General features: G+C 62.2%; 98 protein-coding genes (2 of these 98 running past the window's edge). 31 read left to right on the top strand and 67 right to left on the bottom strand.

The window, feature by feature from the left end; all coding sequences use genetic code 11:
• Positions 1-816: the 3' portion of a helix-turn-helix domain-containing protein gene (locus ACIROY_RS03035; protein WP_402339550.1), read on the top strand. It extends 177 nt beyond the left edge of the window; only the last 816 of its 993 coding nucleotides appear in the window; its start codon lies beyond the left edge, outside the window; its stop codon occupies positions 814-816.
• 6 nt (positions 817-822) lie between these two features.
• On the opposite strand, the gene ACIROY_RS03040 is transcribed toward ACIROY_RS03035, so the two are convergent.
• The 9 genes from ACIROY_RS03040 to ACIROY_RS03080 form a co-directional block, all read right to left on the bottom strand.
• The gene (locus ACIROY_RS03040) at positions 823-1191 is read right to left on the bottom strand and encodes a response regulator (RefSeq protein ID WP_402271303.1); all 369 of its coding nucleotides are present in this window, start codon (positions 1189-1191) and stop codon (positions 823-825) included.
• A 36-nt stretch (positions 1192-1227) separates the two neighbouring features.
• On the bottom strand, positions 1228-1779 hold the full coding sequence (locus ACIROY_RS03045; RefSeq protein WP_402339553.1) for a hypothetical protein: 552 nt from the start codon (positions 1777-1779) through the stop codon (positions 1228-1230).
• Positions 1780-1795: 16 nt separating this feature from the next.
• A complete protein-coding gene (locus ACIROY_RS03050; RefSeq protein ID WP_402340140.1) occupies positions 1796-2515 on the bottom strand; it encodes a methyl-accepting chemotaxis protein in 720 nt (239 codons plus the stop codon).
• 59 nt (positions 2516-2574) lie between these two features.
• A complete protein-coding gene (locus ACIROY_RS03055; protein ID WP_402339556.1) occupies positions 2575-4995 on the bottom strand; it encodes an ATP-binding protein in 2421 nt (806 codons plus the stop codon).
• A 180-nt stretch (positions 4996-5175) separates the two neighbouring features.
• Positions 5176-7782 (bottom strand): EAL domain-containing protein, encoded by a 2607-nt coding sequence (locus tag ACIROY_RS03060; protein ID WP_402339558.1) that lies wholly within the window; start codon positions 7780-7782, stop codon positions 5176-5178.
• A 108-nt stretch (positions 7783-7890) separates the two neighbouring features.
• A complete protein-coding gene (locus ACIROY_RS03065; RefSeq protein WP_402339561.1) occupies positions 7891-9480 on the bottom strand; it encodes a DHA2 family efflux MFS transporter permease subunit in 1590 nt (529 codons plus the stop codon).
• Positions 9481-9497: 17 nt separating this feature from the next.
• The gene (locus tag ACIROY_RS03070) at positions 9498-10700 is read right to left on the bottom strand and encodes an HlyD family efflux transporter periplasmic adaptor subunit (RefSeq protein ID WP_402271290.1); all 1203 of its coding nucleotides are present in this window, start codon (positions 10698-10700) and stop codon (positions 9498-9500) included.
• Positions 10701-10766: 66 nt separating this feature from the next.
• On the bottom strand, positions 10767-12236 hold the full coding sequence (locus ACIROY_RS03075) for an efflux transporter outer membrane subunit (protein ID WP_402339564.1): 1470 nt from the start codon (positions 12234-12236) through the stop codon (positions 10767-10769).
• A gap of 97 nt (positions 12237-12333) precedes the next feature.
• The gene (locus ACIROY_RS03080; protein WP_402271285.1) at positions 12334-12771 is read right to left on the bottom strand and encodes a MarR family winged helix-turn-helix transcriptional regulator; all 438 of its coding nucleotides are present in this window, start codon (positions 12769-12771) and stop codon (positions 12334-12336) included.
• A gap of 299 nt (positions 12772-13070) precedes the next feature.
• Between ACIROY_RS03080 and ACIROY_RS03085 the strand changes: the two genes are divergently transcribed.
• Complete coding sequence (locus tag ACIROY_RS03085) at positions 13071-13958, top strand: PCC domain-containing protein (protein WP_402339566.1); 888 nt, start codon at positions 13071-13073, stop codon at positions 13956-13958.
• 38 nt (positions 13959-13996) lie between these two features.
• On the opposite strand, the gene ACIROY_RS03090 is transcribed toward ACIROY_RS03085, so the two are convergent.
• Both ACIROY_RS03090 and ACIROY_RS03095 read right to left on the bottom strand, forming a co-directional pair.
• Positions 13997-14224, bottom strand: coding sequence for a hypothetical protein (locus ACIROY_RS03090; RefSeq protein ID WP_402271280.1), 228 nt, complete (start codon positions 14222-14224; stop codon positions 13997-13999).
• 172 nt (positions 14225-14396) lie between these two features.
• Positions 14397-14978 (bottom strand): DUF4142 domain-containing protein, encoded by a 582-nt coding sequence (locus ACIROY_RS03095; RefSeq protein ID WP_402271278.1) that lies wholly within the window; start codon positions 14976-14978, stop codon positions 14397-14399.
• Positions 14979-15109: 131 nt separating this feature from the next.
• Between ACIROY_RS03095 and ACIROY_RS03100 the strand changes: the two genes are divergently transcribed.
• Both ACIROY_RS03100 and ACIROY_RS03105 read left to right on the top strand, forming a co-directional pair.
• Positions 15110-16912, top strand: a complete 1803-nt coding sequence (locus tag ACIROY_RS03100) for a thiamine pyrophosphate-binding protein (RefSeq protein ID WP_402339569.1) — start codon at positions 15110-15112, stop codon at positions 16910-16912.
• 31 nt (positions 16913-16943) lie between these two features.
• Positions 16944-17453, top strand: a complete 510-nt coding sequence (locus ACIROY_RS03105; protein WP_402271273.1) for a GFA family protein — start codon at positions 16944-16946, stop codon at positions 17451-17453.
• Here the strand turns inward: ACIROY_RS03105 and ACIROY_RS03110 are convergent.
• Both ACIROY_RS03110 and ACIROY_RS03115 read right to left on the bottom strand, forming a co-directional pair.
• On the bottom strand, positions 17450-18448 hold the full coding sequence (locus ACIROY_RS03110; RefSeq protein ID WP_402339572.1) for a cation diffusion facilitator family transporter: 999 nt from the start codon (positions 18446-18448) through the stop codon (positions 17450-17452). The genes ACIROY_RS03105 and ACIROY_RS03110 overlap by 4 nt on opposite strands.
• On the bottom strand, positions 18448-18726 hold the full coding sequence (locus ACIROY_RS03115) for a hypothetical protein (protein WP_402271268.1): 279 nt from the start codon (positions 18724-18726) through the stop codon (positions 18448-18450). Before ACIROY_RS03115 ends, ACIROY_RS03110 begins: the two co-directional genes overlap by 1 nt.
• Before the next feature lie 148 nt (positions 18727-18874).
• Here ACIROY_RS03115 and ACIROY_RS03120 point away from each other — a divergent pair, with 148 nt between their 5' ends.
• Positions 18875-19147, top strand: coding sequence for a hypothetical protein (locus ACIROY_RS03120; protein WP_402339575.1), 273 nt, complete (start codon positions 18875-18877; stop codon positions 19145-19147).
• A 7-nt stretch (positions 19148-19154) separates the two neighbouring features.
• Here ACIROY_RS03120 and ACIROY_RS03125 read toward each other — a convergent pair whose 3' ends face one another.
• On the bottom strand, positions 19155-19742 hold the full coding sequence (locus tag ACIROY_RS03125; protein ID WP_402271263.1) for a hypothetical protein: 588 nt from the start codon (positions 19740-19742) through the stop codon (positions 19155-19157).
• A gap of 187 nt (positions 19743-19929) precedes the next feature.
• Here ACIROY_RS03125 and ACIROY_RS03130 point away from each other — a divergent pair, with 187 nt between their 5' ends.
• Positions 19930-20610, top strand: a complete 681-nt coding sequence (locus ACIROY_RS03130) for a class I SAM-dependent methyltransferase (RefSeq protein WP_402339578.1) — start codon at positions 19930-19932, stop codon at positions 20608-20610.
• A 19-nt stretch (positions 20611-20629) separates the two neighbouring features.
• On the opposite strand, the gene treY is transcribed toward ACIROY_RS03130, so the two are convergent.
• From treY to ACIROY_RS03175, 9 genes are all read right to left on the bottom strand, one after another.
• Entirely contained in the window at positions 20630-23419 is a 2790-nt protein-coding gene (gene treY, locus ACIROY_RS03135) for a malto-oligosyltrehalose synthase (RefSeq protein WP_402339580.1), read from the bottom strand.
• Positions 23416-25602 (bottom strand): 4-alpha-glucanotransferase, encoded by a 2187-nt coding sequence (gene malQ, locus ACIROY_RS03140; RefSeq protein ID WP_402339583.1) that lies wholly within the window; start codon positions 25600-25602, stop codon positions 23416-23418. Before malQ ends, treY begins: the two co-directional genes overlap by 4 nt.
• Positions 25599-27494, bottom strand: coding sequence for a malto-oligosyltrehalose trehalohydrolase (gene treZ / locus ACIROY_RS03145; protein WP_402339585.1), 1896 nt, complete (start codon positions 27492-27494; stop codon positions 25599-25601). The genes malQ and treZ overlap by 4 nt, the downstream gene beginning before the upstream one ends.
• On the bottom strand, positions 27491-29635 hold the full coding sequence (glgX, locus tag ACIROY_RS03150; protein ID WP_402339587.1) for a glycogen debranching protein GlgX: 2145 nt from the start codon (positions 29633-29635) through the stop codon (positions 27491-27493). Before glgX ends, treZ begins: the two co-directional genes overlap by 4 nt.
• Position 29636: 1 nt before the next feature.
• Positions 29637-31979 carry a 1,4-alpha-glucan branching protein GlgB gene (glgB, locus tag ACIROY_RS03155; protein WP_402339590.1) on the bottom strand — a complete coding sequence of 781 codons (2343 nt, stop codon included), beginning with the start codon at positions 31977-31979 and terminating at the stop codon, positions 29637-29639.
• Positions 31980-32057: 78 nt separating this feature from the next.
• Positions 32058-35531: a maltose alpha-D-glucosyltransferase gene (gene treS / locus ACIROY_RS03160; protein WP_402339592.1), complete on the bottom strand. Its 3474-nt coding sequence runs from the start codon at positions 35529-35531 to the stop codon at positions 32058-32060.
• A 1-nt stretch (position 35532) separates the two neighbouring features.
• A complete protein-coding gene (locus tag ACIROY_RS03165; protein WP_402339594.1) occupies positions 35533-38898 on the bottom strand; it encodes an alpha-1,4-glucan--maltose-1-phosphate maltosyltransferase in 3366 nt (1121 codons plus the stop codon).
• A gap of 21 nt (positions 38899-38919) precedes the next feature.
• A complete protein-coding gene (gene glgA / locus ACIROY_RS03170) occupies positions 38920-40461 on the bottom strand; it encodes a glycogen synthase GlgA (RefSeq protein ID WP_402339596.1) in 1542 nt (513 codons plus the stop codon).
• A 287-nt stretch (positions 40462-40748) separates the two neighbouring features.
• Positions 40749-40976: a dodecin gene (locus ACIROY_RS03175; RefSeq protein WP_402339599.1), complete on the bottom strand. Its 228-nt coding sequence runs from the start codon at positions 40974-40976 to the stop codon at positions 40749-40751.
• 254 nt (positions 40977-41230) lie between these two features.
• On the opposite strand from ACIROY_RS03175, the gene ACIROY_RS03180 reads away from it, so the two are divergent.
• From ACIROY_RS03180 to ACIROY_RS03200, 5 genes are all read left to right on the top strand, one after another.
• Positions 41231-41419 carry a hypothetical protein gene (locus ACIROY_RS03180; protein WP_402339602.1) on the top strand — a complete coding sequence of 63 codons (189 nt, stop codon included), beginning with the start codon at positions 41231-41233 and terminating at the stop codon, positions 41417-41419.
• A 114-nt stretch (positions 41420-41533) separates the two neighbouring features.
• Positions 41534-41731, top strand: coding sequence for a hypothetical protein (locus tag ACIROY_RS03185; protein WP_402271234.1), 198 nt, complete (start codon positions 41534-41536; stop codon positions 41729-41731).
• Between the two features lie 194 nt (positions 41732-41925).
• Positions 41926-42588, top strand: a complete 663-nt coding sequence (locus ACIROY_RS03190) for a sugar dehydrogenase complex small subunit (protein ID WP_402339605.1) — start codon at positions 41926-41928, stop codon at positions 42586-42588.
• On the top strand, positions 42585-44237 hold the full coding sequence (locus tag ACIROY_RS03195) for a GMC family oxidoreductase (RefSeq protein ID WP_402271230.1): 1653 nt from the start codon (positions 42585-42587) through the stop codon (positions 44235-44237). The genes ACIROY_RS03190 and ACIROY_RS03195 overlap by 4 nt, the downstream gene beginning before the upstream one ends.
• Before the next feature lie 80 nt (positions 44238-44317).
• On the top strand, positions 44318-45727 hold the full coding sequence (locus tag ACIROY_RS03200) for a c-type cytochrome (protein ID WP_402339607.1): 1410 nt from the start codon (positions 44318-44320) through the stop codon (positions 45725-45727).
• Between the two features lie 75 nt (positions 45728-45802).
• Here ACIROY_RS03200 and ACIROY_RS03205 read toward each other — a convergent pair whose 3' ends face one another.
• Both ACIROY_RS03205 and ACIROY_RS03210 read right to left on the bottom strand, forming a co-directional pair.
• On the bottom strand, positions 45803-46915 hold the full coding sequence (locus tag ACIROY_RS03205; protein WP_402271226.1) for an ATP-binding protein: 1113 nt from the start codon (positions 46913-46915) through the stop codon (positions 45803-45805).
• 73 nt (positions 46916-46988) lie between these two features.
• Positions 46989-47390, bottom strand: coding sequence for a response regulator (locus ACIROY_RS03210; RefSeq protein ID WP_402271224.1), 402 nt, complete (start codon positions 47388-47390; stop codon positions 46989-46991).
• A gap of 318 nt (positions 47391-47708) precedes the next feature.
• Between ACIROY_RS03210 and ACIROY_RS03215 the strand changes: the two genes are divergently transcribed.
• On the top strand, positions 47709-49232 hold the full coding sequence (locus tag ACIROY_RS03215; protein WP_402339610.1) for an ATPase domain-containing protein: 1524 nt from the start codon (positions 47709-47711) through the stop codon (positions 49230-49232).
• Positions 49222-51330, top strand: a complete 2109-nt coding sequence (locus ACIROY_RS03220) for a response regulator (protein WP_402339612.1) — start codon at positions 49222-49224, stop codon at positions 51328-51330. The genes ACIROY_RS03215 and ACIROY_RS03220 overlap by 11 nt, the downstream gene beginning before the upstream one ends.
• 29 nt (positions 51331-51359) lie before the next feature.
• Here ACIROY_RS03220 and ACIROY_RS03225 read toward each other — a convergent pair whose 3' ends face one another.
• From ACIROY_RS03225 to cyoA, 7 genes are all read right to left on the bottom strand, one after another.
• Positions 51360-51896, bottom strand: coding sequence for a response regulator transcription factor (locus ACIROY_RS03225; protein WP_402271218.1), 537 nt, complete (start codon positions 51894-51896; stop codon positions 51360-51362).
• Complete coding sequence (locus ACIROY_RS03230) at positions 51886-53238, bottom strand: ATP-binding protein (RefSeq protein WP_402339614.1); 1353 nt, start codon at positions 53236-53238, stop codon at positions 51886-51888. Before ACIROY_RS03230 ends, ACIROY_RS03225 begins: the two co-directional genes overlap by 11 nt.
• Before the next feature lie 57 nt (positions 53239-53295).
• Positions 53296-54036: an SURF1 family protein gene (locus ACIROY_RS03235; RefSeq protein ID WP_402339617.1), complete on the bottom strand. Its 741-nt coding sequence runs from the start codon at positions 54034-54036 to the stop codon at positions 53296-53298.
• 134 nt (positions 54037-54170) lie between these two features.
• Positions 54171-54641 carry a cytochrome o ubiquinol oxidase subunit IV gene (gene cyoD / locus ACIROY_RS03240; protein WP_116432826.1) on the bottom strand — a complete coding sequence of 157 codons (471 nt, stop codon included), beginning with the start codon at positions 54639-54641 and terminating at the stop codon, positions 54171-54173.
• On the bottom strand, positions 54638-55273 hold the full coding sequence (gene cyoC, locus ACIROY_RS03245) for a cytochrome o ubiquinol oxidase subunit III (protein WP_402271211.1): 636 nt from the start codon (positions 55271-55273) through the stop codon (positions 54638-54640). Before cyoC ends, cyoD begins: the two co-directional genes overlap by 4 nt.
• Complete coding sequence (gene cyoB / locus ACIROY_RS03250) at positions 55266-57269, bottom strand: cytochrome o ubiquinol oxidase subunit I (RefSeq protein WP_402271209.1); 2004 nt, start codon at positions 57267-57269, stop codon at positions 55266-55268. Before cyoB ends, cyoC begins: the two co-directional genes overlap by 8 nt.
• 105 nt (positions 57270-57374) lie before the next feature.
• Positions 57375-58376 carry a ubiquinol oxidase subunit II gene (gene cyoA / locus ACIROY_RS03255; RefSeq protein WP_402339620.1) on the bottom strand — a complete coding sequence of 334 codons (1002 nt, stop codon included), beginning with the start codon at positions 58374-58376 and terminating at the stop codon, positions 57375-57377.
• Between the two features lie 172 nt (positions 58377-58548).
• Between cyoA and ACIROY_RS03260 the strand changes: the two genes are divergently transcribed.
• Positions 58549-59904: an MFS transporter gene (locus ACIROY_RS03260; protein ID WP_402271205.1), complete on the top strand. Its 1356-nt coding sequence runs from the start codon at positions 58549-58551 to the stop codon at positions 59902-59904.
• Between the two features lie 85 nt (positions 59905-59989).
• On the opposite strand, the gene ACIROY_RS03265 is transcribed toward ACIROY_RS03260, so the two are convergent.
• The 10 genes from ACIROY_RS03265 to ACIROY_RS03310 form a co-directional block, all read right to left on the bottom strand.
• Entirely contained in the window at positions 59990-61360 is a 1371-nt protein-coding gene (locus ACIROY_RS03265; protein ID WP_402339622.1) for an LLM class flavin-dependent oxidoreductase, read from the bottom strand.
• Positions 61357-62298 carry a TauD/TfdA dioxygenase family protein gene (locus ACIROY_RS03270; protein ID WP_402339624.1) on the bottom strand — a complete coding sequence of 314 codons (942 nt, stop codon included), beginning with the start codon at positions 62296-62298 and terminating at the stop codon, positions 61357-61359. The genes ACIROY_RS03265 and ACIROY_RS03270 overlap by 4 nt, the downstream gene beginning before the upstream one ends.
• A gap of 47 nt (positions 62299-62345) precedes the next feature.
• On the bottom strand, positions 62346-62921 hold the full coding sequence (locus tag ACIROY_RS03275) for a c-type cytochrome (RefSeq protein ID WP_402339627.1): 576 nt from the start codon (positions 62919-62921) through the stop codon (positions 62346-62348).
• Positions 62908-64146: a sulfite dehydrogenase gene (gene soxC / locus ACIROY_RS03280; RefSeq protein WP_402339630.1), complete on the bottom strand. Its 1239-nt coding sequence runs from the start codon at positions 64144-64146 to the stop codon at positions 62908-62910. The genes ACIROY_RS03275 and soxC overlap by 14 nt, the downstream gene beginning before the upstream one ends.
• A 40-nt stretch (positions 64147-64186) precedes the next feature.
• Complete coding sequence (locus ACIROY_RS03285) at positions 64187-65020, bottom strand: ABC transporter ATP-binding protein (protein WP_402339632.1); 834 nt, start codon at positions 65018-65020, stop codon at positions 64187-64189.
• Positions 65021-65029: 9 nt separating this feature from the next.
• On the bottom strand, positions 65030-65833 hold the full coding sequence (locus tag ACIROY_RS03290) for an ABC transporter permease (protein ID WP_402339635.1): 804 nt from the start codon (positions 65831-65833) through the stop codon (positions 65030-65032).
• 13 nt (positions 65834-65846) lie between these two features.
• Positions 65847-66710: an ABC transporter permease gene (locus ACIROY_RS03295; RefSeq protein WP_402339637.1), complete on the bottom strand. Its 864-nt coding sequence runs from the start codon at positions 66708-66710 to the stop codon at positions 65847-65849.
• Between the two features lie 3 nt (positions 66711-66713).
• Entirely contained in the window at positions 66714-67802 is a 1089-nt protein-coding gene (locus ACIROY_RS03300; RefSeq protein ID WP_402271192.1) for an ABC transporter substrate-binding protein, read from the bottom strand.
• 166 nt (positions 67803-67968) lie between these two features.
• Entirely contained in the window at positions 67969-68772 is an 804-nt protein-coding gene (locus tag ACIROY_RS03305; RefSeq protein ID WP_402339640.1) for an HAD-IIB family hydrolase, read from the bottom strand.
• Between the two features lie 94 nt (positions 68773-68866).
• Complete coding sequence (locus ACIROY_RS03310; RefSeq protein ID WP_402339642.1) at positions 68867-69436, bottom strand: DUF4865 family protein; 570 nt, start codon at positions 69434-69436, stop codon at positions 68867-68869.
• Positions 69437-69664: 228 nt separating this feature from the next.
• Here ACIROY_RS03310 and ACIROY_RS03315 point away from each other — a divergent pair, with 228 nt between their 5' ends.
• From ACIROY_RS03315 to ACIROY_RS03325, 3 genes are read left to right on the top strand one after another with little or no spacing between them, the layout of a single operon-like run.
• Positions 69665-70654 (top strand): aliphatic sulfonate ABC transporter substrate-binding protein, encoded by a 990-nt coding sequence (locus ACIROY_RS03315; protein ID WP_402339645.1) that lies wholly within the window; start codon positions 69665-69667, stop codon positions 70652-70654.
• 2 nt (positions 70655-70656) lie between these two features.
• Entirely contained in the window at positions 70657-71478 is an 822-nt protein-coding gene (locus ACIROY_RS03320) for an ABC transporter permease (protein WP_402339648.1), read from the top strand.
• A 22-nt stretch (positions 71479-71500) separates the two neighbouring features.
• Entirely contained in the window at positions 71501-72232 is a 732-nt protein-coding gene (locus ACIROY_RS03325) for an ABC transporter ATP-binding protein (RefSeq protein WP_402271182.1), read from the top strand.
• 16 nt (positions 72233-72248) lie between these two features.
• Here ACIROY_RS03325 and ACIROY_RS03330 read toward each other — a convergent pair whose 3' ends face one another.
• From ACIROY_RS03330 to ACIROY_RS03340, 3 genes are read right to left on the bottom strand one after another with little or no spacing between them, the layout of a single operon-like run.
• Complete coding sequence (locus ACIROY_RS03330; RefSeq protein ID WP_402339651.1) at positions 72249-74048, bottom strand: methyl-accepting chemotaxis protein; 1800 nt, start codon at positions 74046-74048, stop codon at positions 72249-72251.
• A gap of 47 nt (positions 74049-74095) precedes the next feature.
• Positions 74096-75736: a histidine ammonia-lyase gene (gene hutH / locus ACIROY_RS03335; RefSeq protein ID WP_402339653.1), complete on the bottom strand. Its 1641-nt coding sequence runs from the start codon at positions 75734-75736 to the stop codon at positions 74096-74098.
• Positions 75737-75779: 43 nt separating this feature from the next.
• Positions 75780-77033, bottom strand: coding sequence for an allantoate amidohydrolase (locus tag ACIROY_RS03340; RefSeq protein WP_402339656.1), 1254 nt, complete (start codon positions 77031-77033; stop codon positions 75780-75782).
• Between the two features lie 264 nt (positions 77034-77297).
• Between ACIROY_RS03340 and ACIROY_RS03345 the strand changes: the two genes are divergently transcribed.
• Entirely contained in the window at positions 77298-78578 is a 1281-nt protein-coding gene (locus tag ACIROY_RS03345; protein ID WP_402339659.1) for a C4-dicarboxylate transporter DctA, read from the top strand.
• 110 nt (positions 78579-78688) lie between these two features.
• Complete coding sequence (locus tag ACIROY_RS03350; protein WP_402271172.1) at positions 78689-79375, top strand: GntR family transcriptional regulator; 687 nt, start codon at positions 78689-78691, stop codon at positions 79373-79375.
• A 14-nt stretch (positions 79376-79389) separates the two neighbouring features.
• Here the strand turns inward: ACIROY_RS03350 and ACIROY_RS03355 are convergent, their stop codons facing one another.
• From ACIROY_RS03355 to ACIROY_RS03370, 4 genes are read right to left on the bottom strand one after another with little or no spacing between them, the layout of a single operon-like run.
• A complete protein-coding gene (locus tag ACIROY_RS03355; RefSeq protein ID WP_402339662.1) occupies positions 79390-79602 on the bottom strand; it encodes a hypothetical protein in 213 nt (70 codons plus the stop codon).
• A gap of 53 nt (positions 79603-79655) precedes the next feature.
• Complete coding sequence (locus tag ACIROY_RS03360) at positions 79656-79859, bottom strand: DUF2970 domain-containing protein (RefSeq protein ID WP_402272436.1); 204 nt, start codon at positions 79857-79859, stop codon at positions 79656-79658.
• Positions 79860-79881: 22 nt separating this feature from the next.
• Positions 79882-81447, bottom strand: coding sequence for an MFS transporter (locus ACIROY_RS03365; protein WP_402339664.1), 1566 nt, complete (start codon positions 81445-81447; stop codon positions 79882-79884).
• A 24-nt stretch (positions 81448-81471) separates the two neighbouring features.
• Complete coding sequence (locus tag ACIROY_RS03370; RefSeq protein ID WP_402271143.1) at positions 81472-81873, bottom strand: heme-binding protein; 402 nt, start codon at positions 81871-81873, stop codon at positions 81472-81474.
• 219 nt (positions 81874-82092) lie between these two features.
• Here ACIROY_RS03370 and ACIROY_RS03375 point away from each other — a divergent pair, with 219 nt between their 5' ends.
• A complete protein-coding gene (locus ACIROY_RS03375; RefSeq protein WP_402271142.1) occupies positions 82093-82971 on the top strand; it encodes a LysR family transcriptional regulator in 879 nt (292 codons plus the stop codon).
• Here the strand turns inward: ACIROY_RS03375 and ACIROY_RS03380 are convergent.
• Positions 82956-84425, bottom strand: coding sequence for a diguanylate cyclase domain-containing protein (locus ACIROY_RS03380; protein WP_402339666.1), 1470 nt, complete (start codon positions 84423-84425; stop codon positions 82956-82958). The genes ACIROY_RS03375 and ACIROY_RS03380 overlap by 16 nt on opposite strands.
• Before the next feature lie 851 nt (positions 84426-85276).
• Positions 85277-85561 carry a hypothetical protein gene (locus ACIROY_RS03385; RefSeq protein ID WP_402271140.1) on the bottom strand — a complete coding sequence of 95 codons (285 nt, stop codon included), beginning with the start codon at positions 85559-85561 and terminating at the stop codon, positions 85277-85279.
• Positions 85562-85923: 362 nt separating this feature from the next.
• Between ACIROY_RS03385 and ACIROY_RS03390 the strand changes: the two genes are divergently transcribed.
• Positions 85924-88014, top strand: a complete 2091-nt coding sequence (locus ACIROY_RS03390) for an ATP-dependent helicase (RefSeq protein WP_402339669.1) — start codon at positions 85924-85926, stop codon at positions 88012-88014.
• Positions 88011-88424 carry an NUDIX domain-containing protein gene (locus ACIROY_RS03395; protein WP_402271137.1) on the top strand — a complete coding sequence of 138 codons (414 nt, stop codon included), beginning with the start codon at positions 88011-88013 and terminating at the stop codon, positions 88422-88424. The genes ACIROY_RS03390 and ACIROY_RS03395 overlap by 4 nt, the downstream gene beginning before the upstream one ends.
• Before the next feature lie 147 nt (positions 88425-88571).
• On the opposite strand, the gene gcvH is transcribed toward ACIROY_RS03395, so the two are convergent.
• The 11 genes from gcvH to ACIROY_RS03450 form a co-directional block, all read right to left on the bottom strand.
• Complete coding sequence (gcvH, locus tag ACIROY_RS03400; protein WP_402271135.1) at positions 88572-88949, bottom strand: glycine cleavage system protein GcvH; 378 nt, start codon at positions 88947-88949, stop codon at positions 88572-88574.
• A 30-nt stretch (positions 88950-88979) separates the two neighbouring features.
• Positions 88980-89570: a peroxidase-related enzyme gene (locus tag ACIROY_RS03405; protein ID WP_402339672.1), complete on the bottom strand. Its 591-nt coding sequence runs from the start codon at positions 89568-89570 to the stop codon at positions 88980-88982.
• Positions 89567-90097 (bottom strand): CMD domain protein, encoded by a 531-nt coding sequence (locus ACIROY_RS03410; protein ID WP_402339674.1) that lies wholly within the window; start codon positions 90095-90097, stop codon positions 89567-89569. The genes ACIROY_RS03405 and ACIROY_RS03410 overlap by 4 nt, the downstream gene beginning before the upstream one ends.
• Positions 90094-91422 (bottom strand): acyl-CoA thioester hydrolase/BAAT C-terminal domain-containing protein, encoded by a 1329-nt coding sequence (locus ACIROY_RS03415; protein WP_402339677.1) that lies wholly within the window; start codon positions 91420-91422, stop codon positions 90094-90096. The genes ACIROY_RS03410 and ACIROY_RS03415 overlap by 4 nt, the downstream gene beginning before the upstream one ends.
• A 19-nt stretch (positions 91423-91441) precedes the next feature.
• Entirely contained in the window at positions 91442-93010 is a 1569-nt protein-coding gene (locus ACIROY_RS03420) for an ABC transporter substrate-binding protein (RefSeq protein WP_402339679.1), read from the bottom strand.
• Positions 93011-93055: 45 nt separating this feature from the next.
• Positions 93056-94081: an ABC transporter ATP-binding protein gene (locus ACIROY_RS03425; protein ID WP_402339681.1), complete on the bottom strand. Its 1026-nt coding sequence runs from the start codon at positions 94079-94081 to the stop codon at positions 93056-93058.
• Positions 94074-95081 carry an ABC transporter ATP-binding protein gene (locus ACIROY_RS03430; protein ID WP_402271127.1) on the bottom strand — a complete coding sequence of 336 codons (1008 nt, stop codon included), beginning with the start codon at positions 95079-95081 and terminating at the stop codon, positions 94074-94076. Before ACIROY_RS03430 ends, ACIROY_RS03425 begins: the two co-directional genes overlap by 8 nt.
• Positions 95078-96046, bottom strand: a complete 969-nt coding sequence (locus ACIROY_RS03435; protein WP_402339684.1) for an ABC transporter permease — start codon at positions 96044-96046, stop codon at positions 95078-95080. The genes ACIROY_RS03430 and ACIROY_RS03435 overlap by 4 nt, the downstream gene beginning before the upstream one ends.
• Positions 96043-97017 (bottom strand): ABC transporter permease, encoded by a 975-nt coding sequence (locus ACIROY_RS03440; protein ID WP_402339687.1) that lies wholly within the window; start codon positions 97015-97017, stop codon positions 96043-96045. The genes ACIROY_RS03435 and ACIROY_RS03440 overlap by 4 nt, the downstream gene beginning before the upstream one ends.
• Positions 97014-98498 carry an NAD(P)-binding domain-containing protein gene (locus tag ACIROY_RS03445; RefSeq protein ID WP_402339688.1) on the bottom strand — a complete coding sequence of 495 codons (1485 nt, stop codon included), beginning with the start codon at positions 98496-98498 and terminating at the stop codon, positions 97014-97016. The genes ACIROY_RS03440 and ACIROY_RS03445 overlap by 4 nt, the downstream gene beginning before the upstream one ends.
• Positions 98499-98582: 84 nt before the next feature.
• The gene (locus tag ACIROY_RS03450) at positions 98583-99512 is read right to left on the bottom strand and encodes a LysR family transcriptional regulator (RefSeq protein ID WP_402271123.1); all 930 of its coding nucleotides are present in this window, start codon (positions 99510-99512) and stop codon (positions 98583-98585) included.
• A gap of 247 nt (positions 99513-99759) precedes the next feature.
• On the opposite strand from ACIROY_RS03450, the gene ACIROY_RS03455 reads away from it, so the two are divergent.
• Complete coding sequence (locus ACIROY_RS03455; RefSeq protein WP_402339690.1) at positions 99760-100950, top strand: IscS subfamily cysteine desulfurase; 1191 nt, start codon at positions 99760-99762, stop codon at positions 100948-100950.
• Position 100951: 1 nt separating this feature from the next.
• On the opposite strand, the gene ACIROY_RS03460 is transcribed toward ACIROY_RS03455, so the two are convergent.
• From ACIROY_RS03460 to ACIROY_RS03480, 5 genes are all read right to left on the bottom strand, one after another.
• A complete protein-coding gene (locus ACIROY_RS03460; protein WP_402271120.1) occupies positions 100952-101482 on the bottom strand; it encodes a DUF4118 domain-containing protein in 531 nt (176 codons plus the stop codon).
• Between the two features lie 22 nt (positions 101483-101504).
• Positions 101505-102389 carry an alpha/beta hydrolase gene (locus ACIROY_RS03465; protein ID WP_402339693.1) on the bottom strand — a complete coding sequence of 295 codons (885 nt, stop codon included), beginning with the start codon at positions 102387-102389 and terminating at the stop codon, positions 101505-101507.
• A 140-nt stretch (positions 102390-102529) separates the two neighbouring features.
• The gene (locus ACIROY_RS03470; RefSeq protein ID WP_402271118.1) at positions 102530-104041 is read right to left on the bottom strand and encodes an ATP-binding protein; all 1512 of its coding nucleotides are present in this window, start codon (positions 104039-104041) and stop codon (positions 102530-102532) included.
• Positions 104042-104043: 2 nt separating this feature from the next.
• The gene (locus tag ACIROY_RS03475) at positions 104044-104757 is read right to left on the bottom strand and encodes a response regulator (RefSeq protein ID WP_116432880.1); all 714 of its coding nucleotides are present in this window, start codon (positions 104755-104757) and stop codon (positions 104044-104046) included.
• Positions 104758-104768: 11 nt separating this feature from the next.
• Positions 104769-106073, bottom strand: a complete 1305-nt coding sequence (locus tag ACIROY_RS03480) for an ABC transporter substrate-binding protein (protein ID WP_402339695.1) — start codon at positions 106071-106073, stop codon at positions 104769-104771.
• 444 nt (positions 106074-106517) lie between these two features.
• Here ACIROY_RS03480 and ACIROY_RS03485 point away from each other — a divergent pair, with 444 nt between their 5' ends.
• From ACIROY_RS03485 to ACIROY_RS03520, 8 genes are all read left to right on the top strand, one after another.
• On the top strand, positions 106518-107789 hold the full coding sequence (locus ACIROY_RS03485; protein ID WP_402339698.1) for an ABC transporter substrate-binding protein: 1272 nt from the start codon (positions 106518-106520) through the stop codon (positions 107787-107789).
• Between the two features lie 111 nt (positions 107790-107900).
• The gene (locus ACIROY_RS03490; protein ID WP_402339701.1) at positions 107901-108815 is read left to right on the top strand and encodes a carbohydrate ABC transporter permease; all 915 of its coding nucleotides are present in this window, start codon (positions 107901-107903) and stop codon (positions 108813-108815) included.
• Positions 108816-108824: 9 nt separating this feature from the next.
• On the top strand, positions 108825-109742 hold the full coding sequence (locus ACIROY_RS03495) for a carbohydrate ABC transporter permease (RefSeq protein ID WP_402339703.1): 918 nt from the start codon (positions 108825-108827) through the stop codon (positions 109740-109742).
• 20 nt (positions 109743-109762) lie between these two features.
• Positions 109763-110887 (top strand): ABC transporter ATP-binding protein, encoded by a 1125-nt coding sequence (locus ACIROY_RS03500; protein WP_402339706.1) that lies wholly within the window; start codon positions 109763-109765, stop codon positions 110885-110887.
• An 8-nt stretch (positions 110888-110895) separates the two neighbouring features.
• Positions 110896-111828, top strand: coding sequence for a BadF/BadG/BcrA/BcrD ATPase family protein (locus ACIROY_RS03505; RefSeq protein WP_402271107.1), 933 nt, complete (start codon positions 110896-110898; stop codon positions 111826-111828).
• A gap of 16 nt (positions 111829-111844) precedes the next feature.
• On the top strand, positions 111845-112990 hold the full coding sequence (gene nagA, locus ACIROY_RS03510) for an N-acetylglucosamine-6-phosphate deacetylase (RefSeq protein ID WP_402339709.1): 1146 nt from the start codon (positions 111845-111847) through the stop codon (positions 112988-112990).
• Complete coding sequence (locus tag ACIROY_RS03515) at positions 112983-113993, top strand: SIS domain-containing protein (RefSeq protein ID WP_402340143.1); 1011 nt, start codon at positions 112983-112985, stop codon at positions 113991-113993. Before nagA ends, ACIROY_RS03515 begins: the two co-directional genes overlap by 8 nt.
• Positions 113994-114277: 284 nt before the next feature.
• Positions 114278-115343, top strand: the 5' portion of a protein-coding gene (locus tag ACIROY_RS03520) for an MFS transporter (protein WP_402271105.1). The gene runs 224 nt beyond the window's last position; 1066 of the gene's 1290 nt are visible here — the first part of the coding sequence; it begins with the start codon at positions 114278-114280; the stop codon falls past the right edge of the window.

Below are 115343 nucleotides of genomic sequence, written 5' to 3' on the forward strand. Positions count from 1 at the left end.
CAAGCCGACGGCTTGCAGATATTCCGGGAACGCAGCAGCCGCGCCGTGCTGCAATCCTGCTGTGTCTGGCCGGATGCTTTCTGGTTCGGCATCGAGCCGCAGGCGGGCGGCATGCGCATCAACGGCCGCAGTGTCGGCGCCGGCATGATCATGACGCAGCCGGGCCACCACGAATTCGAACTGATGACACCCGACGATCATGCCATCCTCGGCATCGTGATCCAGCGCAATACCCTGCTCGCCGCGGCCGATCGCCTCGGCTGCCGGATCGAATGGTCCAAGCTGGCCTCGGCGGAATTGCTGCACGTCGGCCAGGGCGCACTGAATGCCTGCGCGCAGCACATCCAGACCTTGCTCGATCCGGCAACCCCGCACAGCGCGAAGGCAATGCAGCAAGACCAGGTTGTCACGACGCTGCTGGCGATGCTCGACGCCGGCGAAGTCGAGAGCGAAGCCTGCACCAGCCTGCTGCGGCGTCGGCGCATCGTCGGCGATGCGCGCGACTACGCGATGGACAACCAGGATGTGCCGATCACGATTTCCATGCTGTGCGAGCAGCTGCACGTGAGCCGCCGCACGCTGCAATATTGTTTTGAAGATGTGCTGGGCATCAGCCCGATGACCTACCTGCGCTCGCTGCGCCTGAATGGCGTGCGACGCCAGCTGATGCAGGGTGCCGCCGCCGGCGCATCGCAGGCGGTGCGCATCGGCGACGTTGCCGCCGCCTGGGGATTCAGCAATTTCAGCCAGTTTTCCTGCGACTACAAGAAGCTTTTCGGCGAGTCGCCGTCCAGCGTCTTGCGCACCGCCGCCTGAACAGACTCAGGCGCCGACCAGTTTCTTGAACGTGGCCAGTACGGCGTCGCCCTTGAATGGCTTGACGATCCAGCCCTTGATGCCGGCCGCCTTGCCGCGCTCTTTCATGATCGGCGAATTTTCCGTGGTCAGCATGATGATGTTGACAGCGGCGTTGCCGAGTTCGCTGCGGATCTTCTCCGCCATGGTCAGGCCGTCCATGTTGGGCATGTTGACGTCGGACACCACCAGCTTGATCGACGGATCGCCCTTGAGCTTGACCAGGCCGTCGCGGCCGTCCACGGCCAGGGCCACGTCGAGGCCGTTCTTCTTGAGGAAATCGCCTACTTCGGCGCGGACCGTGCTGGAATCGTCGACTACAAGGATTTGTGCCATGGGTTCTCTATGGTTCTTTTCGTTGGATGAATGGAGTTAAAACAGCTCAAGCTCGCCGGTGTCGCTGCCCAGTTCGTCGGCCGACACCGAAAAATCGATGTCGGCATAGGCCGAAACGCTCAGCGTGACGTGGAAACGCGGCGCGCCGTCCATGTCGACCGCGAAGTGGCGCACATGCTGGCAGTTGAGCGTTTGCAGGTAGGCGGCACAGTTGCTGTCGATGACGTTGGGCGTGGACATGCCGATGTGCGGGAAGAAATTGCCGAGATCGCGGTTGAGGATGCCGCAGCACAGGTTGCCGCTTTCGGCGATGGCGTCCATGAAGGTCTGCTCGCTCATCTCGGCAGCGTCGATATTGTTGAGACGCGCGAAATGGGCGCGGGTGGCCGCGTCGGGCGTGAAATAGAACATCGCCATCAGACGGAACAGATAGGACGACACCGTCAGCACCACCATCTTTTTTTCCGGAATCACGGCGTCGTCGGCCAGGACCGATACCTCAACCGGCGTGCCGGACGGCGCCATGCCGGATTTCAGCGATTGCGTGAGCAGCGTGTCGAAGCCGTCTTTGGCGGATTGGGTCAGCATGGTCTGTTTCTCAATGTCAGGCGGCCAGCGCTTCTTTGGTTTTCTTGTTGATCAGGTCGAGGCCGATGACGGCGCCGATGATCATCTTGCCGCCTGCCTGCAGATCCTGGAACGTGGTAGTGGTGATCAGGTCGTTCTGATACAGGTTGGCGCGATAGCTCTTGGACAGTTTCTCAGCGCGCTGCGCCAGGTCGCGCACTTCCGACGCCACTACCGCGAAACCGCGGCCGTGGGTGCCGGCGCGCGCCGCTTCGATCGACGCGTTGAGCGCGACAATGATGACCTGGTTGACGATCAGCGCAAATTCGTCGTTCTTGCGGTGCATCTCGCGGTTGTGCGTGATCAGCACGTTCATGTCGTCGTGCCAGCGTTCGAAGGTGCGCATCAGGCCGAGCAGATTCGAGATGGTCTCCTGCGAGGCGTCGCAATTCTCCAGCACGCGCGCGACGCTTTGCGAATTCTGCGAACTCAGCTGCGCCACCACCTTCTCGGTGTCGCGCTGCGTTTGCGCCAGGCGCACGTCATTGTCGCGACGTTGCGCTTCCAGCTCTTGCCGGTGCGCGTCGATATTCTGCTGATGCTCGTCCAGCGTCAGTTGGACGTTGCGTTTGAGCGTGTCGACCTGGTCGACGTCGACCATGCGCCGCATGCGCGTGTTCTGGCGTTTCAGCATCAGGGCCAGCGGCAAGCCTGACAACAGCGCCCCCAGCAAGACAAAAAGAATCTGGTTCAACATCATGAAACGTTCCTTGCGATAAATCCGTTACGGCAATAGTCTTGCCCTGCTCCGCCCGTTCAGGCCACCTGCGGATCACTGCCGGCGACAAGAATGCCGGCCGGTGCTGCCTGATCAATATCCGGCAATGGATAAGCGACATCGATGCCGTCGACTTCCACGGCGATGCTTTCCGGCAGCAGGACATTGATCTGGAAGGCGCGGAAATCGGCGCCTTCTGCGTGATCCAGGAATTCAATCTCGATACGGCCGTGCTCCTGCGTCACGAAATCCAGTACTGCGTCCATGCCGACGCCGCGGCCGGACACGTCGGTCACTTCGCTGCGCGTCGAGAAGCCGGCGCGCATGATCAGGCGCGCCAGTTCGGCGTCGCTCAGCACCGCATCCGCGGCGATCAGTTGCTTGTCGACCGCGGTGCGGCGGATGTGCGCCAGCGCCAGGCCGCGGCCGTCGTCGGACAGCGCCATGTGCAGCATGTTGTCCATCACGCCGAGCTGCAGGCGGATCGTGCCGGTTTCATTCTTGCCCTTGGATCGGCGTTCTTCCGGCGTTTCCAGTCCGTGATCCATGGCGTTGCGGATCAGGTGCATGAATACATTCTGCAGCAGCGCCGAGGCATGGGCGTGGATGACATAGCCGTTGTCTTCGATCGCCACGACCGGTGCGTTTTTACCGAGCTCGCTTGCCAGCGCCGGCAGCGAGTCAGTGACGCTGGCCAGGATGTCGGCCACCGGCTCGGTGCCGAGCAGGCGCAGCGTCTTGCGCACGGCGTTGCGGACTGCGACCAGTTCATGCAGGTTGGCGGTGTTGACGGTTTCGAGGCGATGCAGGCTTTCCTGGATATGTTTGCGGTCGATGGTCAGGATGTGACGTTCCACCGCTGCCGCCTGTTCCGGCGCGGCCTGGCGGCCCAGCGTGACTTCGTTGATGCGAGCGTAGCGGTCGATGGCGACGCGCACGCGGGCCAGATCCTGCACCAGGCGCTCCTGTTCCCAGACAGCGCCGGTGTCAGGATGGCGCAGGTCGTCGTAGTGCTGCTCGACGTCGTGCACCACGTTGCTCAGGTGCAGCAGGCCGTAGGTGCGGCCGTTGCCCTTGATGGTGTGCATGTTGCGGAACAGCTTGGCGATGGCGAAGGCAGTGGCTTCCGGATTCTGATGGACGATCTGCTCGTTCTCGTCGAGGAAGCGGCGCGACGTAGCGATGAAGTCTTCGAACTTCGGCGCGGCCACGGCGAGGATTTCACCGATCATTTCCAGCTCGTGTTTCTGTTCGTTGGCTTCCGCCGCCAGCTTGCGCAGTTCGGTGACGTCGCGCACGCACAGCATCAGGCGGATCACGGTGTCGGCGTCGTCGGTGATCGGCGACCAGCTCAGGTCGAGGATCTTGACGCGGCCGTCGGCCATCTTCTTCTCGACTTCGCCGACCATCAGGTGTTCGTTGAACTCGAAGTTCATGATGTCTTCGCCGATGCAGGCGCCGCCGATGGCTTCGATCTGTGACAGCGTATCGGCGCCCAGCGTGGTGCCGGCGAATACCAGGTCCATCAGGTCGCGGCCGGCGATGTCGGTGGTCTCGAACACGGTTTCGAGGAAAGCGGAATATTCCGGATGGACCTTGTTGCCGTCGACCACGGTCAGGATGCCTTGCGGGATGTTCTGCAGCATGGCCTGCATGTCGGCAGTCTTTTGCTTGACCAGCGCCGAGGCTTCCTCGATCTTTTCGACCATGCCGTTGAAGGCGACGATGGAGTGTCCCACTTCATCCATGCGATCGACCGGCAGGCGGCGCGTGAAATCCTGGCTGGCGGCGATTTCGGTCATCATGGTTTGCATGCGGCTGATCGGGCCGGTGATCTGGCGATACAGCAGGAAGCCGATCAGCGCCAGCGCGATCACGGCCACGGCGGTGACGCCGGAGATCGTCGTGGTGGTCGACGCCAGGTTCTGGTTCAGGGCGGCGATCGCACTGTCCTTGCTGCGGTTCTTCTCGATGCGCAAGGTGTCGACCACGCCTTCGAGTTCAGCCTGGTATTGCACCACGTTGCCGAAGAAGGATGCCTGCGCCAGCGCATCCTTGCCGGCCAGCTTGAACTTGGCGGTGCTGTCGATGGCGCCGAAATAGTTGTCCAGGCTTTCCTTGGCCTGTTCGATCAGGCCCTTCTGCGCCTGGCTTGCGGCCTGCCCTGCCTGGAACTCCAGCGCTTTTTCGAGTGTGGCCTTCTTGGCGGCGAGCTTCTCATTTTCCTGGATGACCAGTTGCGCATCGGTCTCGGCCACCATCACCATGGCCGCCAGTTGGACATCCTTGAGTTGGCCCACCAGGTCCGACGATGCCAGCACGCTCGGCACCACGCCTTCCGTCACGGACTTGACCTCGACCGCGCTGCTGCGCGACTGGAACACGGCGTAGCCGCCGATGGCTGAAATGGCGATGAACGTAAGGATGACGAGCAAGGTAATGCGCAGACGGATAGTCATTTGTCTTTTCCCTGGAGACTGGCAAGCGGCACGTCCTCTGGGGTGGAACGCGCGGCTCTTTTGTGATGGCCGCATTGTTGCATTCAAGTATTACTACTCCATGACAACACGGGTCAAACAGGGGAATAGAATGACTATTGCCGTGCATCAATTAATTTGGAGCCGGACAAACGTAACTCGTCACGCCGCATGCAAACGCGCCGAGTCGTACAGCGTCTGCCGTATCAGCAAATCGGTCGCCGCATGCCCGGACATGCCTTTCCCGAAGTAGTAACCCTGTGCCTGGTCACAACCCTGGCGGCGCAGGAAGTCCAGTTGCCGCCGCTCCTCCACGCCCTCGGCGACGATATTGCGCTGCATGGCATGGGCCAGCGCGATGACCGCCTTGACGATCTCGGCGTCGTCGTTGTCGATGGCGATGTCGCGGATGAAGCTGCGGTCGATCTTGAGCGTGTGGATGGGAAAACGCTTCAGATAGCTGAGGCTGGAATAACCGGTGCCGAAATCATCGATCGCCAGCTTCACCCCCATCGCGCTGAGCTGGCGCAAGACTTCAGCGGCGGCTTCCGGCGTTTCCATGACGACGCTTTCGGTAATCTCCAGCACCAGGTTGTCTGCCGCGCAGCCGGTGCGATCGAGCGTACGTCGGACCATCTCGACAATGTCGTCCTGGCGGAACTGGGTCGCCGACAGGTTGACCGACATCTTGATCTCGCCGCCCAGCCCTGCTTGCTGCCACGAGACCACCTGGCGGCAGGCAGTGTCGAGCACCCACTCGCCGATGGGGACGATAAGGCTGGTCTCTTCCGCGATGGAGATGAACTTGTCGGGGAACACGACCGGCTGCCCCGGCGGCTTCCACCTGATCAGCGCCTCGAAGCCGACGATGCGCCCGGTCGGGATGTCGACCTGCGGCTGGTAGTCCAGCACGAACTCGCGGCGTTCCAGCGCGCGCCGCAATGCGCCCTCCAGCCGCAGGTAGTCCATCGCGCCCTTGCTCATGGCGTCGACGTAGAACTTGTGGCGCCCTTTGCCGGCCTGCTTGGCCTGGTACATCGCGGTGTCGGCGTTCTTGAGCAGCGTCGCGCTGTCGTCGCCGTCGTCGGCGTACAGGCTGATGCCGACGCTGCCGCTAAGGTACAGCTCGTGGCCGCGCAGCAGCATCGGCTCGGCGATGGTGTCGAGAATCTTGCTGCTGATCGCCGCCACGTCTTCGCGCCGGCTGACGTCGTTGAGTATCACCACGAACTCGTCGCCGCCCAGGCGCGCCACCGTATCGCCGGCCCGTACCGACATCGACAGGCGGCGCGCCGCCTCGATGATCACCAGGTCGCCGACGTCGTGACCGAGGCTGTCGTTGATGTTCTTGAAGCGATCAAGGTCAATGAACAGCACCGCCACCGACTTGCCCGAGCGCCGCGCATGATGGATAGACTGCGACAGGCGGTCCGTAAGCAGGCTGCGATTGGGCAGGTTGGTCAACGCGTCGTGGCTGGCCAGGTGACGCATCTCCTGATCCACTGCACGCCGTTGCGTAATGTCTTCGATCGCCGCGATGAAGCGCACGTTGCCGCGGCTGTCGAGCATGGCCGACACCGCCACCCGGCTCCAGATGTATTCGCCGTCCTTGCGCTGGTAGCGTTTTTCACGCGTGTAGTCCTTGATCTCACCGGACAACACGCGCCCTATCATCGCAAGGTCCTGTTCGATGTCATCGGGGTGCGTGATCGTCTGCAAGGTCAGTCCGGTCAGCTCGGATTCGTCGTAGCCGAGGATCTGTTGCAGCTTCTCATTGGTGCGAAGCAGATGGCCGTTGGGCGCCAGATGCGCCAGTCCGACCGCGGTCTGGCGGAACGACAGGCGGAAGCGCTCTTCGCTCTCGGCCAGCTCGGCCTTGGCGTCGAGAATGGATGAAATATCCTGCGCAATCAGCAGTAGCAGGTATTCGCCCTCGACCTCGGTACGCGTGAGGCTGAACTGGAAATTGGCGGCGCCCGCAATCCCGCCCTCGCCCGACAAGTCCAGCGCGAAATGCGGCGTGCCTGTGATCAGGGTGTCCTGCGCCGCGCGCCGCAGCGGCTCCACGCTGGACACATGCGGCAACACCCGGTATTCCACCGGCTCAGCCTCGTCCATGCCCAGCAGGCGGCGCATCACCGGATTGATCGAGCGGATGCGGAACATCGCGTCCATCACCAGCAAACCATTCGGCGTGCAGCTGACGATGTGTTCGGCGTAGTTGCGGTAGCGCAGCAGGGATTGGTGATCCGCCGCGGCATAGGTGTCGAGCGCCAGCCCCATGTCGAAGAACACCACCTTGAGCAAGGCGTTGGTTGCCGCGAAGAAGCGTGCCGGCTCCTGCGCCAGCAGCTTCCACAACACCGGCAGCAATCCCGACAGATACTTGCGATAGGCGCCGATGTACCAGTGCGTATCGAGGCCAATGGTTTGGTGCACGGCGCCGACCCGCAGGCGGTCGCGCACATAATCGCCACCGTAGTCGCCCGCCGTCATGCCGTCGAAGTAACCGGCCATGGTGTGCTTCAGCCTGTCCACGCGCCCTTCTTCCGCGAGCAGGTCCTGCAAGCCGGGGAATTGCAGCAGGTGCGCATAAAAATCCTCGGTGAAGTCGCTGCGGTTTTCGCGCAGCAACGCATGGATGCTGCGCAGCTGGTCGACGTCGGCGTCCGTGAATTCGAGGAACTGCTTGCGACCGGCGACGACCTCGGCACTGTCCAGTCCGGTGTCGCGCACGATGCCGGCGATGAGTTGGTCGATGTTTTCCATGGTGTGCATCTCCTGCCGGCATTCCATTGAATCCGGACTGTTGAGGACTGCGTGGTGTTGCGCTGGAACCGGACCGCGTTGACGGTGGCCCGGTATCGATTGAGACGTCTAGTGCGCGGCCGCTGCCGCGGCTGCCGAAGAACCGCCGGATGCCGGTTTGGTGATCCAGATCAACGGGATGATGGCGACGAAGATCACCGCCGAAATCCAGAAGATGTCATTGATGCCGAGCATCGTGGCCTGCGAATTGAGTGTCTGTTCAAAGCGCGCCTGGGCTTGTTCCAACGTCATGCCGAAGTTGTTGCGCAGCAGCGCGATCGACTCGTTGAAGGCCGGGTTGAGCGGGCTGGCCTGCTCCATCAGGCGCGAGTGATGCAGGATATTGCGGTCGCTCCAGGCAGTGCTGGCAATCGCGGTGCCGGCGGCGCCGAAAAATACCCGCACGAAATTGGATAACCCAGCGGCGGCGGGAATCTTGTCGGGCGACAGGCCGGACAGGATGATTGCGGTGAGCGGCACGAAGAACAAGGCGGTCGGAATCCCCTGCAGCAGCGTCGGCAGCACCAGCGTCCAGGTATCGGCTTGCGTGGTGTAGAGCGAGCGCATGAAGAACACGATGGCAAAGCCGACGAAGGCCATGGTCGCCAGGATGCGGGTATCCGACTTCGGCACCAGCTTGCCCATCACCGGCGCCAGCAGCACTGCAAAGACGCCAAGCGGTGCAGTGGCTAGGCCCGCATCGACCGAGCGATAGCCGAGGTATTGCTGCATCCACTGCGGCAGGATCACCAGATTGGCGAAGAATACGCCGTACGCCACCGAGATCGCCACCGTGCCACCCAGGAAATTGCGTCCCAGGAACAGGCGCAGGTCGATGATGGGGTTCTTCTCGGTCAGCTCCCAGATCACGAAGAAGATGAAGCTGACCAGCGCGAAGGCGCCCAGCCCGATGATCACCGGCGAATGGAACCAGTCCAGGTCCTTGCCCTTGTCGAGCATGATCTGCAGCGCCGACACCCAGGCGATCAGCGACAGCAGGCCGACCTTGTCGATGGGAATCGACTTGGTTGCCGTGTCGCGATCCTTGTAGATGGCCCAGGTCACGGCGGCGGCAAAAATGCCGACCGGGATATTGATGTAGAAGATCCACGACCACGAATAACTGTCGGTCATCCAGCCGCCCAGCGCCGGACCGGCGATCGGGCCGACGGTGGCGGTCATGGCCCACAGCGACAGCGCCAGCGAACTCTTGGCCTTGGGATAGGAACTCAGCAAGATTGCCTGCGACAGCGGAATCAGCGGACCGGCCACGGCGCCCTGCAAGATGCGTGCAGCCAGCAGAATCGGCAAGGTCGGCGCCACGCCGCACAGCCACGACGAAAACGTGAAGAGCAGGATCGCAATCACGAACAGGCGTATCTGCCCGATGCGTTGCGTGAGCCAGCCGGTCAGCGGGATCGAGATGGCGTTGGCGGCGGCGAACAGGGTGATGACCCAGGTGCCCTCGTCCACCGAGACGCCGAGGTTGCCGGAGATGGTCGGGATCGCGACATTGGCGATGGACGAATCCAGCACGTTCATGAAGGTCGCCAGCGCGACGGCGAAAGTGGCGAGGACCAGCTTTCCTCCCGTCAGCGGAGGCGGCGGCGCCGGCGGTCCTGGCGGCTTTTCCTGCTCAGATTGATCAAGTGTGTTCATGGGTCACCTGTGAGGTATCAGCTACCGATGCGGTTTTGTTTGATGATGCGATCGATCTCGGCATCGGCCTGTTGCGCGTAGTTGTCGAACACACGGGTCTGATACGAGGCGTTCTTGGCAGCGGCCAGTTCGGTGCCGTCCTGCTTGCGAGTGGCGACGTCGACTTGCATCGACAGGCCGACGCGCAGCGGATGGGCGCGCAGTTCTTCCGCATCGAGCTGGATCCGGACCGGCAGGCGTTGCACCACCTTGATCCAGTTGCCGGTGGCATTCTGCGCGGGCAAGGTGGCGAAGGCGCTGCCGGTGCCGGCGGAAAAACCGACCACCTTGCCGTGGTACTCGATGTCGCCGCCGTAGACGTCGGCGTGCAGCGTCACGTCCTGGCCGATACGGATATGCCGGACCTGGGTTTCCTTGAAATTGGCATCGACCCAGACGCCGTCCAGCGGCACGATGGCCATCAGCGGCGTACCCGGGGCTACCCGCTGGCCGAGCTGCACGGCGCGCTTGGCGACGTAGCCGGTGACCGGTGCCGGCAAGGTATTGCGTGCATAGTTGAGATAGCTTTCGCGGACTTTGCCGGCGGCGGCGATGACGTTGGGATGCTGCGCTACTGAGGTCTTGCCGGTCTGCGCATGGTTCGACGCCAGCTGTTCTTGCGCGACCTGCAGGCCGGCCTTGGCGGCGGTCACGGCAGCGCGTGCATGGGCCATGTCTTCGGCCGAGACGGCGCCGCTATCAGCTACGCCAACACTGAGGCGGCGCTTCAAGTCGTCTTCGGCGCGCGCCAGGTCGGAGTGACGCTGGGCGATCTGGGCTTCATAGACACCGTTGTTGACGTACAGCGTACTGACTTGCTGCACTGCCTGCGCGAGCGCCGCTTCAGCCTTGATCATGTCGACCTTGGCGTCGGCCCGGTCAAGCTGGATCAGCGGTTCGCCGGCCTTGACGATTTGCGTGTCGTCGGCGTTGATGGTCACCACCGAGCCGGCGACTTGCGAGGTCAGTTGGACCAGGTTGCCGGAGACGTAGGCATCGTCGGTCTCCTCGTGATAGCGGCTGTAACCGAAATAGTAGGCGGCATACGCAGCCGATGCGGCGATCACGCCAACGCCGAGCCAGACCAGCATGGTCTTGCGCTTGCCGTTGTTGCCCGCCAGGCCTGCAGAGGCCGCTTTGTTTGGCTGCGTTGTGGGTCCGAGGTTTTCCTTGTTTTCCATGATGAGCACCTGTTTTCTTGAATTGAGTAAACTAGTAAGTTGAATTCGCTTGATCGATTGATTTGTTCAGTCGGCGTGGTCCGCAGGAGCGACAAAGCCGCCGCCCAGCGCTGCCGCCAAGGCGATCTGCTGACTGCGGCGGTTCATGCCGAGATTGACGATCGCCTGCTCGGCCGCCAATGCGCCAATGCGCGCTTGCAAGACACTGGTCTGACTGCTGAGGCCGCCGCGATACTGGCTGTCGGCCAGTTTCCAGCTACGGTTTGCAGCCTGAGCGGCAAGGCGTGCATCGACCAGCTGTGCATCGCCGGAACGGATGCGCGCCAGTTGCGTGGCGATATCCGACAGCGCCGACACCAGCGTGCCGTTGTAGGCGGCCACGGCGGCGTCGTAATCGGCATAGCGTTCCTTCAGGCGAGCGCGCAATGCGCCAGCGTCAAAGATAGGAATATGGATGGCCGGACCTGCGCTCGCGGTGCGGCTGGCGGCGTTCAGGAAACGGCCGAAGCCGAAGGCATCCAGGCCGATGGCGGCGCTCAGGTTGATGTTTGGATAAAAGTCGGCCTTGGCGACATCGATGCCATGCGTCAGCGCATCGACGCGCCAGCGCGCTGCCGTCAAATCCGGACGGCGTGCGACCAGATCGGCCGGCAGGTTGTCAGGCACCGTCACCGCGTCGCCGCTGTCCAGGTCTGGACGTGCAATGTGCAAACCGCGATCCGGGCCTTGACCAAGCAAGGCGCTCAGTTGATAACGGGTGTCGAACATGCGGCCGTCCAGCGCGGTCAGTGTCGCGCGGGCGGCAGCCAGGTTGCGTTGTGCGCCCTGCTGCTCGACTTCGGTATCGAGGCCGGAGCGCAGACGGCGTTGCGCCATATCGGCGATGCCTTGCCAGGCCAGCACTTCCTCTTGCTCCAGATCCCGCAATGCAGTCAGACGTGCGAGTTCGTTATAGGTGACGGCGACGGCGGCGCTCAGCGTCAGTTTCACTTTTTCCTGCTCCGCTTCGGCGGCGCGCAGTTTGGAGATCGAGGATTTCCATGCCGCGCTGTTCTTGCCCCAGACATCGAGTTCATACGAGGCGCTGACAACAGCCTTGTTTTCCGACTGCCAGGAACCGGCGTACGGCGGTGGCACCAGCACGGTCGAGGAATACTGCTGGCGTGAGTACGCATAGTCAGCGCCGACCTTCGGCAGCGTCTGGGCGCGCGCTTCTTCGGTGAAGGCGGCGGCGGCTTGCAGACGCGCCTGCGCTTCGGCCAGCGTCGGGCTGGACTTGAGCGCTTCATTGATCAGTGCGGCCAGTTGTGCGTCGCCAAACTGATTGGCCCAGTTGGCGGCCGGCCAGTTTCCATGCGGCGCCGCCAGGCTTTGTGTCTGTTGCAGATCGGCTGCTGCCGTCAGTTTGCTGTCGCTGCCGATACCGGCGTAATTGGCGCAGGCCGACATCATCGCTGCAGCCAGCAAGGCCGCGAACATGGCGCCATAGCGACCGGGGCGCTGGCTTTCCCGATTAATAGATAATTGATTATTCATTTTCTGACTTGTCAAATAAATGTTTAAAAAAATGGGGCGTAAAAAGCCCGTGACTGATTCAACAGCGATCCTGCAACTGACAAAAAACGGTGTCCGGCTACCCCTGCAAGAACTTTTCCAGCAAGCGGTGAAACTCCAGAAATTCTTCCTGTGTGAAATCCTTGAGACGGCGGTTCAATGCTTCCGGCGCCACCTTCGGAATCTCCTTCATTGTCGCAACGCCCTGCTCCGTCAAACCGAGATTGACGCTGCGGCGGTCTTCCACGCTGCGCTCGCGCGCCAGCAGGCCTTGTTTCTCCAGCTTGTCGAGCATGCGGGTCATCAGGCCCGAATCGATTTCCAGCATCTTGCTGAGTTCGAACGGCGTGGTGGCGATGCCGCGACCCACGCACAAGATGATGCCCATCTGCTGCGCGGTAATGTCCAGGCCCTTCAGCACCGCGTCCATTTCGGCGATGACCACGTTGCGGGCCTTGACCAGAGAAAAGCCGACGCTTGTGGTGGGATGGAAGTTGTCTTTCGTGTAGTGTTTCATGTGCTCTCCGTGATGGCTTCAATATATTTGACTAGTCAGATATTGTCAATGCAGATTCGACATCTATCCGGACAAGCTCCCTTAAATAAGATGATCAGTACGCTCAAAGCCTTTGTGGATCTGTCTTTCCGGGCGGGATGCCAATCCCGTCGAATTACCGGAGTCCAATCGAAACCTGGCTTTTCCCCCGAAAACATGAAATCCCAAAGCCGGATACCATGTTTACCTGGCCCACCGGCCTACCCCACCGACGACAAGCCGCGGCACGCATCGCGGCAACGAGGACACCAGGAGACAGCATGCAGACACTCGAACAAGCCCCCGTATTTGGACGTACCGCCCGCCATCCCGGCGCGCCCGACCCCGTACGCATCGTCAGCCTGGCCGGCCCGGCCATGGCGGTGACCATCACGCTCGAAGCCGGACGCAACCTGCGCGACGCCATCGCCATTCCGCTGGCGGCCGCCGGCATTGCAGGCGGCACCATCCGCATCGAAAACCTCAAGGTTTCACCGCACCACTATCTGATGCCGGCGCTGTCCCACGATGGCAAGCACGCCGCTTTCTACAGCGATCCGCACGAAGTCGCCGGCGGCGTCACGATCGAGCTGGCCTGCGCCACGTTCGGCCGCCGCGACGGCGCGCCCTTCGTGCATTGCCATGCGGTGTGGACCGACGAACAAGGCCGGCGCCGCGGCGGCCACATGCTGATGGATCAGAGTATCGTCGCCGAAACCGCGCAGGCGCAAGCCTGGGGCGTGCACAATGCCACCATGGAAACGCGCTTCGATCCGGAAACCAATTTCACCCTGTTCCACCCTGCCATGGTGGCGGCAGAGACCGGCGACGGCGGCCGTCGCACCTTGCTGGCGCGCATCCGGCCCGATGAAGACCTGACCATGGCGATAGAGGAAGTCTGCCGCACGCACAGCATCAAGAACGCCATCGTGCGCGGCAGCGTCGGCAGCATCATCGGCGCGGAATTCGACGACGGCCGCGTGATCGAGGATCGCGCCACCGAAATCCTGGTGCGTTCCGGCCACGTCAGCCGAGGCCATGAAGGCGTACGGGCACAGCTCGATATCGCCCTGATCGATCCACGCGGCCACGTGTGCGAAGGCGTGCTGGCGCGCGGACGCAATCCGGTGCTGATCTGCTTTGAACTGGTATTGGAAGAAGTGGAGTGACGCGGAGGAACGAGATGAAGGCCAGAAACAATCCGGCCTTATCTCTGTTCTCGCTGTTTTGATTTACTGCTGCAGAGTCGCGCCATGGCGATCGCAGCACGCCAGGCCTTCTTGCGTTTGGACACAATCCTGACGCCGCTCGGCGTCATGTCCAGCGGCGGCACCTTACCGATGAACTGCTCGACGTAACAGGCGAACTTGTGCTTGTCCAGCTTGAGCACGCAAGGCACGTATTCAATTGTTGCTGTCGATGCGGTCTTTTTCATGCTGCCTCCTGCCGAAACAATCACCCGGCAAATCCAGACACTCAGACAACCGGACAACCGGACAAAAAACTGCCGCCAGACTCATGCAGGGGAACATGTGCGCCTGGCGGCAGGCGGGGGGTGCAACTCGGGGATTCGGTATGTATGTCGCAACGCTACTTCGTAGTTCTACTTACTTCTTGGCGTCCAGCTTGGCCTTCAGCGCATTCGCCATGTCCAGGTGATGTTGCAGGCCAGGCAAGGTCTTGGCGGCAAAATCCTTGACGTCCGGATCCTTGGCTTCGGCGGCGTTCTTGCTGAACAGCTTGACCGCGTCCTTGTGCGCCGAGACGCCGATCATGCTCACGTATTGTTTGTCGAAGGTCGCGCCGTCGAGTTTCTCCAGCACGGCGATCTTGGCGCGCTGGGCGACGCTCGGTTCGGTCGGCGGTTCGACGTTTTTGGTGGCGGCCAGTTTCTTGAGATTGTCGCCGACGGTGGTGTGTTCGTCGACCATCAGCGTGGCGAAACTCTTCACATCGGGATTGGTGGTCTTTTCCAGCGCGATCTTGCTGGCCTTGACCTCGGCGTTACCGGCTTCGGCGGCGCTGTTGAGGAAACTCTTGTCGGCGCGCGGCAGTTCATCGGCGCGTGCATGGCCCATCAGCAGCGCCAGGCTCGCGACGCTCATGGCAGTCAGGCCAAAGACCTTGATCAGGGTGCCGGAACGGCGTGGCGCAATATTGGCGGATGGCATGCGGAAAGTGGATGACATGGTGGTTCTCCTTATTGAATTTGAGTGTGGCTGCGGACGTCGCCGCTGCAACTTGTGTTCAATGTAATGCAGCAAAACGTCGCGAAAAATCGGACAGCGCCGCTCTTGCCTGTAAGAATTCAGGAGCTTGGATGGATTCCTACAGCGATTTACCGCAGTTGCCGATACTGGCGTCACCAAGGCAAGCCTATGCTGAACGGCTACTCCACCCTGTCGAGGAAGCCATGTCCACCACCGTCGCCGAAATGCTCGTTGAAACCCTCCACACCATCGGCGTCCGACAGATATTCGGCGTCGTCGGCGATGCGCTCAATCCCTTCACCGAAGCCGTGCGCAAGGACAAGCGCATCGAATGGATAGGCGTACGCCATGAAGAAGGCGCCGCGCTGGCCGCCGCCGGACAGGCCAAACTCACCGGCAAGCTCGCGGTCTGCTGCGGCACCACCGGCCCAGGCGCCAACCACCTCGTCGCGGGGCTGTACGAAGCGCGCAAGGATCATGCGCCGGTGCTGGCGATTTCCGGCGGCGTTCCGGCCAGCCGGCGCGGCATTGACTACCTGCAGGAAAACAATCCCGACCTGCTGTTCCGTGATGTCGCCGCCTACACCCAGACCATCATCGATCCCGCGCAAGCCGTGCAAGTCGTGCACCAGGCCATCGCCCAGGCCTATCATCAGCGCGGCGTTGCCCACATCAGCATCCCGGCCGACGTGATTGGCGCCAAGCTGCCCGGCCCTGCTGCCGTGGCCAGCCTCAACACCTTGCGGCCGCAACCGGAAGTGACGCCGCCCGAAAGCGAAATCGCCCATGCCGCGCAACTGATCAATGCCGCCAAGTCGGTCGCTATCTTCGTCGGCAACGGTGCGCGCTCCTCCATTGCCGACATCGCCGTGCTGGCAGAAAAGCTGCAAGCCCCGGTCGCGCACACCTTCCGCGCCAAGGACATGCTGCCCTACGATCACCCGCACTGGATCGGCGGCGTTGGCCTGATCGGCGGCGCCCCCGGGATTGACGCCATGCGCGACGCCGAACTGCTGCTGATGCTCGGCACCGACTATCCCTATTCCGAATTTCTTCCCACACGCACCCAGACCGTACAGATCGACGAGCGCGGATTCGTCCTCGGTCGCCGCATGCCGGTCGACCTCGGCATCACCGGCTCGGTTGGCCCGGCGGTGACGCAGTTACTGCAACAGGTGCAGGGCAAGACCGATACCGCCTTCCTGCGCAAGGTCGGTGAGCATCGCAAGCAATGGAACGAGACGCTCGACAAGCATGCCGTGCTGCCGAAGGATCCGGACAAGGGCCCGATCAAGCCGCAATACCTGGCGCGCCGCCTGAGTGATCGCGCCGCCGATGATGCCGTGTTTGTGGTCGACACCGGCGTGGTGACGCTTTGGTGCGGCAACTGGATACGCCAGAGCGGCCGCCAGCGTCTGCTGGCTTCGTTCAACAACGCCGCCGTCGGCACCTCGCTGGGCCAGGGCAACGGCATCCAGGCGTTGGATCGGAATCGGCAGGTGATCGTGGCCGCAGGCGACGGCGGCTTCACGATGTTGCTGGGCGAGTTCATGACTGCGGTGGAACACAAACTGCCGGTCAAGGTGGTGGTGTTCAATAATCGCGAATGGGGATTGGTGCATCTGGAAATGGAAGAAGCCGGCCTGCCCGCCTTCGAAGGCGCCGAATTTCCCAACCTCGACTTTGCGTTGTTCGCCGGCGCCTGCGGTGCGCAAGGCTTTGCGGCCAAGACGCCTTCGCAGCTCGAAGAAGTGCTGGGACCGTTCCTTGCTGCGCCCGGACCGGCTATCCTGAACGTATTCATCAATCCGTCCGAGCTGCCGATCATGCCGCATATCAAACTGGACCAGATCTGGCATTTCGGCATGGCCAAGATCAAGGAAGCGATGATTTCGATGGGCGGCGCCGGTTGAGCCCGCCAAGGAAAACCCAGATGAGGAAGACATGAAACTCAAAGGATCCTGCCACTGCGGCGCCGTCACCTTCACGCTCAACAGCGACACGCCCTACCCTTACCAGCGCTGCTATTGCTCGATCTGCCGCAAGACTCAGGGCGGCGGCGGTTACGCCGTCAACCTCGGCGGCGATTTCCACAGTCTCAAGGTCAAGGGAGCCGACGACGTCAGCGTCTATCACGCCCGTCTCAAGCGCAAAGGTGAGAAACGTATCCACACCAGCACCGGCCAGCGCCATTTTTGCCGCCGTTGCGGCAGCGCGCTGTGGTTGTACGATCCGACCTGGCCGGACCTGGTGCATCCATTCGCGTCCGCCATCGATACGCCCTTGCCGACGCCGCCCGAATACACGCACCTGCTGCTGGATTACAAAGCGCCGTGGGTCGAAGTCAAGGCCGGGCGCAAGGATAAGCAGTTCGGACAATTCCCCAAGGAATCGCTGCTGGAATGGCATCAGCGCCACGGCTTTGCTGAGTCTGAATCTGGCAGTGAAGATTAAATCTTCGCCGGATCTTCGTTGCGCTGCTTGTGCAGCACATCGCGGAAGCGGCCCGCCGTTTGCGGCTTGATGAACAGTGCCACGATTTCCGGATGCAGCGCATGCAGTCGCGTCTCCATTTCAATGACCAGCGCTTCGATCTGCGGCGTCTTGAGATCGTCTTCAAATTCCACGCTGAGCGCCGCCAGGATCTGATGCGGCGCCAGGTGGACGGTCAGCACGCCGTTGGCGCCTACCACGCCGTCCAGCGAGGTCGCTTCTGCGAGGATGGAATCGAGCACCTCCTGCCGCGCACGCTCGCCGATCAGCAAGCCCTTGGTTTCTTGCCCCAACACGGCGGCGGTCGCTGCCAGAATCACGCCGATCACGATGGAGGCGACGCCATCCCAGGCTGGTTCATTGAAATGCTGCGACAGCCAGATGCCGATGAAGGCGGCAATAATGCCCAATATTGCGGCCGTGTCCTCCAGCAGCACGATGAACGTCGGCGGGTCTTTGCTGTGTCTCACCTCGTCGGGCAGGTCGGCATAACGCTTGCCGCCCTTGAACTTGTGCAAGGTCAGCAGCCAGGAGCAACCTTCGAAGATGGCCGCCGCAAACAGCACCAGGTAGCTGGCGACGACGTTTTCAATCGGTTCTGGATCGAGGATGTGATGGATGCCCTCATAGATCGACAGGCCGGCCCCGAGCGTAAAGATCAGCACCGCCACCACGAAGCTCCAGAAGTACACTTCGCGGCCGTAGCCGAGTGGATGATCGTGGTCGGGACGCTGATTGGCGCGATGCAAACCGTACAGCAGCAGTAGCTCGTTGCCCATGTCGACCAGGGAATGGATGCTTTCGCTGAGCATGGCCGAACTCCCGGTCCATATCGCCGCCCACAGCTTGGTGATGGCAACCAGCAAGTTGCCTGCGAGCGCCGCATAGATGACCAGCCGCGACGATTCTGCGGGCTGCTGCAAGCGGCTCAATAGTTGCCGGGAGGAGCGCGCCATCAGCTATCCCCGGAGTCTCGCGGCGCGCGGCGGCGATTGCGCAGGTACACTACCTGCCCCACCAATGCCGCACACAAAGTCGCCGCATTGGACGCCACGAACACCCAGTTGTCGACGCTGGCGCTGTAGATCACGAATCCGGTCGAGGTAGCCAGCTGGCCGATGAACATCCAATGCGAAACGCCCTTGGTACTGCCGCTGCGCCATTGCGTGAAGACCTGGGCGGACACCGTCAGCAGCAACAATAATGCGCTGATCCATCCGACTACATCCATCATGGCGGCCTTCTTTCTTTGTATTTGTTTTGTATTTGTGCATCGGCGTCGTCCGCGCCGTCCTACAGGGCAATCAGGCGCTGTCCGATGCCGTGCCGGGTCCCGGGGGATTAGGCTTGGACCTGACACGCCAACCTGCAAGGAGCCATTGATGAATGCCCATCCGAATGAACCGCAAGCCCGCGAACAATATGCCGACGAACTGATGCGCCGTTATCTTGAGCTGCGCCGCTGGGCCGTGGAAAACTGGCCCAACACGGCCCAACCGCTTCAGGCGTCCGATTTCATCGCGACCGACCGCGAGCTGCAATTGCTGCTCGGCGCGCGCCTGAATTCAGGCAAACACGCAGATCAGCGTCCCGCCAGCGCGCAAAATTCGCAAAATGCGCAATATGAAGACGTGACGCCGATGCCTTGGCCCTGATCCCGGATCAGATTCGACCCGTATAGGAGCGATTGCCCTGCAGGTCGACGTAGCGCGGGGGCGCCAGCGGATCGAAGTCGTCCCAGTCGCCGTGCTCGATATGCCCCTCGCTGCGCTCGATGTCGGCCGCCTTGAGTGAATGCAGCAAGGCGATCGCTTCGTTTTCCTGCGGTGTGCCTTCCACCGCCACTGCCACGCGCATGCCGGCCTTGCGCACTTCCACTTCCTGCGTATGACGACCACCCTCGTCGGTATCATCGGTGGTGTTGAGCGTACCCACCAGAGAACCCAGATGCGCGCCGACCAATCCACCCAGTGCAGGGCCTATGGGCCCGGTGACCGGTGCAGTGGCAGAACCTACCGTGGCGCCGACGACGGCGCCAGTCGCTGCGCCTGCCGCCACGCCGGCGGGCGTGTCCTTGGCGCCGGGCGATTCGTCGCGGTCGCCGCCAACCGGATAGGTGTCGTGCTGACCGGCCGGATTGAGATAGAAAGTGGTGATCGCGTCGCGCGAATAGCCGGCCTGGACCAGCTCATCCACTGCGTACTCGGTCTCATCCACCAATTGAAATCTGCCTAATATGATCGAGGACATGTAAATCTCCTTGCAAATGTAAGCCGCCAAGCACTCTTGTCGTCTTGTACCGATACTAGTCGGCGCACAAGCGCTTCACGATAGGCGAGCTCCGCATTTTCCTGTAGGAATTGCTGCGGGGCGCATCTGGATACTATGTTGTAAGATGTGGGCCGGAGTTTCCATCAGGCATTCAAAGGAGAGCGTTATGGCCAAGTTCCATTTTTTAGAAGACTACGAAAAGCACGTACGGGATTTGATCAAGGCTCACCCGTTGAATGAGGCCATGAGCCTTGCAGTCGGCGGCAACTGGGATGGAGTGGGCAATGCAGCCGCCAACTTATTGACTCATTGCGGACTGCGCGATGGCATGACGGTGCTGGATTTTGGTTGTGGCAGCGGGCGGGTTGCAACGAAGCTCGGTCAAAAAGTCCAACTTCGATCGTTCGTCGGTGTCGATGTCATTCCCGAGCTCCTGGACTATGCCAAGACGGTTTCTCCTCCGAATTACCAGTTTCAGCTGAATCATTCCTTGCAGATACCCGGCGAAAACGGAACGTTTGATTTCGTCTACGCGTTCAGCGTGTTTACGCATCTGTTGCAAACAGAAATACTTTTGTACACGCACGATATTTTTCAAAAACTGAAGCCCGGCGGCCTGTTTCTCTTCTCCTTTTTGGAGATGGACAAACACTGGAACATACTTGAAGCCGATGCAGTCCGGCATTTCACGTATGGCCAACCGACGCCACATTTGAATATGTTCTTGTCACGGAATCAAATTGATACGCTCGCGGAGAAAACCGGTTTTAAAGTCACCAGATACATTGAGCCGCAGGATGATGTTTACAGCATCGGCCAAACGATTGTCCTGTTAAAGAAACCGTAAACATTTTCCTTACGCCTCTTCATAAGGAAAGCACCAGAGCATCCACAGGCAATCCACGCAACACGTCTGCAGCGAAAATCTTTTGCTCGCGCACCGCTCCCTCAGCGCCTGACAGGATGCTCTGCCATTCATTTTCCGCCCACTCCTGCGGCAACTGCACTGCCGTGTCCCCCCAGCGTCGCGGCGGGATCAGCGGCGTCGCCGCGTGCAGCGTTTGCGCCGTGTGGTCGCTGACGATCAGGCGCGCGGCATGGCGACTGACCAGCACAACGATGGTCAGCCCGCCGCTGCGACGCGCAAAGGCGATGAGGTTGTCCGCCAGCGCTCCGGTCACCGTCAGCGGCACATAATCTCCGGTGGTGAACAAATCTTCCCTGCCACGACGGAAATGCAGCAACGACCGGATTACCTGCTGTTTGCATGCGCCGTTGCGCCAGTCTTCCAGCGTCAGCGGTGCTGTCTGGCTGGTGTGGATCAGCTGCTGCCGCATGGTGTAATCCACCGGCCGCCGGTTGTCCGGATCGACCAGAGTGAAATCCCACAGATCGCATCCCTGGTACAGATCCGGCACGCCTGGGACCGTCAATCGCAACACGGTCTGACCCAGGCTGTTGAGCGCACCGGCGGCGGCCACTTCCTGGACAAAATGGCGCAAGGCCGGCAGGAAGGCATTGTCGGCACCGGGGCGCAGGATGCGCCGCAGGAAGCCGTCGCATTGTCCTTCGTAGTCAAGGTCGGGCGCATTCCAGTCGGAGCGTCGCTTGGCTTCGCGCAAGGCCTTGCGCTGCCAGGCCGACACGCGTTCCAGCAAATCCGCTTCGCCGGCTTGCTCCAGCGGCCAAGCCCCGATCAGCGTCTGGTACAGCATCAGCTCGTCGACCGCATCGATCGGCATCTGCCTGCGCGCGGTCTGATTGAGCGCACGCCAGCGCTGCAAGGTGCTTTGCCAGTGTCCGGGGATTTCGCTGAGCACGGCCAGGCGCATGCGGGCATCTTCGCCACGCTTGTGGTCATGCGTCGCCGTGGCCAGCATCGCCAGTGGAAAATCGCGCTGGCGGCGCATGACGTGGCGATGAAAATCGTCGACCTCGATCCCAAGTTGCGCGGGTTCGGAACCGACTTCATTGCGCGACAGCAAACGGCCGTAGCGATAAAACGCGGTGTCCTCGGTCGATTTTGCGGTCAGCGGCGGCGTCAGCTGCTGGAAGCGGGTCAGCGCGCGCCAATGCAGCTGCTGATGACGTTCGTCCTGCATCTCGGGCTGTGGCGGATCGGCGAGCAGGCCGACAATCGCGTCCAGCGCGGACTGATCCGATTTCGCCAACAGGTCGCGCACACGCATCGCGGTAGCCCGAATTACGAAGGAGTCGCCACTGTTGCAGCCGGCACGAACGCCGTAGGTGCGGTACACCGGAAAATACACCAGCAACTCCCGCATGCAGCGCCGGATCGCCATCAGCGACAGGTCGCGTGTAGTGACCGCAGAGCGCGCCAGCGCATGCAGCGCCGAGGTCAGCGCATTGAATTCGCTGGCGAAATTGCGCTCCAGCAAACGGCGCCGCGTGCTGTGCACCAAGTAGTCGAAGCCGTCGGGATCGGTGCGGTATTCCTTCCAGATGGCGTCCAGCACAGAGGCGCCGCCGGCGTCATGCAACACCGCCGCGGCCTGATCCATGAAGTCGTAGCCGGTGGTGCCGTCGATGCCCCAGTCAGTCGGCAGGCTTTCTTCCGCACCTAGGATCTTCTCGGCGACGATGTAGGCCGGCGCGCCCTGCTTCAATGCTTCCAGCCGTTGGCGCAGCCGTTGCACGTAGGCCGCGGGCTCCGCCAGACCGTCGATGTGGTCGAGCCGCACGCCGTCGATCAGGCCTTCGCCGACCAGGCGGAACAGCAAGGCGTGCATCGCTTCGAAGACATCGTCCTGCTCGACGCGCATGCCGATCAGGTCGCCGATTTCAAAGAAACGGCGCCAGTTGATTTCGTCGCCCGCATTGCGCCAGTCGCACAGGCGGTAGTGCTGGCGCTCCAGCAACTCGTGCAAGGCGGTCGCGCCATCCGGCGTCAGCGAGGAGAATTTGTCCAGTCCTATTTGCACATCCGCGTGCACCGCCGGATCCTCAAACGCTTGCGCAAGCACGCGCCAGGCTTGCGTGGCGCAGCCCTGGCGTTCTTCCTGCACGGCCGCTTCCTGCACGCGCCGGAATGCCGCAATGGCTTCCGCCAGCCGCGAGGAATCCGCCGCTCCCAGAACATTGACATAGTCTTCGGGCGCCAGCGGCAGGCGATTCCCGGGACAGACGACGTACAAACGGCCGGCGTCCATTTCCAGCTTGATGTCGCCGGCGCGCAGCAACTCGCCGTAGGGCTTGCCGAGCACCGGCAGCAATACTTTGCCGTGCAGCGCCGGATCGGCGCCCAGCCATTCGATATCGAACCAGCTCGCGTAGGGACTGTGCTGTCCCCACAGGAGAACGTCGCACCACCACGGATTCTGGTCGCCCAGCGCCATATGGTTCGGAACAATGTCAACGATCAGTCCCATGCCGCGTTCGTGCAAGGCCTGCATTAGCCGGCGCAGGCCTTCTTCGCCGCCCAGTTCAGGACTGATGCGGGTCGGATCGACGACGTCGTAGCCGTGCGTCGATCCGCTGCGCGCGGTGAAAATCGGCGATGCATACAGATGGCTGACACCGAGTCCGGAGAAATAATCAATCTGCGCCAGCGCGTCATCAAAGGTGAAGTCTCGATGGAACTGCAGGCGCAGCGTGGCGCGCGGAATCAAAGTCCGGGTGGATGCGGGGGCGTTCAAGGTTTCCTGCCTGTCTTGTCGGTATTTTTTACATGCACGGTGCGTTGCAGCAGCCGCATGCGGCGGCGGCAATCGGCGTGATCCAGCAACGTTTCAGCCGTGGCCGGCAGGCGGCGTTGCCAGTTGGGATGGGTATCAACGGTGCCGGGCAGGTTCGGTTGTTCTTCCAGCCCCAGCAAATCCTCGATCGGCAACAAGGCCAACGGCGCCGGCGTCTGCGCGATGAAGGCGGCGGCGCCGTCGATCACATCCTGCGGCGCGTCGTCGGGGGGCTGGTCGCCGACCACGCAGTCCGCATCGAGCAAAGCCTGCCACAAGAGGCTGCGATCCTCATTGCGGTCGGCGCGGGTCTGGGCGTCGGTGGCGCCCGGCATCAGCAAATCGAGCTTAGTGCGCCAGCCGATGTCACTGCCCCGCCACCAGCCCGCCACCGTCGGCAGGTCATGCGTGGAGGTAGTGGCGATGGCGTGCCCCGGCCATTGTTGCGGCGGCAGGAAATTGGCGCGTGCATCGCGCTGGAACCACAGCACGCCGATACCCATCAAGCCGGCTTCCTTGAGATCGGCGTCGAAACCTTCGGGCACGGTGCCGAGGTCTTCTCCGATAACGACGGCGCGATGCCGCCACGACTCCAGCGCAATCAGCCGCAGCAAATCGCGCCCCGGATAGCGCAGGTACGCGCCTTCATTGGCGTCGCCGCCTTCGGGCGCCAGCCATAGCCGGGTCAGGCCCATGACGTGGTCGATACGCACGCCGCCGGCGTTGGCGAAGGCCGAACGCAGCATGGCGATATAAGAACGGAACCCCTGCGCGCGCAGCGCCAGCGGCGAAAAGGCGCCGATGCCCCAGTTCTGTCCGCGGGTGTTGAGCAAGTCAGGCGGAGCGCCCGCTGACAAGCCGGTGATCATCTCGGAGCTGTGGCTCCACGCCTGGCTGCCGCCATTGTCGGCGCCGACCGCGAGATCGGCAATCAGTCCGACCGCCATGCCGGCTTCCCGCGCAGATTGCTGCGCCGCCTGCATCCAGCGCGAGGCCTGCCATTGCAGGAATATATGGAAGTCCACTTCACCACTCTGCTCTTCCGCAAGACGTTTCAGTTCGGCGCTGCCGGGCCGGTGATAGCGCTCGGGCCAACGCCGCCAGTCGCTGGCGATGTCGATGTTTCTGGTCTGTTGCCAGTGATGCAGCGTCTCGAACAGCGCGTGATCCGCCAGCGCTTGCCCGCCCTGCAGACGGAATGCCGCGAGTTCGGCCGACGGTCGTTCCTGCATGCGGAACATGGCGTAGAGATGGCGCAGCAGCATCATGCGGTGAGCGCCGGCTTCGGGCCAGTTGACCAGGCTGGTTTGTTCCAGCCGCTGGTGTCGTGCGAGCAACTCGGGGCCGCCTTCATTGAGCACCTGCGCCACGGCATCCGCACCGAGGACGGCAGCCGGATCGATGTGCAGCACATTGAGGAACAGGCGGCTCGACGGCGAATAAGGACTGAAGCGATGCGCATCGGCGGCGAACATCGCATGCACCGGAGAGATCGCCAGCGCTGCAGCGCCCTCGGTGCCGGCCCGTGCAGCCAGTTCGGCCAGGCCGGTGAAGTTGCCGATGCCGCCGTCGCCCTGACTGCGCAAGCCGTACAGTTGCAAGGCCAGGCCCCAACCGCGATCTGCATGCGCCTTGAAATGTTTGTGCGGCGTGGCGTCGAAGGCATCGGCGACGCTGTAGCAGCGGCGCGGCGCCACCGCCAGCGTCACTTCGGCATCTCCCACTTGCAGGCGGTGATAGCCGTATTCATCGATCGCTTCCAATGTCGGCGTGCGGCTGTCGTCGTCCGATACGCGCCGGTCAAGCTTGCGGCCGGATTCCAGCGTGATGAGACACGCGCGGCCATGCAGGCCGCAATGTTCGGGCAGCGAGACCGGCTGATCAATCTCTGCGGTGATCAGCGGCGGCAACTCGCGCGACTGGTTGGCGCGTTGCAGCTGCGCCATGCTGTCAAGCCCCTGGCGATGACTGTCGCACGGCAGGCCCAGGGCCGCAAGGATGGTGCGCAGCGACGCCGGCGTCACACGTTGCGGCTGGTTGTAGGCGTCAATCCAGTCCACCGAAATGCCGGCCAGCGCCGCCAGCGTAAAGACCGCTCTGTCGTAGTCGCTGGGCGGGTTTTCTTCAACAGGAGCGAAAGTCATCTTGCAGCCTCTCGTATGACCAGGATGGAATGCCCCGGCAGCGTGCCGGAAGCCAGCGCGTCAAGCACGCCGCCGCTGTCGAACAGGACGTCGGCGCCGGCCGGAGTCACCAGTGTTTCAAGCGACTCGCGCAGGGGCTGCTCGCCCAGATTGACAGTGATGTTGAGCACCGTGCCGTTATTCAGCCGCCAGCGCGCATACACGGCTTTCAGGCCGATGGCCTGGGCGTCGAGCGCGACTGCGCCAGGCAAGTACGGCGTGATGGCTTCGCGCCGGATCTGCAGCAGGCGATAGCACCAGCCCATCCACTGGCCGGCACTCTTGTCTTCTTCGGGCGAAACCGGCTCGGGAATCGATGCCATGAAAGTGGAAAAGCTGTTCGGATCCGGCAAGGCGTCCAGCGCCTGCGGATCGGAGAACTCGGGAAAGCGCGAGAACTCCTTGCGCCGACCATTGCGCACGGCGTCGGCCAGATTTTCATCGGCGTGGCTGGTGAAGTAATAGAACGGCTGCGGCGCGCCGTATTCTTCCCCCATGAACAGCATCGGGATCTGCGGCGACAGCAGCAGCAAGGCCTGCGCTGCACGCAGGGCATCCGGATGCGCCAGCGCGGTCAGCCGTTCACCCTGCGCGCGATTGCCGATCTGGTCGTGGTTCTGCAGGAACAGCACGAACGAGGTCGGCGGCAGTTCGACGCTCGGTTCACCGCGTACTTCATTGTCACGGTACGGCGACGGCTCGCCCTGATAGACAAAACCTTCGCGCAGGCAGCGCGCCAGTTTCTCGGCCGGCTGCACCGCATAATCCGAGTAGTAGCCGCCGGTCTCGCCGGTCAGCAGCACGTGCAACACGTGATGGCCGTCGTCGTTCCATTGCGCGTCGTACTTATCGCCCTCGCCCGGCTTGCCTGCGCCGCCGTCGAGCAGAGAGGCGGCATTACCGTCATGCTCCAGCACCAGATGCACGTGCCGACGCGACAAGCCGATATCGGCGTCTTCCTGCTCGATCGCGCGCCGCACCTTGCGGGCCAGGTCGCGCAGCCAGCCCTGCTCGCTGATGGCATGGACTGCATCCAGGCGCAGGCCGTCGAAACGGTATTCCTGCAGCCAGTACAAGGCATTCTGGGCGAAGAAGTCGGCCACTTCGGGACGACGGAAGTCGATGGTCTCGCCCCACGGCGTGGTGGTGTCGTTGCGGAAGAACGGCGCCGCGTAGCTGTTGAGGTAATTGCCGTCCGGGCCGAAATGGTTGTACACGACGTCGAGGAACACCATCATGCCGAGGCCGTGGGCGGTGTCGATCAGTTGTTTTAGCTGCTCCGGCGTGCCGTAGCTGGCGTCGGGCGCATACGGCAGCACGCCGTCGTAACCCCAGTTATAGGCGCCGGGGAATTCCGCCACCGGCATCAGTTCGATCGCCGTGATGCCGAGTTCGGCCAGCTCCGGCAGGCGTTGCAACACGCCGGCGAAGCCGCCCAGCGCACCCACGTGCAATTCATACAGCACGGTCTCATGCCAGGGACGGCCGCGCCAGTCCACGGTCTGCCATTCATACGCAGAGGCGTCGATCACCACGCTGTCGGCATGCACGTCGCCGGCCTGGCCACGCGACGCCGGATCGGGCACGCTGATCTCGCCGTCGGTCTGCGACATTAGCTCGTAACGGTACTGGCTGCGCGCCTCGCAATCGGTCTCTACCTCGAACCAGCCTTCGTCGGCCGGCGTCATCGGCACCTTGCGCTGACCGTCGATCAGCACCGAGGCGGTCTTGGCAAGCGGCGCCCACAACCGGAAACTGGTGCGGCCGTTGCCGAGGTATTCGGCGCCGAACGGCAGGCGGTAGTGGAAACGAACGTTGTTCGGATGGAGTGGGAGCGGCGCTGGACTGTTCATGATTTTTCCCGGCATGGACGATTGGCGAAAACCTGCACGCTGTGCGCTGCAACTTCGACGCTGGCGGTGGTACAGGCTTCCCTGGAAACGGCGCCGTCGGGGATGTTGCTGTCGATGAGCAGATAGTGCGCATCCTCGGCGCGCGGAAAAGTGAACTCGATCGGTTCGTGGCCGGCGTTGAAGAACATCAGCACAATGTCCGGCTGCTCAGCCTCGCCTTCGGGGACGGCGGCATCGACGTTGCCGGCGCCGGCGCATTGCAGGGTCAGCGCGCGCGCCACCGGGTTCTGCCAGTCCTCGATCGAAATCGGCGTGGCGCGCTCGTCGAACCACGACACGTCCTTGAGGCCAGGCAGGATTTCACGATTGCCGTGCAGGAAGCGATCCCCTTGCAGCACAGGGAAATCACGGCGGATCGCCGTGAGCCGTCCGACGTAGCTGATCAGCGCCTGGCCCTCTTCGCTGGCGGCGTCTTTCCAGTCAACCCAAGAAATGTCGTTGTCCTGGCAATAGGCGTTGTTGTTACCGCGCTGGGTGCGATGGAATTCGTCCCCCGCCAGCAGCATCGGCGTACCCTGCCCGAGGAACACGCAGGTCAGCATCGAGCGCTGCACGGTGGCGCGCAGTTGCAGGATTGCCGGATCGTCGGTCGGCCCTTCCACGCCCCAGTTGGCGCTGTAATTCTCGTTGTGGCCGTCGTTGCCGTTTTCACCGTTGGCTTCGTTGTGCTTGGTCTCGTAGCTGACCAGGTCGCGCAAGGTGAAACCGTCGTGTGAGGCGATGAAATTGACCGAGGCCCAGGGCTTGCGGTGATGATGGTCGAACAGGTCCGACGAGCCCAGCATGCGGCCGGCGAACTCGCCGCGCAGGCCTTCGCCGCCGGCCCAGAAGTGACGGACGGCGTCTCGGAACTTGTCGTTCCATTCGGCAAAGCGTGGCGGATGGTTGCCGAGCTGGTAGCCGCCGGGTCCGATGTCCCACGGTTCGGCAATCAGCTTCAGTTGCGACAGCACCGGATCCTGCATCAGCGCGTCGAAAAAGCCGCTGTTCGGATCGAAGCCGGTCGGCTCGCGCCCCAGCGTCGAGCACAGGTCGAAACGGAAGCCGTCGATATCGAAGGCTTCCGCCCAGTAGCGCAGCGAATCCAGAACCAGCTGGATCACGCGCGGATGCGACATGTTGACCGTGTTGCCGCAACCGGTGTCGTTGATGTAATAGCGCTCCTCACCCGGCAGCAGGCGGTAGTAGTTGGCATTGTCGAGGCCGCGCATGCTCAGCGTCGGACCCAGTTCGCTGCCCGAGCAGGTGTGGTTGTAGACCACGTCGAGGATCACTTCGATGCCGGCTGCGTGGAAATGGCGGACCGCCATGCGCAATTCGTTGAGGTCGCCGGTGGAAAGATAAGCAGGCTCCGGAGCAAAAAATCCCAGAGTGCTGTAGCCCCAATAATTGCGCAGGTCGCGTTGGAGCAGGAAGTTCTCTTGCAGGAACGCATGCACCGGCATCAGCTCCACCGTGGTGACGCCGAGTTTTTGTAGATGGGCGATGAAATCGGGATGACCGAGCGCCGCGAAGGTGCCGCGTTCATGCGGCATGACGCCGTCGCGCATCATTGAAATGCCGCGCACATGGGCTTCGTAGATCACAGTCTTGGACCATGGCACGCGCGGGCGTGGGAATTTTTTCCCGATCGGTATCTCTTCTACGACGACGGCCTTGGGCATGGCGGCGGCACTGTCGCGTCGGTCGAAGCTGAGGTCGCCCTTGGCCGAATGCAGACGATAGCCGAACAAGGCGTCGGTCCAGCGAACCTGCCCGACCAATTGGCGTGCGTAGGGATCAAGCAGCAACTTGTTGGGATTGAAACGATGTCCCTTTTGCGGCTCGTAAGGGCCGTAGGCGCGATAACCGTAGACCAGACCCGGCGAGGTGTCCGGCAGGTAGCCGTGCCATATTTCGTCGGTGCATTCGGGCAAGGTCAGGCGCTCGACTTCGCGACGGCCGGTGGCGTCAAAAATACATAATTCGATCTTGGTGGCGTTGCCGGAAAACACGGCGAAGTTGACGCCCAGCCCGTCGAAATGGGCGCCCAGCGGGTAAGGCGATCCTGCTTGCAGATGGCGTGGTGTTACTAAAGTCATGTTATTTTCCTCGGCGCAGGATGATGGTGGAAAGTGGTGGCAAGGTCAGCAGCAGCGAGGCCGGATGGCCATGCCACTCTTGTTGTTGCGCAGTGACGCTGCCGGCATTGCCAAGATTGCTGCCGCCGTAGATATCGGCGTCGGTATTGAGAATTTCCTTCCATTCGAATTCGTTGGCGGCGCCGGTCGGTACGCCGATGCGGTAGTTGTGGCGCGGCACCGGCGTCATGTTGACCGCCACCAGAAGCGGCTCATCGCCCTCGGCTTCATTGCCATGGCGGAAATAGGCGAACACGCTGTTGACGCTGTCGTTGCCAACCACCCACGAGAAGCCCTCGGCGCGGGTATCGTTCAGATGCAGCGCCGGCAGGCTGGTGTACAGGCCGTTCAGGTCGCGCACCAGGCGCTGGATGCTGCGATGGCGCGGGTCGTCGAGCAGGTCCCATTGCGGCGACTTGTCGTGATCGAACTCCTGGTACTGGCCGAATTCGCACCCCATGAACAACAGCTTCTTGCCTGGATGGGTCCACATGAAGCCAAGGTAGGCGCGCAGGTTGGCCAGCTTCTGCCAATAGTCGCCGGGCATTTTCTCCAGCAGGGTGCGCTTGCCGTGCACCACTTCATCGTGCGAGATCGGCAGCACGAAGGCTTCCGAATAGGCGTAGATCATGCCGAAGGTGAAATCGTGATGGTGATAGCGGCGGTAGATGCTGTCTTCTTCCACGTAGCGCAGCGTGTCGTGCATCCAACCCATGTTCCACTTGTAGGTGAAGCCCAGTCCGCCCTCCTTCACCGGCGCCGTGACGCCGGGCCAGGAGGTCGATTCTTCCGCGATCATGAGCGCGCCGGGGCAGCGTTCGATGACGGTCTGGTTGAGTTCTCGCAGGAAGTCGACCGATTCCAGGTTCTCGCGCCCGCCGTGGATGTTGGGCACCCATTGGCCGGGCTCGCGGCTGTAGTCGCGGTACAGCATCGACGCCACCGCATCCACGCGCAGTCCGTCGACGTGGAAATGCTCCAGCCATTCGAGCGCGCTGGCGATCATGAAGCCGCGCACTTCATTGCGGCCGAGGTTGTAGATCAGCGTATTCCAGTCCTGATGGAAGCCCTCGCGCGGGTCGCTGTGCTCGTACAGCGGCGTGCCGTCGAAGTACGCCAGGCCATGTCCGTCCGACGGGAAATGCGCCGGCACCCAGTCGAGGATCACACCCAGGCCTTCACGATGGCAACTGTCGACGAAGCCGGCGAAGTCCGCCGCCGAACCGAAGCGCGCACTCGGCGCGAATTGCGACAACGGCTGGTAGCCCCAGGAACCGCCAAAGGGATGTTCCATCACCGGCAGCAGCTCCAGATGCGTGAACCCCATGCCCTTGGCATAAGGAATCAGGCGCTCGGCCAGCTCGTTCCAGTTGAGGCTGCGGCCCTCTTCTTCGAGGATGCGCATCCAGGAGGCGGCATGCACTTCATAGATCGAGATCGGCGCCTGCAGGGATTGTCTCTGCGCGCGTTGCGCCATCCACTCGTCGTCGCGCCAGCGCCAGCCGTCGCGGTCGTCGATCACGCGCGACGCGGTGGCCGGCGGCAGCTCGGTGGCGCGCGCCATCGGGTCTGCCTTGGATGGCTGCACACGGCCGTCGGGACCGGTGATTTCGTATTTGTAGAGTGTGCCGTCGCGCAGGCGCGGCACGAACAGCTCCCACACGCCGGCGCTCTGGCGCAGACGCATAGGGTGGCGGCGGCCGTCCCACTGGTTGAAGTCGCCGATCACCGACACGCGTTGGGCATTGGGCGCCCATACCGCAAAGCGCACGCCGTCAACGCCGTCGATGCGCGTGACTTGCGAACCGAGACAGCGCGCCAATTGGCGATGCCGTCCCTCGCGGAACAGATGCAGGTCGAAGTCCGAGATCAGCAAGCCGAAGGCATAGGGATCTTCGGTGATCTGCACCTCTTCCAGTTTGCCGTTCTTGCCCGGCCAGGCCACGTGCAGCACGTAAGGGATCTCGCGGTGCGCCTGCGCCGGCAGGTTGACGTCGCCGTAGAAAATCCCGTTGGCGCTGCCTTCCACCGCGCCGAGCTGGATCAGGTTGCCGAGCAGCACGCCGTGCGGATCGCGCTCGTCGGCCGGCCGCGAAAATACTTGCACCGCGATCGCGCCGGGGTAGTAGCAGCACAAGCGCAGGCGTTGACCTCCGCCCGGCAGGTCTGCATAGCGCGGTCCCAGCAGCGCGAACGGATCGCCCAGCCTGGCCTGTTGCAAACTGCTCGCCAGTTGCAGGTCCGGCACCGCGTGATCGACTTCCCGATCATTTTGGTGCGTGTCGTTGCGTAGAGATAACGCCATCTTGATTCCTCTTGGTCTTGTTCTTGCGTGTTGATGGTGCAGCCGCCGAATCACGCTGCTTCGCGACTGCTTTTCCGACTACTTGCCGCCCAGCAGCCGCGCCGCGATGGCATGGATTCCGCCCAGCGGCACATGCAGCCAGGCGGGACGGTTGGCTGCTTCGTAACAGATTTCGTAGGCCGCCTTTTCCAGCGTGAACAGATCGAGCAAATCGTTTTGCGCCGCCAGCGGCAGGCTGTGCATCAGCGTCGGATTGCCGACGCGATAGCCCTCCAGGAACGCCGCCTGACATTCCGGCGCAAAGCGTTTGAGCACCTGTTCCTTGCCGGCGCGGGCAGCGGCGTCGAGGTCGCCCGGCCCCATGTTGTTGCCGAACGCCGCCGCATACTCGAACGAGCGCAGCAGGCCCGCGACGTCGCGCAAGGGACTGCCCTTGGCGCGGCGTTCTTCCAGCGTGCGTGCCGGTTCGCCTTCGAAGTCGATGATGAAGACATCGTTGAAGGCGATCAGGATCTGGCCGAGATGCAGGTCGCCGTGCAGGCGAATCGCAGCCGAGCCGTTGCCGGCCATCGCCAGTTGTTCGATGCGTTTCTGCAGCGGCTCGCGTTGCGCCAGCAAGCGGGCCACCTGGCGCGCCTGGTCGACATCGATCCAGTCGTTTTTCTTGCGCAGAATGTCGCAGGCGGCATTGAGCTGCTCGGTGGCCGAACGCGCCCAGCCCTGGTAGGTGGCGGTGTGCACGATCTCCGGAGAAAATGCCGGATCGTCACTGGGCTTGCCGAGCAAGGTGTGCATTTCGCCGAGACGCTGTCCGAGCAAGCGTGCAAACGATGCCAGCTCCGCCAACGCGGTATTGTTGTGGCGGGAATGCTCCCCATGCAAAGGCGAAGAGTCGGCCAGACTGTCGCTCTGGATAGCGCGTTCCAGCGTGTCCATGGTCCAGCGCCAGGCGTCGCCCTGATTGTCGACGTAACGCTGGAGCACGATCAGCGCATAGGGTGTGCCGTCGCCGGCATGACGCGTCACTTCGCCCAAGGTGGCGGGCACGTTGGGGAAACCGTGACTGGTCAGGTAGCGCCCCATTTCGATTTCCGGATGCACGCCGGGCTTGACCATGCGCAGCACCTTCATGACCATGGCGTCGTTGATCACCACCGAACTGTTGGACTGTTCCTGTGCGACGCGGCGCAATTGCAACGGCGCCTGCAGGACCGCCCGGTCGAATGCAGCGGTCGGTACGAATCGCATATTGCCGTCGCCGGCCGCGACATCGGCATCTTCCGCCAGTAGCTCCAGCACCGTCATGATGAAGGAATCGAGCGCAAATGCATCGGTCAGGAAACCGACATGACGGTTGCGGCGCACACGCGACAAGGCCAGCTGGTGCGGCAGCGCCGAGACGGTGTCTTCCTCGCGGATGAAGCCGAGCGGCAACAGGTAGCGCTGTTGTCCCCCGCCATCGTCGTGTACGACGATTTCACTCATCAGGATGGGCAGGCTGCCGGGGACGTTCTTGGACATCGGCAGCTCGGTAGCGGTGGCCAGCTCGATGCGCTCGATCTGCTTTTGCTTGGCGGCGTACCAGCGCCGCTTGAGCAGGTAGTGCGGCAACACTTCCCGCTCCAGCGTGCCGCGCGCGGGCTCTTCCATGATTTCTCCGACGCCCTGGCGCAACACCAGCGTGACGTATTCAGGCAGCGGCTCTGGCGTGGCGGCGTACCACGACGGCATGGTCGCTTCGTTGGCCAGCAGGAACCAGTAAAAACCGAATGGCGGCAACGTCAGCAGATAGTTGAGCTTGCCGATCGGCGGGAAGGCGGTACCCCCCATCATCTCGATCGGGATGCGATCGGCAAATGCCGACAATTCCAACTCGACCGCCTGCGCCGATTGCGACAGGTTGGCCACGCACAGGATGGTCTCTGTGGCGCCGCCCTCCTTGGGGTCGGTGAACTCGCGCAGGTAAGCCAGGATCTTGCGATTGCTCGGATAGATGACCTTCAGCGTGCCGCGGCCGAAGGCCTGATGCTGCTTGCGTACGCTGAGCAACCGGCGCATCCAGTTGAGCATCGAGTGACGGTCGTCGCTCTGCTGTTCGACGTTGACGGTCTGGTAGCCGTATTGCGGATCCATCAACGGCGGCAGCACCAGCCGCGCCGGGTCGGCGCGCGAGAAGCCGCCGTTGCGGTCCAGCGTCCATTGCATAGGCGTACGCACGCCGTCGCGATCGCCCAGGTGGATGTTGTCGCCCATGCCGATCTCGTCGCCGTAATAGATCACCGGTGTGCCGGGCATCGACAGCAGGAAGCTGTTGAGCAGCTGGATGCGGCGCGCATCGCGCTCAACCAGCGGCGCCAGCCGGCGACGGATGCCGAGATTCAGGCGTGCACGGCGATCTGGCGCGTAGAAATTCCACAGGTAGTCGCGTTCGGCATCGGTGACCATTTCCAGCGTCAGCTCGTCGTGGTTGCGCAGGAAGATCGCCCATTGGCAATCGGCCGGGATCTCCGGCGTCTGGCGCAGAATATCGGTGATCGGGAAACGATCCTGGCTGGCCAGCGCCATGTACATGCGCGGCATCAGCGGGAAATGGAATGCCATGTGGCACTCGTCGCCCTCGCCGAAGTACTGCTGCACATCTTCCGGCCACATGTTGGCTTCGGCCAGCAGCATGCGGTCGGGATATTTGCGGTCCATCTCCGCGCGAATGCGCTTGAGGATGGCGTGCGTCTCGGGCAGGTTTTCGTTGGAGGTGCCTTCACGCTCGATCAGGTACGGCACGGCGTCGAGGCGCAGGCCGTCAATGCCGAGGTCGAGCCAGAACGCCATGACGTTAAATACCGCCTTGAGCACCTGCGGATTGTCGAAATTCAGGTCCGGCTGGTGCGAATAGAAGCGATGCCAAAAATAGGCCTTGGCGACCGGGTCCCAGGTCCAGTTGGATTTTTCGCTGTCGAGGAAGATGATGCGGGTGCCGGCGTAGCTCTTGTCATCGTCGGACCAGACGTAAAAATTGCGCGCCACCGAACCGGCACGGGCATTGCGGGCACGCTGAAACCAGGGGTGCTGGTCCGAGGTATGGTTGATCACCAGCTCGGTGATCACGCGCAGGCCGTGCTCATGCGCGGCGGCGATGAAGCGCCGTACGTCGCTCATGTTGCCGTAGTCGGGATGGACGTTCTTGTATTCGGAAATATCGTAGCCGTCATCGCGCCGCGGCGACGGGTAGAACGGCTGCAGCCAGATGGTGTTGACGCCGAGTCCGGCGATGTAGTCGAGCTTCTTGATCAGCCCGGCGAAATCGCCAATGCCGTCGTCGTTGGCGTCGAAATAGGATTTGACGTGGATCTGGTAAATGACCGCGTCCTTGTACCACAGCGGATCGTCGGTAAACGGCAGGCCGTCTTTGCCGGCGCGCGCCTTGGCGCGGCTGGCCTTGTCCTGATGGCCGCCCTTGCCTTCCTTCTTTGCACTTTTTTCGCCCTTGGCTTTCTTGATGTCGGCAGGTGGTTCGCGGGTGCGCAACATCGTGCTGTCTGTTGGAATTTCCATCTCATGTCTCCATGGCGCGCAAGCGCCAGATGCCGTACGGATTTTTATCGGGATTCAGGCTGAGCGGCTGGCGGCGGCCGGTCCAGTTGAAACGTCTGTCTGTCAGTAAATCTTCTACCTGCACGCGGCTGTCGTCGCCGAGACCGAAGCCGTGCAAGGGAATGTCGATGTCGCCGTACTGTTCGTTGAACGGATCCAGGTTGATCGCCACCAGGATCACGTTGTCGCCGAAGCGCAGGCGTTCGTCAGATGCATCGGCGCTGTAGGCCGGCGCGGTCGATTTGACGAAATACAGCACCTTGTCGTTGGACGACGGCAGGAAATGCACGCCCAGATGCGTCTGCAACGCCGGATTCTCGCGGCGGATGCGATTGAGGCGAGTGATGTCCTCGATGATGTTGCCGGGTCGCTGCCAGTCCCAGGCGCGCACTTCGTATTTCTCGGAATCCAGGTACTCTTCCTTGCCCGGCACCGGCTGCGCTTCGCACAACTCGAAGCCGCTGTAGACGCCCCACAGGCCCGACAACGTGGCCGCCAGTGCTGCACGGATCACGAAGCCGGCACGGCCGGAACGCTGCAGGAAATAAGGATTGATGTCGGGCGTGTTGACGAAGAAATGCGGCCGGAAAAAATCGCACGGACGGTTGTCGCCGTCCGGTGCTGCGGTGAGCTCTTCGAGATAATCGATGAACTCCTGCTTCTCGTGGCGCCAGGTGAAATAGGTATAGGACTGCGAGAAGCCGACCTTGGCCAGCCGATACATCGGCTTCGGGCGCGTGAAGGCTTCCGACAGGAAGATCACCTGCGGATAACGGCTGCGCACCGCAGCGATCATCCATTCCCAGAACGGAAACGGTTTGGTGTGCGGATTGTCGACGCGGAACACATTGACGCCCTGCTGCACCCAGTACATCACGATGTCGCGCAAGGCGATCCAGAGATCGGGGATGGCGTCCTCCGCGTAGAAATCGACGTTGACGATGTCCTGATATTTCTTGGGCGGATTTTCGGCATAGCGCATCGAGCCGTCGGGGCGCCAGGCGAACCAGCCCGGATGCTCCTGCAGCCACGGGTGATCGGGCGCACATTGGATCGCAAAATCAAGCGCCAGCTCCAGGCCATGCGCCGCCGCCGCGTCGCGCAGGCGCAGGAAGTCGTCCAGCGTGCCGAGCTCGGGATGGATGGCGTCGTGGCCGCCTTCCTCGCTGCCGATGGCGTAAGGACTACCGGGATCGTCGCCGGACGGCGTCAGGCTGTTGTTCTTGCCTTTGCGATTCTTTTTGCCGATCGGATGGATGGGTGGAAAGTACAGCGTGTCGAAGCCCATCGCGCGAATGGCCGGCAGGCGTGCGACTACGTCATTGAAGGTGCCATGCACGGCCGCATCGCCGCTTTGCGAGCGCGGGAACAATTCATACCAGCTGGAATACGTTGCCGCCGGACGCTCGGTTTCCAGCGGATATTCGACCGCGCTGCGCACCAGGAAAGCGCGCGCGCCGGCCAGTGCGGCCAGGCGGTCGATCTGCTGTGCGGTGGCGTCGGCCAGCAGCACGGCCAGGCGGTCGCCGTTCTTTTCGGTCAGGGATTTCAGCAAGGCTGCGCTGGCGTCCAGCACGGCGCCGTCGACGCCGTTTTCCAGAGCCTGCTCGGCCAAATTGGCCACCAGCAGGCGCCCTTCTTCCAGTTCCAGGTCGACGTTGAGGCCGCCCGACGCCTTCTTTTGCAAGCCGTCGCGATAGCTTTCATACACGTCGCTCCAGGCTTCGATGCAAAAGTAATGGCGACCGAGTCGCGGCAGCGACAGGCTGGCTTGCCAGCGATCGTTGCCGACGTGTTGCAGGGGAACGCGTCTCCATTGCTTTTCGTCGGCGGCACGCACCAGCACGGCTGCAGCCAGGTGATCGTGGCCGTCCATGAAAATGTCGGCGCTGATCGTGAAGGTCTGCCCCACGGTGCGCTTGGCGGCGAAACGGCCGCCGTCGACAGTGGGCGCCACCTGTTCGATGGCGATGCGGCCGGTGCGCACTTTCTCGGCCACCGGCTTCTTGCGGCGATTGAGATCGGGGGCGACTGCGGGAGGCGTCTGCAACTCGATCAGGGCGATTTCACCCGGTTGCAGGACGAACTCGTGTTCCGGCGGCCAGTCGAGGATGCGGCCGCCCAGACGCTGCTGCCAGTCGCCGTCGTCGAGATGCGCCATGCGGCCGAGGTGCGGATTGACGGCGATCAGCTGATGCACGCCTACCTCGCGCGCCAGCAGCAACACCGGCGCTTCCGGCGCGCTCACGGTGCGCAGGCGGAAACCTCCGGCCGACATGGCCTGGTTGGCGGCGCGCACTTCTGCGTCAAGGTTGAAATCGGATTCGGCGCAGGCCTGGACGAATTGCTGCGGCGTGCGCATGCGCGTCGATGCGGCGGCGTTGCGGGCAATACCGAGCGGTTCGGTCAAGCCGAATTCGAACCCCATCGGCATCAGCCATCCGCTGCCGCTCAATGCAGCGAAGCGCAAGGCGCGGATGGCGCCGAGGCGGCGCGTGTCCTTATCATGCCAGCCATGCACGCGTGCGGCGCGCGGGCCGAAAGGATCTTCAGGAAAGCCCAGCACGGGCGCAATGGCGGCCAGTTTTTCGTGTTCGCGGAAATACCAGGGGGCGCGAAAATCCCACCACGCGCCGGAAGAAAACACGGCGTCGAAGCCGCAACCGGCCAGGCGCTCCAATTGTTGATGCGAGCAGCCCGGCGTCCACGCCAGGAAGTGACAGCACGACCGTTGCTCCCGCGTGCGTTCGACCAGCCGGCACCAGAAGTTGCCGGGCAAGCCGGCCGGATCGTGACAGACGAAGCCGGCCACGCCGGCATCGATCAGCATCGCCAGGCGCATGTGCCAGCATTCGAGCAAGGCCTCGGCGACCTCGGGAGAATTGAAGCGTGGCTGCGGCGTCAGGACCTTGCACGCGCCGCCGTCGCGACGGCGCGGATCGGGAAGCTGGCCGCCCTGTTCCGATGCGTGCGAGGAGGTGTCGACGACGGCAAACCACTCCGGATGACTGTGCAGCAACTGGTCGCTGCGGTGCAGGCTGGTGACGGAAAGATCGAGCAGCAGTCGCAGATGGTGTTCCGTCGCCAGATGCGCGAGTTCTTCCAGGTGTTCCAGGCTGCCCATGCCGTAACCGGCGACGGGATTCTCGTTATTACCGTCGTCACCGGCAAACAGGCCGGCGATCAGTCCGTCGCCGCACAGCAGGACATGATCGAATCCCATGCCGGCGCAGCGCGCGAACAGATCGCTCCATCCTCCGCTGCCAACCAGCGTGGGATCAATGCAATAGATACGCGGTGAAAAGGCCTCGGCGGCATGGTTTTCCAATGCTTAGTCTCGCTTGTTGTCTTATGCCGCTTGCTCCAGAGCGACCTGTACATCAGGCGCTTTGCGTGCAAACAGCGGTTTCGCTTCGGCCGGGGCAATCGCGGCATAGGCGTCGACATAGGCGGCCGCAGCCGTTTGCCAGTCGAAGTCGGTGTTCATTGCGTTGCGTTGCATGACGCGCCATTCATCTGCGTTGCGGTGCAGTGCGAAGGCGCGCTCGATGGCGGCTTCCATGTCCTGCGCGGTTTCGCCGTCGAACAGCACGCCGCTGGCGCCGGCCGCAGCCGGCCCCTGTGCGCCGGCATCGGCGATGGTGTCGGTCAGGCCGCCGACCCGTGAAGCGATCGGGATGGTGCCGTAGCGCATGGCGTACAGCGGCGTCAGACCGAACGGTTCGAAGCGACTTGGATGCAGCAGCATGTCGCAGCCGGCGTGCAAGGCATGGGCACGCTCTTCGTCGTAGCCGATGTGGACGCCGACACGGCCCGGATAGCGGCGCGCCAGATCGAGGAAGCCATCTTCATAGCTGCGTTCGCCGCAGCCGAGCACCACCAGTTGCATGCGTTCATGGCGATCGAGGACATTCGGCAAGGTCTGCAGCACGACGTCGGCCATCTTCTGGTGCGACATGCGGCTGCCGATACCGATGATGGGGGCGAACGGATCGACCGGCAGCAGGCCGAACATGTTTTGCAGCTCGCACTTGGAGAGCGTTTTTCCGCGCATGTCGGCGACCGTGAAGGAATGACGCAGCAGCGGATCGGCGGCCGGGTTCCAGACTTCGCTGTCGATGCCGTTGGGAATTGCACGCAAGGCGGCGCGTCGTTCGTTGAGCACGCCCTCCATGCCGTAGCCGAAACGCGGCGTCAGGATTTCCTGGGCGTAGGTCTTGCTGACGGTGGTGACGCAGTCGGCATACTGCAGGCCTGCCTTGAGGAAACTGATCTTTCCCCAGTATTCGAGGCTGGCCATGGCTTGCGCATCATGGACAAGGCCCAACTGTGCGGCCAGATCCCAGTCGTAGTTGCCCTGGAACGCCAGGTTATGGATGGTCAGCATGGAGGCCACGTGATTCAGGCCGGCGGTCTTCAGCAGGAAGGGAATCAGTCCGGCATGCCAGTCGTTGGCATGCACTACGTGCGGCGCCGGCACGGCGGTTTCACCGGCGCAGATCGCCACGGCGGCGTGCGCGAGATCGGCGAAGCAGATCGCGTTGTCGCAGAACTCGTTGCCGCTCTGATCTATATAAGGGTTGGCGCTGCGCTGCTGGAAGCGCTCGGTGTCGAGCAGCAGCACCGGCACGTCAGTGCCCGGCATCACGCCGCGCAACAGGCGCGCCGGACCGCCCGGCAGATCCCGCGGCAAAGCCAGCGGCTGCAGCGGGGCAGTGGTCGCGTCCGCCTCGGCATGCGCGATGGCGACGCCGTAACCAGGCATCAGGATGCTGGCGTCGATGTTGAGTTTGCGCAGGCTGACGGCCAGCGCGGTGATGACGTCTGCGAGGCCACCGGTCTTGACGAGCGGTACGGCTTCGGAACTGACTAAGAGGACGCGAGCTTGCAATTGATCACCCCGTTCATGGCAAAGGCATGGATAAAATTTGGACCGGAAGATGCACTTCGAAAACCTTGCATCGGAAAGCGCGGGATGGCGAGGCGGCGTTGACCCTCTTCTTTTTCTTGATCGTTCAGACGCGTACTCTTGATTCCCGGCATGGTTCTTACCTTAGCCAATCATGTTGCAGTGAACCATCGGACACCGGCGCATATCACTGTAGGATGCCTCCTACTGCCATGTCGGGCGAACACCTTGGTGCGATGCTGCGATGCAGCTACATCGCCCGCCGCGCCCTACTTTTCGATGCGAAAACCGATCTTCAGCGTGACCTGGAAATGCGCCACCTTGCCGTCTTCGATATGGCCGCGCTGGTTCACGACCTCGAACCAGGCCAGGTGATGCAGCGAGCCTGATGCATCGGCGATAGCGTTGCGCACGGCATCGTCGCTGCCCTTGTCTGAACTACCGACGACTTCAACGACTTTGTAGCTGTGGTTTCCTGCGGCGGCGGATGTGCTCATGGGGTCTCCTGAAGGCAAGTGGAAGGCGAATGAAATACAGCGGATCAGGAGCGAGGCTAGACAGATGGCGCAGGCAAACCTATAAGCGGCCGCCTGAAAGCCCTGTAGGAAAAGCTGCGGTTGCCGTTCGTCTTACAGGCGTATACGGCGCACGCCGATGGCGGCGGCGGGGATGCAAAACTAGACTTGGATTCAGTCGCGCATTGCGTCCGATGCGCCCGCAGCTTTTCATTGCACCCTTGAGGAGAACCGCCATGTTGAAATCTCAACCGAACAAAACCGCACCGAACGCCAAGGATGTCCAGCAGGACGCCGCCAGGAACGACAGCGAGCTGGAGGCGGAACAGGTGCGTCATCGCACTGCCCTGCGCATTGCCGGCATTGAAGGCGTCGACGGTTTTGCCGATGTCGCCGAAAAGGCGGAAGCAGGCACTCCGTCCTGATTGCAAGCTGATTGGCGGCAGCCATTTCACGTAGTTGAGCACAATGGCGGCCTTCCCGGCCGCCGTTTCATTTCCGGCATCGGCTTTATTCCGATGCGTCTGCAAGGAGCAGCCATGTCCCATACCTCCCATCAATTGCATGAGCAAGCCCGTCGCGCCCAGCGCCACGCCGAACTTGAGGACGTCCATCCCGGCAAGACGCCGCAGGCGCATCCCACCCCCGTGAAAGGCACCGCTCCTCCAGCACCGCCCGCGCACGAAGATGAAGCCTTCCGCGTTTTCGACGGCGACGCGCCGCAAAGTGACGGCTGAAGTTTCTTCGCATCGCTCTTTTCTCGACTACTCCTGCACTCCTGCAGGTCACCGAATACTTGCGATAAAGGCATGTTTCAAAACGCCCCAAGCATGTTAGCGCTAACATTGCTATCATTACGCCATCCCAGCCAATAAGAAATCGCAGGAATTCACATGCGCCAGGTTCCACCACCCAGCAAAAGAGCCGCTTCATGAAGTCACCTTCTTCATCTTTCCCGGCTCCCGACCGGTCTCCCGCGACAGTCGGCAAAGCCAAACTGACCGGCGGCATCAGCCGGCGCCATATCCTGATCGGTCTCGCCGCGCTGGTTGCCGAAGCAGGCTTCTGGAGCAACCCGTTGTTCAGCAATGCGCAGACGCCGGCCGCTCCGGCTGCAGCGCCACCACCAAGTCCTGAAGCCCTCACCTTCCTGAATTTCTCCAAACGCATCACCGGCCATGCCGACCTGAAGACCGATACCGGCGTCAGGATCGAAGCCGCTATGCGCAAGACCTATCCTGATTTCGCCGCGCAGTCGTCGCGCCTCGGCGCGCTGCTGCAGGACGGCCAGGAACCGAAGGCCTTGCTGGCTGCGGCTACCGATGCCGGATTGCGCGACCTGACGCTGGCCATCGTTGCGGCCTGGTACACCGGCACCATCGGCAAAGGCAAACAAGCCGTGGTGGTGTCGTACGCTGAAGCGCTGATGTACCAGCCGGTGTCGGACGGCCAGACCGTGCCGACCTATTGCAACTATGGCCCGCTGTGGTGGACCAAGGCGCCGCCCGCGATCCGCGTTTCCGCTCCCGTCGCCCCTGCGCCTGCCCCGGCGCCCGCCACTACCGGCACTCCCGAACCAAAAGCAAAAACATGAAACAACCACTCTTTACTGCCGATGGCGACGCCACGGCCGATGTCGTCATCGTCGGATCCGGCGTAGTCGGCGCGATGATCGCCGATCAGCTTGTGACCCAGGGCTATTCGGTGCTGATGCTGGAGGCCGGCTTGCGTATCGAACGCGCGCAAGCGGTCGAGAACTGGCGCAACATGCCGTTCGAAAATCGTGTCGGCTCGGACTATCAGGGCCTCTATCCGCAAGCGCCCAACGCCCCGGCGCCGCTGTACTTTCCGAAGAACGACTACATCGCGCTGTCCGGTCCGGACGGCAACGGTTTTCAGCAGGGCTATCTGCGTACGGTCGGAGGCACCACCTGGCACTGGGCGGCGTCTTGCTGGCGCCATCTGCCGGTCGACCTGAAGATGAAGTCGACCTATGGCGTCGGCCGCGACTGGCCGATTTCATATGAAGAACTGGAGCCGTACTACTGCCGCGCGGAAGAAGAAATGGGCGTGGCAGGACCGAACGACCCGGCCCTGCAGTCGCCCAGCCAACGCAGCAAACCGTATCCGATGGACATGGTCCCGTGGGGTTATGCCGACAAGCGTTTCGCCGAGGTGGTGAATGCGCACGGCTACAACTCCGTGCCGATTCCGCAGGGACGCAGCACACGACCGTGGCAAGGCCGCCCGACCTGCTGCGGCAACAATAATTGCCAGCCGATCTGCCCGATCGGCGCGATGTACAACGGCATCCATCACGTCCAGCGCGCCGAAATGAAAGGCGCCAAGGTGCTGTCCGAGGCGGTGGTGTTCAAGGTCGACACCGACCAGAACAACCGCGTCACCGCGGCCTACTGGTACGACGCCGGCAAGAAGCCGCACAAGGCGACGGCAAAAGCGTTCGTGTTCGCCTGCAACGGCATCGAGACGCCGCGCCTGTTGCTGCTGGCCGCCAATGCCGCCAATCCGAACGGCCTGGCCAACTCGTCCGATCAGGTCGGCCGCAACATGATGGATCACTCCGGTTTCCATTGCACCTTCCTCGCCAACGAGCCGATCTGGACCGGCCGCGGTCCGGCCCAGAGCAGCTGCCTGGTGGGTCCGCGCGACGGCGACTTCCGTGCCGAGTACTCATCCAACAAGATGATCCTCAACAACATCACGCGCGTCGGTCCGGCCACGCAACAGGCGCTGAAGCTGGGCCTGGTCGGCCCGGAACTCGACGACGAGATCCGTCGCCGCGCGGCCTTCGGCGTGGACTTGTCGATCAGCCTCGAGCCCCTGCCGGAAGCGCACAACCGCCTGACCCTGAGCAAGACACGCAAGGATCCGCTGGGCCTGGCTTGCCCGGACATTTATTACGACGTCGGCGACTACGTGCGCAAAGGAGCGGAAGCGGCGCACAAGCAGCTGGAACACATCGGCCAGCTGTTCGGCGCGGTCGAGTTCAATATCACCACCAGCCTCAACGCCAACAATCACGTCATGGGCGGCGTGATCATGGGCAGCGATCCGAAAGACTCGGTGGTGGACGGCAATTGCCGTGCGCATGACCATGCCAACCTGTGGCTGCCGGGCGGCGGCGCCATGCCGTCGGCCAGCGTGGTCAACAGCACGCTGAGCATGGCGGCGCTGGGACTGCGTGCTGCCGACGACATCGGCAAGATGCTGGCGAAGGGATGATGATGATCGCTCGCTCCCTCCTCGTTTTTTCCTTGTTCTCGTTGATTGGCTTGACTTCGGTGCATGCGCAGGAACAGTCATTGACCAAGCCGCCTGCCCCGGCATCCTCGACATCGTCTACCTCTGCTTCGGGACAGGTCGGCTCTGCCAAAAACGACATCGAAAGCGGCCGCTACCTGGCGATCGCGGCCGACTGCATGGCCTGCCACACCGCACCGGCCGGCAAGCCGTACGCCGGCGGCTACGCCATCGAGTCGCCACTGGGCACGATCTACGCCACCAACATCACGCCGTCGAAAACCGCCGGTATCGGCAACTACAGCGAAGCCCAATTCGCGCGCGCCCTGCGCGAAGGCGTGCGCGCCGACGGCAGCCATCTGTATCCGGCCATGCCGTACACCAGCTACGCCATGCTGACCGACGGCGACGTGCACAAGCTGTACAGCTACTTCATGCAAGCGGTCGAACCGGTCGATACGCCCGCCGCCAGCCAGACCACGCTGCCCTTCCCGTTCAATGTGCGCATGTCGATGCTGGCATGGAATGCCATCTTCCTCGACACCAAACGCTTCGTTCCCGATACGGCCAAGTCGCAGCAGATCAATCGCGGCCGTTACCTGGCCGAAGGACTGGCGCACTGCAGCGCCTGCCATACGCCGCGCAATTTCCTGATGGGTGAAAAAGGCGGTTCCGCGCTGGCCGGCGCGCCGCTGGGTTCATGGCATGCGCCCAATATCACGTCCGACAAGGTCAGCGGCGTGGGCGGCTGGAGCGACGCCGAACTGGTGCAATACCTGAAAACCGGTCACGCCGAGGGTAAAGGCCAGGCCGGTGGCGCGATGGCCGAGGCGGTGACCAACAGCTTCCAGCATCTGCGTGATGATGACGTGGCTGCCATCGTTGCCTACCTGCGCACGGTGCCGCCGGTGCGCGACAACGCCCAGGCGCAGCCGGCCTACAGCTACGGCAAAGCGGCCAGCGATGAGGCGACGCTGCGCGGCGCCAACGGCCCCAATGAACACAACAGCCTCAACAGCGGCGCGGTGCTGTTCAGCGGCTATTGCGCCAGCTGCCACGCCGCATCGGGATCAGGCAGCAGCGGCCAGGACTATCCGTCACTGTTCCACAATACGACGACCGGGGCGCGCAATCCGGCCAACCTGGTGTCGGCCATCCTGTACGGCGTCGAACGCAAAGTCGGCGACCAGGAAGTCCTGATGCCGCGTTTCGACGCGCATTCCTACGTCAATCCGCTGACGGACCGGCAGATCGCGCTGATCTCGAACTACGTGCTCAAGCAATATGGCAATCCCGAGGTGCAGGTTAGCGAGGCCTATGTGGCGCAAGCGCGCAAGGGTGGCGAGCCGCCGGTGCTGGCCCGGCTGCAACCCTTCATCGCGCCGGCCATCGGCGTGGCGATCTTGCTGTTGTTGTTGATTGCGGTGGCCGTCATCACGGTGCGTCGCCGTCGACGGATTCCCTTCAAGTAAGGATTTTCACCGCATAAAAAAACGCGGAGTCTGCGCCTGGCGCAGCTCCGCGTTTCCGTATTCCGGGAAAGCGAATCAGCGGCGTTCCAGCCGATTCGGCAGGATAAAACTGAAGCGCGAGCCCTTGCCCGGTTCACTGCTGACATCGAAGCTGCCTTCATGCGCCTCGACGAAGGTCTTGAAGATCGCCAGCCCGAGACCAAGCCCGCCCTGCTCCTTGGTTTCAGTCTCGAATTTCTCGAAGATCAGGTCCATGCGGTCCTTGGAAATGCCCATGCCGTTGTCGCTGACCCAGCATTCGATGCCGGCGCCGTCCGCCGTCGGTGCTGCGCCGATTACCACTTCGCCTTGCGGCGTATGCGTGATGGCGTTGGCGATCAGGTTCTGCATCATGCGCCGCAGGAGATTGGCGTCCGCATAGACCACCAGCTCTTCCGGCACGTCATTGAGCAGCCGCGTGCTGCCGGTGCCGGCGACCGGATTGAGATCGTAGACCATGCTTTCCACCAGCGGCCACAGATCGACGTTGCGTCGCTCCAGCTTGACGCCGCTTTCGGTTTTCATGCTGTCGTTTTCTTCGATGACCTTGGCCACCAGCCCCGACATGCTTTGTACGTTGCGCTGCAGGACCTTGATCATGCGCGCTGCACGCGGATCGGCATTCTGGGTATCGAGCGTCGACTCAAGCACCTTGGACGCCAGCGCCACGGCGTTGAGCGGAGTGCGCAGATCGTGGGCGATGAAGGACAGGTATTCCTCGCGGCGGCGCTGCACTTCCAGCGCACGATTGACCGAGAAGGTCTGCACCGCGAGACCGATGGCGCTGTCGAAGACCAGGTTGATCACGTGGAACGGCTTGCCTTGCAGGTTGATCTGGTGCGCGCTCGCCAGATCGTGAATACAGCCTCGCAGCAGATTGTATTCGGCCACCACTTCCTCGATCAGGTAGCCGTTATGCAGGCGCTGCAGGCCGTGTTCCGGCGGCGTGCCGTCGGCCAGCACTTCGGCGATCGATTCGTCCGAATTGCGGCGAAAGGCCAACGCAATCTCATCCAGCAAGGCCGGCACGTGGTCATTCAGGGTGGGCGTGCTGAGGTTGCGTGCCGATGGCAAGGCGCGCACCATGCTGCGCCAGCGCGTGAGCAGCGTTTCGCGATTCTGTTCGACCAGAAAAGCCAGTTGTTCCAAGGTATTGATAGCGTTCTCCGGGGTCTGAAGCGGTGCGGCAAAACAGCGCCGCCGGGCGTCGTTTGCTGTTGGCTTACTGCAATTGCTTGCCGATGTTGTCCAGGATGTCCTGCAGCTGCTCGATGTCATAGGGCTTGGGCAGCGAGAACGCGCCGGGGCCGATGTTCTTGCTGATCTGTGCGCCGTAACCGGAGGCGAAAATGATTTTCAGCGCCGGCGTTTTTTCGCTGGTGCGTTTGGCCAGTTCGATGCCGGACATGCCCGGCAGGCTGACGTCCGTAAACAGCACGTCGTATGCCTGCTGCTCCAGTTCGGTCAACGCCTCTTCGGCGCTGCCCACACCTTCGGCCCGATGGCCCAACGCCGCGAGCAATTCGCAGACCAATTGCTGGGAGTCCAGGTTGTCCTCCACGACCAGGATATGGAGGCCAGACGCGTCAGCCTGGTCCGCCATGCTCGATACGCTTGTCGTCATTGTTGTTTGTATTGTCATTTCAACATCTGTTGATGTGGTGGTAGGAACGCGGGAAGCCCGGTTTTCCATAAATTTGCACATGTCGATAGTAATGCATTCTGACGCGCGTGCAATAGCGCGAGAATAAATTGAAGCAAATCGAGAAAAATCAAGAAGCCTTATGCGGCCTGCGTTTGCGGCCCAACTTCAAAATGTCTTACAAAAGATTCAGGGGTCATCTGACAGGGTGGAAAATAGGCCTGCTGCTACAGTAGGCTCCATAAAAAAAGCGGTCGCGGCAGCCTGCCCCGATCATCACAACCTAACGATATCGACGTGATGGCTACACAACAAAACCACCTCACACCGGATCGCGCTCCTGATCCCACTCCAACCCGATCCGCGACCGGCATTGACGGCCTGGACATTATCCTGGGCGGCGGTATTACGCGTGACCGCCTGTATCTCGTTGAGGGCACCCCGGGCACGGGCAAAACCACCTTCGGCCTGCAGTTCCTGCTGGAAGGCCTGAAACAGGGCGAGTCCGGTCTCTATATCACCTTGTCCGAAACCGCCACGGAACTGCGCGCGGTAGCAGAGTCGCACGGCTGGTCGCTCGATGGCTTGTCCCTGTACGAACTGATCGACGAAGAAGACCTCAATCCCGATTTCCAGCAATCGGTGCTGCACCCGTCCGAGATCGAACTGGGCGAAACCATCAAGAGCGTGATCGCACGCGTTGACGAACTGAAGCCCGCTCGCATCATCTTCGACAGCTTGTCGGAAATGCGCCTGCTGGCGCAGAATCCGCTGCGCTACCGCCGCCAGATCCTGGCGTTGAAGCATTTTTTCTCGACGCGCAAATGCACCGTGCTGATGCTCGACGATCGCACCGCCGAGGCCGGCGATCTGCAGTTGCACAGCATCGCTCACGGCGTGATCAGCCTGGAACAACTGGCCCAGGATTTCGGCACCGAGCGGCGTCGCCTGCGCGTCATCAAGATGCGCGGCATCAGCTTCACCGGAGGCTTTCACGATTTCGTCCTCAAGACTGGCGGCATGCATGTGTTCCCTCGCCTGGTTGCAGCCGAACATTTCACCGAATTCGAAGACAAGATGACCAGCACCGGCGTGACGGCGCTGGACGACCTGCTGGGTGGAGGCCTCTCGCGCGGCACCAACACGCTGCTGAGCGGCCCTTCCGGTGTGGGCAAGACCACTACCGCACTACGCTGTGCGCTGGCCGCCTTGCAGCGCGGCGAGCGCGCCGCCTATTATCTGTTCGACGAGGGCCTGGGCACACTGCTGAGCCGGGCCCGTACCCTGGGCATGGATGTGGAACCGTACATTGCCGACGGCAGCCTCAAGCTGCATCAGATCAATCCGGCGGAAATGTCGCCTGGCGAATTCGCTACCACGGTGCGCAACGGGGTCGAGAACGAGAATCGCAGTTTTGCAGTGATTGACAGCCTCAACGCTTACCTGCAGGCGATGCCGGGCGAGAAATTCCTGCTGCTGCAAATGCACGAGATGCTGTCCTACCTGAGCCAGCAAGGCGTGACCACGCTGCTGGTGCTGGGCCAGCACGGCCTGGTCGGAGAAATCCGCTCGGACGTCGACCTCAGCTACCTCAGCGATACCATCCTGATGTTCCGTTTCTTCGAAGCGCGCGGCGACATCGCCACTGCAGTCTCGGTGGTCAAGAGCCGGACCAGCAATCACCCCCGCTCCATTCATGAATTCCGACTCAGTCCGAACCACGGACTGCAGGTGGGCGAGGCTTTACAGGATTTTGAAGGCATCATGAGCGGATTGCCGACGTACCGTGGCAGAACTCCCATCATGGCAACCAATGCCGATTAATCTCCCGCTGGAGGAACGCATCCTCATCCTGGCGCCCCATGGCCGGGATGCGGAAGTCATCGAGCAGACGCTGTCGGCGGAAGGCCTCAGATGCGCCATCTGCAGCAGCTATGCCGCATTGCTGGAAGAGTTGGAGAGCGGCGCCGGCGCGGCCTTGATTACCGAAGAAGCGCTCAGCAACGCGGATTTCTCGCTACTGCACCGCTGGGTGGAAAAGCAGGAATCGTGGTCTGACTTCCCCTTCGTGATCCTCAGCGCCAAGCAGCGCAACCTGGGCCGCAATCCGGTGCTGGACGTGCTGGAACGCCTGGTCAACATGATCTTGCTGGAGCGCCCGGTCAACAGCGAAACACTGCTGCGCGCCGGTGTCTCGGCGCTGCGCGCGCGACGCCGGCAATACCTCAGCCGCAGTCATCTGCAGGAACGCGCCCGCTCGGAAGAGCATCTGCGCCTGGCGCTGCACGCCGGCCGACTCGGCTCGTGGAGCCTGGAGCTGGCCAACTCCATTCTGATCGTTTCGGATTCCTGCAAGATGCACTTCGGCATTGCGCCGGAAAGCGAATTCACCTACGACGACCTGATCAATGCCATTCACGCCGACGACCGGCAGCGCCATCTGGACGTGATCGAAGCGGCCTTGCTGTCGAAGGACGATTTCTCGATCGAGTATCAGGTGGTGTGGCCGGACGGCTCCGTCCATTGGGTGCAGATCCGCGGGCAGACGTTGCACAATCGCGTCGGCGTGCCCGTCCAGATGGCCGGCGTATCGCTCGACATCAGCGATCGTCGCGCTGCCGAGGACCTCCTGCTGGAGAGCCAGAGCAGTTTGCGCCAGTTCAACGAGACGCTCGAGCTGCGCATCCAGGAGCGTACTTCCGAGCTGGCCCAGGCCAATGATCGCCTGATGAAGGAGATGTCCGAGCGCGAACGCACCCAGATCGCCCTCGTGCAGGCGCAGAAGATGGAGGCGATCGGCCGCCTGACGGGCGGCATCGCGCACGACTTCAACAACCTGCTTAACGTGATCATCGGCAACGTCGACCTGATCGAACGGCTCTCTTCTGACGAACGCATCAAGCGCATGGCCGGGTCCGCGCGCAACGCCACCAAGCGCGGCGCCAAGCTGACCGGGCAGTTGCTGGCGTTTTCACGCAACCAGACGCTGGACTTGAAGGCGGTCGACATCGCCTCGGTCATCGAGGGCATGAAGGATCTGATCGCCGTGTCGGTCGGTTCGGGCGTCGGCATTGCGATCAATATTGCGGAGGATTTGCCGCGCGCCGTGGCCGATGCCAACCAGATTGAAATGGCAATCCTCAATCTCGCCATCAATGCACGCGACGCCATGCCCGACGGCGGCAACCTGACCATCAACGTCCAGCACCGCTACGCCCACGACGGCGTGCTCAAGCCCGGCGCCTACATCGTCATCGAAGTCAAGGACACCGGCACGGGCATCACGCAGGAAATCCTGAGCAAGGTGTTCGACCCCTTCTTCACCACCAAGGCGGTCGGCAAAGGCACCGGACTCGGGCTCAGCCAGGTATACGGCATCGCCGATCAGTCCGGCGGCCTGGCGCGCATTGACAGCACCGTGGGCAGAGGCACGACGGTGGAGGTGTGGCTGCCGGTGGCCGGTGCGTTGCCTGTACGTGAACATGATCAGGAAGCGCTGGACCAGCCGCTGGAACCGAAGGAATCCGGCACCATTCTGGTGGTCGAGGATGATGCCCAGGTCCGGCAGTTTATCGTCGAATGCCTTGAAATCCTGGGCTATACAGTGGATCAGGCCGAGAACGGGTGGTTCGGGTTGGAAAAGCTGAACGCGGGCCATTTCGATCTGCTGATCGTGGACTTCCTGATGCCGGGAATGAACGGCGCTGAAGTGATCGCCGCCGCCCGCGCGCGCAATCCGCAACTTCCCATCATCATGGCAACCGGCTACGCCGACATGCAGGCCGTCGAAAAAGTCATCGACCTCAACGCGGTGTTGCGCAAGCCGTTCCAGATCACCGAGCTGGCCAACAGCGTCAAGCGCGCCATGCGTGCCGGCAACGACGTGCAGCGCCATCACGACGCACCACCATCCCGCTCCTGAGTCGGCTGACTCCTTTTACCTGCCCGAATTTACTTGATGCGCTGCTTTTCCAGCTTGCGGGCGAGCGTGCGCCTGTGCATGCCGAGACGGCGAGCGGTCTCCGAAATGTTGAAGTCGGTTTCCACCAGCACTTCGTGGATGCGCTCCCATTCGAGGTTCTTGATTGAGGTCGAGCGCGCCGTGAGCTCCACTTCCGTATTGCCCGCGATGTGGCCGAAGGCGGCTTCGATGTCGTCGGTGTTGGATGGCTTGGCGAGATATTGAATGGCGCCCAGCTTGATCGCTTCGACCGCAGTGCCGATGCTGGCGAATCCGGTTAGCACCACGATCAGCATGGCGTCGTCGTGTTGATGCAGCATCTGCACGCAGGACAGGCCAGACGTATTGCCGTTCAGCTTGAGATCGACCACGGCGTAGCCGGGATTGTGCTGCGTCAGCAAGGCTGCGGCTTCTGCCTGGCTGGCGGCGTGCAATACGGTATAGCCGCGCCGTTCGAACGAGCGGCTCAACGTGCGGGCAAATGCCGTGTCGTCTTCGATGATGAGCAGCAAGCGTTCAGTCGACATGATTATTGTCCTCGCGGGTTGCGCCATCAGCTTCCAGGCTGATGGCCGACAACGGCAACGTCAGGCGCACGGTGGCGCCGGCGACGTGACCATTTTCAGCGCGATTGTGTGCAGTGACGGCGCCACCGAGCTTGCGCGCCACATTGACCACGAAGAACAATCCCAGTCCACCGCCGGTCTTGGCCTTGGTCGATTGATACGGTTTGCCGATCTGGTCGAGCATGGACGGCACGAAACCGGGACCGGTGTCGTCGACGCTCAGGACCAGTTCGTCGCCATCGCGCACCGCCGTGAAGCTGAGCCAGCGCGGCGAGGCCTCCAACGCGTTGTCGAGGACGTTGCAGATCATCTGCTTGAGGGCGGAATCGAAGGCAACCGGCATGTCCTGTTCGATGTGATTCTGATAGTCGAAGGCAACGATGGGACGCGTGGCGCGGAATTCGTCGGCGATGTCGCCCAGGAAGGTGTTGAGCGTCGTCTTGACGGAGGACTCGCCGCGCGCTTCGCCGGCCGACAGCAAGATGCCGCTGACGATGGTTTTGCAGCGCTGCAGCTGGACCTGCATTTCGCTGATTTCTTCGATCAGCACCGGATTGCTGCTGAATTCCGGCATGCGCTTCCAGTCGCCGAGGATCACTGCCAGCGTCGCCAGTGGCGTGCCCAGTTCATGGGCGGCACCGGAGGCCAGCAGGCCCATGCGCACGATGTGATCTTCTTCCGCCGCCCGTTGACGCAGGGTTGCCAGCTGGGCGTCGCCGGCGCGGCGGTTACTGCTGATGCGCGTGATGAAGATGGCCAGCAAGGCGGCGATGAGCAGGAAGCTGATCAGCATGCCTTCGACGTACAGGCTGAACAGGCCTTCGTCGTGATCCGGCGGCAGCGACAGCGGCATGAAGAATTGCGACAGGCCGGCGAAGCACAGGCCGGTGATGCAGACGATGGTCCAGGTCGACCAGGCTTCCAGCAGCACCGCACTCAGGATCACTTGCAGCAGGTACAGGAAGGCGAACGGATTGCTGGCGCCGCCGCTGAGGTACAACTGCGCGGTCAGCGTGGCGACGTCCACCAGCAGCGCCAGGAACAGCTCGCGATTGGTGACGAACGGCCGCTCATGCCAGCGCAGGTGGCTGCCGATGTTGAAGGCGATCAGGCAGGCCAGCACTTCCAGCATGTGCGGCAGCGGCAAGTGGATGTCGAAACCGAAAATCACCACGATGATGGTGGTGATCTGGCCGAACACGGCGATCCAGCGCAACTGGATCAGTTGCAGCATATTCTTGTGGCCGGCGGCGCGATCGGGCGCGCGGGCGATTTCAGGGCCTGGCGGGATTACGCTGTCCATGTGGCGGGCGTGGTGTACGGGTGAATTGGCGGATCGGAAGCAAGGAATTTGCCGGAATTATCCCGCGTCTCGGTCTTGCTTGCCATCTTTGTTTTTCCCGTTGGCGGAGAGGCGGCGCTTTTCATCGCGCCTGATCCAGAACATGGCGCCGGCCGTCATTATCGCCAGCCCGAACCAGGTCAGCGCATAGACCAGATGATTGTTGGGGAAGGAAATGACGGTCAGCCCTCCCACGGCTTGTCCGTTTGCAGCGCGTTGCTGTTCCGATGCAACTGTATCCGAGGCTTCGGCATCGACGAAATACGGCGCGACGCGCTCCAGCTGACGCGATGCCGCGATGGCCTGCACGTCGCGCGAATACCAGCGATCACCGGCAGCGTCGTTCTTGCGCAGGAAGCCGCCATGCGGTTCGCTGATGCGCAGCAAACCGGCGACGTCGGCCGGCGCATCGGCTGCGCCCTCCTTCTCGTCGCGTGCGCCGGCAGCGATGAAGCCGCGATTGACCAGCATGGTCACCCCGTCGGCGCCGCGCAGCGGGGTCAGCAGCCAGAAGCCGGCGCCCAGCCGCGACAAGGCCTGCACGCGCGCGGTCTTGGCGTACAGGAAGGTGCCGCTCAGGCGCACGTGCTGGTATTCGTAAGAATCCGCCTTCACGTTCCGCCAGACATCCGGCCCTGGAGCCGCAATCGCCGCCGCATGCACGCGGCGGTCGACGCGCTCGATCAGGTCAAGCTTCCAGAACAGGCGTTTGACCTGCCAGGCGCCGAGCGCAAGGAATCCGAGGAAAACCACGAGCATGCACGTCGCAAGGAAACGGCGCAGCCCGGAAGACCGAGGGCGCGGCGCTGCTTCCGCAACGGCGCGCCCTGGAGAGTGGCTTGAGGTCACTGCTGACTACAATGCGTTCAGATGTAGATTCAGAATCAGGCGAATCACTTCATGCCAGGCATGTTGTGCTGCATGTTCTGCATCGAACCCGGTACGGCTTCCTGGATCAGATCCTGGCTCATGCCCGGCATCATGTTGTGATTCAGGTGATACATGACCCACAGCGAACCGGCCAGCATGATGACCACGACCATGATCGTGAAAATCAGCGCCAGGATGGTCCAGCCGCCTTCGGACTTGGAGTTCATGTGCAGGAAGTAAATCATGTGCACGACGATCTGTACGACAGCCAGGCCCAGCAGGACAAAACCTGCAGTGCTCGATTTTTCGATCACGTTGCCCATGACCAGCCAGAACGGAATGGCCGTCAGGATCACCGCCAGCACAAAGCCGATGGTGTAGCTCTTCAGGCTGCCGTGGTCGGCAGTATGGTCGTGATGATGGACGTCGAAGCCGTCCTGATGGCCGTATTTCTCGGCGTGCGACGGGTGTTCTTGATGCTGTGGCGCGCTCATGGCAGGACTCCCATCAGGTAAACAAAGGTGAAGACGCCGATCCAGACCACGTCCAAAAAGTGCCAGAACATCGACAGGCACATCAGGCGACGGCCGTTTTCAGGTGTCAGGCCGTGCTTGTTGATCTGGAACATCAGCGTGATCAGCCAGACGATGCCGAAGCTGACGTGCAGGCCGTGGGTCGCCACCAACGCGAAGAACGAGGTCAGGAAACCGCTGCGTTGCGGACCCGCGCCTTCATGGATCAGGTGCGCAAACTCATACAGTTCCAGGTAGATGAAGCCTGCACCCAGCAAGCCGGTGACGGCCAGCCAGATCAGCGTGGTCTTGACCTTCTGCTTTTGCATTTCCAGCATGGCGAAGCCGTACGTAATCGACGACAACAGCAGCAAGGAAGTATTGATCGCCACCAGTGGCAGATCGAACAGTTCGGCGCCGGTCGGACCGCCCGCATAGTTGCGGCCGAGCACGGCGTAAGTGGCGAACAGGCAGGCGAAGATCAGGCAGTCGCTCATCAGGTACATCCAGAAACCGAGCAAGGTGCCGTTTTCGGGATGATGTTCCTTGACGAAGTAACGCGAACTAGGCGATGCGTCCATGGTGGCGGCGGAGTGATGGGAAATCTCAGACATGGCTATCCAGCAAGCGTGTGCGGTTGGCTTCAGTAAGGACGACGTCGTCGGCCGAAATGTAGTAATCGCGTTTGTAATTGAAGGTGTGCGTGATGATCGCGGCCATCAGGGCGACGAAGCCGACGACGGCCAGCAGCCACATTTGCCAGATCATGCCGAAGCCGATCACTGCGCTCAGCGCGGCGATGATGAAACCGGCGCCGGTGTTCTTCGGCATGTGAATAGGCACGAAACCATCTTGCGGACGAGTGTAGCCGTTGGCCTTCATGTCAGCCCAGGCGTCGTTGTCATGCACGCGCGGAGTGAAAGCGAAGTTGTAGTCCGGCGGCGGCGAGGAAGTCGACCATTCCAGCGTACGTGCGCCCCATGGATCGCCGGTCGTGTCGCGCAGCTTGTCGCGGCGCAGGTAGCTGACCACCAGCTGGATGATGAACGAGCCGATACCGGCTGCGATCAGCAAGGCGCCGAAGGCGGCGATCTGGAACCAGATCTGCAGCGACGGATCTTCGAAGTGGCTCATGCGGCGGGTAACGCCCATGAAGCCCAGCACGTACAACGGTGTGAACGCAACCCAGAAACCGATGCACCAGAACCAGAAGCTGCAACGGCCCCAGAAATCGTCCAGCTTGTAACCGAAAGCCTTCGGGAACCAGAAGTTGATGCCGGCAAACATGCCGAACACCACGCCGCCGATGATCACGTTGTGGAAGTGAGCAATCAGGAACAGGCTGTTGTGCAACACGAAGTCGGCCGGCGGAACCGCCAGCATCACGCCGGTCATGCCACCGATGACGAAGGTGATCATGAAGCCGATCGTCCACAACATGGGCACTTCGAAACGGATGCGGCCGCGGTACATGGTGAACAGCCAGTTGAAGATCTTCGCGCCGGTCGGAATCGAGATGATCATCGTGGTGATACCGAAGAAGGAGTTGACGCTCGCTCCGGAACCCATGGTGAAGAAGTGATGCAGCCAGACCAGGTAGGACAGGATGGTGATCACGACGGTCGCATACACCATCGAGGTATAGCCGAACAGGCGCTTGCCGCTGAAGGTCGAGACGATTTCCGAGAAAATGCCGAAGGCAGGCAGAATCAGAATATAAACTTCAGGGTGACCCCAGATCCAGATCAGGTTCACGTACATCATGGCGTTGCCGCCGAGATCGTTGGTGAAGAAGTTGGTGTCGAACACGCGGTCCAGCGACAGCATGCCCAGAACAGCGGTCAGGATCGGGAACGCGGCAACGATCAGCACGTTGGTGCACAGCGCAGTCCATGTGAAGACCGGCATCTTCATCATGTTCATGCCCGGCGCGCGCATCTTGACGATGGTGGCGATCAGATTGATCCCTGATAGCAGCGTCCCTACCCCGGCAATCTGCAATGACCATATGTAATAGTCCACTCCCACATCAGGACTGCCGAGGATACCCGACAGCGGTGGATAGGCCAGCCAGCCGGTGCGGGCAAATTCGCCGACGAACAGCGACGCCATGACCAGGCCGGCGCCGAAGGTCGTCATCCAGAAACTGAAATTATTCAGGAACGGGAACGCCACGTCGCGGGCGCCGATCTGCAGTGGCACGACGTAGTTCATCAGGCCCGTCACCAGCGGCATCGCCACGAAGAAGATCATGATCACGCCGTGGGCGGTGAAGACCTGGTCGTAGTGATGCGGCGGCAGGAAGCCGGCCGAATCGCCGAAGGACAGCGCCTGCTGGGCGCGCATCATCAGCGCGTCGGCGAAGCCGCGCAGCAGCATGACGATGCCGAGGATGACATACATGATGCCAATTTTCTTGTGGTCGATGCTGGTGATCCAGTCGCGCCACAACGGGCCCCACAGGCGGAAATAGCTGACCGCGCCGAGTACGGCGATACCGCCGATCAGCACGCCGATGAAGGTGATCAGCAGGATGGGTTCATGGAAGGGAATCGCTTCCCAGCTCAGACGGCCGAAGATCAGCTTGGTCATGTCAATATGGTCTAGCATCGTTACTTTCCGCTGAAAAAGAAGGTCGCCACGCCATGCGAAACTGCCTGCATGACGCTCTTGCCGGCTGCGCGCAACAATGCCGCCGGCTGTTCTTTCGATTGATTATTCATGGTGGTGCTGGCTGCCGGCCATCGCGACTTCCTGCAGAGCGGCCTTGGCGGCGCCCTTTTCAGTCTTTTCGCCCTTGCCTTCGCCCTTGACGTTCTTGTCGGTCATCATCTGCTGGTCCATGCAGACCTGGCCTTCGGCGACGCAACGGTTCAGGATCGCGTGGAACAGCGTGCCGTCAACGGCGTTGAAGTGCTGCACCGGATCCTTGATGCTCGGCTTTTCCAGCGCAATATATTCAGCGCGCTTGAGGGCGCCGCTGCCGGACTTGACCTTCTTGACCCAGGCATCGAAGTCTTCATTGCTCACGCCATGGAACTTGAAGCGCATGTCCGAGAAACCGGCGCCGCTGTAGTTGGCGGAAAAGCCTTCAAACTCGCCCGGCTTGTTGATGACGGCGTTGAGTTTGGTCTGCATGCCCGGCATCGCGTAGATCTGTCCTGCCAGGGCCGGGATATAAAACGAGTTCATCACGGTCGAAGCGGTAATCTTGAATTCGATCGGGCGGTCGACCGGCGCAGCCAGCTCGTTCACGGTCGCGATACCCTGCTCCGGATAGATGAACAGCCATTTCCAGTCCAGCGCGACGACTTCGACGACCAGCGGCTTGACGTTTTCAGGAATCGGACGCTGCGCATCGAGGCGCGAGAGCTTGCGGTACGGATCGAGCGTATGGGTGCTGATCCAGGTCAGCAGGCCGAGCGCGATGATGATCAGCAGCGGCGCGCCCCAGATGACCAGCTCCAGCTGGGTGGAGTGATCCCAGTCCGGCTCGTAGCGCGCGGCGGTATTGTTCTGGCGATAGCGCCACGCAAAAAGGCAGATCAGCACGATCACCGGAACGATGATCAGCAGCATCAGGATGGTGGAAATAATGATCAGTCTGCCTTGCTGGTTGGCGATGTCTCCCGAGGGATTCAGGACGACCGTATTGCAGCCAGCCAATAAAATTGCAGGCAGAAAAATGAATCCGCGGCGAATGAGATGTGAAAACATGCAGGGAAAGTCCAGTCGGAGCTATCAAATCATGCTAATGTACACTTACCGTTCGGCATTGGCGATTGGACAATTTGTCCTACCCTCGCGGTCATCTTGATGGTGAGTTTCCCAATGTGCCGGCGGAACGTAGCGGCATTACAGACCGAACCAAGAAAGAGAGACAATGATCATGGCTAGCACTCATATTCATCACCCTGAAGTTCCTGGCAAATTTTCTGCAAATACGCCTGTCGGTGGTTCTGATAATGTAAATAATGCCAAATCTGATCATCCAGTGATTGCACCCGGCGATATTGCAATCGGCGTGGTCATCGGAAGGGCTTCAGAATACTTCGATTTCTTCGTGTATGCCATAGCCTCGGTGTTGGTTTTTCCCACCATTTTCTTTCCATTTGAACAACGCCTCGAAGGAACGCTCTACTCCTTCACCATTTTTGCCTTCGCATTTCTGGCGCGTCCGTTCGGCACGGTCCTCTTCATGGCCATCCAGAAAAAGCTCGGGCGCGAAGTCAAGCTGACGCTCGCGCTGTTCCTGCTGGGCCTGTCGACGGCCGGCATCGCCTTCCTGCCGACTTATGATCATCTGGGCTTCACCGCCATTGTTCTGCTCTCGGTGCTGCGCATCGGCCAGGGCCTGGCGCTGGGCGGCTCGTGGGACGGCTTGCCGTCGCTGCTGGCGCTCAACGTGCCGAAGAACAAGCGCGGCTGGTACGCGATGCTCGGTCAACTCGGTGCGCCGGTAGGCTTCATCGTCGCCGGCCTGGTGTTCGCCTACCTGATCGGCAACCTGAGCAACGACGACTTCCTCGACTGGGGCTGGCGTTATCCGTTCTATGTCGCCTTCGCGATCAACGTCGTGGCGCTGTTCGCCCGTCTGCGCCTGGTGGCGTCGGAAGAATATTCGCAACTGCTGCAGGAACGTGAACTGGAACCGACCAGCGTCGTCGAGATCACCCGCACCCAGGGCCGCAACCTGATCATCGGCGCCCTCGCCGCACTGGCCAGCTACGCGTTGTTCCATCTGGTATCGGTGTTCCCGTTGTCGTGGATTTCGCTGTATTCGATGCGCTCGATGAGCGACTTCCTGATGGTGCAGGTGTTCGGCGCCGTGCTGATGATGGTCGGGATCGTGTTGTCCGGCCCCATCGCCGACCGCTTCGGCCGCCGCACCACGCTGGGCGCGCTGGCCGTGCTGATTGCGGTGCTGAGCGGCTTCGTGCCGACGCTGATCAACGGCGGCGACACCGGGCAGGACATCTTCATCCTGGTCGGCTTCGCCCTGCTCGGCTTGTCGTATGGCCAGGCAGCCGGCGCCGTGACCGCCAACTTCCCGGCCAAGTATCGCTATACCGGCGCGGCATTGACGTCCGATCTGGCGTGGCTGGTCGGCGCAGGTTTTGCACCGCTGGTGGCGCTGGGATTGTCGGCCCACTTCGGCCTGGCTTACGTCAGCATCTACCTGCTGTCGGGCGCAGTCTGCTCGCTGGCGGCGCTGAGCGTAAACCGCGCGCTGGATATCCGCTGATCTGATCCTTCCATAAAAACGGCCTGGCATGCGTGAGCAGCCAGGCCGTTTTTACGTTTACTTCTCTACCGCTTACTTCTCCGCCTTAAGCTACCCGTCCCAGAACGTCAGTCCCACTCTGCTGATATATCCTGTGCGCCGGCCGTGCCAGTCCCAGATTCTCACGCAAGGTTTTTCCTTCGTATTCAGTACGGAACAAGCCGCGCCGGCGCAATTCCGGCAAGACCAGCTCGACGAAGTCGTCGAGTCCACCCGGCAAAGTCGGCGGCATGATATTGAAACCGTCGGCGCCGCCTTTGACGAACCACTCTTCAAGCCGGTCGACAATACTTTCCGGCGTGCCGTGTATGGACCAGTGACCGCGCGCAGTCGCCACGCGCAGATACAGTTGACGGATCGTCAGCTGCTCGCGTCGCGCCAGCGCCGTCACCAATTGGAAGCGACTCTTGGTGCCGTTCGGCTCCTGCAGGTTTTCCGGCAGCGGACCGTCGAGCGGATAACCGGACAGGTCGATGCCTCCCAGATGCTGCTGCAGCAACGACAGGCCGACGGTCGGATGGATCAGCGATTGCAGCTCTTCGAACTTCTCCTGTGCTTCGCTTTCGCTGCGGCCGACCACCGGGAACACGCCCGGCATGATCTTCAACTCATCCGGCTCGCGTCCGTACTTGGCGAGGCGCGATTTCAGCCCGCTGTAGAAATGCTGTGCATCCTCCAGCGATTGCTGCGCCGTGAAGATCACTTCGGCCGTACGCGCCGCCAGCTCCTGGCCCGGCTCGGATGAACCGGCCTGCACTACCACAGGATGTCCCTGCACCGGACGCGCCACGTTGAGCGGACCGCGCACCGAGAAATGCTTGCCCTTGTGATGGATCGCATGCAGCTTGTTGTGATCGAAATGCACGCCCTCGGCCTGGTCGAAGCGGAAGGCGTCATCCTCCCAGCTGTCCCACAAGCCGCGCACCACGTCGACGAATTCTTCGGCGCGTTCATAGCGGGCGCCGTGCTCGGGATGCTTGTCGAGATTGAAGTTGTGCGCCTCCGACTCCGACCAAGAGGTCACCACGTTCCAGCCCGCACGGCCGTTGCTCAGGTGATCGAGCGAGGCGAATTTGCGCGCCACATGATACGGCTCGTTATAGGTGGTCGACACCGTCGCCACCAGACCAATGTGTTCGGTCGCCTGCGACAACGCCGACAACAGCGTCAGCGGTTCGAAGGTGGCGGCGCGCGAAGTCAGGTGCAAGGTCTCCGCATCGTGCGAACGAATCGCCACGCCGTCGGCCAGGAACAAGGCATCGAACTTGGCACGCTCGGCGGTCTGTGCGATCTGCCGGTAATGCGCGATGTTCTGGCCGGCGTCGGCTTGCGCGCGCGGATGGCGCCAACCCGCCACGTGATGACCGGTCGCCTGCAGGAAGGCGCCCAGCCGCAGCTGTTTCTTCGGGCCGCTCATGACGCCACCGCCACTTTCGAATCGACAGCGACGTCGGGCGTGCGCACCTTGTCCTGAGGCTTGTCCTGACTGTTGCGCGACACGCTGCGGCGACCATCGACGCCGACCGGCACGTCGCCGGCAATCGTCACGCGCCGCACCACGCGGTGCTGGCTGCCGTAATCGTTGATCGCATAGTGTTGCGTCGCGCGGTTGTCCCAGATCGCGATGTCGCCGGCCGTCCAGCGCCAGCGCACGGTGTTTTCCAGGCGGACGACGTAGCTTTCCAGCAGCTTGAGCAGATGCTCCGAATCGCCGGTCGGATAGCCCAGCAGCTTCTTGACGAAATGCCCCAGCACCAGGGTGCGTTCGCCGGTCTCCGGATGCACGCGCACCACCGGATGCTCGGTTTCATAGATCGTCGAGGTGAAGATTTCCCGATAGCGCTTCAATCCGGCGTCATCGGTATTGAAGCGCGCCGCGTAATCATAGTCGTTGGTGTGCAGCGCCCACAGGCCGTCGGCCAGCTGGCGCAAGGCGGGCGGCAGATCCAGATAAGCCTGCGCCGTGTTCGCCCAGACGGTGTCGCCGCCCGCTTGCGGAATCACCACCGCGCGCAGGATCGATGCCTGCGGATAGGCCAGATCGAAGGTGACGTCGGTGTGCCAGGAATTGGCCCGGCCGCCATGCACCGAATCCAGTTCAAGCAAATAACCGGTGCCGTCGCGCACCGGCACCGTTGGATGCGCCACCAGCTCGCCCCACAGTTTGGCGAAGGCTTCCTGGCCGGCATCGTCGAGATGCTGCTGCCCGCGGAAAAACAGGACTTTGTACTTCAGCAGCGCCTGGCGGATGGCGTTGAACGTCTCCCCGCCGAGGTCGCCGGACAGGCGCACGTCGCGGATTTCAGCGCCGATGCGGCCGGCAACGGGATGCAGATCGAGCAATGCTTCGGACATCTTGTTCTCCTTCACGAAAATGACTGGCTAGGGGGTGTAGCTTGCTGCTAAGGCTTACGTCGTACGGGGATAGTGCAATTCTTTTGGCAGGCGACGTTGGTCGTGTCGGGACGGGTGTCGCCGATAAAGCCGTCGCGGTTGGGCATGCGCACCTTGGGCAGCGAGCGCGCATCAAGCACCGTGTCCGCCGCCACTACGCCGTTCAGGTACAGCAGGTAAGCCGTCACCGAATACACCTCGTCCGGCGTCAGGCTCTGCGGCGCGTTGTAGGGCATCGCGCGGTTGATGAAATCGAACACCGTGGTCGCATACGGCCAGAAGCTGCCGATGGTCTTGACCGGATTGGCCGACGCCAGCGTGCCTTTGCCGCCCACCAGCTGATCGGCCGGCTTGCCCTCGCCTTTGGCGCCATGGCAGGCTGCGCATTGCTGCGCGTAGATAGTCTTACCGCCGGCCACACTGCCGCTGCCGGCAGGCAAGCCGGCGCCGTCGGCGGCGACGTCGATATTCCATGCGGCCAGGTCGCGCTCGCTGGCTGCATGGCCGACGCCGTACACCTGGGCGTGCACGCTGAATGACAGCGCAAGCACAACGACGCCGATGAAAACGCTAAACCTGAACATTGGTAATGACCCCGTCGCTCGCCACGTTCCAGCTCTGGATGGCGTTGAAGTGATAGTTGGATTCGAAACCGCGCGCAGCAACCAGTTGTGCGCCGCTGGGCTGCACGAAGCCGCTCTCGTCCAGCGCCCTGCTTTGCAGCACGGCCGGCGCACCGTCCCAGCGCCACGGCAAGCGGAAGCGCGTCAATGCGCGATCCAACACTGGTTCCTGCAGGCGCGCCTCGGTCCAGCTGCGCCCGCCGTCGGTCGACACGTCGACCCGCTTGATGCGCCCGCGCCCGGTCCAGGCCAACCCGGAAATTTCATAGAAGCCCTTCTCCTTCAGCCTATGGTCCGGCGCCGGAAACGTGATCACCGACTTTGTTTCCATCAAAAACGTGAACTGGCGCGCCGTGCCGTCCGGCAGCGAGTCGGTGTACTTCGACGTCTCTTCGCGCGACATGAACGGTTCGCGTCCGACCTTGAGGCGACGCAGCCATTTGACGCTCATGTTGCCCTCGAAGCCGGGCAAAAACAGTCGCAACGGATAGCCGTGCTCAGGCCGCAGCCGTTCGCCGTTCTGCGCGTACACCAGCAAGGCGTCATCAAGCGCCTTGCCGATCGGGACGCTGCGTGTCATGCCTGCCGAATCGGCGCCCTCGGCCAGAATCCATGCGCCCTCAGGCTTGACGCCGACTTCTTCCAGCACGGTCGCCAGCGGTACGCCGGTCCATTCGCAACACGACAACAAGCCATGGCTGAATTGCAACGAGGCTGTGCCCGGCCCCTTCCATTCGCGGCCGGTATTGCCCGAACACTCTAGGAAGTGGATGCGCGACACCGAAGGCAGCCGCACCAGGTCGTTCATTGTAAAAATCGTCGGCCGCTCGACCAGGCCATGCACCGCCAGCCGATGCTGCTCCGGATCGATCTGCGGGATGCCGGCATGATGGCGCTCGAACACAAGCCCGGTCGGCGTGATGATGCCGTGCAGGTCCTGCAACGGTGTCATCGACGAGTTCGCTCCCGGCAACGGCGCCGCGCCGCGCGAGCGGCGCACCACGTTCTTTTCGAACGGCGATGGTTCCCCATACGGATGCCACAGCACCGGTTCGCCAGGCGTCTTGCTCCACGGCGCCACCGTCAATGGTTCGGCGCGCGCGCCGGCGGCCAGGCTGGCGCCCAGTACGGCACCGCCGCGCAGGAAACGCCTGCGCCCTGCTGTCTGATTCTGTTTGCTGCTCATTGGGGGCTTGTTTCGTTACGTTGTCGTTATGTTTTCGGCTTCAGATAGCGAACTGCCATTGCTGCGGCTCTTGAGGTTCGACTGCATCGCTGCGCAAAGGCGGCTCGGCAAGGCTGGCGCTGTCGCCGGAGAACTCACGCAGCACCTGCTGCTTGACCTCGGCAAAACCGACGGCCGCGCGCTCCCGCGGATGCGCGAGATCGACCGGCACGATGCGGCGAATGCGCCCCGGCCGCGGCTCCATCACCACCACCTTGTCGCCCAGGTAAATCGCTTCTTCGACGTCATGCGTCACCAGGATCATGGTGATGCCCTCGGCTTGCCAGATACGATGCAGCTCCTGCTGCAGGTAAGCGCGCGTCAGCGCATCGAGCGCGCCGAACGGTTCGTCGAGCAGCAGGATCTCCGGCTTGCTCACCAGTGCCCGCGCTATCGCCACGCGCTGCGCCATGCCGCCCGACAACTGATGCGGATAAGACTTCTCGAAGCCTTCCAGGCCCACCAGCGCGATGTGTTCGCGTACCGCCAGGCGCTTCTGGCCCGGCGTCAGGTCGGCGTTGAGCAGCCCCAGCTGGATGTTGTTCTCCACCGTCAGCCAGGGAAACAGCCGGTGCTCCTGGAACACGATGCCGCGCCGCAGGCTGGTGCCGACGATGCGCTCGCCATCCAGCAGCACCTGGCCCTGGTAGTCTTCTTCCAGTCCGACGATCAGGCGCAGCAAGGTCGACTTGCCGCAGCCGCTGGAGCCGACGATGCTGACGAACTCGCCCGGCGTGATGGTCAGGGTGACATCTTCGAGGACTGCCAGGTCGCCATCCTTGACCGGATAGGATTTACTGAGATGCTGGATATCCAGCGTGCCGGCTTGCGACATATCGATTCCTTAAAATTGCGCGACCGAACGACCGCGCCACGCCAAAAGCCGGCGCTCAATCTGCGCCGCCAGCCAGTTCAACGCGAAGCCGACAAAGCCGACCACGATCACGCCGAAGATCACCAGGTCCATCAAGAACAATTCGCGTCCATCGATCATGGTGTTGCCGATGCCCTTGCCCGACACCAGCAGGTATTCCGCGCCCAGCGTCGCCAGCCACGCATAGATCAGCGCCAGATGGATGCCCGCCAGGATCGACGGCGACGCCGCCGGCAGGATCAGCTTGAACAGCCATTGGCGACGATTGAATTTCAACACCCGCGCCGCTTCGACCAAGTCGGCCGGCACGCTGCGTATGCCTTCGAAGGTGTTCAGCACCACCGGGAAAAACGCCGCCAGCGACAGGAACGCCACCTTGGCCGGATCGCCCAGGCCGAACCACACCGACAGCAGCGGGATCCACGCGAACAATGAGATTTGCTTGAGCGTATGAAAGGTCGGCCCGATCAGCCGCTCGAACAAACGCGACAAGCCGAAGGCCACGCCGAACACCAGACCCGCGCTGACGCCGATGGCGAAGCCGATCAGGTCGCGCCGCAAGCTGGCTTCCAGCGCAATCGCCAGTTCACCGCTGCGGACTTGTTCGACTGCGGTGTCCCACACCTTGTCGACCGGCACCAGCAAGGGCGAGGTCGACCAGTTGAATTTCACCGCCAGCCACCACAGCAGCACGAGCGCCGCCGGCAGGATCCAGCCGCGCAGGAATTTCGGCACGGGGTGTTTGTCTTGCGTGTTGTATGAAGATCGCGCCATGATGAGTTCCCGTTCAGAAGCCGGTACGGCGCCAGCCGAGCAGCACGATTTCAATGCGCGCCAGAACGCGGTCCAGCACATAGCCGACCGCACCGACCACCACCACCGCCGCCATCACGACGTCGAGCTGGAACAGCTGGCGACCGAACACGATCATGTAGCCGAGGCCTTCCGACGACGCCAGCAATTCCACCACCACCAGCGCCAGCCAGGCATGCGTGAAACCGTAGCGCACGCCGTTCCAGATCGGCGGCAGCGCCGCCGGGAAGATCACGCGCGTCAGCAGCTGCCAGCGCGAGAATTTCAGCACGCGCGCCACTTCGACATAACGCGCCGGCACGTTCTCGATGCCCTTGAAGGTATTGAGCGCAATCGGCACCAGCGCCGCCTTGGAGATCAGGATGATCTTGAGCGCCTCGTCGATGCCGACCAGCAGCATCAGCAGCGGCAGCCAACCCAGCACCGGCACCTGGCTGAAGGCCTTGAACAACGGATAGACATAGTCCTTGAACACCGGCGACAAGCCCATCGCCACGCCCAGCAGCAAGCCGCCTGCCAGGCCCACGCCGAAGCCGAGCAGCACGCGCAGCAGGCTGATCTTGAGGTTGTCGAACATCTCGCCCGACGCCACCAGGTCGATGAAGGTCAGCGCTACCGATTGCGGCGACGGCAGCACCTGCGGCGCCACCCATTCGAATTGCGCGGCGACATACCAGAGCAGCAACAGGAACAAGGGAAACGGCAAGGCCAGCCAGCGCGGCGACCAGTTGCTGTAGAAGCGTGCACGCGGCTCCTGCACTGATATCGATGAACCCGTCGATGATGCGGGTGAAGACACGGATGACGGCAACTCCAGGGCTGCCTGCTGCGCGCTCATGGATCAGGTCCCCAGGATCTTGCCGTTGACCTGGAAGATCGGCCAATAGGTTTCCAGGTTCAGTTCTTTCAGCGCGGCCTTGAGGTAACGCTGGTCGATCCATTGATCGACGTCGAACTTGGAGCGGCTCAGTTTCAGGCGATAGGCCTGCTCCACCGAATCCTTGTAGCGCGCGACCAGGAAAGGATCGAAGTTGGGATTGATGCGCACGCGCAGCGGCTGGCCGTCGTAGTCTTCGCGCCAGTGCTCGTAAGGCGTGCCGGCCTTGGCCCACAGACGCAGCACTTCTTCGCGGTTGACTTCGTCCGACGCCCACTTCGAGGTCTTCACGAAGGTCTTGACCACGCGCGCCGTGATTTCCGGATATTGCTGTGCGAATTCTTCCGTCACCAGCACGTGCGATTGCGTGGTGAAAATCGGCGAACCGCCCTTGCTGCTGTAGACGATGCGCGCGGCGTTCTTGTCGCGCAGGCGCAGCAGGTTGATGTTGCCGAACGCGGCGTCGATGTCCTTGGTGCTCAGCGCCGCCAGCGTGGTGGCCTGATCGAGATTAATGGCGCGCAGGTCGCGCTCCTGCAGACCGTTCGCCTCCAGCACGCGATTGATCGGCAACTGCGCGTTGGTTCCTTTGAAAATGGCCACGCGCTTGCCGCGCAAATCCTTCACGGATTGAATCGGAGAATCCGGCGGCACCGCGAGATAAATGTTGGAGCGCACGCCCGTGGCCAGGATAAGCTTGGTCTTGAGCCCCGCCGATTTCGCCACGATGGAAGGCAGGTCGCCCTGGAACGCAAAGTCCAGCTGCTTGTTGCTCAAGGCCTCGTTCACGGCCGGACCGGCCCCCTTGAAGAAGAACCACTCGACCTTGATGCCGTCGGCCTTGAACTCTTCTTCGACCCAGCCCTTGGCGTTGGCGACCGCCGCCGAGCTGCCCGAGAATTGCGGTGGATTGCCGATGCCCGGCTGCGCCACGCCGATACGGATGATCGCTGGCTTGTTAGCGGCACGCGCCTGCAGCCCCAGCATTGCCGTACCGACTCCTGCGCCTGCTGCTGCCAACTGTTTGAGTACGGTTCTGCGATCCAGCGTCATGAGTTTTCCTTTGCGTATGCATGTCGAAGCAAAAAGCTGCGATCAAGTATAGGTAAGCGAAAACTGTCGACAAACGAATGAATTCGTATGTCCTTATGCGAAAGTATTTCTCGTCAGCACGACGTCAGTCCAGTGTCAGCAAGGGATTGCGACGCAATAGCAGAAATTATTGTCGATCTTGTCGTGAGCGCGCCGCGATCACCGCGTCGGCGGCTTCGACGAATCCGGCGCCGCCCGGACCTTGCGTGATCCAGCGCGGATGCACCGGTATCCGATCAAGATATTCCACCACCGTGCTCACGCCGACGGTGTGCCGGAAGAACGCAAACATCGGTGCGTCATTGGTCGAGTCGCCGGTATACAACACTGAATTCCGCCCTGCTTCGGCATCGATGTCGATACCGTAATGCCCAGCGAGAATCCGGCGCGACATCGACAGCTTGTCGTAGCCGCCGAGCCAGCCGAGTATCCACAAATTATTGACGGTGACGTCGGCGCCGGCGCATCGCAAGGCATCTGCGATCCGATCGCGTTCGGCTGCCTCCTGGGGAATCGAAAACGCCACGCTGGTGGTGCGAAATTGCTGGTCGTCAGCAAATTTCGCTTCCGGCACTTCACGCTGTACGCGAGCAGCGATAGCTTGCAGTTGCGTGGCAACGCCCTTTACTGCGTGGCCATGCCAGAACTCGCGGACCAGCGCATGTGCATCGTTTTCATCACGCCGAAAGAACAAGCCGCCGTTCTCGCCAATGACGCCGTCGACCGGCCACATGCGCGCCATCTGGTCGCACCAGCCGGCCGGCGCCGCGGTGACCGGGATCACCCGCACGCCATTTTCCTGCAAGCGCTCCAGCGCACGATACGTCTGCGCGGCCAGCCGTCCGTTATACGTCAGCGTCTCATCCATGTCGGTGAGCACGAAATGCACATTGCTGAATTCATCACTGGTCGCGGTCGACAAGGCTTGCACAGGAACTCCGTTAAAAAAGAAAACCGCCCGGCATCGCGAGCGCGTCAGCCGGGCAGATTAACCTGCGGGAGATTCCTTTGCCAAGTGCAATAACTTATTTGCGCAGCTCCGCCAGCAAAGGCTGCGCCAGGTACAGCACTTCGTAGCCGTCGCCGGCATGCTTCGCATCGTAGGACGATGACGTTATGTGGAAGCGCACCAGCTTCCATCCCGCCGGGTCAAGCGCCGTCACAGCGACAACCGTCTCCGCACGGTGCGTCAGTGCACGATTGCGTTCGTGCTCGGCTTCGCGCAGCGCGTGCATGTCGGTGGTATCGCCAAACGGCAGGTCTTCCCGATAGATCCATCGCCCTTGTTGCGCAGGCCCGACCTGGGCATTCAGCGGCAGCCACAATTCGATGCCGGGCCGACCGAAGGCGGCGAGTACGGCTTCGAAGCGATCGCTGATCAGGAATTCGGATGCGGCCGTAGCGTCCTTCCACAGATAGATCGAGGAATAGACGTTGGTGGGCGCGCCGTTCTTGCCGGCTTCGCGCAACGAGAAGGACTTGAAATACAGACCCGGCGTATCGTCCCACATCGGGCCGCGCGCGGCGGCGCGTCGGCGGATGGCGCTGACGTCGTAGTCGACGGGAAGGCGGTGTGAATACTGTTTCGAAAGCATGCTGGTTCCTTGTTGTTTGACCGTGATAAAGCTTAGGCCCATGCCTGTTGAGCGACCAGCCGCTGCGGACGATTTCTGTGATGAGTCTCTTAAATGATCCGCGCCGGGCAAACATGCGGCATGCGAAAAACACGCATGGATATGCGGTAACGGTCTTTGTCAGCGCGATTCTTTGGAATTACGATGTCCCGTTCGTCTATCCATCTCACCATCCCACAAAGAAAAACAATGTTCCCGTCCATCAAGAAATTTTCCTCCAGCCTGTCGTTCGCGCTGAGCGCACTGGCTGCGCTGAGCTTCAGCAACACCGTCCACGCCGACACGCTCAAGGAAATCAAACTCGACTACGCCTACTACTCGCCCGAAAGCCTGATCATCAAGCGCAACGGCTGGCTGGAAGAAACCTTCAAGGCGCAAGGCACCAGCGTGCAATGGGTATTCTCGCGCGGCAGCAACAATTCGCTGGAATTCCTCAATAGCGGGGCCTCCAACTTCGCGCTGACCTCCAGCATTTCGGCGCTGGTGGCGCGCGTCAACGGCCAGCCGGTCAAGACCGTCTACAGCTACCTGTGGGCCGAGCCGAGCGCGCTGGTGGTGCTGGGCAATTCGCCGATCAAGACCGTCGCCGACATCAAGGGCAAGAAGATCGCCGCCACCAAAGGCACCGATCCCTACTTCTTCCTGCTGCGCACGCTCGACGCCCACGGCCTGAAACCGTCCGACGTCGAGATCGTCCACCTGCAGCATCCCGACGGCCGCGTCGCGCTTGAGCAAGGCCGCGTCGACGTCTGGGCCGGCCTGGATCCGCACATGGCGGGCGCGCAGGCTGCCGGCGCCCGTTTCGTCTACCGCAATCCGGCCTTCGGCCTGGCGGCGTTCCTCAACACCAGCGAATCCTTCCTCAACGAACATCCGCAAGAAGTGCGCGTCGTGTTGAAAGCGTACGAGCGAGCGCGCCGCTGGATCATCCAGAATCCAAAGGAAACCGCCGCCCTGATCGCCGAAGAAACCAAGCTGCCGGTGGACGTCATCGGCCTGCAGCTGGCGCGCTACGATTTCAGCCGGCCGGTTCCCGGCGCGGCGCATCTGGATGCGATCAAGCCGGTGGTACCCTTGCTGCAGAAGGACGGCATCCTGCGCCGCGGCGCCGATGTTGACGGTCCGCTGAACACGCTGATCAACGCTCGCATCGCCAGTGAAGTCGTGGCGGAGAAATAAGCATGTCGCGTTCCGCCGCCATCGACAGCAAGCGCAGCACACCGGCGCAGGGGCTGAAGATCCGTCCGGCGCTGTTGCGCGGACTGGCGATTCCGGTGGTGCTGCTGGCCGGGCTGGAAATCGCCGGTCGCGCCGGCTGGGTGCCGGGCTACCTGATGCCGATGCCCAGCGACTTGCTGGTGACGCTGCTGGAACTGGCGGAAGGTCCGCTGTGGAAACACATCACCGCCAGTACCTTGCGCGTGGCCGCCGGCTTCGGCATCGGCGCGTTGCTGGCGCTGGTGTTCGGTGCCTGGGTCGGCCTCAGCACGCTGGCCGAGGACTACATCGAACCGATCTTCCAGGCGCTGCGCGCCGTACCCGGCCTGGCCTGGGTGCCGCTGCTGCTGATCTGGCTGGGTATCGACGAAACTTCCAAGATCACGCTGATCGCGATCGGTTCGTTCTTCCCTGTGTACATGAACCTGGTCGCGGGCATCCGCAATGTTGATCGCAAACTGGTGGAAGTGGGCACGATGTACGGCTTCAGGCGCTTCGACCTGGTTCGCAAGATTTTCATCCCCGCTGCAAAACCGTATCTGTTCACCGGCCTGCGCAACGGCCTGTCGATGGCCTGGCTGTGTGTGGTTGCCGCCGAACTGCTGGCTGCCACCCAAGGCATCGGCTACCTGCTCACCGATGGCCGCGAAGTGTCGCGCCCGGACCTGGTGCTGGTCGCCATCGTCGCGCTGGCGGCGATGGGCAAGCTCAGCGACTCGCTGCTCAAATACTGGGAAAGCCGCAGCCTGTCATGGCGCGACGCCTTCACAGGCGAGCATTCCTGAAACTCATTCTGCAAGGATTGCCATGAGCACCATTCTCGACATCAAGGTCCGCCGCAAATCCTTCGGCGACGAAACCATCCTGCAAGGCGTCGAACTGGCGCTGGCCGAACGCGAAGTGGTTGCCCTGCTCGGTCCGAGCGGCTGCGGCAAGAGCACGCTGCTGCGCATCGCCGCCGGTCTCGACAAGGATTTTCAGGGCAGCGTGACGCGCGCCGGCGAATTGGCCGGCCAGCGCAACGGCGGCGTCGCCTTCGTCTTCCAGGAACCGCGCCTGATGCCGTGGCTGACGGTGGCGCAGAACGTCGGCTTCGCCGATGGCGATGGCGCCGACCGTGCCTGGATTTCGCAATTGCTGGAAGAAGTCGGCCTGGCCGGCTGGGAAAATAGCCTGCCCAAGCAATTGTCCGGCGGCATGGCGCAGCGCGTGGCGATCGCGCGCGGCCTGTACTCCCGTCCGCGCGTGCTGCTGCTGGACGAACCGTTCAGCGCAGTCGACGCCTTCACCCGCATGAAGCTGCAAGACCTGCTGCTGAGCCTGGCGCAGCAACATCAGATTTCATTGCTGCTGGTCACGCATGACATCGACGAATCGCTGTACCTGGGCGACCGCGTTCTCGTCATGGGCAGCCGTCCCGGCAGCATCCGCAACACCATCCTGGTCGACCTGCCGCAGCCGCGCCAGCGTGCCGATCAACGACTCAGCGTATTCAAGGCGCACGCCTTGTCGGAGTTGCACGAGGCGCACGCGTTCTGACGCGATTGGACGACATCTACATTTTGAACCCGCTGACGATCGTCGCCAGACTGGTCGCCTGATCCTGCAGCGATTGCGCGGCGGCGGCGGCTTGCTCCACCAGCGCCGCGTTCTGTTGCGTGGCTTCATCCATGTGCGTGATGGCGCGGTTGATCTCTTCGATGCCGGTGCTTTGCTCGGAGCTGGCGTTGGCGATTTCGCTGACGATGGCGCTGACGTTCTTGACGCTGTCGACGATCTCCACCATGGTCTGTCCTGCCTTTTCGACCAGCAAACCACCGTCGCTTACCTTCGACACCGACGAGTCGATCAGCACCTTGATTTCCTTGGCCGCCTGCGCGCTGCGTTGCGCCAGGCTGCGCACTTCGCTCGCCACCACCGCAAAACCACGTCCCTGCTCACCTGCCCGCGCGGCCTCCACGGCGGCGTTCAAGGCAAGAATATTGGTCTGGAACGCAATGCCGTCGATCACGCCGATGATGTCGACGATCTGGCGCGAGGATTGATTGATGGCTTCCATGGTGGCGACGACGTTGCCGACCACTTCACCGCCTTCCTTGGCAATGGCTGACGCCGCCAGCGCCAGCTGATTGGCCTGACGTGCATTGTCGGAGTTCTGTTTGACGGTGGAGGTCAGCTCTTCCATCGCCGAGGCCGTCTGTTCCAATGCGCCGGCTTGCTGCTCGGTGCGGCCGGACAGATCGAGATTGCCGCTGGCGATTTCGGATGACGACACCTTGACGGCGTCGCTGGTGTGCCGGATTTCCTGCAGGATGGTGGTGATTTTTTGCACGAAGACATTGAAGGACCTGGCGATCTGGCTGACTTCATCCTTGCCGTCTTCCGGCAGACGCATGGTCAGGTCGCCGTTGCCGGAGCCGATGCTGTCCATCGCGTTGCGCACCTGCGACAGACGCCGGAATACCGCCGTGGTGATCAGTCCCAGGATCAGCGCGGCCAGCGCCGCCACCAGCACGATGGCGATCAGTGACGATTGCGTGGCGTGGCGCATGCCGGCGTTGACGTCTGCCTTGTCGATCGCCACCAGCAGCGTCCATTCGGTGTCTTTGACGGCAACCGCCTGAACCAGCTTGGGGGTGCCGTTGAGCACGATTTCCTTGCTGGCGTCATTGCTGCTGGCCAGGCTGTTGAGACGCTCGGCCGTGAGCTCCGGATTCCAGTCCTTGACCGGCTTGTTGATCCATTGCGCATCGGGATGCGCCAGCATCATGCCGTCGCGATCGACCAGGAAAGCGAAACTGGCCGGCGTCGGATGCACCGCTTTCACCACGTTGCTGACACCGTCGAGAAACACCGCAGCCGCCACCACGCCTTGCAGTACGCCATCCTTTTTTACCTGCGCGGTGAAGGACACCATCGGTTTCTTCGTCACCACATCGGTGTAAGGCTTGGTCACCACGGCCTTGCCCGCCTTGACCGATTGCTGGTACCAGGAGCGGCCGGTCGGATCGTAACCGGCCGGCAATCCTTCCGCTGCGGACGTGTAGGCGGTCTTGTCTTCCTTGCCGAAGGTGGTGACGTAGAAGCCGCCGCTCTTCTGCAATTGCTTGATGACGAACACCGGGTCGGCCTGCAACACGCCGTCCGCCGCTGCCGCCGCCATGCTGGCCTTGGCTGCAACCCACTCGTTGATCGCCGAGGCATAGCCGTCGGCGATGGAACGCGAACTCTCGTCGATGGCGTGATCGTTGTCGGTCTTGACGATGACATACGACACGGCACCGACCACGCCCAGACTCGCCACGAGCAAGGCAATACTGAAAAATAAAATACGCGTTCTGATTGAGGTAAACATGCCGGCCCTTCCCTGTTTGTTTTTATTCAACGATCTGACGAATCGTCTCAGACGAAATTACCGATGCGCGCCACCACCGCTTCACGCACCGACCCGCTGGTAATGAACGAATGCGCCACCTGAATATCGTTATGGAACCAGCGGTCGCCGTCGAGGCATGCCGGGATCTGCTTGCGAATCTCTTCATACGCCGCCTGCGTGCCTTCACCCAGCACGAAGTCCTTGAGCAACTCTTCCGTCATGGTCAGCCCCTGCGCCGCCAGCAGCATTTCCACGCCGACGATGTACTGCGTGTTGGCCACTACCGTGGCCGCCTTGCGCGCGCACCAGGTCGAGTTGGAGACATGGTCTTCGCTGTTGCCCTTGGACGGAATGCTGTCGACGCTGCCCGGCATGGACAGGGTGCGGTTTTCCATCACCAGTGAGCTCATCGAGCACTGCACCACCGGATAGCCGGTGTTGACGCCACGCACGCCGCTCATCAGGTTGCGCGGCAGGCCCCACGACAAGGTCGGATCGATCAGGCGGGCGATGCGGCGTTCGCAGATGCTGCCCAGATCGGTGATCGTCATCGCCAGCAAGTCCATCGCCTGCGCCAGGTACTGGCCGTGGAAGTTACCGCCGGAGATGATCTCGAAGCCGCCGCCTTCCTTGTCGAAGATCAGTGGATTGTCGGTGGCGGAGTTGATTTCCTTGTCGACGATGGTGTCGATGTAGTCGAGCGCATCGAACACCGGGCCGTAAACCTGCGGCGCGCAGCGCAGCGAGTAGACGTCCTGGATGCGCGACGAATACGGAATATCGGTGCGGCGCGACTCATCCGGCAGTTGCACCGAGCGTGCTTCGTGGGTGGTGCGGGTCGAGCCTTTGAGCAGCGTGCGGATGACGGCGGCGGTCTTGATCTGGCCGGCGTGGGGACGCGCTTGCTGAATGCGGGCGTCGAAGGCGGACATCTCGGCACGCATGGCTTCCAGCGTGAGACCGAGCGACAGGCAGGCGTCGGTCAGCAGGTTGCGCGAATCGTGTGCGGCCAATACGGCGACAGCGAGCGAGGCGGTGCAACCGTTGATCAGGGCCGAGGCGTCCTTGGCTTTCAAGTCGAACTTGACCGGGCCGATGCCGGCCTTGGCGATGGCTTCCGGTGCGCTCATGCGCTTGCCTTGGTACATCACTTCGGCTTCGTCGAAACCGACGATGGCGGCGGCCAGGTAGGCCAGTGGGGCCAGGTCGCCGGAGGCGCCGACCGAGCCCTTTTGCGGCATGATCGGATGGATGCCGGCATTGATGAAGTCCAGCAGGCGGTCGACCACTTCCACGCGCGGCGCCGAGTAATTGCTGGCGAAGGCGTTGGCGCGCAGCAGCATGGTGGCGCGGCTGACTTCTTCGGAGAACGGTTCGCCGATGCCGGCGCTGTGAGCCTTGATCAGCTGGGTCTGGAACAGTTCGATATGTTCGACCTTGATGCGGGTGTCTTTGAGCAAACCGACGCCGGTGTTGAAGCTGTACATCATGGGCGCTTCGTCGTGCATCCAGGTCGACTCGATGAAGTCGCGGCTTTGCTTGAGGGCGGCGCGCGAGGACTCGGCGAGCGCGACCTTGGGGTACACGCCGTTGGTACCGCGCGAAACGCTGACGACTTGCGCGGCGTTGAGGTTGAAACCGTCGATGGTGATGGTGGCAGCAGTCATGGAGAATTCCTTTGCAATAAATTGGAGAGCGCGGCGGACCGGGTCAGGCCGCGAAGCTTTCGACGAAGCGGCTGAACACCTGCGCAGCAATTGCCGCGTCTTCTTCGGTCATGATTTCGTCGGGGTGATGGCTGATACCGCCGTTGCCGCAACGGACAAACAACATCGCCACGTCGGCAATGGCCGCAATCGCCATGGCGTCATGTCCGGCGCCGGACGGCAGACGACGCAGCGGCAGGCCACATGCTTCGATGGCATTCGCCAGTTGCTGTTGCAGGTGATCGGCGCAAGGCACGCTGCCGGCCTGGTGTGTTTTGCGCAACGTAATGGCGACGTTGCGACGCGCGCAGATGCGTGCGATCTCGGCTTCGACGTCCGCCACCGCATCCTCGCGCACCCCATCCTGCTCGGCGCGGATGTCGATGGAAAACCGCGCGCTGCCCGGCACCACATTGGCGGCGCCGTTCGGCACTTCCATGATGCCCATCGTGCCGACCAGCCCGGGCCGGCCGCTGCAGCGCTGCTCGATGTACAGGCCGATTTCTGCCGCCGTCATCGCGGCATCGCGGCGCATGTGCATCGGCACCGTGCCGGCATGGCCGGCCAGTCCCTGCAGCTCCGCCATGAAACGCGTCGCTCCGGAGATCGCGGTCACGACGCCGACCGGTAAGGCTTCATTGAGCAGCAACGGTCCCTGCTCGATATGTACTTCGACAAAGGCCGCGACGGCTGCCGGCTGCCATGCCGACGCATCGAGCCGGTCCGGATCGAAGCCGGCTGCGCGCATGACGTCGCGCATGCTGTTGCCCTGTTCGTCAAGGTTGTCGAGCACGCTCTTGTCAAACGTGCCCGCCACGGCGCGACTGCCCAGCAAGGTCGCCTTGAAGCGCACACCCTCTTCTTCCGCGAAGCCGATCACCTCGACGGGAAACGGGAAACGCCGGCCTGCACGATGCCACTCCGCTATACACGACACCGGCAACAGGATGCCGAGATTGCCGTCGTAATTGCCGCCATTGCGCACCGTATCGAAGTGCGAACCGGTGACCAGCGCCGCGGCATTCTCATGACCGGGCGCGGCCTCATAGCGGCCGATGACGTTGCCGGCGTCGTCGCGGCGGACCTGCATGCCGGCGGTGCGCATCCACTCGCTCAGTTGTCGCGCGGCGGCATGATGCATGGGCGTCAGGTAAGTGCGCGTCATCATGCCGGCAGCCTCCGTATGGACGGCGAGCGCCTCGGCGCGCCGCATGATCTCTTGCCCGCAGGACAGGTATTGCTCTGGAACAGTTTTCACGGCAGTCTCCTTGAAGTCGTCAGGATTGCATATTTTTATTGTATTCACAAATTGTATGCAATATAGTGAGCTTGTTCCGGCGCGTCAAAACAATTTTCAAACGACGTGTGTAATTAGCAAAGGAACAACGGCCGGAGGAGCGGCCGTGCAGTCAAGAAGTACAAAAGAAATTACAAGCTGAATCCAAATACAGCGGGCATGCCCTTGTGCAAGCGCACAGAGACGCATACAGGCGCCCATCCAGAACCACACCAGGAGACCAAGGTGAATCGATTTTTCAAATCTTTGTTCGGGCAGGTTGTCATCGCCCTGATTGCCGGCATCGTCGTCGGATTGTTCTATCCCGATTTCGGCCAGAGCCTCAAGCCGCTGGGCGACGGCTTCATCAAGCTGATCAAGATGATCATTCCGGTGATCGTGTTTTGTGTGGTGGTGCAAGGCATTTGCGGCGCCAGCGATCTGAAGAAGGTCGGCAGCGTCGGCATCAAGGCCATCATCTACTTTGAAATCGTCACCACCATTGCGCTGCTGCTCGGCCTGGTGCTGGCGTTCGTGTTCCAGCCCGGCGCCGGCATGAACATCGACCCCACCAATCTCGACGCCAGCGGCCTGTCCAGCTATGTCGAGACCGCCAGCAAGGTCAAGGGCACCAGCTTCGCCGACTTCATCATGAAGCTGATCCCCGGCACCATCGTGAGCGCATTCACCTCCGGCGACGTGCTGCAGGTCTTGCTGATCTCGGTCATCTTCGGCTGCGCCCTGCTACTGATCGGCGACAAGGGTCAACCGACCGTCTCGCTGATCGCCTCGCTGTCGGAAGCCTTCTTCAAATGCATGGCCTTCATCATCCGCCTGGCGCCGCTGGGCGTGTTCGGCGCGATCGCCTTCACGGTCGGCCGCTACGGCATCGGTTCGCTCAAGCAGCTCGGCATGCTGGTGCTGCTGTTCTACGGCGCGGTGGTGTTCTTCGTGGTGGTGGTGCTGGGCGCGATCCTGCGCACGTCCGGTCTGAGCATCTTCAAGCTGATCGCCTACCTGCGTGAAGAACTGATCGTGGTGCTGGCCACCGCCTCATCCGACAGCGTGCTGCCGCAGGTCATGCGCAAGCTCGAACACATGGGCATCAAGAAGTCGACCGTCGGCCTGGTGATCCCGACCGGCTACTCGTTCAACCTCGATGCGTTCTCGATCTACCTGACCATGGCTGCCGTGTTCATTGCGCAGGCCACCAATACCCATCTGGCGATGGGCGACCTGCTGATGATCCTGGCGATCGCCTTGATCACCTCCAAGGGCGCACACGGCGTGCCGGGCTCGGCCATCGTGATCCTGGCGGCGACGCTGACGACGATACCGGCGATTCCGGTGGTCGGCCTGGTGCTGGTGCTGTCGATCGACTGGTTCATCGGCATCGTGCGTGCGCTGGGCAACCTGCTCGGCAACTGCGTCGCCACCGTGGTCGTCGCGACCTGGGAAAAGGACATCGACAAGACCCGCGCCCGCGCCGTGCTGAACGGCGAGATTCCGGCGGCAACATTTGAATAACATACTAGAATAAGGTCGCAGGATGGATGGCGAAAATACAAGGGTACAATTCGGTGTCTTGTCCGAATTCGCCTAACACAGGCGCCTTACACAACAGAACTATCCATCCTATGACCGAAGCAGTACTTCCTCCCGACAGTTCAGAAGCGATTGCGCGCGACATCACCATCGCCATCGCCGAACAGCGTCTTCCACCCGGGGCAAAACTCCGCGAAGAAGCGTTGGCGCGCGTCTACCAGGTCAGCCGCACCAAGATCCGTGCGGCGCTGGTGATGCTGGCCAAAGACAAGCTGATCGACCTGATCCCGGACAAGGGCGCCTTCGTCAGCAAGCCGACCGTGGAAGAGACGCGCAACATCTTCTTTGTGCGACGTACGCTGGAAGCGGCCATGGTGAGGGAATTCGTCGCGCGTGCGACCCCTGCCGACTACGCCACGCTGGAAACTCATCTGCGTGAAGAACGCCGCGCCATTGAAGAGAACAATCCGCAAGTCCGCTCGACCCTGTTGAGCGACTTCCATATCCTGCTGGCGAACATCGTCGGCAACGAGGTCCTGACCGACATCCTGGTCAAGCTCGCCGGTCGCAGTTCGCTGATCACCATGTTGTACCAGTCGACCCGCGACGCCATCTGTTCGACCGAAGAACATTGCGACTTCATCGCCGCCGCCAAGGCCGGCAAGGTCGAGGAAGCCGTCGAGCTGATGCTGCATCACCTGCACCACGTGGAACAGGCGCTGGAATTCGACACGCCGTCCGATCCCAAGCGCGATCTTGCCAAGGAATTGCTGCTTTAGCGGTTGCGGCATTTTCAATACGGCGTCACCGAACACCATACGCAATCGGTCCCCAGCTGCCCCAGCATGCGCAGCAGCGCAGTGTCCAGTTCGGCCATATGGGCGGCGCATGAGAACATCAGCAAGGTCGCCAGTATGAACGCCGATGCGCGCTGTCGGTGAAGCGTGGCGGCGTTGCCGGCCCTGCCGTAAGTGCGCAAGAAGTGCTGAACGGATTTGTTGTCCATGGCAATACTCCCTCAAGAAAACAACGCAAAGGCAAGGTGGACGCGCCCCTTTGCTAGACGACTACCAGTTTCACAACGACCAGCAGCACCGCGATGAAAATACCGACGCCGACCAGACCGGCGCCGATCACGTAAAACGGATTGAACGAGGTCGCGTCCTTCTCGTAGTCGGCAAGGCGGCGCAGCCCGACGAACGACCAGAACACCGCCGCCAGCGTGGCGAAGAACGAACGTTTCTCCAACTCTTTGGATTGCATCGATGCCATTTGAATTCCCTCCTTAAACAGGTATTGCGTCAACGGATGCGCCCTTGCGGCTGCCCATCAACCTGAACAACAACACGCCCGACACGGCGGCGATTGCAGCCGCCGCCAGCATCAGCAAGGCAAACGCATGGGCGAAACCGGCCTGCGCGATATGCAGTGCCTCCAGGTTGTTCCCCAGCGTCGGCAAGGCCGCTGCGCTGTCGCCGGCGACAATGCGCTCGACCACGTCGGTGAAGCCGGCCGGCTGCGGCAAGTTGGCGCCGGTCAATCCTTCCTTGAGATAACTGCCGGTGCGTACCGTCAGCACGCAGCCGAGGCAGGCAATCGCCAGCACGATGGCGGCAAAACGCGTGGTGGTGCTGATGCCGGAAGCCATGCCGGTGCGCTCGCGCGGCACGCAGTTCATGATGGCTTTCTGCGTGTTGCCGTTGAGCAGGCCGGCGCCGCTGCCGGTGACCAGCATGCCGGCCAGCACCATCCAGTAGGTCCCGACATAGGCAGCGATAGCCACCAGCACGTTGCCGGCGCACACCAGCGCCATGCCCAGCCCCATCACGCCGTGCAGCGGCATGTAGCGCGTCAGCGCAGCGCCGACACGCGGGAAGATCATCATCGCCAGCGCGAACGGCAGCATCGCCAGACCAGCCACGATGGCCGAGTACGAGAAAGCGTTTTGCAGGTACAGCGGCAGGAAAGTCATCATCACCTGCGCCGAACTGGCGTAGCCGAACATCGCCAGCACCGCGCCGACAAACGGCGCATGACGGAACAGGCGCAGGTCGATCATCGGTCGTTTCTGCATCAGCTCCACCGGCACGAACAAGGCCAGCATCAGCACCCCGCCACCGGCGCGCAGCAAGGTCGCGGCGCTGCTCCAGCCGGCCGCATTGGCATTGATCAGCGCCCAGATCACGCAGCCCAGCCCGCCGCTCAGCAACAGGCTGCCCCAGGGATCAAGTCGGGCGGCATTGGCGTCGCCAGACTCTGCAACCTCGCGATACACCAACGTGCCGAGGCACAGGCACACCGGCAAATTGAGCAGGAAGATCCAGCGCCAGCCGAGTAATTCAGTAATCACGCCGCCCAGCAACGGCGACACCGTCATCGACACGCCCATGCAGGCGCCCCACACGGCCCAGGCGTGAGTACGGTCTTTTTCGGTATGGAAGACGTGCCCGATCACGGCCAGCGCCGAGGTCAGCAACATTGCCGCACCAACGCCCTTGACTGCACGCGCGATCTGCAGGGCGCCGGCCGACCAGGCCAGGCCGCAACCGAGCGAGGCCAGGCTGAACAAACCGAGGCCGAGCAGCATCATGCGCTTGCGGCCGAAGCGGTCGGCCAGGCTGCCGGCCGGCAACAGCAAGGAGGCGAACGCCAGCATGTAGGCGCTGACGATCCATTCAATGTCGCTGAAATCGGCATGCAGCGAACGCGCCACCGACGGCAGCGAGACGGCGACGATGTTGGTGTCGAGCGTGATCAGCGCGCACACGCTGGAGCAGATCAGCAGGATGTTGCGCTCCTTGCGGCGGCGCGCAGCGTCGTCGGGATGGGAGGAAGTCTGAATGTTGCTCATGGCAGGATCACGGCTTCCTTGTATTTACGGTTTGACGGCGGCAAGGCCGGCGCGTGCAATCAGGCTGTCGTGTGCCTTGGTGTCGGCGCTGACGCCGATGGCGCCGATCACCTGGCCGTCGACCACGATGGGCAGGCCGCCTTCCATCATCACCAGGCCGGGCGCTGTGATGGCGGCGGGACGACCGTTGTTGATGGCGTTCTCAAGATCGGCGGAGGGCCGCTTGAACAGCGCAGCGGTGCGTGCCTTTTCGGCGGCGACTACCGGACCGACCGTGGTGGCGGCGTTGTCCATACGTTCGGAAGCGATCAGCCAGCCGCCATCGTCGACCACTGCAATGGCGCCAGGCCAGCCGTTCTTGCGCGCTTCTTCATGGGCGGCGGCGAGGATCGCCTTGGCGCTGTCGAGCGTGAGAACGCGTTTCACGGCGACGGGTGCGGCGCTCGTTTGTTGGGCGGAGGCCGTTTGAACCAGTCCGGTGCCAGAGAGGCACAGGAAAAGAACGGCAGCGATGCGGCGCAGTGGCATGAAAGGCTCCTGATAAAAGTATTCAGACCATTCTAATACCGCCGATAATTATCTTTATTACAGTTAAAATTCTATTTAATTTCTTTCAGGTTAATTATCAGATTATTGGAGAATGCCGTGGAGCTTCGTCACTTCCGCTGTTTCACCGCCGTCGCCGAGACGCTGCACTTTGCCCGCGCCGCCGAACAGCTCGGCATTTCGCCGCCGGCGCTGACCAAGCAGATACAGGAAATCGAACGCCTGCTGGACGTCCGCCTGTTCCAGCGCACCAAGCGCTCGGTCAGCCTGACCTCGGCCGGCGAGGTGTTCCTGGAAGAGGCCTTGCGCACGCTTCAACAAGCTGAGCGCGCTGAAGACGCAGCACGTCGCGCCGGTCGGGGTGAAATCGGCCGCATCGAGATCGGCTACATCGCTTCTGCGGCGTATTCCGGCTTGCTGCAAACCGAAGTGGCGCGCTTTCGTGCCGACTACCCGCTGGTGCAGCTCAACCTCATCGAAGCGCCGATGGATACGTTGCCGGTCGGTGTCAGCAACGGCAGCCTCGATCTCGCCTTCATCCGGCCTCCCGTACCCTGCCCGGCCGACGTCAATTTCCTGACCTTGCTGTATGACGATTTCGTCGCGGCGCTGCCTGAGCATTCGCCGCTGGCGCAGCACGAAACCGTGCCGGCAGCCGCGCTCGCATCGCAGTATTTCATCTTGCCTGAGCAGGCTTCCGGCACCATGGAAGTGGGTCGCCGCGGCCGTTTCGTGCCGCGCACCTTGCCCAATCCGGGCGGTCTGGTGGCGGTGGTGACGCTGGTATCACTGGGTCAGGGCGTGGCGATCGTGCCGGCGTCGGTGATGCAGCGCGTGAACATGCCGGGCGTCACGTATCGGCAGATTGAGGGAAAGATCATTCCGGGCGCCATCGCGCTGGCGTCGCGCAAGCACGAGAAATCGCCGGTGGTGCGCGCCTTCCTGAAGCAGCTGAAATCGCGTCAGGCCGACAGGTAGCGCGTGACGGTCGACGGCAGGCGCCCGGGCAAGCCGCTGTGGACGCTGCTGTCGTGGAAACGATAGGCGCCCTTGCCCGCTTTCTTGGCGGCGTACATGGCGGCGTCGGCCTTGGACAGCAGCTCATCAACGGTGTGACCGTCGTCCGGATACAGTGCGATGCCGATGCTGAGGCTGGTGCCGACTTCGTGACCGCCTAGATTGAGATACGGCGCACCGACGGCCTTGATCAATTTGTCCGCGATGTCGGCGATCTGGCTTTGGTATTTGATGTCGGATAGCAAGACCACGAACTCGTCCCCACCCAGGCGCGCCACCAGGTCGTACTCGCGCAGGTTGGTGCACAGGCGCTGCGCCACCGCTTTCAGCAGCAGGTCACCCACCGCGTGGCCGAGCGTGTCGTTGATCGGTTTGAAGCCGTCCAGGTCGATGAAGAACAGCGCGTAAAGGTTGGCGCTGCGCTTGGCGCGCGACAATTCCGCGCCGGCCAGCTCGCTGAACAGCATGCGGTTGGGAATCCCCGTCAGGTAGTCATGCGAGGCCAGTTGATAGGCGCGCGTTTTCTCTTTTTCCAGCTGTTCGATGAGGCATATTTTTTCGCGTTCGGAGCGCGCCAGGCGCTCGTACAGTTTCTTGCGGTGGTAAGAAATCCCGATCAGGATCAGCGTCAACGTCACCACCGCGATGGAAATGACGATGGCGTAGCGTATATATTCGTAATGCGATTGCGTCAGGTCGGAGACCACCGAATCGGGATCGATGGTCACGCTGACGCTGAGTGGATAAGCGATCAGTTTTTGCCTGTTGCTGACACTGGAGGCGGACATGGATGCCATGCTGTTGTCGCCGATCAGCAGCCGGCGGTCGTTGAGCGCCACCAGCGGCGTGCCGGCGCCGCCATTGACCGCGATCAGGTAACCGTCGCCGATCTGCTGGTAGTCGTTCAGGAACCGCCCCAGATCGAGTATCGCGACCAGGTAGCCGCGTGCACCGGTCTTCGGCGCTTGCAGCGCGATCAGCATCGGCATGCGCCAGTTATGGCTGTCGGTCTTGCCGAACAGGACAGTGCCGGCTTTCGGTGCATCGTTGCCCGAGGCCGCCTGCGGGTAGGCGCGTTCCAGCAACTGGGCGAATTCGCTTTCTTCGGGCAGACCGGCGGAGGAATAGCGCAGGCGCATCTGGTCGTCGAAGACGGCGGCGCGCACGTAGGCGCTGTCGCCGTTGAAGAGCAGGCCCAGGTAATCGGCTGCAGTACTGTCGCCGTCGAGGACTTTGCTGCCGACCGTGGCGTACTGCCCGGCACGGCTGAGGCGATCATTGAGATTGGCGGCCATGATGGCTGCCATGTTGCGGCTCTCGGAAGACGCGCTCTCCATGGCCAGCTTCTTTTCACTGGAGACATGCGTCAGGGTGATGCCCCAGATCACGACCAGCACCAAGGATGACAGCAGCACGAAACAGGCGGACAGACCCCAGCCGTCCTGAATCAGGATCCTGGGCCATTTTGCCTTGAATGAAAATCCGCGCCGCAATTTACCTCCGGAATGCCTGAATGGTGGAAAGTACCGGGTGCGTCCTTGTTGCCGTCGCTGCAGGAAACGAATGCAAGCTGCATGCCTGCCGAATCCATTGTAGACACAAACTTCGTTGCGGTCTGTCACCCGAAAGGACTAGAACGGACTTAAAACGCCAAAAACAAGCCGGGAACAGGTCAGGCGCGCCATAAATACAACGAGCAGCACTGTGAGAGTGCCGCGCAGCAAGAATGTTCCGGCGATGCCGTGTTTCGAACGTTGCATAGGAATAGTGCGGATCAGCATGATTCCGGTCGGCAGGAGTTGCCGGGTGCCTGCAAGGGATAGCCAAAATAGTGGTCATCGGCATGTTGCCACAACAACTTGCGCTGCCGTGTCACCACTTTGTGCGACAGACAAGCCCGGTAAAGACGCCTAGGATGATCCAGTGTTTTGCTCCGATGCCTGAAAACCATAACAACAACGATCCATGACTGCATCCATCCCGCCGGCAATCATCTCCGCCGATGCATTGACACATGTGGATGTCGTGCTGGCCTGCCCACGTTGCGGCGCCGTCGTGGCGCGACTCGTCAACGGTGCGCGTCCGATTCAGGAACAACGCATCGCCTGCCCGCAATGCAAGCGGTCATCCCGTTACGCCAAGCTCAGGACGGACTCTGGCGATACTTTACAGGTCTATATGCGCGCGTTATTTGCAGGCAGGCAGGCTCGCATAGACGCGCCCGACCGCGCGGGCGTGGCAAGCAGCCAGGAAGCTGGCTTACAGGTCAGACGCTGTAAATCACCGTGCGTATCGGCTGTTGCTGGCCGATCGGCATGATGGTTTGCAGGGCATCGAATTCCGCCAGGATCAGCTCGGCCTGGTAGCAGTGCGTGTTGGCGGATTTGAGCGCGTTGCGGAAGGCTTTCAGGGTCGCCGGCTTGGGTACGCTGCCGTGGCCTCTGTTGGCGCGTACGGCATCGGCGACGATATCGGACAGCAAGGCGTCGGCGCAGCTCTGCGCTTCCTTGAGTTGCACCAAACAATCGAGCAGAGCGAGAGTCTTATCCATGGCAGCACCTCAAGATGAAGTTATTGGAAGGAAATTCTAACCAATTGACTGGGGCTTGCACAAGCACTTCCTGCACTGAATCTGCAATATCATGGGTAGCTTGGAAGCCGCGCCAGTTCTGGCATTGCAGCATAATCGCTGACCATGGGCGCGTCCCTGAAACAGATGAGCAAAGAGCAACCACACCAGTATAGACAGTAGCGCGAAAGAATCCATTGTCGGTCTTTCATCACTTTGCAAATGATTTTGGCAGTCCTCTCAAGTGCCTCTTTTCGCCCCGCCTTCTTTTTTGTAACCGCCGCCAATGACTGTATAAAACACCAGTAAAATAGCTTCCTTTTGCCGCCGCACCAAGGCTCAGCATGAACGTCGACTATCTGGAAAAACTCAACCCCGAACAACGCCAGGCGGTGGAATTCGGCATCGTCCCCCGACTGCCGGGACAGCAGGCCACATCTCCGGAGCCTGGCCGCCCTTTGCTGGTGATCGCCGGCGCCGGTTCGGGCAAAACCAATACGCTGGCGCACCGGGTTGCCCATCTGATCGTCAACGGCGCCGATCCGCGCCGGATTTTACTGATGACTTTTTCGCGCCGCGCCGCCGCAGAAATGACGCGTCGGGTCCAGCGCATCTGTGGCGAAGCGCTCGGCGCCAACGGTCGCATCATGGCCGACGCCTTGTCGTGGGCCGGCACCTTCCACGGCATCGGCGCACAGATCCTGCGCGAGTACGCCGACCAGATCGGACTCGATCCCAATTTTTCCATCCACGATCGCGAAGATTCGGCCGACCTCATGAACCTGGTGCGACATGAGCTGGGCTTGTCGAAGACTGAAAAGCGCTTCCCGCTCAAGGCCACCTGCCTGGCCATCTACTCGCGAGTGGTCAATTCGGAAGCGCCGCTGGACAGCATCCTGCACAAGGTGTTTCCGTGGTGCGCGGAATGGGAGGCGCAGCTGCGCACGCTGTTCGGCGCCTACGTCGAAGCCAAGCAGGCGCACAACGTACTCGACTACGATGACCTGCTGCTGTACTGGGCGCAGACCATCGGCGAGCGCGTGCTGGCCGACGACATCGGTGCGCGCTTCGACCACGTGCTGGTGGATGAATACCAGGACACCAACCGCCTGCAGTCATCGATCCTGCTCGCACTGAAACCGGACGGTCGCGGTCTCACCGTAGTCGGCGACGACGCCCAGGCGATCTACTCGTTCCGTGCGGCGACGGTGCGCAACATCCTCGACTTCCCTCGCGCCTTCGATCCACCCGCCGACATTGTCACGCTGGACCGCAATTACCGCTCGACGCAACCTATCCTGGCCGCCGCCAACAGCGTCATCGACAAGGCGCTGGAACGCTTCACCAAAAACCTGTGGACGGAGCGCGCCTCGGACCACAAACCGCAACTGGTATCGGTACGTGACGAAGCCGACCAGGCGCGCTACATCGTCGAACGCATCCTTGAAAACCGCGAAGCCGGCAGCACGCTGAAGGACCAGGCGGTGCTGTTCCGCGCCTCCGACCATAGCGGCCCGCTGGAGATCGAACTGGTGCGCCGGAACATTCCCTTCGTCAAATTCGGCGGTCTCAAATTCCTCGACAGCGCGCACGTCAAGGACATGCTGGCGATGCTGCGTTTCGTACAGAATCCACGCGACCGCGTGGCCGGTTTCCGCCTGATGCAGCTGTTGCCCGGCGTCGGTCCGGGTTCGGCGCAAAAGGTGCTGGAAGCCATGTCCACGCATGCCGACCCGATTGCCGCGCTGTCAGAATTGCCGGCGCCGCCACGCAGCGGCGATGACTGGCGCGGCTTCGTCGAGGTGCTGCAATTCATGGCGCAAGGCAAGACCGGCTGGCCCGGCGAGATCGCCCATGCGCGCAACTGGTACGCCCCGCATCTGGAGCGCAAGCACGAAGACGCCACCACACGCCAGGCCGACCTGCTGCAACTGGAGCAGATCGCCTCCGGCTATCCCTCGCGCGAACGCTTCCTGACCGAACTCACGCTCGATCCGCCGGACGCCACCAGCGACCAGTCGGGCGTACCGCTGCTGGACGAGGACTACCTGATCCTGTCGACCATCCATTCATCCAAAGGCCAGGAATGGAAATCGGTGTACGTGCTCAACGTCGTCGACGGCTGTATCCCGGCAGACCTGGCCACCGGCAGCACTGACGAGATCGAAGAAGAACGCCGCCTGCTCTACGTCGCCATGACGCGCGCCAAGGACGACCTGCATCTGATGGTGCCGCAAAAGTTTTTCACCGGTGGCCAGCACGCGCAAGGCGACCGCCACGTCTATGCGTCGCGCACGCGCTTCATTCCTCCCGGCGTGCTGCCGCATTTCACCAGCAGCGCCTGGCCGGTAGTCGCTGTCGGACCAAGCGGCCGACCCGATGCGCGGCAGATGCGCGTCGACGTCGCAGCGCGCATGCGCGGGATGTGGAAATGAGCGACGCGCATTCGGCCGCCTATCCGGTGTCGGTCAAAGGCGTCTTGCTGACGCCGGACGGCGACGTCGTACTCTTGCTGAACGAACGCGACGAATGGGAACTGCCGGGCGGCCGGATTGACTTGGGCGAGTCCTCAGCCGAGTGCCTGGCGCGCGAAATCCGCGAAGAACTGGACCTGCATGTCAGCGTTGGAGCGCCTCTCGACACCTATCTGTTCGAAGTGATCCCGGGAAAATACGTCTTCATCGCCACCTACCGCTGCACGCTGACCGGCTCCTATGCTCCGGCCGTGAGCCACGAGCACAAACGCCTGGGCACGTTTCCTCCTCATGCCTTGCCGGTCGATCTGCCGGAGGGATACCGGCGTTCCATCGAGGCGGCGTGCGGTACATCTACCGCAAGCAACTGAGCCTGCATCGCTGTCTTCAGCCTTTCCTGCATTAGCACTTCGACCTGCGCTTGACCGGGAGCGTGGGCTAGCGACGACGATAAAAAGCCCGCACAGGGCGGGCTCTTCAATCGGTTTTCCAATCCATCAAGCATGCAGATGATGTAGTCAACCGATCATCTTCGTGTACGCAGCCGCATCAAGAAACTGCGATTCATCGAAAGTCTCCACCGGACGCAGCCTGAAAATCCATTGTTCGTACGGCGCGCCGTTGATGGCCTCCGGTGTGTTGGCGAGTTCGTCATTGACGGCAATCACCTCGCCCGCCACCGGCGCATGCACGTCGGATGCGGTCTTGTTGGATTCGACCACGCCGGCGTCGGCGCCGCGCTGGAGCACGCTGCCGACCGCCGGCGTCTGTACGTACACCAATGGCCCGAGCTGGTCCTGGCCGAAGTCGGTGATGCCGACGGTCAAGGTGCCGTCGTCTTCCTGCCGGATCCACTCGTGCGTTTCGGCGTAAGTGAGGGTGTCTGGTATCAGCATGCGACTCTCCTTGTCTGCTCGATTATTGGATTATTGCGCCGCCGGGAAGACCGGCTCGCCCAGGTTCAGCATGAGGCGGTTGGCCCACGCGAAAATGGCGACCGAATGGATCAGGTCGAGGATTTCCTGCTCGCTGAGACCGACGTCCTTGAGCGCCTGGATGCCGGCGGCATTGACGTCGTTGGGATTCTTGGTGAGATCGATGGAAAACTGCGAGATGGCTTTCTCGCGCGCATCGGTGCCGGCAGTGTACGGATCGTCGAACACCTGCTGCACGGTGTCGTTGCGCTTGGCCAGTTGCTCGAAGCGCTGCGCATGCACCGAGGCGCAGTAGACGCAGCCGTTGATGCGCGACACCACCATCGAACCAAGTTCGCGCTCGGCGCGCGACATGCCGCCCGGCGCATACATGATGGCGTTGAAGGCGGCCGAGCGCTGGCGCAGGATTTCCGGCTGATGGGCGAGGAACAGGTAATAGTCGGAGGTCTTGGCCTTGGGATGGCTCTCTTCCAGGACCTTGATCTGGTCTTCGCTGGCCTGGTCGATGTCGATGACGTCGAGCCATGCGTCCCACTCCAGCACTTCGTTGGTGAAACCGTGCGATTTGATGATGGTGCTCATGCTTGCTCCTTGCTGGCCAGTTTCATGGCTTTCAGACCGGCGACGACGCGGATCTGGTACGAAATGAAGGCGATCAGTTGCGACAGCGCGACCACGGCGGGCGTGCTGATGCCGGCGGCCGGCAAGGTATGCAAGGCGGCCTTGTCGCCTTCCACCGGACGCTCGGTCAGCGCACGTGTGAAGGCCAGCATGGCGCGCAGGCGGCCTTCCGGCAATTGTTCGGGGGCGCCGTCGGCGGCGACGGCAATCTGTGCCGCGTCGGCCGGCAAGGCGTCCAGCCGTGCGCGGTAATGCGCGGCGACTTCACGCGCGCCGGCCAGGCGACAGGCGTACAACGCAACCAGCAGGCGCTCGTCCAGGGAGATACCTTCCAGCGCCGGGTCGAACAGCGCGTCATAGCTGCCCTGCGAGGCGACCGCGACTTTTTCGCGCTGGTGGCGCAAGGCATGCAGGCTGCCGCCCGCTTGCAGGCCGGACAGTTTGTCGATGACATCGTTGTCGATGTTGTATTCCACTTGCGTCGTCATGAGACTTCCTTTCGTGATGGCTGCGCGGAGCGCGCAAGATGCGCTCCGATTGCATTCCTGAGAAACTCCTGGGCGTGCTGCCAGGAGTGTTTGTCGGCGTGCGCGTTGGCGGCAGGTTCGCCGCCGCCGGTGCTGATGCGCTTCGACACCGGATGGGCGTAACTGATCTGGGTAGTCGGCACGTAAGGGAACAAGATGGCGTGGCCGGCATCCTGGTAGTCGTGCCATTCCACGGCGTGCGGATGCGCGACTTCGTCCAGCTTGTCGCGCACCATTTTTGAATAGATGCTCGACGGCCACGAGCCGTCGTCGGTAGCCGACAGCAGCAATACGGGCGCATCGATGTGCTCGACCAGGATGCGCGCCTTCGCCACCGCCTCCTTGTCCTGCAAGGCGGTCAACATGGCGAGCACGTGCCGATGCGGCGGCGCCCCCTCGTCGAACGGCGCCCAGCTGGCGTGGCGGTTGTTTTCCCATTGATGCGTGAGCGGCTTGCCGTCGAGCAGCCAGGTCGGTCCTTCGCGTCCGATCGCCGGATCGCAGGCGTTCTGGCCGCTGTGCACCAAGGCGCTCGGCACGTAAGCGAGCACTGCCGAGACTTTTTGCGGAAAGGTCGCCCCCAGCAGCAGCACCAGCTCACCGCCGCGCGACTGGCCGCTGATGGCGACGAAGTCGCCGAGCGGTTTGACCGTGGCGCGCAGCCAATCCAGACCTTTTTCAAAGTACTCGAGCGGCGTGTTGGAGATGTAGTCCGACAAGCCCGGCGCCTTGAAATACGCCAGCGCAAACGCCGCATAACCGTGCGACGCATACAAGGCCGCACGTGGTTCATTGATGCCGCCACCCGAGCCGTTGAGGATCATCACCGCCGGATGCGGACCCGGACCGGCTGGCAGGAACAAAGTCCCGACCAGCCCCTGCTCGCGCACTTCCTGTCGCGTCACGCCGGCGGCGCACAGGCGCTGAATCAGTTCCGCTTCCGCTTTGCCGGAGGCGCTTGTCGCTTCCAGCACCGTCGTCAGCGCTTGCTGCACGTCGGTGTGGAAGAGCTCGCGCTTGCCCGCTTGCTCCGGCGTCTGCGACCATAGCAGGCCCATGGCCGAAATGCCTTGGTAGTCGCCCTCCACCGTCGGCGCCAGCGCCAGATCGACATGACCCGCGGCATCCGCCACGAAGCGTGCACTGCTGCGCCAGACGGCGCCGGCGCGCACGGTGCGGCCGGCGACCTGCACCAGCTCGCCCGGCTGCACGCCGGTGACGACGATGCGACGCGGCACGTCGATCAGGTCGTCGGCGGGACTGACGGTGATGTTCAGCGTGGACATGGCCACCTCCTCAACGAACTTACTTCTTGTCCTGCGTCACCATCATGGCGGTGGTGCGGTCACTGCTGGCCGGCGTCACCTTCAGGCCCTTCTTGGCGGCCCAGATGTTCTGATAGTGGTACAACGGAATGATGCCGGCGTCGTCGGAAACAATCTTGGCGGCGTTGCGCAGGATCGCTTCACGCTTGGCCGCGTCGAACTCGGCGGTCGAATCAGCCAGCGCCTTGTCGATGGCAGGGTTGCTGTAGTGATTCCAGTTGGAGGCGCCCAAGCCTTTCTTGCTGTCGACGGATGCCAGCACGTTGACCAGCGCATAGCTTGCCTCGCCGGTGCCATTGCCCCATGCCAGCACGCTGACGGCAAACTCGTTCTTGTTGGCGCGCGCCGAATACGAAGCCCACGGCAGCACTTCCACTTGTGTCTTCACGCCGATGCGGGTCCAGAACTGCGCCACCGCCTGCATGGTTTCCGGCGCTTGCGGATAGCGATCGTTAGGCACGTGGATGGTCAGCTTGAAGCCCTGCGGGAAACCGGCGTCGGCCAGCAGTTTCTTGGCCTGGTTGACGTCGTTCGGAATGTTCTTGATATCCGGGTTGTAGCCGAAGGTATCGGCCGGCATCCATTGGTTGGCTTCGGTCGCCGCGCCTTGCAGGATGCGGTCGACCAGCGCCTTGCGATTGATCGCCAGCGACAAGGCCTTGCGTACGCGTGCGTCCAGCAGCGGATTCTTGTCGAGCTGCTTGCCGGCGTTGTCGGTGATGTACTGGTTCGGACCTTCATGGAAAGTCGGTTGCAGCAACAGCACGCGCAGGCCGTTGTACGGGAACACCTTGACGTTCGGCGATTGCTTGAGCTTGGCCAGGTCGGACACCGAGACCTTGTCGATCACGTCGACGTCACCCGACAGCAAGGCTGCAGTGCGCGCGGCGGCGTTGTTGATGTAGCGGTAGTTGACCTTTTCCCAGATTTGCTTCTGGCCCCAGTAGTCGTTGTTGCGTTCCATCACGACGCGGTCGCCCGGCGTGTAAGAGACGTATTTGTACGGACCGCTGCCGACCATGGCGGCGCCGCTGTTGTAGTTTTCAGTTTGCGATTTTTCACCGACATGCTTGCTGACGATGTGTACCGACGCCAGGTTCAGCGGCAGGTCGGGATTGGCGATATTGGTCTTGATGATCAGCGTCAGCGGATCCTTGGCAGTGACCGATTCCACCGTGCGCAGGTAGCCGGCGAAGGTCGCCACGCTGCCCGGCACCGCGCGTGCGCGCTGGTAGGAGAAGATCACGTCGTCGGCGGTGAACGGCTTGCCGTCCTGCCACTTGACGTTGGGACGCAGCTTGAACTCCCAGGTCTTGGCGTCGATGTTCTTCCAGCTGGCGGCCAGGCCGGGTTGCAGCTTGTTGTAGTTGTTTTCGACCAGCAGGTCCCAGAAATGCAGGTCGACGGAACGGTCGCCGGCATGGTTGTTGAGCTGCGGATCGAGCGACGACAGCGGATCGGCAAACGCGATGTTCAGGGTCTGTGCGCCGGCGGAGCCGAAGCCCAGCAATGCGACGGCCAGGAGGCTGGAAAGTACGCTTTTCTTCATGTTCATCATCCTCGGTTGGGTGGGATAAAACTGCGTTTCTAAATATTACTGATCGTTCAAATGACAGGCGCTCAGATGACCCGGCGCGACTTCCTTGAGCGCCGGAACCTCGGCACGGCAACGCGGCATGGCATGCGGGCAGCGCGGGTTGAAATGGCAGCCGGACGGCGGATTGAGCGGACTCGGGATTTCCCCCTTGATCGCCGTGAAGGACTTGTTGCGCGCCTGCAGGCGCGGCACTTCGGCCAGCAAGGCCTGGGTGTACGGATGGTTCGGACGGGCGAACAGTTCCTCGACGGCAGCGCTTTCGACGATGCGGCCCAGGTACATGATGACCACGCGGTCCGACACGTGCTCGACCACGCCGAGGTCGTGGCTGATGAACAGATAGGTCAGCCCGAGTTGCTCGCGCAGGTCGGAAAACAGGTTCAGGATCTGCGCCTGGATCGACACGTCCAGCGCCGCCACCGCCTCGTCGCAGACCAGCATGGCCGGTTGCACCGCCAGCGCGCGGGCGATGCCGATGCGCTGGCGCTGGCCGCCGCTGAACTGGTGCGGATAGCGGTCCCTCAGCTCCGGATCGAGTCCTGCACGCAGCAATTGCGCGCTGACGTAATCGTCCAGTCCGGCCTTGTCGGTCATGCCGTGGATCAGCGCCGCTTCGCCGACGATCTGGTCGACGCGCAGGCGCGGATTGAGACTGGCATACGGATTTTGGAAGATCATCTGCACCTTGCGCCGCGCCGCCTGCATGTCTTGTGCGCTGAAGTCCTTGCGATCGACGCCATTGACCAGCACCTCGCCTGCCGATGGCGCCAGCAGGCCGCTGACGATGCGGCCCAGGGTCGACTTGCCGCAGCCGGATTCGCCGACCAGGCCGACCACTTCTCCCGGCATCACGTGCAGGTCGACGCCGTCGAGCGCCTGCGTCACGGCGGCCGGACGCATCCAGCCGCGCGCCGTCAGCTGCTGCTCGAACGGACGCGGCTTGCGCTCGCCGAAACGCTTGACGATGCGGCGCGCATCGATCAGCGGGACGGCTTGTTGATTCGACTCGTTCAACTTATCCATGCTGCAACTCCGTCGTTTCGTTCTGACTCGCAGGATGGAAGCAACGCACCAGATGATCCGGCAAGGGCTCGGTAATGTCCGGACGCGTCAGGCATTGTTCGCTGACCCGCTCGCAGCGTGCGGCGAACGCACAGGTCGGCGGCAGGTGCAGCAGGTTCGGCGTCAGGCCGGGAATCTGGCGCAGGCGCTGGCCGCGCCGGTTGTTGCCCGGCAGGCTGCCGATCAGGCCTTGCGTGTAAGGATGCTGAGGCCGGTCGAGCACCTCGGCGACTGAGCCTTGTTCGACGATGCGGCCGGAATACATCACGGCAATATCGTCCGCCAACCCTGCCACCACTGACAGGTCGTGGGTGATCCAGATCAGCGCGGTGCCGTTCAGGCGTGCCAGCTTTTGCACCTCCGACAGGATCTGCGCCTGGATGGTGACGTCGAGCGCGGTGGTCGGCTCGTCGGCGATGATCAAGTCGGGCTTGTGCAGCATGGCGATCGCAATCGCCACGCGTTGGCGCATGCCGCCCGACAGCTGATGCGGATAGGCGCGCAGCCGTTCGTCCGGACTGGCAATGCCCATCAACCCCAGTGTATCGCGCGCCAGTTCGCGCGCCTGCTCGCGGCTGACCTTGCTGTGCGCGAGCACGGCGTCGATCATCTGCGCTTCCACGCGCAGGACCGGGTTGAGCGTCATCATCGGATCCTGGAAGATCATGGCGATGCGATTGCCCTGCAGGCTGCGCAGCGACTTCTTGTCCAGCGTCACGAGGTCCTGGCCTTTGAACAGGATCTGTCCGCCGACGATGCGGCCCGGCGCATCCAGCAACCCGAGGATGGAAAAGCCGGTCACGGTCTTGCCTGACCCGGACTCGCCGACCAGGCCGAGGATGCGGCCGCGCTCGAGCGTCAGCGAGACGTCGTCGACCGCCGGCAGCACGCCGGCCGGTGTGTAAAAATGCGTGCGCAGATTGCGCACTTCAAGCGTCGGGACAGAATTACGCGTGCTCATTTCTGCCACCTTGGATTCATGACATCACGCAGGCGATCGCCGACCATGTTGATCGCCACGATCACGACCACCAGCGCGACGCCGGGATAAAAACTGATCCAGTATTCGCCGGACAGCAAGAATTGATAGCCATTGGAAATCAGCAGGCCCAGTGACGGCTCGGTAACCGGCACGCCGAGGCCGAGAAAGCTCAAGGTCGCCTCCAGCGTAATCGCGCGCGCAATCTGCAGCATGCCGATGACGAGCAGCGGCGGCAGGCAGTTCGGCAGGATGTGGCGCACCATGATGCGCCAGCCCGAGACGCCCAGGCCGCGGGCGGCTTCGACATATTCCTTCTGCCGCTCGACCAGCGCCTGGCCGCGCGCGGTGCGGGCGTAATAGGCCCACTCCAGCACCACCAGCGTCGCCATGACGTTGAAGATGCCCTTGCCCAGATAAGCCAGGATCAGCATCGACACCAGGATCGACGGGAACGACAGCACCAGGTCGGCCAGGCGCATCAGCAGAGCGTCGACCTTGCCGCCGGCATACGCGGCAAGCAATCCGACCAGCGTGCCGATCACGCCCGCCAGCAGCGCAGAGCCGACGCCGATGCCGACGCTGATGCGCAGCCCGTACAGGATGCCGGAATACAGATCGCGTCCCTGCCCGTCCGTGCCGAGCCAGTAGGTATAGGTGCCGAGTCCGTTGGCGGTGCCGGGCGGCAGGCGCGCGTCGAGCACATCCAGTTGCATCAGGTCGTAGGGATTTTGCGGCGTCAGCAACGGTGCCGCCACCGCAGCGATCATCAGCAGCGCGGCGACGGCAAGGCCGAACATCGCGGTCCGTGAAGCGAGGAAGCCGCGCAAGACGGCGCGCCATGGCGATTCGCGGCGCGGCGGCTGGAATGCCGACAAGGCGGCGACCTTGGCGCGCACTTCCTGCTGCGTCATCGGCGTTGTTTTGTTGACCGATACTTCGCTCATGCCGCCACCTCCACCCGCACGCGCGGGTCCAGCACTTTATAGAGGACGTCGACGATCAGGTTGAGCGTGACGAACAGGCACACGATCACCATCATGTAAGCCACGATCACCGGCCGATCCAGCGCATTGATGCTGTCGAGAATCAGCTTGCCCGCGCCGGGCCAGGCGAAGATGCTTTCGGTCACCACCGCGAACGCGATGGTCGAGCCGAACTCCAGCCCGAGGACGGTCACCAGCGGGATCAGCGTATTGCGCAGCACGTACATCAGCACCACGCGCAATGGCGTCAGCCCTTTGGCGCGTGCGAACTTGACGAAATCCATCGGCAGCACTTCGCGCACATTGGCGCGCGTGAGGCGGATCACCAGCGAGATCTTGAACAGCGACAGGTTGAGCGCCGGCAGGATCAGGTGGCGCAGGCCGTCGACCGTCAGCCACGACCATTGCACGCCGAACAGGCCGGCCGTCTCGCCGCGCCCGCCCGAAGGCAGCCAGCCCAGCGACACGCTGAAGGCCATGATCAGCATCAGGCCGATCCAGAAGGTCGGCAGCGAAAAGCCGAGGATGCTGCCGGTCATGATCATGCGGGAGAAAACGGTTTCCGGAAACAGGCCGGCCAGCAGGCCGAGCGGGATCCCGATCAGCACCGCCAGAATCAGTGCGGCAAAGGCCAGCTCCAGCGTCGCCGGCAGGCGCAGAAAGATAAGCTTGATGGCCGGTTCGTTATAGACGAAACTTTTACCGAGGTTGCCGTGCAGCGCGCCATTGACGAAGGCCAGGTACTGGCGCCAGATCGGCTGGTCCAGACCGAGTTCTTTAATGATGCGCAGGCGATCGACCTGGTCGACGTCGGGGCCGATCAGGGTATCGACCGGATTACCGATCATGTGCAGGCCGAAGAAGACGATCACCGTCATCAGCAACAACACCGCCAGCGCCTGCAAGACGCTGCGCGCAATCGCGCCGCTCATCGCTGCAGCCCTTCGCGTTCTTCGGCGGTCGGCTCGGACGGCGTCCATTCGTTGCCGATCAGCTCCGGTTCGGCGTAGGCCTGCAGGTTGCGGTAGTGCGTCTCGACGTCTTCGCCGTAGAGCAGCGACGCGATGCCTTGCGCCAGTCGCTGTGCGCCTTCGCTGATGGCGGGAATATCGCCCGACAGCGTGCCGTGAGTGATGGTGGCCGGATAGCAGAAGCAATGGATGCGCTCGAGCCCGGGCAAGCCGCCCGGCTGCTTTTGCTGGAATTCGAAGGCTTTGCCGAGATCCGGCGAATCGGACAGCTCCGCATCTTCGTCACCGGGTGGCGGCATGTAACGTGCGCGCCAGCTGCGGATATGCGGCGCGATCACGGCGAACTCGGGACGCACGCTCCAGTCCACGCGAAAACCGGTGGAAAAGATCAGGAAGTCCAGATCGAATACGCCGCGCGGCGTGCGCACGCGCAGGCTGTCGCTGTCTTTGCCTGTGATGACCTCCACGCGCTCGATCGGCGCGCCGAAAATGAAACGCGCGTTGGCGAACTTCGACACGCGCTGCACGCTGCCGCTCGGCGGCGGAATTTGCTGGACGTTGACGTAGTGGCGGATGCGCCATTTCCACTCGTCGGGAAGATTCACATGACCGCTGGTCAGGCCGGGATTACCCGAGCCCTTGCCCTTGTTGATGCGCGGCAGTTCGGTGCGGCGGATCAGGATGTCGACGCGTTCGGCGCCCGCTTCCAGCGCCGTTCCCGCGCTATCCATGGCCGACGAACCGGCGCCGATGATGCCGACCCGTTTACCGGTCAGCTTGCCGTAGTCCATGTCGTCCGACGAATGCGCCCACAGGGCGCGCGGCAGGCTGTCCGCCAGCGGCGGCACCAGGGCGCCGCCGAGACCGTCGCGGCCGGTGGCGAGCACCACGCGGCGCGCCAGCACCACCGACTTGCCGGCGGGGGCGGCGATGTGCAGCTCCACCAGGCCGTCGGCGCGCGGCTGGATCAGCTCCATGCGATGGTCGTTGCGTATGTCGAGATCCATCACCTTGCGATACCAGCGCAGGTAGTCCATCCACTGCAGGCGCGGGATCTTGTCCAGGGCTTCCCATGCGTCGAGTCCGAATTGAGCCTCGAACCAGGCGCGGAAGGTCAGTGCGGCGAAGCCCAGCGCCGGGCCGGTCAGCTTCTTCGGCGAACGCAGGGTTTCCATGCGCGCGGTGGTCGCCCACGGGCCTTCGAAGCCGGCCGGCGATTGATCGTAAATCACGGCGTTGATGCCCAGGTGCAGCAGCGACACCGCTGCCGCCATCCCGGCCTGGCCACCGCCGATGACGGCCACGTCCAGTACCGGCTGGTTGTCCACCGTCTTTTGGGGAACCCAGGACTTGGCCGGCAATTCCAGCCAGGCCAGGTCTTGCCGCAGGCGCGCTTCCAGCGCGGCCAGTCCGCTTGCTGCCGAGGTCGTCGCTTCACTCATGATGCACGCCCTTCCCGTGTGGATATCGCCGAAATTGAATTGTATGTCTGCATGTTGCCTGTTCTTGCCTTGTCCATGATGCCGTTACAGCAAATCGTCGTGGTCGCCGGCATCGCGTCGGACGAAACCGTGCAGGATGTTGCGCGCCGCCGTCTCGATGGCCACGATCAGCGCCTGCGTCACGGCGTCCACCGGCTTGCCGAACGGCGTGACCACGCCGAAGTAAAACGGGATGTTGACCGCCAGCGGCCGCACCGCCAGGCCTTCGATGGGCATGCCCAGCGCGGTCATCGGTTCGACCAGCGCCACGCCGAGACCGGCATGCGCGGCCATGACGGCGTTGAATGAGGTATTGGTTTCGATGGCGACGTCGAGCGGCTTGTCCTGCGCCAGCGCCATGTCGATACGCTGGCGCAGGCGATAGCGGTTGGACATGGTGATGACGCGCTCGCTGCGCAAGGCGTCGACGGTGACGACATCCAGCCTGGCCAAGGGACTGTCTGCGCGCACCACCGCCACGCACGGCGCCTGGCCGATCCAGTGCAGGTCGAGGCCGCGATGGGCAACCGGCAGGCTGGTCAGGCCGAGGCTCACCGTCCGATGCAGCACCGAATGAACGACCTGTTCGGCCGAGGCGCTGCGCAGGTGGATATGTTCGGGCAAGCCGTGCTTTTCGATTAGCTTGAGCGCGGCCGGCGCAATCGTCGAGGCCAGCGCGGGCGTCGCCACCAGATGGATGGGCTGGAGTTCTTCGCGGCCGATTTCCAGCGCGCGTTCGCGAATCGTCCGCAGCCCGACCAGCGAGCGCTCCACTTCTTCGTACAAGAGGAATGCCTTGTCGGTCGGCGTCACGCGCGGGCCGTTGCGATCGAACAAGGCATAGCCGAGTTCGCCTTCCAGATCCTGGAGCGCCTTGCTGACGGCGGGCTGCGAGCGGCCGAGGCTGCGCCCGGCGCCAGTCACGCTGCCGATGGTCATCACCGCCGAAAAGGCTTCCAGTTGATTTAAGTCCATACTATGATGAGTTATATTATTTTCGAATTATAGACAGACATTTATTCTGATTAAGTATAATCATTTTGCATAAGTTAATACGAAAATCAGCTTAAGAATCTCCCGCGACGTATGCCCGTCCGCCAAGGCGCACCCGCCTGGACTTTACATTGCAAATTACACAAACGAATAATGAAATGACTTTATATTCGTTTTTCATCTATTATTTTCGTCGTAACGTAAGCGCATCTTTCTTCCGGATTCCGCCATGAACGCTTCCTCCGCCTGTATCTCCACTGCTGCGGCCAACCCGTCCGCGCTACAATTCCCTATCTATCTGGACTATTCGGCGACGACGCCGGTCGATCCGCTGGTCGCTACGCGCATGGTTGCCTACCTGACGGAAAAATTCGGCAATCCGGCCAGCAGTTCCCATTCATTCGGCTGGGAAGCCAAGGCTGCCGTGGAGAAGGCGCGCAAGCAGGTCGCCACGCTGGTCGGCGCGCAGGCCAACGAAATCGTCTGGACCTCGGGCGCCACCGAATCGAACAACCTGGCGCTGAAAAGCGCTGCCCATGCGCTGCGGGCAGCCGGTCGCGGCAAGCACCTGATCACCGTCAGCACCGAGCACAAGGCGGTGCTGGACACCATGCATACACTGGAGCGCGCCGGCTTCGACGTCACCTTTTTGCAGCCGCTGGCCGATGGCCTGATCACTGTCGAGCAATTCAAGGAGGCGCTGCGTCCGGACACCATCCTGGCGTCGGTCATGATGGTCAACAACGAAATCGGCGTGATCCAGCCGATCGCCGAACTGGGCGAAATTTGCGCCGCCCGCGGCATTGTCTTCCACGTCGATGCGGTGCAGGCGGTCGGCAAGATCGCGATTGATCTGGCCACGCTCAAGGTGGATCTGATGTCGTTCAGCGCGCACAAGATCTACGGCCCGAAAGGGATCGGCGCTCTGTTCGTTCGCAACAATCCCGCACTCAGGCTGGAAGCGCAGATTGACGGCGGCGGTCATGAAAACGGCATGCGTTCAGGCACCTTGCCGACACACCAGATCGTCGGCATGGGTGAAGCGTTTGCGCTGGCGGCGAGCTTGCAGGATACCGAAGCCGCGCGCATCGGCGTGCTGCGCGATCGTCTTTGGGATGGATTGAAGGATTTGCCGGGAGTGGTGCTGAACGGCTCCGCAACGGCGCGCATTCCACACAACCTCAATGTGAGTTTCGACATCAGTGGGGAAATGCCAGTGGCGGGACAACTGCTGGATATTGCGGTGTCGGCCGGATCGGCCTGTAATTCGGCCAATGCGGCGCCGTCTTACGTACTGACGGCGCTGGGCCGGTCGGCGGCGCTGGCGCGCAGCGCGATCCGGTTTTCACTGGGCCGCTACACGACGGACGCAGAAATCGACTACACCGTGGCAACGCTGCAAAAACTGTTGCTGAAGTAGCTCAGCTTTGGATTGGCGCTGAATCGGAAGTCGCGGGCGCCGATGACTCTTCGGCCTGGCGCTTGGTTACGGCAGCGAAATGTTCCGCATATTCAGCGCGGCGCGCCTGGTCGGACTCGATCAACATCTGGTATCGGGTTTCCGACACGCGCTGCTGCAGCACCGCCGAATAACGCTCGCGCTGCAACCATTCGATGATGATCGCGGCCAGCATCACGATGCTGCCGTAGACCACGATCAGGAACACGTCCTTGCTGCCCAGGCCATCCATCATGTAATACGGCTTGCGGAAAAAATACAGCGCTGTCGGGATCGCCAGCACCAGCAGTCCCAGCGAATACACATAGCCAAAGAAGTAACTCATGATGATGCAGTTGATGGCGAAGAACAGCATCGACATCGATTCGTCGACCACCGAGCTGAGCACATAGCGCAGGATGAACGCCACCACGAAGCCGCACAGGCAGAACAGGATGGGATAGAAGCCGCCGTTTTTCCAGCGCTTGGAATTTTTGAGTTTGATGATGCTCATGGAAGATCCTCTGCACCGCCGGTCAGCGGCGATCTTTCAGCGGAGAGTTGTGCAACAGGTATTTCAGCGAGATGTCGTTGCTGTGCATCTCGATATTGCGCCGGATGAACTGGGCCGCTTCGTTGGTCACGATCTCGCGTTCATTATCAACGGTGATGATATGGTAGCAGTCGCCCAGCCAGATCACCTTGCGCACTTCCGAGTTGATGTTGGCCAGGATCATTTCGGCGTTGCGCGGCGCCGCCGTCTCGTCATCGATGGAATGGATCACCAGCGTGCTGGCGCGCACCTGCGACAAGGACTGCCTTACATAGGCCATCAGCTTTTGCGCCGCCCACAGATGGCGCGCCGGAATCGCCGCTGCACCGACCGCCGCGACGCCGTCCTTCTTCAGCGCCGCCGCCACGCGCCGGCGCATTTCAAAATTCTTGATGCCGTAAGGATCGCTTTCCTTGTAGGTCCAGTTGCGATAACCGAGACTATACGGAACGTTCATCAGGCGGTGATACCAGGGAATCGACCAGCCGTCATAGCGCAGCACCGGCGACAGCAGCACCACGCTGAGGATTTCCTTGCTGAAGCTGGCCACCGCCAGCGCCAGGGTCGCGCCCATGCTGAGGCCGCACAGCGAAACGGTCTTGTGCTCTTCCTTGAGCTTGACCACCTTGCTCTCGACCATGGCGCACCAGTCCATCCAGTTGGGCGTGACGCGCGGATCGGTCATTGAGGCGGAATAGTTCGGAATCTGCATCTCGACCACGGTGCAGTTGGCCTTCTTGAGCGCCTTGGGGATGGTGCCCAGTTCCAGGCTGGAGCCGCATAGCCCGTGCAAAAGGATCACCGCATGCTCTTTTTGGCGGTCTGCCTGGCGCTCTAGCTGATGGTCGTTGCGAACAGTCTGGTTCATGCGATGGTGGACAACGAGATACTAAATAGGATGATATTTAATCAACCCTCATTGTAGACGGGTATGAGAATTATTTCAGCCGGTTTTGCGAGGAACGCCAATTTGGCACCTCCTTTTCGACTGCCCAGCAACATCCGGGTTCAACGCGCCGGCAAGATGATGGTCGCGATCAGGCCGCCCTGTGGATGATTGCGCAGCAACAGTTCGCCGCCGTGCGCCTGCACGATGTTGCGGGCGATTCCCAGCCCCAGTCCCATGCCGCCGCTGTTGGCGCTGCGTCCGTGTTCGAGCCGGACATACGGCTGGAACAGGCTGCCCATCGCGTCTTCGGGTACGCCTGGGCCATGGTCGCGGATCTCGATTTCGACCATGTCGCCTTCCAGCGCCTGCGACTGGCGGATGGCGATTTCGACCTTTTCGCCGTAATGCAGTGCGTTGTCGAACAGGTTGCCGATGGCCCGTTTGAGGGCCAGCGGCTTGGCCATGACGTTGACGCCGGACGGCTCGAACGCCACCTCATGCCCGGCCATGCTGGCGTCGCGGATCATGCGCGCCACGAGCGCATCCAGCCGGACTTCGGTGCGGTTTTCGTGGATGTCGCTGTCTTTCACCGATTGCAGCGCGCCCTTGACCATCATGTCGAGCTCGTCGAGGTCGTCATGAAACTCGGTGCGCATGTCGTCGTCGTCGAGCAGCTCGGTGCGCAGCTTGAGCCGTGTGATCGGCGTGCGCAGGTCATGCGAGATCGATACAAACAAGCGCTCGCGATCTTCCAGGTAGCGCTTGATACGTTCGCGCATGCCGCTGAAGGCGCGCGCGGTCTTGACGAATTCACGGCTGCCGGTCTCCGGCAGCTCCGGCACGGTCTCGCCTTTGCCGAAGGCTTCGGCGGCGTCCGACAGTGCCGCCAGCGGCCGCGTGGTCCAGCGCACCACCAGAATCGTCAGCAGCAAGATCGCCGCCAGCGACAGTCCCTGCAGGACCACGCGGTCCAGCGACAAGGGATTGCTGCTGTCGAGGAAATACGGATTGGGCATCAGCGCCGCCAGGTACAGCCATTTTCCGGACTCGATCTGGGTCTGGATCACCAGCACCGGCGCCGGATTCGGCTTGATCAGCAGGATGTGCTGCACCCAGCTGTCGGGCAGGTCGCCGATCTTGAGCCCGTCGTCGGACACCGGCAGGTTGTCGGGCCAGGCGAAGCTCAGGTGGAATTCGGGCAAGAAAGCGAGGTCGGATTTCAGCGTTTCGGCCGCCGCCTCGGTGGCGATATCGGCCAGCGAATTGGGCGCGATCGGCGGTATCGGCACCAGCGCGCTATTGGCGTTGATGAAGAAGCGCGTGCCCCCCATTTCGCGCAGTTGCTGGATCATGATCGGCCGGTAGTTCGCCGGCAGCGTCATGAAATAGCGGATCGCCCCGGACGCGCTGTGCGCCAGATGCTGCGCCGCCACGCGTGTCTCCGCCTCGGATTTGGTGCGCAGCTGCGCGGCCCAGATCAATCCGCCGGCCAGTTGCGTCACCAGCACGCCGAAAATCATCACCACCGACAAGCGTCCCAGCAGCGAGTTAGGCAGCACCCGGTCGAGCACGCGCGTGACCGTTGCTGAGGCGCGGCTGCGCCATGCCAGGGGCGGCGGCAATCCCGACATGATCAGGCTGCTGCCGCCGTCACGTCGGCCGAGAACACATACCCTGCTCCGCGCACCGTCTTGATCAGGTGCGGCTGCTTGCCGTCATCACTGAGACGCAGGCGCAGTTTGCTGATCTGCACGTCAAGCGAACGGTCCAGCGGCCCGGCGTCGCGCCCGCGGGTTTCTTCGCTGAGCACGTTGCGGTCCAGCACGTCGCCGGGATGCTCGACGAAGTACTTCAGCAACTGATAATCCATCCCGGTCAGCGCCACCACCTGCCCTGCACTGTCGAGCAAGGTGCGCTCCACCGTGTCCAGCGTGAAACCGACGAAGCGATAGAAGCGCGGCGCGGCGGCATTGTCGATGCCGGTGCGGCGATGGATGGCCTTGATGCGCGCCAGCAGTTCGCGCGGACTGTACGGCTTGGCGATGTAATCATCCGCACCCAGCTCGAGTCCGACCACCCGATCGGTTTCGTCCGAACTGGCGGTCAGCATGATGATCGGCACATTCGATTTGCGCCGCACGATCTTGCACAGCGCGAAGCCGTCGGTATCCGGCAGCATGACGTCGAGGATCACCAGCGACAGTTCGTCGGCGTAGCGCTGGAATTCGGCAAGGAAGGCTTCGCCGTTATGCGCCAGGCGCACTTCGTACTGGTTCTTCTCCAGGTAGGTCTTGAGGAGAGTCCGGGTTTTCTGGTCGTCGTCGACGATGAGGATTTTGCGCGTCATTACGGTGATCTTTACTCCACTTTTCCGGTTCGCGAAAGCGCCCTGGCGATCGAGGCGAGCCGTCGCTGCGCCTCGGCTTCGCTGATCTGGTCATCGACGAAGAAACGCCGCAGCTCGGCCACGATGGCGTCCTTGGTGGTTTCGTCGGTGGCCATGCGATGCACCAGGCTGGGCGCGAGATAAGCCGAGCCCTTGCTGAACACGCGCCAGGAATTCTGCGAACAGCTGTCCATCTTGCCGGTGTCCGGCGAACGCCAGACCGGGATGGCGCCCTTGAATTTATTGTAGTCGGATTGCACCGCCGGCGACATCGCGATCTGCGCCAGCACTTCCTGCGCCGGCTGGTGTGAATAATCGTCCGCGAACATCGCCAGCGTGTCGATGCTGTACAGGTGATAGTCGGCCGTGCCTGGCACGGCGGTACAACCGAATTGCTGGTCGACGCTCAGGCCCCAGGCGTTGAAGTCGCCCTTGGCCCAGTCGCCCATGATGAACATGCCCGCCTCGCCGTCAGCCAGCTGGCGCGCCACTTCGGTCCACGGACGTTCCTTCACCGGCAACTGCATGACCTGCTTCAGTTCACGCAGGCGTTTCAGCGCACGCAGCAAGCGTGCGTCGGCGAATGCGCGCGGGCTGAGGTCGACAAACAATTGACGGTAATAAGCCGGTCCGCCTTCGGACAGCACCAGCGTTTCGAACAGCGTCGCCACCTGCCACGACTCGCTGCTCTGCGCCAGCGGTGCAATGCCGGCCTGCTTCAATTTGGCGGCGACCTTATCGAACTCGTCCCAGCTGCGCGGCACGCTCAGGCCAAGCCGGTTGAACACGGCAATGTTGTAATAGAGATTGTTGATGCGATGGATGCCGAGCGGCGCCGCGACGACGTGGCCGTGATTGTTCAGCAGCGACCACACGGTCGGAAACAGCAGCTTCTGCCAGTTGCCTTGGGCGGCGACGTTGTCCAGCTCAAGCAGCAATCCCAGATCGGCCCATTCGCCGAAGATGACGCCGTTGAGTTGCGTGACTTCAGGCGCATGTCCGGCCAGCACCATGCTTTTCAGGACCTTGCCGGCGCCGATGCCGGCGCCGCCGGGAATCGCGAAATCGCGCCACTGGATATTCTGTTCCGCCAGCTTGTTGCTCAGGACGTCCACCGCCTTGCGCTCGCCGGAAGAAGTCCACCAGTGCAGCACCTGCAGTGAGGCCGGCGAGTTTGCCGGTCCAACTGGACCGGCGGCACGCGCAACTTGCGCAGCAAACAACAGCCACAACGACAGCAGCGCCGCCAACAAGCATGTTGCGGCGCGCAGCGTCATCTCCCGGTGTCTCGTCAATGCGGGCCTTGTCATTTTTATCATTCTGAGTTTTTTGCCGTCTCCAAAGCGCGTGTGACTATAGCGTAAGTCCGCGCCCCAACGCGATAAGAACATTAATTGGATTCACGTTTTGTAAAGAAATGTAATGTTTTATTTAGTTTCCTGTTTTGGTGCGAAGCCGCCTTACAGACGCGGCCGCAGCGCTGCGCTTGGGGCGACCGGGAACGGCTTAAATCCTCTGTAAATATATGTAATCCATCCGCACCGAAAATTTAACAAATTTCAATTTAAATCAATAACTTAGCGGTTTTCTTAAGGCGTATTTCCAAACGCTCGCATCACACATTCTCCGGTGCTACTGTCGCGCCGCTGGCTCTGCAATTGCGAATTTTTTCGGAAGCTCAGAGCGGCCTTCATCAATGTAAAAAAACCAGGAGACCTTTGATGCAAACCGTTAAAAAAGCCCTCGCCCTCGCCACCCTCAGCAGCGCCGTCCTGCTCGCGCTGGCCGGCGGCAACGCGCAAGCCGGCACGCTGACTATCGAAAGCTGGCGCGTCGACGACCTGGCGCTGTGGGAAAACGTCCTGATCCCGGCCTTCCAGAAGAAGAACCCCGGCGTCACCGTCAAGTTCTCGCCGACCGCACCGACCGAATACGACTCCACCCTGACGGCGCGCCTGGCCGGCGGCACTGCCGGCGACCTGGTCGCCTGCCGCCCGTTCGACGTCTCGCTGTCGCTGTACAACAAGGGCCACCTGGAAAAACTCGACGGAAAAGCCGGCATGGAATCCTTCCCGGCCTCCGCCAAGGTGGCGTGGCAGACCGATGACGGCAAGGACACTTTCTGCATGCCGATCGCCTCCGTCATGCACGGCTTCCTGTACAACCAGAAGATCTTCAAGGAACTGAACCTGCAGCCGCCGAAGACCGAAGCCGAATTCCTCAAGCTGCTCGAGACCGTCAAGGCCGGCGGCAAATACACGCCGCTGGTGCTGGGCACCGCCGATCAATGGGAAGCGCACCAGGTGCTGTTCACCGGCGTCGGCCCCAACTACTGGAAGGGCGAAGCCGGCCGCAAGGCGCTCATCGCCGGCAAGGCCAAGTTCACCGATCCGCAATTCCTGAACGTCTGGGAATATGAAGCCAAGCTCGGCAAGTACCTGTCCAAGGGCGCGTCGGCACAGACGTACGGCGACAGCCAGAACATGTTCGCGCTGGGCCAGGGCGCGGTGTATGCCGCCGGTTCGTGGGACATCGCCTACTTCAACGCCAATGCCAGCAGCAAGCTGGAACTGGGCGTGTTCCCTCCTCCGGTGCCGAAGGCCGGCGACGCCTGCTACATCTCCGACCACAACGACATCGGCATGGGCGTGAACAAGAAATCCAAGAACAAGGAAGACGCCTACAAGTTCCTGGCATGGCTGGGTTCGCAGGAGTTCGCCGACATCTACACCAACAAGGTCACCGGTTTCTTCTCGCTGTCGAACCACCTGATCTCGGTCAAGGATCCGATCGCCAAGCAGATGATCGACTGGCGCAAGTCCTGCTCGTCGACCATCCGCGTGAACTCGCAGATCCTCAACCGCGGCACGCCGAGCATGGAAAACGAAATGTGGAACGTCAACGCGCAAGTCCTGAACGGCAAGATGACGCCGAAGGATGCGGCGACCAAGATCCAGACCGGATTCGCCAAGTGGTACAAGCCACAGCAATAAAAAAACCACAAAAATAATCGGCATCGCAGCAACGCCGGCGCAGCACCATCTGCGCCGGTGCTTGACTGCCCACGCACTCAGGTTTTTCCAGTCTTCACTTTCGGAGTCACAGTGAAAACAGCTCGTCCCTGGCACATCGTCGCTTTCCTGGCGCCGGCGGTCATCATTTATTCCATGTTCAGCGCGCTGCCCCTGCTCGACACGCTGCGCCTGGGCTTCTACACCAGCAACGACGCCGGCGTGCACAGCTTCGTCGGCCTCGACAACTACCGCACCATCCTGTTCGATTCGGACTGGTCGGCGGCGTTCTGGAACGCCATGTGGAACAACGTCAAGTTCTTCTGCATCCACATGCTGCTGCAAAATCCGATCGGCCTGCTGCTGGCCACGCTGTTCAGCCTCAAGGGCCTGCGTGGCGCCCGCACTTACCGCACCCTGATTTTCCTGCCGACGCTGCTGTCAGTCGTGATCATCGGCTTCATCTGGCAACTGATCATTTCGCCGCTGTGGGGCGTCGGCGAAAAGCTCATGACGCTGGTCGGCCTGGGCGACTATTTCGCCCCCTTCCTCGGCCAGGAATCCACCGCGCTGTTCACGCTGTCGCTGATCTCGGTGTGGCAATACATCGGCATCCCGATGATGCTGATCTACGCCGCGCTGTTGGCGGTGCCTGAAGAAGTGCTGGAAGCCGCCCATGCAGAAGGCGCCAGCGCCCTGCGCATCTTCTGGCAAATCAAGCTGCCGCTGATCTGGCCGACGCTCGGGCTGGTCACGATCCTGACCTTCGTCGCCAACTTCAACGCCTTCGACCTGATCTATTCGGTCAAGGGCGCGCTGGCCGGACCGAACTATTCGAGCGACCTGCTGGGCACCTTCTTCTATCGCACCTTCTTCGGCTACCAGGCGCAAGTCGGCAGCCCGACCATGGGCGCGGCGGTGGCGACGCTGATGTTCCTGGTGATCCTGGCCGGTGTCGGTACGTATTTTTATCTGGTGCAGCGCAAGCTGACCCGCTACGAGCTTTAAGGAATCGCGATGACTTCAGCTTCTTCCACCATCGCACCGGCGACGCCAGAGAATCGCGACAAAGTGCGCACCGCGCGCGGCCCGTCGCTGATCCAGCGCAGCTTCGGCCCGGCCGGCCACATCTGGGTGCACATCGTGCTGTGTCTGTATGCGGTGATCGCGCTGTTTCCGATTGCGCTGATCCTGATCAATTCGGTCAAGTCGCGCCAGGCGATTTTCGATAACCCGATGGCCTTGCCGACGGTCGACAGCTTTTCGCTGATCGGCTTTCACAAGGTGCTGTCGAACACCAATTTCCTGCTCTACTTCGGCAACAGCCTGGTGGTGACGATAGGATCGCTGATCCTGATCGTGCTGTTCGGCGCCATGGCCGGCTGGGCGCTGTCGGAATACAAATTCCGCGGCAACCGCCTCATGACGCTGTTCATGGCGATCGGCATCATGATCCCGATCCGGCTCGGCACCGTGTCCATCCTGCAACTGGTGGTGGCGCTCGACCTGATCAACACCCGCACCGCGCTGATCCTGGTCTACACCGCGCAAGGCCTGCCGCTGGCGGTCATGATCCTGTCCGAATTCATCCGCCAGATCCCGACCGAGCTGAAGGACGCGGCGCGTTGCGACGGCGTCGGCGAATTCAAGATCTTCTTCCAGATCATCCTGCCGCTGATCCGCCCCGCCATCGCCACGGTGGCGGTGTTCACCATGATCCCGGCGTGGAACGACCTGTGGTTCCCGCTGATCCTGGCGCCGGGCGACCAGACCAAGACCGTGACGCTGGGCGTGCAGCAATTCATCGGCCAATACGCCACCGACTGGAATTCGGTGCTGGCGGCTTTGTCGATGGCGGTCATCCCGATCCTGATCCTGTACACGCTGTTCTCGCGCCAGCTGATCCGCGGCCTGACTTCCGGCGCAGTGAAGTAACCCATTCAAGGTAGACAATCATGGCAAACGTAAGCATCAAAGACTTGAAGAAATCCTACGACGGCAAGCAGAACGTGCTGGCCGGCCTCAACCTCGACATCCACGACGGCGAGTTCTGCGTGCTGGTCGGCCCCTCCGGCTGCGGCAAGTCGACGCTGCTGCGCATGCTGTGCGGCCTCGAAGACATCAGCGGCGGCGAGCTGGCCATCGGCGGCGACGTCGTCAACCACCTGCCGCCGGCCAAGCGCGGTATTGCCATGGTCTTTCAAAGCTATGCGCTGTACCCGCACATGAACGTGTACAAGAACATGGCCTTCGGCCTCAAGATCGCCGGCAGCAACAAGGCCGACATCGACGAGCGCATTCGCCACGCCGCCGGCATCCTCAAGATCGATCACCTGCTCGAACGCCTGCCGCGCGAACTGTCCGGCGGCCAGCGCCAGCGTGTCGCCATCGGCCGCGCCATCGTGCGCAAGCCGCGCCTGTTCCTGTTCGACGAGCCGCTATCCAACCTCGACGCGGCGCTGCGCGTGCAGACCCGGCTGGAGATCGCCAAGCTGCACAAGCAACTGGCCGCCACCATCGTCTACGTCACGCATGACCAGGTCGAGGCGATGACGCTGGGCGACAAGATCGTGGTCATGCACGACGGCCATATCCAGCAAGCCGGCACGCCGCTGGAGCTGTACCAGCATCCGCAAAACCTGTTCGTGGCCGGCTTCATCGGTTCGCCGAAGATGAACTTCCTGCCGGGCCTGGTCACGGCCGTGGCGGAAGACGGGCTTGAAGTTGCAGTGACAGGCGGACGCAAAGTGCGCGTCGACGTCGTGCCCGGCAACGCCAGCGTCGGCGACAAGGTCACGCTGGGCCTGCGCGCCGAACATATTCATGAAAACACCAGCGGCTCCGAACAGTTCAGCGGCCAGGTGAATCTGGTTGAACATCTGGGCGAAGCCAACTTCATCTACGTCACGCTGTCCGGCGGACAAGACATCGTGGTGCGCGGCGACGGCAACCGCAACGTCGACATCGGCGAAGAGATCGTCCTGTCCGCCGACAGCAACGCCTTCCACGTGTTCGACGCCGACGGCAACGCGCTGCGTCGCTTAAAGCCCGGCAACCTGGTGTCGTCGCGCCATCATTGAGACCGGGCATGGAAACTTCCTGCGACTATCTGATCGGCGTAGACGGCGGCGGCACCAAGACCCTGGTGCGCGTGGCGGACCTTAACGGCGCCGTGCTGGCCGAAGCCATCGGTCCCGGCTCGGCCCTGCGCAACGGCGCACCAGCCGCCTGGAACGCCATCCTGACCACGCTGCAAAGCACCTTCGCTCACGCAAAGCTCGCCATGCCGCCCTTGTCACACATGGCCGCGGGCATCGGTGTCGCCGGTTACAACGTGGCGCAATGGGCGGCAGAGTTCCGCACCCACGCTCCCGCATTCGGCGCCCTGGAGATCGCCAGCGACGCCACCACCACCCTGCTCGGCGCACATCAGGGCCGGCCCGGCGCCATCATCGCGGTCGGCACCGGCACCATCGGCGTGGCCTTGTATCCCGACGGCAGCGAACATGTGGTCGACGGCTGGGGCTTCCCCTCGGGCGACGACGCCAGCGGGGCCTGGATGGGCTTGCGCGCGATCAATCACGCGCAGCACGTGGTCGATGGCCGCGCGCCGCATGGCGCCTTGTCGGCGGCGACGGTGGCATTTTGCGAAGCGGACGGCGCAATCATGAATCCCGGCGTCAATCCCGGCCGCAGCGAACGCGACGTCGTGCTCGATTGGTTATCGCAAGCCGACCAGGCCGCCTTCGCCCGGCTCGCGCGCCTGGTCATCGCCCACGCCGCCGACGACGAGGCGGCACGCACGATCCTGATCCAGGCGGCGGCGGAGCTGGAACTGATGGCCGCCACGCTCGATCCCGGCAGGCAATTGCCGCTGGCGCTGTGCGGCGGCCTGGCCGGGGCGCTGCACGACTATTTTTCGCCGGCGCTGCGGCAACGCATCATGCCGGCGCTGGCCGATGCGGCCGACGGCGCCTTGCTGCTGGCGCGCCGCGCCTTGACCTCAAGTCTGACTATCTGAAAACGGAGATAAGCCCATGTCCTCCATCACCCAGGTCCGCGGCAACGTTCTTACGCCGCACGGCTGGATCGACGGCGCCATCAATTTCGGCGACCTGATCTGCAACATCGACGGCACGCCGCTGGAGTTCGAGCCGGCCGACGGTACCCCGCATGCCAACAAGGGCGACTACATCCTGCCCGGCTTCATCGACCTGCACGTGCACGGCGGCGGCGGCAAGGACGTCATGGAAGGCGGCGACGCCATCGACGTCATCGCGCGCCTGCATGCACGCTACGGCACCACCAGCCTGCTCGCCACCACCATGACCGCGCCGCTGGATGAACTGGAAGCCGCGCTCAAGGCCATCGGCAGCGCCAGCCGCAGGCGCGAACCAGGCAGCGGCCGCGCTCGCATCCTCGGCGTGCATCTCGAAGGCCCGTACATCAATCCGGGCAAGCTCGGCGCGCAACCCGACTTCGCCATCGAAGCAACGCTGGAACAAGTCGACTGGCTGGCCAGCTTCGCCCCGATCAAGCTGATCACCATCGCGCCCGAAGTGGACGGTCACCTGGAACTGGTGCGCATCCTCACCACCGGCGGCATGCTGGTGCAGATCGGCCATACGCTCGGGACCTATGAGGACGGCGTCGCCGCACTGAAAAACGGCGCCGCCGGCTTCACCCATCTGTTCAACGCCATGAGCGGCTTCCACCACCGCGAGCCCGGCATGGCCGGCGCCGCGCTGGCGCATGCCGAATACGCCGAACTGATCCCCGACCTGCTGCACGTGCATCCGGGCGCCATCCGTGCCGCACTGCGCGCCATCCCGCGCCTGTACTGCGTGACCGACTCCACCGCCGCCGCCGGCATGCCCGACGGCGACTACACGCTGGGCCGCCAGGTGGTGCACAAATGCGCCGGCGGCGTGCGCCTGGCCGACGGCACCCTGGCCGGCAGCACGCTGACCATGGACCAGGCGCTGCGCAACCTGATCGCCATGGGCCTGGATATTTCCGAAGCCTCGCTGCGCACCTCGACCTATCCGGCCGACTACCTCGGCGTCAAGGAACGCGGCCGTCTCAAGCCCGGCTGTTTTGCCGACATCCTGGTGTTTGATCGCCAGTTCAAATTAAAAGAAGTCTACGTAGAAGGAGAAAAGATTGACCTCGCTCATGCTTAAGGAGGCCCGTTCAGCCGGCAGCCATGTCGCCGAACAGTTGGCCCGCGACCAGGCCCGCTATGCCGAACTGGGACGTTGGCTGCGCACCGCGCCGCCCTCGGGCATCGTCACGGTGGCGCGCGGCAGCTCCGACCACGCCGCCAACTATTGCGCCTACCTGACCATGGTGCGCCTCGGCCATATCGTGGCCTCGCTGCCGATGTCGCTGGTGACGCTGAACAAGGCCCCGCTGATCGCACGCGACGCACTGGCGATCGCCATTTCGCAATCGGGCCAGAGTCCGGATGTGATCGAGCCGATCCGCTACTTCCGCGACGGCGGCGCCACCACGGTGGCCCTCGTCAACGACGCCGAATCGCCGCTGGCGCAGACCGCCGAATGGAGCCTGCCGCTGCACGCCGGCGCCGAACTGAGCGTGGCCGCGACCAAGAGTTTCATCGCCAGCCTGGTCGCCGGCGCCTTGTTCGCCGGTCACTGGCAAGACGACGCCGGCTTCCTGCATGCGCTGGAAAGCCTGCCCGAGTCGCTGCAGCGCGCCGCCGACAGCGACTGGTCCAAGGCCGTCGAGATACTCGCACCAGCCAAGAACATCATGGTGGTCGGACGCGGTATCGGTTTTCCGCTGGCGCTGGAAGCGGCCCTCAAATTCAAGGAAACCTCCGCCATCCAGGCCGAAGCATTCAGCGGCGCCGAAATCAAGCACGGCCCGATGGCACTCATCAACGAAGGCTATCCATTGCTGATGTTCGCCACACGCGGGCCGACCCAGGCCGGCATGCTGCAGCTCGCCGCCGAAATGCGCCAGCGCGGCGCCAAGGTCTTGCTGGCCGCGCCGGCAAACATCGCCGAACGCGACCTCACGCTGCCGACCGCCGTCACGCCCGACCTCGACCCCATCGTGGCGATCCAGGCGTTCTATGTCATGGCGGCACAACTCTCGGTGGCGCGCGGCATGGATCCGGACAAGCCGCGCCATCTGAGCAAGGTCACCAAGACCAGCTAAGCGTTCCTCCCTGTGACACCTTGTTGTACGGTGTTCTTCGCCGCCTGCGCCCGCAAGGGTCCAGGCGGCTTTCTTTTTGTTGATGCGCCAACGCCGTCAGCACTTTGTCAGCATAGTTGCTCTGCTCAGCAAAATAAATGAAAGTTGAAAGCTGTTAGAAAGCTATCCCCAAAACGATTGGGATAGACTCGCAGCGTCGATGAACAACAATAATTTCAGCGTCGATGCACTGCCCAGAAAATCAATGAGTCCTGACCATTCAGGCATACACAGAGAGACACGACATGACTTCTCCCACGACAGCTTCGTCCTCGAAATTAGCCACCGTCCTGCGCGTCACCAGCGGCAATTTCATGGAAATGTTCGACTTCTTCCTGTTCGGCTTCTACGCCAGCTACATCTCGAAAGCCTTCTTCCCCAGCGGCGATGAATTCGCCTCGCTGATGCTGACCTTCATGACCTTCGGCGCCGGCTTCCTGATGCGTCCGCTGGGCGCCATCATCCTCGGCGCCTACGTCGACCGCGTCGGTCGCCGCCAGGGCCTGATCGTCACGCTGGCGTTGATGGCGCTGGGCACGGTGCTGATCGCCTTCGTGCCTGGCTACGCCACCATCGGTTTGCTGGCCCCCGCACTGGTGCTGATCGGTCGCCTGCTGCAAGGTTTCTCGGCCGGCGTCGAACTCGGCGGCGTGTCGGTCTATCTGGCCGAAATGGCGACGCCCGGCCGCAAGGGTTTCTACGTCAGCTGGCAATCCGCCAGCCAGCAGGTCGCGATCATCGTTGCGGCGGCCATCGGCTACGGCCTCAACATCTGGCTGACCAAGGACCAGGTCGGCGACTGGGGCTGGCGCGTGCCGTTTTTCATCGGCTGCATGATCGTGCCGGTGCTGTTCGTGATCCGTCGCTCGCTGCAGGAGACCGAAGAATTCCTGGCGCGCAAACGCAAGCCCAACCTGAATGAAATCTTCCGCTCGATGGTCGAGAACTGGAAGCTGGTCATCGCCGGCATGATGCTGGTGTCGATGACCACCGTGTCGTTCTACCTGATCACCGTCTACACCCCGACCTTCGGCAAGAACGTGCTCAAACTGAGCACCGAAAGCGCGCTGATCGTCACCTTCTGCGTCGGCATCTCCAACTTCATCTGGCTGCCGGTCATGGGCGCCCTGTCGGACCGAATCGGTCGTCGTCCGCTGTTGCTGGTGTTCACCGTGCTGACGATCCTGACCGCCTACCCGGCCATGACCTGGCTGGTCGGCGACGCCACCTTCGGCAAGATGCTGGTAGTCGAACTGTGGCTGTCCTTCCTCTACGCCAGCTACAACGGCGCAATGGTAGTGGCGCTGACCG

The sequence above is a fragment of the Herbaspirillum sp. NPDC101396 genome (genome assembly GCF_044767365.1).
Classification (GTDB): Bacteria; Pseudomonadota; Gammaproteobacteria; order Burkholderiales; family Burkholderiaceae_D; genus Herbaspirillum.

Excerpts from the sequence above, each read along its gene's own strand:
- ACIROY_RS03215 (WP_402339610.1), top strand. The coding sequence starts at position 47,709 with ATGGCTACACAACAAAACCACCTCACACCGGATCGCGCTCCTGATCCC.
- ACIROY_RS03425 (WP_402339681.1), bottom strand. The coding sequence starts at position 94,081 with ATGGATAAGTTGAACGAGTCGAATCAACAAGCCGTCCCGCTGATCGAT.
- glgB (WP_402339590.1), bottom strand. The coding sequence starts at position 31,979 with ATGGCGTTATCTCTACGCAACGACACGCACCAAAATGATCGGGAAGTC.
- ACIROY_RS03315 (WP_402339645.1), top strand. The coding sequence starts at position 69,665 with ATGTTCCCGTCCATCAAGAAATTTTCCTCCAGCCTGTCGTTCGCGCTG.
- ACIROY_RS03220 (WP_402339612.1), top strand. The coding sequence starts at position 49,222 with ATGCCGATTAATCTCCCGCTGGAGGAACGCATCCTCATCCTGGCGCCC.
- ACIROY_RS03045 (WP_402339553.1), bottom strand. The coding sequence starts at position 1,779 with ATGCTGACCCAATCCGCCAAAGACGGCTTCGACACGCTGCTCACGCAA.
- ACIROY_RS03420 (WP_402339679.1), bottom strand. The coding sequence starts at position 93,010 with ATGAAGAAAAGCGTACTTTCCAGCCTCCTGGCCGTCGCATTGCTGGGC.
- ACIROY_RS03320 (WP_402339648.1), top strand. The coding sequence starts at position 70,657 with ATGTCGCGTTCCGCCGCCATCGACAGCAAGCGCAGCACACCGGCGCAG.
- ACIROY_RS03470 (WP_402271118.1), bottom strand. The coding sequence starts at position 104,041 with ATGTCGGGATTGCCGCCGCCCCTGGCATGGCGCAGCCGCGCCTCAGCA.
- treZ (WP_402339585.1), bottom strand. The coding sequence starts at position 27,494 with ATGAACAGTCCAGCGCCGCTCCCACTCCATCCGAACAACGTTCGTTTC.
- ACIROY_RS03480 (WP_402339695.1), bottom strand. The coding sequence starts at position 106,073 with ATGACGCTGCGCGCCGCAACATGCTTGTTGGCGGCGCTGCTGTCGTTG.
- ACIROY_RS03100 (WP_402339569.1), top strand. The coding sequence starts at position 15,110 with ATGGATTCCTACAGCGATTTACCGCAGTTGCCGATACTGGCGTCACCA.
- ACIROY_RS03225 (WP_402271218.1), bottom strand. The coding sequence starts at position 51,896 with ATGTCGACTGAACGCTTGCTGCTCATCATCGAAGACGACACGGCATTT.
- cyoA (WP_402339620.1), bottom strand. The coding sequence starts at position 58,376 with ATGTTTTCACATCTCATTCGCCGCGGATTCATTTTTCTGCCTGCAATT.
- ACIROY_RS03410 (WP_402339674.1), bottom strand. The coding sequence starts at position 90,097 with ATGACGACGCAAGTGGAATACAACATCGACAACGATGTCATCGACAAA.
- ACIROY_RS03290 (WP_402339635.1), bottom strand. The coding sequence starts at position 65,833 with ATGGCGCGATCTTCATACAACACGCAAGACAAACACCCCGTGCCGAAA.
- ACIROY_RS03430 (WP_402271127.1), bottom strand. The coding sequence starts at position 95,081 with ATGAGCACGCGTAATTCTGTCCCGACGCTTGAAGTGCGCAATCTGCGC.
- ACIROY_RS03385 (WP_402271140.1), bottom strand. The coding sequence starts at position 85,561 with ATGGATAAGACTCTCGCTCTGCTCGATTGTTTGGTGCAACTCAAGGAA.
- ACIROY_RS03455 (WP_402339690.1), top strand. The coding sequence starts at position 99,760 with ATGAACGCTTCCTCCGCCTGTATCTCCACTGCTGCGGCCAACCCGTCC.
- ACIROY_RS03180 (WP_402339602.1), top strand. The coding sequence starts at position 41,231 with ATGTTGAAATCTCAACCGAACAAAACCGCACCGAACGCCAAGGATGTC.
- cyoD (WP_116432826.1), bottom strand. The coding sequence starts at position 54,641 with ATGAGCGCGCCACAGCATCAAGAACACCCGTCGCACGCCGAGAAATAC.
- ACIROY_RS03185 (WP_402271234.1), top strand. The coding sequence starts at position 41,534 with ATGTCCCATACCTCCCATCAATTGCATGAGCAAGCCCGTCGCGCCCAG.
- ACIROY_RS03080 (WP_402271285.1), bottom strand. The coding sequence starts at position 12,771 with ATGAAACACTACACGAAAGACAACTTCCATCCCACCACAAGCGTCGGC.
- ACIROY_RS03515 (WP_402340143.1), top strand. The coding sequence starts at position 112,983 with ATGCTTAAGGAGGCCCGTTCAGCCGGCAGCCATGTCGCCGAACAGTTG.
- ACIROY_RS03440 (WP_402339687.1), bottom strand. The coding sequence starts at position 97,017 with ATGAGCGGCGCGATTGCGCGCAGCGTCTTGCAGGCGCTGGCGGTGTTG.
- ACIROY_RS03125 (WP_402271263.1), bottom strand. The coding sequence starts at position 19,742 with ATGTCCTCGATCATATTAGGCAGATTTCAATTGGTGGATGAGACCGAG.
- ACIROY_RS03500 (WP_402339706.1), top strand. The coding sequence starts at position 109,763 with ATGGCAAACGTAAGCATCAAAGACTTGAAGAAATCCTACGACGGCAAG.
- ACIROY_RS03355 (WP_402339662.1), bottom strand. The coding sequence starts at position 79,602 with ATGGACAACAAATCCGTTCAGCACTTCTTGCGCACTTACGGCAGGGCC.
- ACIROY_RS03130 (WP_402339578.1), top strand. The coding sequence starts at position 19,930 with ATGGCCAAGTTCCATTTTTTAGAAGACTACGAAAAGCACGTACGGGAT.
- ACIROY_RS03485 (WP_402339698.1), top strand. The coding sequence starts at position 106,518 with ATGCAAACCGTTAAAAAAGCCCTCGCCCTCGCCACCCTCAGCAGCGCC.
- ACIROY_RS03460 (WP_402271120.1), bottom strand. The coding sequence starts at position 101,482 with ATGAGCATCATCAAACTCAAAAATTCCAAGCGCTGGAAAAACGGCGGC.
- ACIROY_RS03330 (WP_402339651.1), bottom strand. The coding sequence starts at position 74,048 with ATGTTTACCTCAATCAGAACGCGTATTTTATTTTTCAGTATTGCCTTG.
- ACIROY_RS03210 (WP_402271224.1), bottom strand. The coding sequence starts at position 47,390 with ATGACGACAAGCGTATCGAGCATGGCGGACCAGGCTGACGCGTCTGGC.
- ACIROY_RS03120 (WP_402339575.1), top strand. The coding sequence starts at position 18,875 with ATGAATGCCCATCCGAATGAACCGCAAGCCCGCGAACAATATGCCGAC.
- ACIROY_RS03040 (WP_402271303.1), bottom strand. The coding sequence starts at position 1,191 with ATGGCACAAATCCTTGTAGTCGACGATTCCAGCACGGTCCGCGCCGAA.
- ACIROY_RS03235 (WP_402339617.1), bottom strand. The coding sequence starts at position 54,036 with ATGCTCGTGGTTTTCCTCGGATTCCTTGCGCTCGGCGCCTGGCAGGTC.
- malQ (WP_402339583.1), bottom strand. The coding sequence starts at position 25,602 with ATGACTTTCGCTCCTGTTGAAGAAAACCCGCCCAGCGACTACGACAGA.
- ACIROY_RS03415 (WP_402339677.1), bottom strand. The coding sequence starts at position 91,422 with ATGTCCACGCTGAACATCACCGTCAGTCCCGCCGACGACCTGATCGAC.
- ACIROY_RS03190 (WP_402339605.1), top strand. The coding sequence starts at position 41,926 with ATGAAGTCACCTTCTTCATCTTTCCCGGCTCCCGACCGGTCTCCCGCG.
- ACIROY_RS03090 (WP_402271280.1), bottom strand. The coding sequence starts at position 14,224 with ATGAAAAAGACCGCATCGACAGCAACAATTGAATACGTGCCTTGCGTG.
- ACIROY_RS03365 (WP_402339664.1), bottom strand. The coding sequence starts at position 81,447 with ATGAGCAACATTCAGACTTCCTCCCATCCCGACGACGCTGCGCGCCGC.
- ACIROY_RS03085 (WP_402339566.1), top strand. The coding sequence starts at position 13,071 with ATGCAGACACTCGAACAAGCCCCCGTATTTGGACGTACCGCCCGCCAT.
- ACIROY_RS03295 (WP_402339637.1), bottom strand. The coding sequence starts at position 66,710 with ATGAGCGCGCAGCAGGCAGCCCTGGAGTTGCCGTCATCCGTGTCTTCA.
- ACIROY_RS03060 (WP_402339558.1), bottom strand. The coding sequence starts at position 7,782 with ATGGAAAACATCGACCAACTCATCGCCGGCATCGTGCGCGACACCGGA.
- ACIROY_RS03070 (WP_402271290.1), bottom strand. The coding sequence starts at position 10,700 with ATGGAAAACAAGGAAAACCTCGGACCCACAACGCAGCCAAACAAAGCG.
- ACIROY_RS03285 (WP_402339632.1), bottom strand. The coding sequence starts at position 65,020 with ATGTCGCAAGCCGGCACGCTGGATATCCAGCATCTCAGTAAATCCTAT.
- ACIROY_RS03275 (WP_402339627.1), bottom strand. The coding sequence starts at position 62,921 with ATGTTCAGGTTTAGCGTTTTCATCGGCGTCGTTGTGCTTGCGCTGTCA.
- ACIROY_RS03260 (WP_402271205.1), top strand. The coding sequence starts at position 58,549 with ATGGCTAGCACTCATATTCATCACCCTGAAGTTCCTGGCAAATTTTCT.
- cyoB (WP_402271209.1), bottom strand. The coding sequence starts at position 57,269 with ATGCTAGACCATATTGACATGACCAAGCTGATCTTCGGCCGTCTGAGC.
- ACIROY_RS03300 (WP_402271192.1), bottom strand. The coding sequence starts at position 67,802 with ATGACGCTGGATCGCAGAACCGTACTCAAACAGTTGGCAGCAGCAGGC.
- hutH (WP_402339653.1), bottom strand. The coding sequence starts at position 75,736 with ATGACTGCTGCCACCATCACCATCGACGGTTTCAACCTCAACGCCGCG.
- soxC (WP_402339630.1), bottom strand. The coding sequence starts at position 64,146 with ATGAGCAGCAAACAGAATCAGACAGCAGGGCGCAGGCGTTTCCTGCGC.
- ACIROY_RS03195 (WP_402271230.1), top strand. The coding sequence starts at position 42,585 with ATGAAACAACCACTCTTTACTGCCGATGGCGACGCCACGGCCGATGTC.
- ACIROY_RS03495 (WP_402339703.1), top strand. The coding sequence starts at position 108,825 with ATGACTTCAGCTTCTTCCACCATCGCACCGGCGACGCCAGAGAATCGC.
- ACIROY_RS03175 (WP_402339599.1), bottom strand. The coding sequence starts at position 40,976 with ATGAGCACATCCGCCGCCGCAGGAAACCACAGCTACAAAGTCGTTGAA.
- ACIROY_RS03265 (WP_402339622.1), bottom strand. The coding sequence starts at position 61,360 with ATGAGCGGCCCGAAGAAACAGCTGCGGCTGGGCGCCTTCCTGCAGGCG.
- ACIROY_RS03360 (WP_402272436.1), bottom strand. The coding sequence starts at position 79,859 with ATGCAATCCAAAGAGTTGGAGAAACGTTCGTTCTTCGCCACGCTGGCG.
- ACIROY_RS03350 (WP_402271172.1), top strand. The coding sequence starts at position 78,689 with ATGACCGAAGCAGTACTTCCTCCCGACAGTTCAGAAGCGATTGCGCGC.
- glgX (WP_402339587.1), bottom strand. The coding sequence starts at position 29,635 with ATGACTTTAGTAACACCACGCCATCTGCAAGCAGGATCGCCTTACCCG.
- ACIROY_RS03445 (WP_402339688.1), bottom strand. The coding sequence starts at position 98,498 with ATGAGTGAAGCGACGACCTCGGCAGCAAGCGGACTGGCCGCGCTGGAA.
- ACIROY_RS03435 (WP_402339684.1), bottom strand. The coding sequence starts at position 96,046 with ATGAGCGAAGTATCGGTCAACAAAACAACGCCGATGACGCAGCAGGAA.
- treS (WP_402339592.1), bottom strand. The coding sequence starts at position 35,531 with ATGGAAATTCCAACAGACAGCACGATGTTGCGCACCCGCGAACCACCT.
- ACIROY_RS03450 (WP_402271123.1), bottom strand. The coding sequence starts at position 99,512 with ATGGACTTAAATCAACTGGAAGCCTTTTCGGCGGTGATGACCATCGGC.
- ACIROY_RS03065 (WP_402339561.1), bottom strand. The coding sequence starts at position 9,480 with ATGAACACACTTGATCAATCTGAGCAGGAAAAGCCGCCAGGACCGCCG.
- ACIROY_RS03050 (WP_402340140.1), bottom strand. The coding sequence starts at position 2,515 with ATGTTGAACCAGATTCTTTTTGTCTTGCTGGGGGCGCTGTTGTCAGGC.
- cyoC (WP_402271211.1), bottom strand. The coding sequence starts at position 55,273 with ATGTCTGAGATTTCCCATCACTCCGCCGCCACCATGGACGCATCGCCT.
- ACIROY_RS03475 (WP_116432880.1), bottom strand. The coding sequence starts at position 104,757 with ATGACGCGCAAAATCCTCATCGTCGACGACGACCAGAAAACCCGGACT.
- ACIROY_RS03505 (WP_402271107.1), top strand. The coding sequence starts at position 110,896 with ATGGAAACTTCCTGCGACTATCTGATCGGCGTAGACGGCGGCGGCACC.
- ACIROY_RS03325 (WP_402271182.1), top strand. The coding sequence starts at position 71,501 with ATGAGCACCATTCTCGACATCAAGGTCCGCCGCAAATCCTTCGGCGAC.
- ACIROY_RS03105 (WP_402271273.1), top strand. The coding sequence starts at position 16,944 with ATGAAACTCAAAGGATCCTGCCACTGCGGCGCCGTCACCTTCACGCTC.
- ACIROY_RS03310 (WP_402339642.1), bottom strand. The coding sequence starts at position 69,436 with ATGCTTTCGAAACAGTATTCACACCGCCTTCCCGTCGACTACGACGTC.
- ACIROY_RS03405 (WP_402339672.1), bottom strand. The coding sequence starts at position 89,570 with ATGAGCACCATCATCAAATCGCACGGTTTCACCAACGAAGTGCTGGAG.
- ACIROY_RS03465 (WP_402339693.1), bottom strand. The coding sequence starts at position 102,389 with ATGAACCAGACTGTTCGCAACGACCATCAGCTAGAGCGCCAGGCAGAC.
- nagA (WP_402339709.1), top strand. The coding sequence starts at position 111,845 with ATGTCCTCCATCACCCAGGTCCGCGGCAACGTTCTTACGCCGCACGGC.
- ACIROY_RS03115 (WP_402271268.1), bottom strand. The coding sequence starts at position 18,726 with ATGATGGATGTAGTCGGATGGATCAGCGCATTATTGTTGCTGCTGACG.
- ACIROY_RS03055 (WP_402339556.1), bottom strand. The coding sequence starts at position 4,995 with ATGACTATCCGTCTGCGCATTACCTTGCTCGTCATCCTTACGTTCATC.
- ACIROY_RS03270 (WP_402339624.1), bottom strand. The coding sequence starts at position 62,298 with ATGTCCGAAGCATTGCTCGATCTGCATCCCGTTGCCGGCCGCATCGGC.
- ACIROY_RS03395 (WP_402271137.1), top strand. The coding sequence starts at position 88,011 with ATGAGCGACGCGCATTCGGCCGCCTATCCGGTGTCGGTCAAAGGCGTC.
- ACIROY_RS03110 (WP_402339572.1), bottom strand. The coding sequence starts at position 18,448 with ATGGCGCGCTCCTCCCGGCAACTATTGAGCCGCTTGCAGCAGCCCGCA.
- gcvH (WP_402271135.1), bottom strand. The coding sequence starts at position 88,949 with ATGCTGATACCAGACACCCTCACTTACGCCGAAACGCACGAGTGGATC.
- ACIROY_RS03095 (WP_402271278.1), bottom strand. The coding sequence starts at position 14,978 with ATGTCATCCACTTTCCGCATGCCATCCGCCAATATTGCGCCACGCCGT.
- ACIROY_RS03230 (WP_402339614.1), bottom strand. The coding sequence starts at position 53,238 with ATGGACAGCGTAATCCCGCCAGGCCCTGAAATCGCCCGCGCGCCCGAT.
- ACIROY_RS03390 (WP_402339669.1), top strand. The coding sequence starts at position 85,924 with ATGAACGTCGACTATCTGGAAAAACTCAACCCCGAACAACGCCAGGCG.
- ACIROY_RS03075 (WP_402339564.1), bottom strand. The coding sequence starts at position 12,236 with ATGAATAATCAATTATCTATTAATCGGGAAAGCCAGCGCCCCGGTCGC.